Below are 115,343 nucleotides of genomic sequence, written 5' to 3'. Positions count from 1 at the left end.
GATGATCCCCGTCCGCGCGGTGCCCTCGAATTCCGAGGCGATGGTGGGAAACCGGAAGGCCGAGATGTGGATCGGCATGTCCTCGGACCAGAGCTGCGATCCGGCGAAGCCGTCGCGGGGATGCGCCTCGAGATGGTCGATCAGCACGCGCACGGCATCGGCGGCGGGAAAGGCGTCGGAGTTGAGGACGTAGACGTAGTCGGGCCGCGCCCCGTCGCTGCGGCCCGCCCGGATGCCCGCATTGTTGCCGAAGGCGAAGCCGCCGTTCTGCCCCGATTGCAGGACGCGCGCGGGCACCGGCCAGTCCGACGCGGCGACATGGGCGCGCAGGGCGGCTTCGGACCCGTCGCCGCTGTCATTGTCGACGATCACGATCTCCGCATCGAGACCGTCGAGCGCGCGCGCCAGCGCCTCCGCCGCCCGGATCGTCATCGCCGGGGTGCGCCAGTTCAGAAGAACCGCGAGGAGCCTGACATCGCGCCCGCTCATTCCGCCGCCTCCGTGCGCACGAAGGGCACCACCGCGCCGCCTTCGCCGGGCGGCAGGCCGGCATCCCGCATGGCCTGTTTCAGCGCTGCCGCGAGCACGCGCACATTGGGCTCCAGCACCATCGAATCGTGATCGCCCGGCACCTCGATCACGGTCAGGTCCGTCAGGTGCCCGCCCCAATCGTTGTCGTCGCTGAGATAAGCGCGTTCGTCGTTCACCAGCCGTCCGCCCGCGACGCGCCATTTCTCGCGCAGGGGCGGGCGGAAGAGGACCACGCGCCCGTCATAGGAGGCCACCTCGTAAGCGGCGATGGCGCCGAGGAAGGCCGCCTCGATCTCGGTGTTGTGGAAGCTTTCCGGGGCCCCCGTCGCCGCTTTCGCGCGCCGCTTCTCGATCTCCCAGCGGAGGCGATTGCGCGCCCAGATGAACGGGTAGCCCACGCCTTTGCGGCGCAGCTCCTGCAGCTGGATCACCGCGCGGTCGACGGGCAGGAGCGGACGCTTCTGCGGCAAGGGCGTGTCGAGCAGCGCCACCAGCGCGACCGTGTCGCCCAGCGCGGTGAGCTGCCGCGCCATCTCGAAGGCGATGATGCCGCCGCCCGAAAACCCGCCCAGGTGATAGGGCCCGTCGGGCTGCACCTGCTTCAGCTCGGCGATGTAGTCGCGCGCGGCCTCGCCGATGCTGCGATGCGGCTCTTCGTCCCCGTAAAGGCCCTTGGCCTGCAGCCCGTAGAAGGGCCGGTCGCGGCCCATCAGAAGCGCGAGGTGACGCAGGTTCAGAACGTTGCCGAACATGCCCGCGACGAGGAAGAACGGCGCCTTCCGCCCCGGTTCGCCCTCGTGCATCGGCACGAGATGCGAGAAGCGCCGCTCGGGCCGGGCCGGTGCGGGCGCCTCGCCGGTGCCGGAGGCGGTGTCGGAAATCCCCGCCTTTTCGGCGATCAGCGCGGCGCAGGCGCGGATCGTCGGCGCTTCGAACAGCACCGAGATCGGGAAATCCACGCGGTAGGTCTTCTTGACCATCGAGAAGAGCCGCACCGCGATCAGCGAATGCCCACCCAGATCGAAGAAGCTGTCATCGACGCCCACGTTGCGCACGCCGAGAAGGTCCTCCCAGAACCCCGCGAGCCGCTTTTCGATATCGGTCTCCGGCGCGGCGAAATCCTCGTCCATCACGGGCCGTTCGAAGGCCTGCATCTGGGTCGCGGGCCGCGCCGCAATTTCGGCCTGCGCCCGCAGCGCGGCGATGGCAACGGGGCTGACCGCGACGACGGGCCGGGCTTGCGCCATGGCACGCGCAAAGGCCTCGGCGCCTTCCTCGGGCCGGATGCCCTGGCTCAGGTTGTGCTGCAGCATCTCCTCGCCCGGGGATAGCGGCGCACCGGCGCCGGCCTGATCGGTTTCGATCTCCGCAGCGCTCAGCCGCGCCGGGCGGCGCAATTGCGCGGCATCGCCCAGCCGCCGGATGGCAAAGCCCGCGATCTCCATCACCACGGTGCCGTCCGGCGTGGCGAGCGTGACATCGAAACTCGCGCTTTCGGTGGTGGCATGGCCGTCCTGCGCGGGCCGGACCCAGCTGACGATACGCTCCGGAAGCGGCCCCCAGACCGTCACGCGCACATAGGACAGAGGCACCCACAGGTGATCGGGCGCGTAGCCGGGAATAAGCTCCATCGCCCAGCCGGTCGCGATATCGAGAAGCGCGGGATGCACGAGACACGCGTCCCCGACAGCCGCATCCGCCAGCGTCAGATCGGCCAGCCCCTCATCGGCGGACAGCGCCCGGGCGGTCAGCACCCGCCAGCGCGGGCCGAACGCGAGATGCGCCTCCTGCCCGGTGGTCAGGGTCTGGCCCGTGGGCGCGGTCTCGGGCGCGCCGAGACGGGCGCGGATCGCGGGCAGGTCGATGCGCGGGGCAGGCCCCCGGGCGCGCAGGTCGATCTGCGCCTCGGCAAAGCGCGTGCGGCCCGTGCGCCCCTCGGCGCGGGCCTCGCAGAGAAGTTCGAACGTGTAGCCCGCATCGCTGCGCTCGAGCCGGGTGGTCAGGCGGCGGCTGCCCTCTTCGGGCACGGTGAAGGGCCGCAGGAAGGCGAGATCGCGGATCACGAAGGCGCCGGCCTCGCCCGCCTCGGACAGCGCATGCGCGGCAAGCGTCACCGACGCGGTCCCCGGCAGCAGCGCGAGGCCGTCGCGCGTGCGGTGCTCGTCGATCACCCAATCGGCGGTCGACAGCTGCGTCTCGAAGACCCGCCGCCCCTCGGCATCGAAGCGCATCGTGTCGAGCAGCGGATGCGATGCGGGCTCTTCGGGGGAATGCTCGAGCGTGCCGGTGCGCGCCGCCAGCGCATCGGCGGCCATGCCGGCCTCGGCCCAGATGCCCCAGTTGATCGCGACCGTCCGGGTGGCATCGTCCGCCCGCGCCTCGGCCAGCGCGTTGAGGTATTCGTTGGCCGCCACGTAATCGAGCTGCCCCGCCGCTGCCGCCATCGTGGAGACCGACGAGAAATGCGCGATCCATTGCGCGCGACCTCCGGAAAAGAGCCGGTCGATCACGTCGGTGCCGTGCAGTTTCGGGGTGAAGATTTCCTCCACATCCGCCGGGCTCAGCGCGAGGAAGGGCTGATCCGACAGACGGCCCGCCGCGTGGATCACGCCGGTGATCGGCCCGAAGCAGTCCTCGGCGGCGTCCCGGATGCGCCGCATGGCGTCCTCGTTGCAGACATCGGCGGTGGCGACCATCACCTCCGCACCCGCCGCCTCCAGTGCCGCGACATGCGCGATGGCCCGGCAGACCGGGTCCTGCGGCGCGTGGCGCCGGCTGTATTCGGCCCAGTCGGCGCGGGGTGGAAGCTCGGTCCGCGACACGAGGATCAGCTTCGCGCCATGCGCGGCGGCAGCGAGGCCGAACGTGCGGCAGATGCCGCCGAAACCGCCCGTCATCAGGATCGTGCCCGAAAGCGGCGTCTCCGCCTGCGGCGGCAGCGGCGCCTCGATAAGCCCGCGCGCGTATCGCCGACCGTCGCGGATCGCGGCTTCGCGCCCCCCGGGTGGCGAGATCAATTCGTCGGTGACCTGCCGGGCGAGCGCCGCGAAGGCCTCCTGCCGGGTGTGCCGGGCCTTGCCCGGGCGCCAGAACGGCGCGTCGTCCGGCACGGGCAGCACGATATCGAGCGTGGCCATGCTCAGCCCCTCGGCCTCGCGCGGAATCACCCGGACGGGCCCGGCGATGGTGGCCTTCACCGGATGCGGCAGCGCCTCGTCCCGCACCCGCGCAGCGCCATTGGTGATGACGTCGACATGAACGTGGGTCAGCCCCTCATCGACCAGCGCCTGGGCGAGAAACAGCAGCGAATAGAAGCCCTGTTCCTGCAGTCGATGGAAAAAGCTCGACCCCGGCCGATGGCTTTCATCCGCCGTCACCCCCCAGAAATGCGCGATGCGGCTGGGCAGAAGACCGCGCGCTGCGAGATCGGCCAGAAGCAGGTCGTAGCCTTCCCGCCCGCGCTCCGGCGCGATGCGGTAGGCGGTCTCCGACGCCCGCGCGAAGATGTCGCCCGGGCGGACCTCGACGACCCGGTGTCCGGCACGTCTCAGCGGCGCGAGCGCCTGCTCCGACAGGCCGGCATCGTCGGCGAAGACGAGCCAGGTCTCGGTGGGCAGCGCCGCGGGATCGTGGTCGATATCCACCGCCGGCTCGGAGGCGCGCGGACGCCAGACCGGAACGGTGCCCCAGGCGCGCATGTCGTCGCGCCGCGCGGGGTAGCGCGCCGAGGTATCAGCCCTGCCGGTCGCCGGTTCGATGAAATAGGGCGCGTGCTGGAAGGCGTAGGTCGGCAGCGGCACGCGGTTGCGGCGCGCCTCGCCCCAGACCTGGTCCCAGTCGACCGCGACGCCCAGCGCCCAGAGACGGCCCAGCGCCTCGTGGAAATAGCGGTCGTCGGCGATGGCATCGTTCGGGTGGCGCAGGGCGGTCAGCACGCGGTTCGCTCCGATCTGCGGCTGCTGGCGTGCCAGCGTCGAAAGGGCATGGCCCGGCCCGACCTCGAGCAGAACGCGGTTTTCCGGCGCGCCGAGCGTGGCGATCCCGTCGGCAAAGCGCACCGTGTTGCGCAGGTGATCGGCCCAGTAATCGGGGCTCGTCGCCTCCGCGTCGGTCAGCCAGTCGCCCGAGCGGTTGGAGACGATGGGAATCTGCGGCGGCTTCAGGTCGAGACCCGCGAGATATGCTCGGAAGGCCGGCAGGATCGGCTCCAGCATCCGGGAATGGGCGGCCACATTGATGCCGATGCGCTGGCATTCGACGCCTTGCGCCTTCAGCCGGGTCTCCAGCGCGTCGAGCGCGTCATCGGGGCCGGTCGCGACGGACAATTGCGCCGCATTGACCGCGGCGAGATCCAGCCCCTCGCCCAGATGCGGCAGGAGCGCGGCCTCGGACATGGCGACCGACAACATGCCGCCGCGGGGAACGGAATCGAACAGCGTGCCGCGCAGATGCACCAGACCTATGGCGTCTTCTAAGCCGAGGACCCCCGCGATGCAGGCCGCGGTGTTCTCGCCCATGGAATGCCCCATGAGCGCGGCCGGGGTCACGCCCCAGCTCTCCCAGAGCCGCGCCAGCGCCACCTCGGTGATCAGAATGAGCGGCAGCTGCACGGAGGGCTGGCGCAGGCGCTGCTCGGCCTCGGGACCGGAGGCGAGCCACGCCGCGCGCGGATCCTCCGCCGTCAGGGTCGCGAGGTGATCGAGGCCGCGATCCATCCAGTCGGCGAAGACCGGCTCGGTCTCGTAGAGACCGCGCGCCATCTGCGGATATTGCGCGCCGCCGCCGGGAAAGAGAAAGGCCACGTCCGGAGCGGTCAGCGCCTTGTGGCTGTGCACGCGGTAGCGGTCGCCCTTCTCCAGTAGAGCCGCGGCCTCCGCATGGGTTTCGGCCACGACGATGCGGCGCTCGGCGAATTCCGCGCGGCCCGTCCGCAGCGTATAGGCCGCGTCGGCCAGCGGCTGGTCGGGATGACTGCGCAGATGCGCCGCGAGCCGGGCCGTATTGCCGTCGAGCGCGGCCTTGCACCGCGCCGAGAGCGTCAGGATCTGGAACGGAAATTCCGGTGTCTCGGAGGCGGCACGTTCCGGCGCCTCCTGCAGCACCACATGCGCGTTGGTGCCGCCCACACCCAGCGAATTGACCCCGGCCCGGCGCGGATGATCGCGGCGCGGCCAGTCGCGCAGCCTGTCGTTCACGCGAAACGGCGAGGTCTCGAAATCGATGGCGGGGTTGGGCGCCTCATAGCCGAGGCTGGGCGGCATCTGCCCGTGTTTGAGCGCGAGCGCGGTCTTGATGAGGCTCGCCGCGCCCGCCGCCGTGTCGAGATGGCCGATATTCGTCTTTACCGACCCGATGCGGCAGAAGCCTTCGGCCTCCGTGGTCTCGCGGAAAGCCGCGGTCAGGGCGGAGACCTCGATCGGATCGCCCAGATAGGTGCCGGTGCCGTGGCATTCGACGTAATCGATCGTGTCCGCGGGCGTGTTCGCGATGGCCTGCGCCTCGGCCACGGCGGCGGCCTGTCCGCCCACGGACGGCGCGAGGTAGCCCGCCTTGTCGGCGCCGTCGTTGTTGACCGCGCTGCCCTTGATGACCGCCCAGATATGATCGCCATCCGCGATGGCATCGGCGAGGCGCCGCAGCACCACGACGCCCGCGCCGGAGCCAAAGACCGTGCCCTGCGCGCGATGATCGAAGGCATGGCATGCGCCGTCGGGCGACAGGATCTCGTTCTCCTTGAAGACATAGCCCTGGCCCTGCGGCAGCTCGATCGTCACGCCGCCCGCCAGCGCCATGTCGCATTCGCCGTTCAGCAGCGACTGCGCCGCGTAATGCACCGCCACGAGCGAGGTGGAGCAGGCCGTCTGCAGCGACAGCGACGGGCCCTTGAGGTCGAAAATGTGGCTCGCCCGCGTGGTCAGGAAATCCTTGTCGTTGCCGGTATGGCGCAGCAGGAACATGCCCGTGCTGTCCACGAGGTCGCTGTTGGAGCAGAGATTGAAATAGAAATAGCTGCCCATGCCGCAGCCCGCGAAAACGCCCACCGCGCCCGGGAAGGTCTGCGGGACGTGGCCGGCATTCTCCATCGCCTCCCACGCCACCTCGAGGAAGCGGCGGTGTTGCGGGTCGAGGATCGCCGCCTCTTTCGGGGAGAAGCCGAAGAACTCCGCATCGAACATCTCGAACCCGTCGAGACGCGCGGCATAGGGCACGTAATCCTTGCGGCGCAAGAGCCCCGGCGGCACGCCTGCCTCCAGAAGCTCCGCTTCGCTCAGCCGCGCGATGGAGGATACACCCCGGCGCAGATTGTCCCAATATTGGGCAATCGTCTCTGCGCCCGGCAAATGCGCGGCCATCCCGACAATGGCAATGTCGGAATAGGACGAATCCGGACCCTGGTCAGGTCGTGTCATGCCTGTTGTCCTGCTGCTCCTGCCCGAAACGGATATACCGCAAATGCGGGGGAAATTTGACGGCCTTGCGGTAACATATGCGATAAAGCGCCCTTTTTCAGCGCCGAGATGTCACAGGGCGCCCGCCGCGAGCGCCACGATATCGGCGCGGTGCGCCGTGAACAGCACGGCAGTGACGGCGAGGCCCAGCATCGCGAAAAGCGCATCGTGCAGAGGATCCCAGGCGCCCGATTTCCGCGACAGCCAGACCACCACGGGATAGGACAGAAGCCCCGCCATGCCCTGCCCGATGATCGCCCCCAGGAGCCCCGCCATCTCGAGCCCGAGATAGACGCAGCCCAGAAGCGTCACTGCACGAAACAGCGCCAGCACGAAGAAGTTGCGGCTGTCGCCCACCGCAAGGGCCGCCTGATCGTAGGTCAGCGCGATGATCTGCGGGATCCACATCACCGCCAGAAGCACGATCACCGGACCCGCATCGCGGTAGCGTTCGTCGTAAAGCAGCTCAACAAGCCACAAACCCGCCATCCCCAGCACGGCGATGATCGCCAGAAGCGTCGCGGTCACCACCATCCGCATGCGCCGCAGCTTCAGGAAATTCGCCCGGCTTTCGCCCGGGGGCGCCTCGCGGTAGATCGGGATCAGCACCTTGCCCGCCACCATGCGGCCCAGCATGTTGGGGAAGGAGGCGAGGAAATAGCCGATATTGTAGACGCCGAACGCCCCGAGGCTCAGGAAGCGGCCGATCAGGATGCGGTCGCCCTGGCTGACGAAGAAGCCCGCGATGGTCGACAGGAAGATCCACTTGCCGAAGGATGTCAGCTCGCGCGCCGCCGCGCGGTCCCATTGCAGCCGGTCGGGATGGCCGGGCAGGAACGCCCAGTTGAAGGCCACGTTGATGATTGCGGCCAGCACCCCCGAAATCACCAGCGCCCAGACCGATTGCATCCACCATGCAAGCGCGATGGCAATGAGGACGCCCAGCGTCTGCGACAGGATATCCAGCAGCGACACCCGACCGAGCAGCAGATGCCGATGCGCCGTCGCGACCCGCATCGGGTTGACGCCCATCACGATCAGGCTGAGCGCCGCGGCGGGCAGGATCTGGATCAGCTGCGGGGCGTTGTAGAATAGCGACAGCGGCCAGGCGAGCAGGCAGGCGAAGACCCAGAGCAGCACGCCCCGGATCGCCTGAATGGTGAAGGCGGTGTTCAGAAAGCGCGGGTCCTCGCCGCGCTTGTGGCTCATCACCGCCTGCATGACGCCGGTATCGGAGAAATTCGTGAGGCCCTGGATGATGACCGCGACAAGCGCCATCAGGCCGAAGGCCTCGGGGAACAGAAGCCGTGTCAGGATGAGGTTCGAGCCGAGGCGGAGCAGCTGGCTCGCGGCGAAGGCCCCGGTCGACCAGAGCGACGAACGGACCGCCCGCGCGCCCAGCGAGGCGCCGCGGAACCGCGTGAGGCCGAAGACGCTCATCGTCCCCGGCTCCAGCCATCGGCGGCGGGCCGCAGACGCGCGGCCAGCGCCACGCCCGAATAGACCGCGAAGCCAAGGGGATCGCGGGCGGCCAGGCCGAGCTTCCGCGACAGCGGGAAGGGCCGGCCTTCATCGTTGCGCGCAAGGTCGGGATGCACCTGCCTGATCTCGGTCACGCCACGGTCCTGCCGCGCGCGTACCTTCACGAGGTTGCCGAAGCCCGCGACCACCGGCCAGTCATAGCGGGCAGGCACGGCGTGCCGTTCATGTGGCGCGAAATGCAGCCGCACGAAGGTATCGTCGGAAATGAGCTGCGGAAAGGCGTTCCACCGCAGGCGGCCGACGGCATTGACCGCAAACAGCCCGCAGCCGGGCACGCAATCGGCCATGAACGGGACCTGCGCCCAGACCCGCGCATAGGCGCGGCTGACCGCGCTGTGCGGGGCGGTGATCGCCAGCGTTCCGGTGACGAAGCGCGGCTCGGGCGCGGCGAGCGCCGCTGTCACCTGCGCCAAAAGGGCGGGCGAGACGGTCACGTCCGCATCGAGATACATCCGCGCCAGCCCCCGCGCCGCCGCATCGCCCGCATTGAGCGCAGACGGCTTGCCGGCTTTGGGCGCGGTGATGACCCGCAGATTCCAGCCGCGCGCCGCGAACGCCGCCTCGAAGCTTCGGGCGACCCCTGCCGTGTCATCCTGCGAGCCGTTGTCGACGACGATGATCTCGGGCGCGGCCTCGGCGGTCCAGTCCGACACCGACAGGGCGGTCAGGCACGCGCCGATCTGCCCGGCCTCGTTCGAGGCGGGTACGATCACGCTGATCTGCGGCGCCTGTTCGATCATCTCGCCCCGTGCCCTGCGCCCCTGCCCCGTGCCCGGACCTCGGCCCGGGTGTCCTTCGGGGCGGACCTTATCCAATCCACGCGCGCCTGACAGTCAAAGATGGCATTAGAATGGAGCCGGTTCAGGGGATTGGACGGATATCGCCGGGTGTGGCGTCGAAACCCAGCGCCTCCACCTCGGTCAGCCGGACGACGCGCCAGCCCGCCCGCAGCAGCGTCCGGCCCTCCGCATCCTCGGACATCACGTAATCCTGCCGCGCACCGGGCAGGATCACCGTGTCGTTGCCCGCGCCGCCATGGATCATGTCGGCCCCGCCGCCCGAGCGGATCAGGTCATCGCCCGGACCGGCGAGGATCACGTCCTCCTCGGGCGAGCCCGCGATCTCGTCGTCGTCCTCCGTTCCCGCCGCAAGCGCGCCGTTCGCGAAGACCGCGACGGGCCGCGTGTCGGGCCTGGGCGCGGTGTCGTTGTAACGCAGGAGCGCGTCCCAGCGCGGGGTCTCGGCGCTCAGATGTGGCAGCGCGCCCCAGATGCCGAATTTCGACGGCACGGCGACATCCACGAAGGCATTGAAGAGCCGCCCTCCGGCCGCCGTCCAGCCCGACAGGAGCCGGTCGTAAAGCTCGCCCATCTGCGGCGAGTCGCCGAACGCGGTCAGAAACTCCGTCAGCCGCTCCTCGTCCATGTCGGAGGCCACCGCCGTCAGATGCGCGCCGCCTTCGTACATGATGAGGTCGAGCCCGTATTTCGCCGCGGCCTCCGCGTGATAGGGGAAGATCTCCGAGGTCAGCCGCGCGATCGAGGTCTCGGCGATGTCTTCGGCCAGCGGCGCGAAGGCGGCCTCGAACCGCGCCTCGCGCACATATTCGCGCAAGGCCACGCGCTGCAGCCCGGCCTCGCGTCCCGCATCTTCGGCGGCCACTTCGGCATCGTCCAGCAAAGCGCGCAGCGTCTCTGCGTTATCTCCCTTGAAGTCGTTGAAGAAATACCCCGTCACCGCGTAGGCGTCGAAGCTTTCGACCGGCATGCGACCGAGCCCGAGAAAGGCCAGCGGCGCGTTCAGCGACTGCTCCTCGAGGCCCAGCCAGCCGGTATGGGTCGCGAAGACGCGCACCAGCCGGTCTTCCGCCGCGTCGCCGAAGATCTCGGTGAACATGTCCATCACCTGCGCCGCGCGGTAGCCGTAATATTGATGCCGCCCCTCGCCCGTCTCGCCCCAGAGGGCCGTGGCCTGCTCATGCGCCCAGAGGCCCTGCTGGAAGACGCCGTTCCAGACCTCGTTGGAATATTCCACGTAAGCCTTCAGCCGCGGGTCGAGCGTGTCGCGCACGGTCTCGGCAAAGCGGCGCACGAAGGTGTCGTCGGCCTGGTGCGGCAGAGTGAACCACGGGTCGGCACCGATCTCGTTGGCGAGGCGGATCATCACCGGCAGCGGAACGCCCCATTCGGCATAGGTCGCGTCGGTGAGGCGCGGACGGTCCTCCCAGTCGGACAGGGTCGAGTTGTTGGTCTGCATCCAGTCCATGAACCGGACCGCGCGCACATCCGCGATCCGCCGCAGCCAGTCGGGATTGAAGAGCGCGCCCGCGGCGTGCAGTGCCGCGTGATCCTCGCGCATGACGCGGATGTTGCGAATGGGATCGTCGGGGTCGATTTCCTCGATGGAGACGCCGACCGCCCCCGGCCCCGGCGTATAGAAGAAGCGCAGCCGCCCGGGCTGGGTCGCGACGCGGCGCGCGTTCCCCGCCAGCGACAGTCGGCCCTGCCCCTCGTAGGTCAGCACGTAATAGCCGCGCAGATGGGTCGCGTCCTCCTGCTGGCCCGTCAGCATCAGCGCCTCGATCCGCTCCGCCTCGGGCGGGATGGACAGCGGCCAGCCATCGGCATCCACATGCCCCGCCGCGCGCAGCTCATCCGCCGAAATGCCGCCCCAGCGCCCCGGCAGATGCCCGATCCAGGGCCGCGAGGTCTTGAAGAGGTCGATGAAGGGGTGCTGCGTCGTCCAGTCGGTGATGCCGTTCAGCCCGATGGCGAGCGCGGGCGCCGCGCCCGGGGGAACGCCTGCATCGACGTCACCCTCGGGGCTCGTCGCGGCCCAAAGCGGCGCGGCCGAGAACAGGATCGACAGGGCAAGGCAGCGCAGGATGCCGGTCAAGGCTGTGGCTCCGGATGGCGGCGGGATCGGGCGAAGCCTTATCCGTTTTGGGCCCGAGAACAACCGCGCCCGGACCTTCGGGACGCGCGAAGAGGCGCGGGGCGCCGGGTGGAGGGGAAAAATCCGCGTTCTAGGAAAATTGTCTAGGCTTTCTTTGCCACTTCGAAACTCTTCCGCGCCAAGGTCTGCGCCGGACCGGATATCCCGGTGGCGCCCCGGGCGCCTTTTATCGAGTGAGGATCCCAGATGGCGGCCGCGCTTCAGAGTGTGAATATCGACGAGTACGACAATCCGCTGGATCATCTGGAGAAGCTCAAGGCGGCCAATCGGCGGCTCGAAAGCTTCGCCCAGATCGCCAGTCACGACCTGCGCTCGCCGCTGCGTGCCATGATGTCGATCGCCGAATGGGTGCGCGAGGATATCGAGACGACCTTCGGCAAGGTGCCCGAGCAGATCAACAGCGACCTGCTGGAGCTGCAGGAGCAGGGCCTTCGCATGGGCAAGCTCCTGCAGGACCTGCTGCATTATTCGCAGGTGGGCTTCGCGGGGAACGCCCCCCATGCCTTCGAGGCGCGCTCCGTCATCCAGGACTGCGTCGATATCTGCGCGGTTCCCGAGGGCATGCATGTGCGGGTGGGCCAGGAGATGCCGAATGTCGCCTGCAGCCCGGTCGAATTCGGCCTCGTCGTCCGCAATCTGATCTCCAACGCGGTGAAATACCACGACCGGAGCGATGGCGAGATCGCCATCGACGGCTGGTCCGAGGGCGGTCAGGCGTGGTTTCGCGTCCGCGATGACGGTCCGGGCATCGCCCCGGAACTGGCGGAAGAGGTCTTCGGGATGTTCCGCACCCTCGATTCGCGCCGCGGCAACGGGATCGGGCTCGGCCTCGTGAGGCGAATCACCGATGAATATGGCGGCTCCTCCAAGGTACTGCCCAATCCGGGCGGGCGCGGCAGCGATTTCGTCGTCTCCCTGCCCCTGGCTGCCGGGGCCGACGACAGGAACGCCCAAGGCGGCTCAGCGACGGGTACGTCCAGGCCGGAAGACGGCGCGGACGACACGAAAGGAGCTTCCCGATGAACCAGACCAATCCGATTTCGCTGCCCGACGGCGTCGCCCCCCCGCGCGACGCGATCCGGGCCCTGATCGTCGATGACAACAAGATCGACCGCCGGCGCCTCAAGGCCATGTGCGATCGCGCCCTTCTCAACATCTCGTTCCAAGAGGCGCGGTCGCTCGCGGAGATGAAAGAGGCCCTGAACGAGCAGCGTTTCGACCTCATCTTCATCGATTACCGGCTCGACGACGGCGATGGGCTGACCGCGCTCTACCATATCAAGCGCCACGCCAACCATGCCAACGCGGCGACGATCATGGTTGCCGGGATCGGCCAGGCGGAGATCGCGGTCAGCGCGCTCAAGTCCGGGTGCAGCGATTATGTGCTGAAAGACGCGCTCGACCCGAATTGGCTCAAACGATCCGTCACCACCGCAGTCGAGAATGCGCGGCTGAGATCCCAGATCAACACGTCTGAGGAGATGCGAACGTCGCTTCTGTCGACGCTCCAGGACTTCGCCACGGACTGCAAGGAGGAGATGAAGCCGATGCTGTCGCAGATGCTGCGCCATATTCGCAATCGCCGCAGTGCCGAGTCGGACAGCGAGGCCGATGCGGCGCTGGCTCAATCCTGCCATCAGATGTGGCTGTTCGTTGACGGGCTCGAACGCTCCGCGGCGGAGATGTGCCGGGCCCAGACCGAGACGGGCTCCACCGCAGAAACCGGCTATGGCGACCACGCGCGTCCGGCCTGACCCGCAGCCCCCCTCCCGCGCGACACCCCACCCCACGGCGATCCAGCCGAACCCGGAACATGTCACAGGACGATCCGATGTCAGTACGTTTCGATCTTCCCGGAACCGGCGGCACGAACCGCGGCTCGAGCGAACCGCTCAAGAGCCTGCACTATTACCACTACCTCGTCCTCGTGGGCTCGCTGATCCTGACGCTCGTCGTGTGGACTTACGCAACGCGGACCGCGGAACGCCAGTCCGCCGCGGCTTTCGACAACGCGGTGGCGCAAATGCTGGAACTCATCACCGAACGCATGAAGAGCTACGAAGACGGGCTGCGTGCAGGCGTCGGCCTGTTCGCCACCAAGGCCGGCGCGATCAGCCATGCAAGCTGGCGCAGTTTCGCGCAAACCCTCCGGATCGATCAGCAATATCCCGGCATCAACGGGATCGGCGTCATCTTCCACGTGCCCGAGGACGAGATGGAGGCCTTCCTTGCAGCGCAGCGCGAGACGCGCCCGAACTTCGCTCTGCATCCCGATCACGACCGTGGCGTCAACATGCCGATCACCTTCATCGAACCCGAAGCGCCGAATGCCCAGGCGATCGGTCTCGACATGGCCTTCGAGGACAACCGCTTCGAGGCGCTGATCGCGGCCCGCGATACCGGACAGCCGCGAATCACCGGCCCGATCACCCTCGTCCAGGACGCCGAAGCGACGCCGGGCTTCCTGTTCTACTCCCCGTTCTACAGCGTGACCGACACTGACAGCCTCTCCGCGCGACAGTCGAGCTTCGGCGGCGCGGTCTACGCGCCTTTCGTGATGAAGAAGCTCATGCAGGGGGTTCTCGACCGCACCAAGCGGCAGGTCTGGGTGAGCATCTCGGACGGCTCCACCCTGCTTTACGACGAACACCTGACCGAAGACGAGGGACATGACCCCGATCCCCTGTTCACCCGCACTATCGACATGGACATGTACGGGCGCGCATGGACCGTCGATCTGCGCACGAACGTGGCCTTCCGGGAGGCGAACGTCTCCGTTCAGCCGACGATCATCCTGATCTGCGGCCTGATGATCGATGCGCTGCTGCTCGGCCTCTTCACCTCGATGGCCCGCAGCAATCACCGCGCGATCGCCTATGCGGACCAGGTGACCAGCGAACTCCAGAAAGAGAAACGCGATCTCATGACGATCAACGAGGCGCTCGAGCAGTTCTCCTACGTGGCGTCCCACGACCTCAAGACACCGATCCGCAGCATGCGCGATGCCACGGATTACCTCATGGAGGATCTCGGCGACCGTCACCCCGAGGCGATGCACGACACGGAAATCCTGCGCCAGTTCGGCGAATTGAAGAAGCTGAACCGCCGCATGGACGCGCTGGTCAAGGGTGTCCTCGAATGCGCGCAGATCCCGGTGCATGCCGAACCGGCGCATCCGACCAGTCCCTACGACCTGATCCGGGATCTCGGCGATGACTTGCGACTGAGCGGGGATCAGCTGCGTATCGAGGGCACCTTCCCCGACCTGCATGTCAGCGCCACGGCGATGAAGCAGATATTCGGCAACCTGCTGTCCAATGCGGTGACCCATGCCACCGGGCCGGGCCCGCTGCGGATCGTCGTGACGGGCGAGCATACCGAAGACGGTGCAATCTTCACGGTGGCCGACAACGGTCCCGGGATCGATCCGCAATACCACGAGAAAATCTTCGAGATGTTCCAATCACTCGACCCGGGCAAGGCGGAGCAGTCGACGGGGATCGGCCTCGCCATCGTGCGCAAGGCGGTCGACAGCGTGGACGGAACCGTCGCCGTCCGGTCACAGCCGGGCGAGGGTACACGATTTATTGTCACTTTCCCGGCTAGGCTCGTGGCCAGCCTGTCCGAAATCGCGGCGGAGTGAATCATGACAGCGCGACGCAAGAACGTCCTCCTCGTCGAGGACAACGATTACGATGTGAAGCGTGTCACCCGCGGCTTCGCAAAGCTGGAGGATTGCCGGCAGATCGTGCGTGCCCAGGACGGGGTCGAGGCCCTCGAGATCCTGCGCGGTGAGTCGAAGGTCCGTCCGCCGGAAAGCCCTTTCGTGATTCTGCTCGACCTCAACATGCCGCGCATGGGCGGGCTCGAATTCCTCGACGAGTTGCGGGCCGCCGGGCGATGCTCCTACCCGCAGGTCTTCGTCGTGACGACCTCGGATTACCATGTCGACATTTCGGAAGCCTATGACCGCGGAATAGCGGGCTATTTCGTCAAGCCCGAGACCGCCGAGCAGATGGTGGCGATCCTGCAGCGGATCACGCAGTTCTGGGATCTCTGCGAAACGCCCGCCTGATCCGGTCGATCACGGGCCCCGCGCCCTGACGGGCTTGGCGCGGATCGGTTGCGAAAGGCCGCGGCGCGACCGAGGCGGGCGCCGCGGCGCAACGCGAAACGTTCAAGCGCGGCCCGCGGGGCCAAGGCGCTGCCGCATCCCACCCTGACCGCCACGCAGACCACAAGCAGGGCGGAAAAGGTCAGGATTGCCACCGTTGCGAGCCGCGGGATTTCGTCTAGGCTTCGCGCGGGATCGGGGAAGAGCGGATACCATGAAGAGCGCAAGACGGGCGCCGGGCGCGGTCCGGACACATGAGGGGCGGCCGCGATGCGCGCGCTGACCCGCCGGGCGATCCTGCTGGGCTCCGGCGCGGCAATCGGCGCCGGCGCGGTCGGGCTCACGATGTCGGACCTGCCGCGCATCCCGCGCAAGGGCGTCCCGCCCGCCCCATCGAACGATCTGATCCTGAATGATGCGAGCGAGCTCAGCCCGACGCCGGTCCACCGCCACATCATCCTGACCGAGGACGCCGATGCCGCGCTGGTCACCCGTATCCGCGAGGAAATGCGCGCGGCGGCGCAGGAGGGCCGCCCGGTCAATATCGGCGCCGCGCGGCATTCCATGGGCGGTCAGGCGATCCCGCGCCATGGGCATGCCATCACCTTCGACAATCCGCGGCTGGACCTCGACCGGGCGCAGAGGCGCTACCGCGTGCATGCCGGTGCGCGCTGGTCGGATGTGATCGCAGCCCTCGATCCGCAAGGCTTTTCGCCGCAGGTGATGCAGTCCAACAACGACTTCGGCGTCGCCGCGACCTTCTGCGTCAACGCCCATGGCTGGGCCGTGCCGTTCGGACCGATGGGTGCGACCGTGGAGGCGATCGAGATCGTCACCCCGGATGGCAGCCTGGTGCGGTGCAGCCGCACGGAGGAGCCCGCGCTCTTCGCGATGACGATGGGCGGATACGGTCTGACCGGGGCGATCGTCGCGCTGGAGGTGGCGGCCGCGGACAACCTTCGCCTCCAGCCGCGCTTCGCGGCGATGCCGGCGCAGGACTTCGCGGAGGCCTTTCTCGCCGCCGTACGGGACCCGGGCGTCAACATGGCCTACGGGCGCCTGAACGTGGATCATGCGCGGTTCTTCGAGGAGGCGTTCCTGGTCAGCTATCGCCCCGATGACGACCAGAGCGACCTGCCGCAAGCCGCCGGGTCTGGCTGGACCGCGCATGCGGCCAGCCGCGTCTACCGGGCCCAGCTCGGGCGCGAATGGGGCCGGAAACTGCGCTGGTGGTTCGAGACCGGGCTCGGTCCGCTTGTGGGCGGCGGCGCCGTCACCCGAAATTCGCTGGTCAACGAGCCGGTCGCCACGCTCGACGACCGCGACCCTGCCCGCACCGACATCCTGCACGAATATTTCGTCCCGCCGGAGCGCTTCGAGGAGTTCCTCGCGCTCTGCCGCGCGGTGATCCCGGCCTCATACCAGCAGTTCCTGAACGTGACCCTGCGGTTCGTGGACAGCGATGCGGAGAGCTGGCTGACCTATGCGCCCGGCCCGCGGATCGCCGCCGTCATGTCCTTCAGCCAGGAGAAGACCGCGCGCGCCGAAGCCGACATGGCCCGCATGACGCGCGCGCTGATCGACGGGATGATCGGGCTGGGCGGCACCTATTATCTGCCCTATCGTCCGCATGCGACCGGGGCGCAACTGACCGCCGCCTATCCCCGCGCCGCGGAATTCGCTGCGGCCAAGCGCGCGCTCGATCCGCGCCTGCTCTTCCGCAACAACCTGTGGGATCGGTATCTGGAGCCGCTATGACCCGTCTGCGCAAATTGTGCCTCGGCTATTTCGCCGTCCTGATGGCGGCGGCCTCGCTGAACTACATCCCCGGCCTCACCGACGCGGAGGGGCTGGCCTTCGGCATCTTCGCGCTCGACATCTTCGATGACGCGCTCCACGTGGCCTCGGCGCTCTGGGCGTTGGCGGCGGCGCTGATCTCGCAGCGCGCGGCGCGGACATTCCTGATCCTCTTCGGTGCGCTTTATCTCGGCGACGGTATCTTCGGGCTCTTCACCGGCTACGGTTATCTCGATCTGGGCATCTTCACCGACGCGTCCCTCGGCCCCTCTTTCACGCTGTTCCGGTTTCTGGCCAACGCGCCGCATCTTCTTCTGGGCGGCGTAGCGCTCTGGGCCGGCCTGCGGGTCGAACGGGCGTGATCGTCCGGCTGCTGCGCGCGCTGGGCGCCCTCGTTGCGGCGCTTCTCGGGCTGGCCTTCCTGTTGGCGCTGCCGGTGCTTTACGTGGAAACCGCCTGCCGGCCCACCGCGCCGGAGACCGCCTACGACCCGATCCTGCCCGAGGCGCATCACCGCCCCGAAAGCCGCACGCTGCTGACCTATCCCGAATGGCATATCGTGCACGCCTACGAGGAATATGCCGAGGTTCTGCGCAGAGGCGACCCGCACGATTACGGCTTTGTGCCCGCGATCGCGGGCTTCTGGACGACGCTGTGCGCGCTGTCGAAGGCCTCGGGCGTCCATGGGCCCGTGTCGGGCGAGACCAAGATGATGGTCTACGTGGTCGGGGTCAGCTTCACGGCCGAGTTGCTGGCCAAGGCCACCTATGAGGAAACGCTGGGACGCGCGGCCACCTGGTGGCGGGGTCCGGAGGCGGCCCCCCTCGATACGCTGTCGGCCCGGCAGGCGCGTGAATACGCGGTCTTTCTGCGCCAGGTGCCGTGGTATCGCTATGACTTCGCCGCCGATGCGCAAGCCCTTGCGGCGGCCTCGACCGGCAGCCTGCGCGACCGGGAGCGGCGCGTTGCCCTCGGCCTCGAATACCGGGCCAAGGCGCTTTATGCCGAAGCCATCGCGGCGGCCGTCGCCGCCACCGGCCAAGACGACCTGACCTTGCGCATGGTCGTGGATGAGGCACCGGCACCGCGCGACGGGGTCACGGTGATCGGGCCGAACGGGCCGGGCGTGGAGATCGAGACGCCCAGGTATCGTGCGCTGACCGGACTTCTGGCCGAGCTGGCAGCGGAAGGGATCGAGATCGTCGAGATCGCGGGCAACGACGACATCATGCTGACCGTGCTCGGCGGCGCGGAGATCGGATCGGATACCCTGATCTCGATACCGCGGCAGGGCTTCGGCGATCACCGCCATCTTCTGCGCGTGAAGGTCGCGGACCTGTCCGAAACCCTGCGCGGGCTGGACGAAGCCGGGCTGCGGCTCGAGCATATCCATGATTACTAGGCGCGCCCTCGGTCTCGCCGGCCTCGTCGCGGCGTGGATCGGCGTGCTCGCCGGGGTCATGGCCGTCTCCGACGCGGCGCCCGCCGCGCTGGTTCCGCTGCCGTCCGACGCGTTCCTGGCGGCCCTGCCCGATCACGTCGCGATTTCCGACCGCTTCGCCCATGCCATCGTGCTGGTCAGCCCGGAGCCCGGATTTGTCGCCACGCTCTACGCGGCAGGGGCGTGGCTGGTTCTGCCTGCGGGGCTTGCGGGATGCGGCGGCGCGTCCTGAGCGGCGCGAAAGGTCAGCTTGCCAGCGCCATGGACCAGGAGGCCGGGCGCGCCGCCTCCTCCGCCTCGACAAGAAGCCGCCCTTCCGAGACTTTCAGCAGCGGCCGCGCCGGCTTCATCGACAGCGTGCCGAAGGCGGCATCCTCGGCCATGGCCCGGTCCCACGCATTGGCGCCATCCCGCAGCGCCGCGCGGGAGCGGTCCGCCATCAGGAGCGATTCCGCGGGACAGCCCTGCGCGTTTAGGACCGCATGCTCATCGAGCAGGACATGCACGTATTCCACCGCTTCGCCGGAGGCGTCCGGATAGATCGTCCGGCCATTGACCAGCGCCTTGACGGGAACGAAGGCCTCGTCCAGCCCGAACAGCATCTCCAGCCGCGCGCCGCGCATTAGCACGCGATGCTGGGGCGACAGGCGCAGCCTGCGGCGGGGCATGTTCGGACCAAGCGCGCCCTTCTCGACGATGACGGGCCTCTGATCGGGATGGCTTGCGAGGTCCTGCGCCGAAAGCCGCTTGCGACCGACCCAGCGCACCGGCTGGAACCCGGCATCCGCCGTTTCGAGGCAGTCCCAGGGCTTGATCTGGTCCGCCCGCTTCCAGCCAAGCGTCGTCTTCAACTCCGTCTCGCCCGCGAAACAGATGATGATCGGCGCCGGATCCTGGGTGAAATCCCGCTCGTCCTTGTCCTTGGCGCGCACGTAGCCGGTATAGGTCACTCCGTCGTCACCGGTATAGGAGAACTGGTATTCGTCGACATTGTTGGGTTCGACGAAGGTATCGAACGCGCCCAGAAGCGAGATCTGGTCGCTGGGATCGTAATCCTTGATGTCGATATGCAGGCCATCGCCGCTGAAGGTGGACAGGTCGATGGCGACGGAGTCGGACTGCCCGTCATCGACGAACTCGATCCGGAAGGTCTGGACATCCGATCCCGGCGCCGCGACGAGCGTGACATCGCCGCCGCCGGGAATGTCGATGATGACGGTATCGCCATTGGACACCTCGACGGTGCCACTTTCGGTGACCACGATCTGGGCCATGTCTGCTCTGCCTCATGTGCCCGTCTGAGCGCGGGCCTTTCGGCAAATGTGTCATAAAAGCGGCCCAAACGGACGGCGTTGAGAAAGAATTAACCAAGGTGGTGCGCGAAATCCGCATCACGCGGCGGCGGGGCGCGGGACGGCAGCGCAGGGCGGAGGCGCAGGCGGCGGCGCGGCCACGAAAAAAGGCGCCCGAAGGCGCCTTGATTACTTGGTCGGAGTGGCAGGATTCGAACCTACGACCCCTGCCTCCCGAAGACAGTGCTCTACCAGGCTGAGCTACACTCCGACCGTGCTGCGCCGGATATCCAAAGCGCCTCCCTTTGGCAAGGGGTCAAGCGCGCCGGCGCGTGCGGAAATCGGCACCGGCAATTCGGCCGGGACCGCAGCCCACATCGGGTCAGAGCGACGCGTCGAGCTCTGCGATCACCGCATCGCCCATCTCGGCGGTGGAGACCGGCGAGACACCCTCCTCGCCCAGAAGATCGGCGGTGCGCAGACCCTTGGCCAGAACCGCCTCGACCGCGCCTTCGACGCGGGCGGCCTCCTCGCCCAGATCGAAGGAATAGCGCAGCGCCATCGCGAAGCTCAGGATACAAGCGATGGGGTTGGCCTTGCCTTGCCCCGCGATGTCCGGCGCGGAGCCGTGCACCGGCTCGTAGAGCGCCTTGGGGCGGCCATTCTCCATCGGCGCCCCCAGCGAGGCCGAGGGCAACATGCCGAGCGAGCCCGTGAGCATCGCCGCGAGATCGGAGAGAAGATCGCCGAACAGGTTGTCGGTGACGATCACGTCGAACTGCTTGGGCCAGCGGGTCAGCTGCATCGCGCCCGCATCGGCGTACATGTGGCTCAGTTCGACCTCGGGGTAATCGGCGCCGACGCGGGTCACCACCTCGCGCCAGAGGATCCCCGATTCCATCACGTTGGCCTTCTCCATGGAGCAGAGCTTCTTGCCCCGCTTCATCGCCAGATCGAAGGCGGCCCGCGCGACGCGGTCGATCTCGCTCTCGGTGTAGCGCTGGGTGTTGATGCCGACGCGCTCGTTGCCTTCCTCGAAGATGCCGCGAGGCTCGCCGAAATAGACGCCCGAGGTGAGTTCGCGGACGATCATGATATCGAGGCCGGAGACCACGTCGCGCTTCAGCGAGGAGAAATCCGCAAGCGCGTCGAAGCATTGCGCGGGGCGAAGGTTGGCGAAGAGGTCCATCTCCTTGCGCAGGCGCAGAAGTCCGCGTTCAGGCTTCACCGAGAAGTCCAGGTCGTCATATTTCGGACCGCCCACGGCACCGAGCAGAACGGCGTCCACCTCCTGCGCCTTGGCCATGGTGTCGTCGTGCAGCGGCGTGCCGTGCTTGTCGTAGGCGCAGCCGCCGACGAGGTCCTCGCTGACCTCGAAGGCGAGGTCGCGCTTGGCGCCCAGCCAGTCGATCACCTTGCGCACCTCCGCCATGACTTCCGGGCCGATCCCGTCACCGGGCAGAATGAGAAGCGAGCGGGTGGTCATGGTATGCGTCCTTTGCAGATCCGAGGTTTCGGATCGCCTAAGCAATGCCGCGGGTGGCGTCAAGAATCCGGCCCGCGCGATCAGCCGGGCGGGTCGGGCGGCGCGACGTCGATCCAGACCGCGCCATGGGGCCCGGTCGCCTCGGCCGGCGGCCGGAGACCCGCGCCCTGCAGCACGAGGTCGCGCGAGGGCAGCACGTAGCTCAGCCGCAGCGCGCCCAGCGTCTCGGGCCAGAGCGACGTGGGCGCGCCGGGATGCGGATCGCGCAGACGCGGGTCATCGAGCAGCGCCGAGATCGCCTGCCTTCGACCCGCCCCCCGGACCGGATCGAGATTGGCATGGCCCAGCACGACGAAGCGACCCTCCGGCGGCGCGACCGGGAGGCGCCCGTCGAGAAGGTGCCGCCAGAGCATGATCTCGTCGTGATTGCGCGCGCCGTTGCGATCCTCGGGCCCGTCGAAGACCGGGGGCGTTGCGTGGAACATCATCAGGGTGAGCGCCTCGGCCCCGTCTCCGGCGCGCAGCATCCAATGGGCGGCGGTCGACAGGCGCTGGATGCCGCGGCCCGGATCGTCGGGGGGCATCCGCGTGTCGGGCACATCCTGCCAGAGCATCGCGCTTCCCTCCCAGATCAGGGACAGCGGCAGGCGCGACAGCACCGCCATCCCGCCTTCGCCGCCATACCAGCCATAACCCTGCGCATCCCTCGGTTCCGCCAGGGCGCCATTGCCGTCGAGGTCCCGCCCGGTCGGCATCCCGGTGTTGGGCAGCCGCGCGAACAGATGCGGGTACGGTTCAGCGAGCCGGTCGTTCAGGGCCGAAAGCGCCGCGAGGCCGTGATCGTAATCGATATCGGTCAGCAGCAGGATATCGGCGTCGAGCGCTTCGATGCCGGCCAGGGCGGCGGCAAGATCGGCATCCTCCGCACGCATCAGATCGCGCAGCAGCAGGCCCGGCCCCTTGCGGGTCAGCGGGACATGCCAGCTGGCCAGGCGCAGCGGGTCCGCCGCCAGCGGGCCTGTCAGGAGCAGGAGAAGGGAGAGGAGCAGGAAGGCCAGCGATGTCGCGGCCCGCGGGATCAGACGGGCTGCAGCACGTCCGATTGCGCATAGGCGCGGCGGCGCTTTTCCTCGATCAGGTCGCAGACGCGCCAGAGGGCGACGCCGCGCATGATCAGAGAGGTCGGCAAGAATGCCCATGCGGCCATGGTCCAGATCAGGGTCTGCGGATCGCCCAGCGGCAGCACGATCCCGACATTGGCGGCGCCTTTCATCAGCGCCGGGATAAGGAATGGCAGCAGGAACCCTAATGCGACGTTAACATTTGCGTCGCGCTTGAGGCGATAGATGACGTCTCCGCCGGCGGTCGGGTCGAACAGCGGCAGGTTGATCCAGACGTTGAAGGCGCCCTTGCGGATCGGCCAGCGCATGATGCGGATGAGCGGCACGAAGACCACCAGCGCCACGAGCGCGATGCTGAGGCTGAGCCCGGCCAGCGCGCGGATATCGCTCGCCTCCACCCCGGTCTGGATGGCCGCGCCCGAGAGCGCCACCAGCCGCACCGGCGAGAAGGGCAGATCGAGCGCCTGCCCGATCTGGTGGCCGAATGCCGCGACGGCGCCCATGGACGGGCCGGGCATGACCGCGTCGCGCATGTAGAGCGACAGGCTCAGGAGCATCGCGAACAGCACCAGGACCCGGATGCGGTTGAACGGCGGGGCCGAGCGGAACTCGATCAGGCTGGGCGTGGAGCTGGCATATTCGGTCATCGTGAGCATCGCCGCCAGAAGCGCGGCCAGCATCAGCATAACGGAGGTGTCGGGACTGCCCTGCGGAAGAATCAACGCCGGCAGGGCAACCATCAGGCCCATCACAAGGGCACGAAGCCCCGCGCTGAAGACGCGTTTGATCACGAACCTGCCCTCATGGCCAAGCGGGCGCGATTCATTGCCGCGTCCTCGTCTCGGCGCTTTGTTGCCGCTTCCGGCCCTTGCCTCGATTTTGCCCCATTTTTGCCGCCTTTCGGTCGATCCCTCAAGAACGTTGACTGGCTTGGCAGCGAATTGCGGCACATTTCAGGTAAGGTTGGTGCGAAATTGCATCGACCGCCGGGCCTTCCCATGGCGCCCTTGGGTGCAGCCGCAAGATGTTGGGGTTGAACGAAAAACGGCCGCTAGGCAGAAGCCGCGGCCGTTAAGAGCGGGTTAACGCCGACGCGCGGCGCACGGCTCAGATCCAGGGGCGGGACTGCGCCATGCCCTCTTCGAACCTGTCGATCGCCGCCGCCTTTTCCAGCGTCAGGGCGATGTCGTCGAGCCCCTCCAGCAGGCAGTGCTTCTTGAACTGGTCGATCTCGAAGCTGAAGCTTTCGCCGTCCGAGGTGGTGATGGTCTGCGCCTCGAGATCGACGATCATGCGCGCATTCGCACCCTTCTCGGCGTCCTTCATCAGCACGTCCACCTGCTCCTGCGGCAGGGTGATCGGCAGGATGCCGTTCTTGAAGCAGTTGTTGTAGAAAATGTCGGCGAAGCTGGGGGCCACGACGCAGCGTATGCCGAAATCCTTGATCGCCCATGGCGCGTGCTCACGCGAGGAGCCGCAGCCGAAATTCTCACCGGCGATGAGCACCTCGGTGTCGCGGTATTGCGGCTTGTTGAGCACGAAGTCGGGGATCTCGTTGCCGTCCTGGTCGTAGCGCATCTCGTCGAAGAGATTCACGCCGAGACCGGTGCGCTTGATCGTCTTCAGGAACTGCTTGGGGATGATCATGTCGGTGTCGACATTCACGAGCGGCAGGGGCGCCGCGATCCCGGTGATCTTTTCGAATTTTTCCATATCGGTTCTCCTGCGGAGCAGCTCCTCGAGCCCTGGCGGCCTCTCATCGCGAGGACGCCCGCCAGGGCGGAGGAGCGGGGTCCGGTCACATCAAGTCGCGCACATCCGTCAGACGGCCCGTCACCGCCGCCGCCGCGGCCATGCCCGGCGACATCAGGTGCGTGCGTCCGCCGCGTCCCTGCCGGCCTTCGAAATTGCGGTTCGAGGTCGACGCGCAGCGCTCGCCCGGCTTCAGCTGGTCGGGATTCATGCCGAGGCACATGGAGCAGCCCGCAAGGCGCCATTCGAATCCCGCATCGATGAGCTGCTGCGCGATGCCTTCTTCCTCGGCCTGCGCCCGCACGAGGCCCGAGCCCGGCACGATCATCGCCCGCAGACCTTCCTTGACCTTGCGGCCCGCCATGATCTTGGCGACCTCGCGCAGGTCCTCGATCCGCCCGTTGGTGCAGGAGCCGATGAAGACGGTATCGATCTCCACATCCTTGAGCTTGGTGCCAGGCTTCAGCCCCATATAGTCGAGCGAGCGCTTCGCCGCCTCCACCTTGCCGCCGGTGAAGGTCTCAGGCGCGGGCACTTCGGCGTCGATGGGCAGCGTGTCCTCGGGCGAAGTGCCCCAGGTCACGGTCGGCGCGATCTCTTCGGCTTTCAGCGTCAGCACCTTGTCCCAATGCGCGTCGTCGTCCGAATAAAGCGTCTTCCACCAGTTGAGCGCCGCTTCCCACTGCGCGCCCTTCGGCGCGTGCGGACGGCCCTTCACATAGGCGAAGGTGGTCTCGTCGGGTGCGATCAGGCCCGCGCGCGCGCCGCCCTCAATCGCCATGTTGCAGATCGTCATGCGGCCTTCCATCGAGAGGTCGCGGATCGCCTCGCCGCAATATTCGATGACGTAGCCGGTGCCGCCCGCGGTCCCGGTCTTGCCGATGATCGACAGCACGATGTCCTTGGCGGTGACGCCCGGCGCGAGTTTGCCGGTCACCTCCACCTTCATGTTCTTCGACTTGGTCTGGATCAGCGTCTGGGTGGCGAGCACGTGCTCGACCTCCGAAGTGCCGATGCCATGCGCCAGCGCCCCGAAGGCGCCATGGGTCGCGGTGTGGCTGTCGCCGCAGACGATGGTCATGCCGGGCTGGGTCCAGCCCTGCTCGGGCCCGATAATGTGCACGATGCCCTGCCGCACGTCCGAGACCGGGTAGTAATGCACGCCGAACTCGCGCGCGTTCTTGTCGAGCGCCTCGACCTGGATGCGGCTTTCCTCGTTCTCGATCCTGGCGTCGCGGCCCTCGGTCGTCGGCACGTTGTGATCGGGCACCGCGATGGTCTTCTCCGGCGCGCGCACCGTGCGGCCCGCCATGCGCAGGCCCTCGAAGGCCTGCGGGCTGGTCACTTCGTGCACGAGGTGACGGTCGATATAGAGATGCGTGGTGCCGTCATCGGCGGCATGGACGACATGGGCGTCCCAGATTTTGTCGTAGAGCGTTTTTCCGGCCATGGGGGATCCCCAGATAGGTGAGAAATGTGAAACGGTTCATCGAGGCGCGCAGGCAAAGACCGGAAGAGATGTCCGGACCGGACCCGCGGCGGGCGCAGGCTTATAGTCGGGCCAGGACCGTGTGGCGGCTGGCGCCGAAGAAGCGCTCGTTCAACCGCACCCGGTCGTCAAGGTCGATCACGCGTGTCATGGCCACGGCCATAGCCTGTCGGAGCCTGCCTCGCAAGGCCGCAGGCGGGGCGAGGCCGGGGGGCGCAGGCGAGGGGCACGCGGCGCGGATGCCCGCCACCCACCGGCATGGGCGACATGTGCAATGTGGTCGCACCCGGTCCGCCGGGCATTGGATCGGCGCGGCCCGATGGATAGGTAAGCGGTTTAACAACGTTCGGAGCGCATGTGTTCAGTCCTCTCAACCTCGTCAACGGCGCCTTGATCCTCGTGATCCTCGTCTCGCTGGCCTTCGTGGTCTCGAGCGGTCGTGTCGATGCGCCGCAACCGTTGGAAATCGGGCAGGTTCTGTCGGACGCCTGATGCCTTCTGCCTTGCCGCGGCGCGGGATCGGTGCATCCTTGACCCCATGACCGCAGCGCGAGCCCTTCCATGACCTCAGATGACGCCTTCGCCGAGATCCTGGCGGTGCTCACGTCGCTTCTGGGCGACCTGACGCTGTTCCTGCAGGGCCTGCTGCGCCCCTGGAACGCCTACCAGATCGCCATCGTCGCCGGTGTCTTCCTGCTGGCCCATATCCTGACCCGGATCATCGCGCCGCGGGTGCATACCTGGATGCGCAGCCGCGAAGGCTGGGCGAAATGGCGCATGCGGCTCTTCGTGATCCTGCATCGCCGGATCCGGATGATCCTCTTCGTCGCCCTGATCTGGACGATCGTCTGGGTGATGCGCGAGGTAACCTGGCCGTCGCGTTCCTACCTTCTGGGGATCGTCGCGGAACTCACCACGGCCTGGCTCTTCATCGTGGTGGCGACGCGGTTGATCGGCAACCCGGTGATGCGCGCCGCGGTGCGCTACGGCGCCTGGACCTGGGTCACGCTGTCGATCCTCGGTCTGACCGAGGAGGCCCGCCGCGCGCTCGATTCGGTCGGGGTGACGCTGGGCGAAAGCCGGCTGACGCTATGGCTTGCCCTGCAGGCGCTGATCCTTCTGGTGCTGATGTTCGTGGCCGCGCGCTTCCTGTCGACCACCTCCGCCGCGCGGATCCGGAGCAACGAGGATATCTCGCCCTCGATGCAGGTGCTGGCGATCAAGTTCCTGCAGGTCGTGCTCTATGGCGCGGCGTTCTTCATTTCGCTGCGCCTTGTCGGGGTCGACCTGACCGGGCTTGCCGTGCTGTCGGGCGCGATCGGCGTGGGCCTCGGCTTCGGCCTGCAGAAGGTGGTGTCGAACCTCGTCTCGGGCGTCATCCTGCTGCTCGATCGCTCGATCAAGCCGGGCGACGTCATCTCGCTGGGCGAGACCTTCGGCTGGATCAATTCGCTGGGCGCGCGCTACGTCTCGATCACCACCCGGGATGGCAAGGAATACCTTATCCCGAACGAGGACCTGATCACCGGACAGGTGGTGAACTGGTCGCATTCGAACGATTTCGTGCGGCTCGACATCTATTTCGGCACCGCCTACGGCGACGATCCGCATCTGGTGCGCCGGATCGCCGTGGAGGCCGCGTCGAAGACCAAGCGCGTGCTGTCGGAGCGTCCGGCGGTCTGTCACATCGTCGGCTTCGGCGACAGCTCCGTCGATTACATCCTGCGGTTCTGGATCAGGGACCCGACGGGGGGCCTCACGAATATCCGCGGCAACGTCTACCTGGCGCTCTGGGATGCGTTCCAGGAGAACGGCATCTCGATCCCGTTCCCGCAGCGTGAGGTGAAGGTGCTGGAAGGTTCGGTGCTGGGGCGGTCTGAGGGGTAAGAGCCCGTCGTCAGACGAGAAGACGCTTGGAGCGCCGGTCCGGCGGCTTGGCGCTCCGATGTCGGGGGTCTGCGTTTTATCTCGCCACATCATCGCTCGGAATGATCGGTTCACGCGCGGTGCCAAAGCGCCAATCCGGTCGGGCCGGACCGGCGCTGGAGCGCGGCGGCTGCCAAGGCAGCCTTGATTCCGCGCTCTGAGGCGCTCCTGACGAGCCTACTCTGGAATACGCAAGGCCAGGCCGTCACCCAGAGGCCCCGTTGGCGGGCTTGGACGAGAGCGACTCACTCCGGATCGACCTTCCCCCTCAGCGCCTTCTTCTCGCCGGCGATCTTCTTGGCCTTCAGCCGCCGCTTCTTCGCCCCGAGGGTGGGCCGCGTCGGGATACGTTTCTTCGGCTTCTCGAAGGCCTGCGCGATCAGCGCGGCCAGCCGGTCGCGGGCGATGTCGCGGTTGCGCGCCTGCGAGCGTGTCTCGTCGACCTGCAGGACGAGCGCGCCCTCCTTGGTCCAGCGCCGCCCGGCAAGCCGCCTCAGCCGCGCCTTTACCGGGCCGGGCAGGTTCGGCGAGCGCTCCGCCTCGAAGCGCAGTTCCACCGCCGAGGAGACCTTGTTGACGTTCTGCCCGCCGGGCCCCGACGCGCGGATGAACTGTTCGGTCAGTTCCCAATCCTCGATCGACACCTTGTCGTTGATCTTCAGCATGGCCCTACCGCTACGTTGCCCGCTTACAATATTAAAGGGCCGCCCCTGAGGGCGACCCTTCGAGAATGTGGAGGCGATACCGGTTAGGCATTCACCAATCCGGACGGTCATCCGCCTGTAGGGGCTGCCCTAGAGCCGGGCCCTCCGAACTGTTCCGACACCTCTCTCCAATGCTTCTCTAGACACTGGATCACCTCCTTTCTCAATGTTGCTCACACCCCGAGTCTGGCACGGTTTTTCTCGGACGCAAAACAAAATCTTGTGGTCAGGCCATGCGCGGCGACGATAGAGCCCAAGAAACGATCAAACGGAACGGGATCAGCGCCACCAGCGCGAGGCACAGCTTCACCATCCAGTCCGCCACGGCGAGCGACACCCAGAGCGGCACAACCGGGCCCGCGCCCAGAAGCGGCAGCGCCTCGCCGGCCCAGCTCACGTCATTGCCGGGCTCGATGAAGCTCAGCGCGCCCGAGAAGGCGATGGTGAAGAAAAGCGCGGTATCGACCGACGAGCCGACCAGCGTCGAGGCGAGCGGCGCGCGCCACCAGCGGCCCTCGCGCAGCCGGTCGAAGATCGCGACGTCCAGAAGCTGCGCGGTCAGGAAGGCAAGGCCCGACCCGATGGCGATGCGCCAGGTCACGAGCGGACCGAACTCGCCCATGATCTGGGTGCCGACGAAGGAACAGGCCACGCCCACGATGAAGCCCGCGAAGACGACGCGGCGCGCGGCCGCCTTGCCGTAAAGGCGGTTCATCAGGTCGGTGACCAGGAAGGCGATGGGATAGGTGAAGGCGCCCCAGGTCAGCCATTGGCCGAACAGGAACTGCACCAGGATGTTGGAGGCCACGACGACGGCCGCCATGGCCAGGATGCCGGGGATATGTGTGCGGGTCATGAAAACGTTTCCCGTTTTTGCAAGGTTGCGGGGACTTGGCCCCGGACGATCCCGGGACAGAGGCGGCGCATAGACCGATCGGAGCGCGCGCGCAAGTTATTCCGTGACGCGGAATTCCACGAACTCGGTGCGCTGGATGAACTGGAAATTGTCGTCAGAGATCATCGTGAGCCGGATCGTGCCAGACGCGTCGCGCCAGGCGGCGATGCCTTCGAGGTTGTCGAAGGTGCCGAAATCGCTTTCCAGCAGGATCCGTTCAGAGACGACCATATCCTCCACCAGCCGCAATTGCCGCACCCGCGACCGGAAGCCGAAGCCGTTGAATTCGCGCTCCAGCAGGTAAAGCGCGCCATCGGGGCCGAAATCCGCCCCCACGGGCAGAAATCCGCCATGGCGCGCGATGTCGAAGGGCTGGGTCCAGCGGCCCTTGTGCAGCTTCCAGACCGGGAAGGGCTGGGTCAGACCGCCCGAACGTTCGGGCAGGGTGTAGAGCGCGCCCTCGGCGTCGATGGCCAGCGCCTCCAGCCCGGCATTGTCACCAAGGCTTGCAAAGGCAGGCGGCACCGGCAGCGCGGTGACGCCTTTGTCCCCATAAGCCCAGAGGCGCGGAAACTCCCCTTCATAGCTGATGACCCGGGTACCGGAGGGGCTGATCGCCAGACCTTCGGCATCGCGATCCTCGACGGACAGGGCATCGCCGGTAGGCGTGGTCAGGGGCTCGATCGTCCCTGCGGTGATGCCGATAATCGCCGCGCCCTCCCGCTCGATCCGCCCGGCAACGATGCCGCCCCGGTCGCTGATCGCGATGAAGGCCGCCCCATCGGCGGACATTTCCAGACCCGAGAAGCCGCCGAAGGTCTCTCCGGCCATGCGCCAGGTGTAGCGCGACAGGAAGCCGTCCGCGTCGGGCTCTGCCGCGCAGGCGGGCAGCACCGCGAGAAGAAGGGCGCTCAGCGCGCCGAAAGAACGGAGGTGCATTGCGCAGGCAGGTCGGCGAGGGTCAGTTCACGCTTGGGCTTGGGCGGCGGTGCGTTGGGATCGGGCGGCGGCGGGTTCAGGATGTTGTTCACCCAGGCCTGCGCATCGGCGCAGCCATCGCCCGGCGGCGGCGGGGCCTGGTCGACGCAGCCCGAGGCCCCCGGCGGACAGGCGAGCCGGACGTGGAAATGGTAGTGATGCCCGTACCAGGGCCGGATCTTGCGCAGCCAGTCGCGGTTGCCCGTCTCCTCGTTGCACATGCGCACCTTGGCGCCCGGAAAGACGAAGATGCGGGCCACGCGCGGATCGGAGGCCGCGGCCTTCATGATCTCATGATGCGCGCGGCTCCAGTTGTCGTTCGTATAGGCGCCGTTCGCGCGGCGCAGCGAGACCGAGGAAATGCTTTCCCGCTCGGAGGCGGACAGGTTCAGCCGGTCGGTGGGCCGCATCCAGACATCCGCATCGAGGCCGATCTGGTGGCTTGCATGGCCGGTCAGCATGGGCCCGCCCTTGGGCTGGCTGATATCGCCGATATAAAGCCCGTTCCAGCCCGGCTGGCGGGCCGCGACGCGCGACAGGTCCTCGAGGAAGTCGATCATCACCGGCTGGCCCCAGTTGCGGTTCCGCGACAGGCGCATCGCCTGCCAGGTGGGGCCGGTTTCGGGCAGCTGCACATTGCCCGCGGCACAGCCCTTCGCATAGGAGCCGTAAGGCCGGGAGGCCTGCGAAGAGGCGCGGGCTTCGGTGCCGAAAAGCTGCTTGGCGCTGCGGGTGGACAGAACCGCCGGGATGGCGGCGGGCGCCGCCGCTTCGGGCGCGCCGGGATTGGCGTTGCGCGCGCCCGGCGCGTCGCTGCCGCCGCATCCCGTCAACAGGGCCGCGGCTAGGGCAAGGGTGGCTATGGGTCGGATCATGCTGCTCGATCTCCGTCGGGTTTCACCCAGCGTAACAACAGAAGGCCGATCGCGAAAAGCAGAATGAGCGGGCTGACGCCAACTTGTTGTGAGCCGCTGGCCCAGGTCGCGAAACCGATCAGCATCGGCGCGAGAAACGAGGTCGCCTTGCCGGCCAGCGCGTAGAGTCCGAAGCCTTCGGTCATGCGGGTTTCATGCGCCTGCCGGACCATCATCGTGCGCGAGGCGGCCTGCAGCACGCCGCCCGCAGCACCGATCACCACGCCGAAGACGTAAAAGGCGATGTCGGGCAGGTTCGAGCCTTCGGCGACGGGCAGCAGGAAGACCCGCTCCCGGCTGACGAGCACGATGGAGATGGCCACCGCCGTCAGCGCGAGGATGCAGACCGTGATGACCGGCTTCGGCCCGTGCCGCATGTCGGCCTTGCCGCCGAGCCAGGCAAACAGCGCGCCCGAGATGATGGCGAGGATGCCGAAGATGCCCACATCGACGACGCTCCATCCCAGGACGCCCGCGGCGTAGATGCCGCCGAAGGCATACATGCCGTTCAGCGCGTCGCGGTAGAACATCGACGCGCCGAGATAGGAGAAAAGCGAGGGATATCGCGGCAGCGTGCGGATCGTGCGCCCTAGATCGCCCAAGGCCTTGCGCACCGCGCCGGGCGGGGCGGGCTTGGCCCGCGGGTCGCGGACCCAGGCGAAGAAGGGGATCATGAAGATCGCGAACCAGATCGCGGTCAGCGGCCCGACGAAGCGCGTGCCCTCCCGCGCCTCCGCATCGAGACCGAGTGGCGGCGTCAGCCCCACGAAGGTGCGGCCCGTCGTGGCGCTTTCGGCGAAGAACACCAGCATAATGACCAGTGTCAGAAGCCCGCCGACATAGCCGAAGGCCCAGCCATTGCCCGAGAGCCGCCCGATCTCCTCCCGCGGGCCCAGATCGGGCAGCATCGCATTGGTGAAGATCGTCGCGAATTCCATGCCGACGAGGCCCAGCGCGAAGAAGAAAAGCGTGGCATAGAGGTTGAAATCGTCCGGGGCGGCGAACCACAGCATGCCCGATCCGATCACGTAGAGCGCCGAGAAGCCCCAGATCCAGCGGATGCGGTTGCCGCCGGTATCGGCGATGGCGCCCAGCACCGGCGCCAGCAGCGCGATGGCGATCCCGGCAAAGCCGATGCCGAAGGCCCAGGCGGTCTGCGCCGCCGCGCCGTCGACCATCAGCTCCTTCACGTAGGGCGCGAAGATGAAGGTGATGAGAAGCGTGTTGTAGGGCTGGCTGGCCCAGTCGAAGAAGAACCAACCCCAAATGCGTTTGCGCGTCTCGGTCATGCCTGCCCCGTTGCCATCCCGTGGGCGATCAAACGCCGCGCGGGCCGACAAGGCAAGCGGAGTTACGCTCCGGACGCGCCGCGCGGGCCGATCCGGTCAGGACATGGGCGGCCAGGGGCGCAGCGCTTCGGCGTCTGACCAGGCCCGCACCCAGTCCGGCAGATCGGGCGAGACCGGATCGTGGCCCAGCGCCTCGGCCACGGTCGCCGAGGGCACGATGCCGTTCCGGTCGGTTACCGCGGCACGATAAAGCGCATGGCTCGCGCAGTCGCCGTTGGTCTTCCACATGGATTGCTCGAGATACATGAAGCGCGCATCCCAACCCACGATCCGGGAGCGCATCTCAATCCGGTCGAACATCCGCACCCGGCGGCGATAGCGCACCGAAGAACCGGCGATGGTCAGCCCCCAGGATCGCGCCCGCATCGCCGCGATCAGCCCGCCGCGCGCCGCCATCGGGATGCGGCCGAGGTCATAGAGCGTCAGCGTCCGGCCGTTGTTCAGTTCCCACCACATATCGAGGTCCCAGGGCCAGCAGAGGTGATGCGACACGTGCTCCTCGCCCAGCGCGATCGGCTCCGCATTGCGGAACCGCAACATTTCCTTGGCGAGACGGACGAAGGGATACATGGGCGCGCTCCTTTTGCGCGCGACGTCGCAAGGCCCGCACGGAAGGTCAACCATGAACGCCGCGGCACTTGCCCTTGTCGATCCCGGCGCTTACCTCTGGCCGGATATTCGGACGCTGACCCTGAAGGACACTGCCCATGCAATCGCTGTTCCAGATCCTGATGCTGCTCCTGGACGTGGTGTGGTTCTTCATAATCGCGCATGTGATCATGAGCTGGCTGATCAACTTCCAGGTGCTGAACCTGCGCCAGCCGCTGGTCGCGCAGATCTGGGACGGGCTCAACCGCCTGCTGGAGCCGGCCTATGCGCGCATCCGCCGCTTCCTGCCGCAGATGGGCGGGCTCGACCTCGCGCCGCTGGTTGCGCTGATCGGCATCTATGCGCTGCGCATCATCCTCGCCAACAATGCGGCGCTGTTCTACAGCTACTGACCCGGCCCGGGCCGCGCCCCGGGTGGCATGGCGATGCCGGACACGGTTAAGCCTTGTTCACCGATTCTTAGTATGAGACTCTGCACCAAAGAGCAGATATAGAAGAAACAGGGTCTCCCCATGCCTCGCGACCTCTCCGGCGCAGATGCGCTGCTGCGTGACGTCTTCGGCTATGATGCGTTCCGTCCCGGGCAGGGCGAAATCGTCGACGCGGTCGCCAATGGCGCGGATGTGCTGGCGATCATGCCCACAGGGGGCGGCAAATCCCTGTGTTTCCAGCTTCCCGCGCTGATGCGCCCCGGACTGACGGTCGTGATCTCTCCGCTCATAGCCCTCATGCGCGACCAGGTCCGCGGCCTGCGCGAGGCGGGCGTGGCAGCGGGTGCGCTCACCTCCGGCAACACGCCCGAGGAGAACGACGCGGTCTTCGACGCGCTCCATGCGGGCGATCTGAAGCTGCTCTATCTCGCGCCCGAACGGCTGGCCTCCGGCGGCACCGCGCGGCTTCTGGCGCAATCGGACGTCCATCTCATCGCCGTGGACGAGGCGCATTGCGTCAGCCAGTGGGGCCACGATTTCCGCCCCGATTACCTGCGCATCGGCGCGCTGCGCCGCGAGCTCGATGTGCCGGTCGCGGCCTTCACCGCCACCGCCGACGAGGAAACCCGCGCCGAGATCATCGAGCGGCTGTTCCCCGGCACCGCACCGCAGGTCTTCCTGCGCGGCTTCGACCGGCCCAATATCCATTTGGCCTTCGCCCCGAAGGACAGCCCGCGCAAGCAGATCCTGACCTATGCCGCCGCGCGCAAGGGCCAGTCGGGCATCGTCTATTGCGGCACCCGCGCCAAGACCGAGACGCTGGCGCAGGCGCTGCGGGCCGAGGGACACGCCGCGCGCGCCTATCACGGTGGCATGGAAGCCGAGGACCGCCGCGCGGTCGAGACCGCCTTCGCCCAGGAGGACGGGTTGATCGTCGTGGCGACGGTCGCCTTCGGCATGGGCGTCGACAAGCCCGATATCCGCTGGGTCGCCCATGCGGACCTGCCGAAATCCATCGAGGCCTATTACCAGGAAATCGGCCGCGCCGGCCGGGATGGCGGGCCCGCCGAGACGCTGACGCTTTATGGCGCGGACGATATCCGGCTGCGACGCGCGCAGATCGACGAGGGTCTCGCCTCGGCGGAGCGTCGCGGCGCCGATCACGGGCGGCTCAACGCGCTTCTGGGTCTGGCAGAGGCGCAATCCTGCCGGCGCGCGACGCTGCTGGGCTATTTCGGCGAAACGCTGGAGGCGCCTTGCGGCCATTGCGACCTCTGCGACCGCCCGCCCGAGACCTTCGACGGCACCGAGGCGGTGCGCAAGGCGCTGTCGGCAGCGCTGCGCACGGGCGAGCATTTCGGCGCGGGCCACCTGATCGACATCCTGCGCGGCAACGACACGGACAAGGTGCGCCAGCGCCGCCACGACCAGTTGCCGACCTTCGGTGTCGGCAAGGATCTGAGCCAGAGCCAGTGGCAGGGGGTCTTCCGCCAGATCATGGGCTTCGATCTGATGCGCCCCGATCCCGAACGCCACGGCGCGCTGGTGATGACCGACCGGGCGCTGCCGATCCTGAAGGGCCAGGAGGCGATCCGCCTGCGCCGCGACGTGGTCGACCGCCGCGCCGTGCGCGCCCAGCCCAAGGCGCTGGTCAGCGAAGAGGACGCGCCGCTCCTGTCCGCGCTCAAGGCCAAGCGCCGCGCGCTGGCCGAGGCCGCATCGGTCCCGGCCTATGTCATCTTCAACGATCGCACGCTGATCGAGATGGCCGAGACAAGGCCCCAGAGCCTCGACGACATGGCGGGCATCTCGGGCGTCGGCGCCAAGAAGCTCGACCGCTACGGCGCCGATTTCCTGGCGGTGATCGCGGGGGAGGCCGAGGCGCTGCACCCGGCCCGCCGCAAGCTTGCCGGGCGCGCGGCGGGCTCGCTTTACGACCGGCTGCTCGAGGCGCAGGCGGCGCTGGTGCGCGGCCCGGACGGCACCGACAAGCCCTTGTCCTGCTCCGCCTCGCAGCTCGCCAAGATCGCCGAGGCCCGGCCCGGCAGCGACGATGCCCTCGCGCGCTATCTCGACGACAAACGGCACGAACGCTTCGCCGCGGCCTTCCTGGACGTGCTCACCGACGCGGCCTGAACGCGCGCGGGACTTTCCCCGCCCGGTCCGCTGCCCTACATGCACGGCCAAGCCCGATGCCCGTCCGATACCCAAAGGAGCCGCCCGATGCTGATCGCCATTTCCCCGGCCAAGCGCCTCGATTGGTCCGCGCGCGAGACCGAGATGACGACGCCCCTCTTCGAGGAGGACGCCCAGCGCCTCGCCAAGACGATGCGCAATCTCAGCCTGAAGGACCTCAAGGCGTTGATGGACCTCTCGGACGATCTCGCCAAGCTCAACCGCGACCGCTTCCGCGACTTCTCGGACGCGCCCGATGGCGATGCCGTCCGCCCCGCCGCGCTGGCCTTTGCGGGCGACACCTACCAGGGCCTCGAGGCCGCCTCGCTCGACCCCGAGGAAATGGACTGGGCGCAGGATCACCTGCGCATCCTGTCGGGGCTTTACGGCGTGTTGCGCCCGCGCGACGCGATGCAGGCCTACCGGCTCGAGATGGGGTCGAAGCTGAAAACCCGGCGCGGCGGCACGCTTTACGCCTATTGGGGCGACCGGATCGCCAAGGCGCTCAAGGCGCAGGCCGATGCCATCGGCACCGCGACGCTGGTCAATTGCGCAAGCCAGGAATATTTCGGCGCCGTGCCGGAGAATGCGCTGGAGCTGCGCGTCATCACTCCGCAATTCATGGAAGAGAAGAACGGCACGCCCAAGATCGTGAGTTTCTACGCCAAGAAGGCGCGCGGCGCGATGGCGCGATTCATCGTGCAGAACCGCCTGACCGATCCCGAGGCGCTGCGCGACTTCGACCTCGGCGGATATCGCTACGAGGCCGACCTGTCAGAACCGGGAAAGCCGGTCTTCCTGCGGTCCGAAGCGGCGTCGCAGGCGGCCTGACCGGGCGCTAATCCTCGGGTAAACGGCCGGGCAGGGCTGCGGCGATGGCCGCGCGGATGGCGGCCTTGCGCACCGGCTTGGTGACGTAATCGTCGAGACCCGCCGCGATCAGCGCCTCGCGGTCGCCGGGCATGGCATGGGCGGTCACCGCGATGATCGGCAGCCGCGCGGCGCCGCTGCGCGCTTCCTCGGCGCGCAGGCGGCGGGTCGCCTCCTTGCCGTCCATGCCAGGCATCGAGATATCCATGAACACCGCGTCCGGCCGGGCCTCCGCGATCTGGTCGAGCGCCTCCTGCCCGTTTCCGGCGATCCGCAGGCGCACCGGCAGGTCGGCCACCATCTTGGTGAAGACGAGCTGGTTCGTCTTGTTGTCCTCCGCCAGCAGCAGATCGATGGTCCGGGTGGGCGCGGCGGGCGGTGCGATGCGCCGCGACGGGGGTGCGGGGGCCATGTCGGGCGACGCGTCGGGTTCGGGCACGTCCGTCTGTTGCGCCAGCCGGCCAAGCGCGGCGTAGAGATTGGCGCGCGGCGTCGGGCGCGTCAGCACCGCCTGCACGATATCCTGTTCCAGCGCGCTGCGTTCCTGATCGGGCAGCGTGACGGTCAGGATGATGCCGCGCGTCTCGCCGTCGCGGCGCCAGCGGCTGGCAAGCTTCTTGCCCGGTACCCCGCCCAGATCGTCGGCCAGAACCGCCACCTGCCAATCGGCGTCCCGCGCCGCATCCGCCTCCTCGGCGCTGGCGGCCACGATCGCGGCGATGCCCGATTGCCCGAGCTGCCGGGCGATGATCGCCCGCGAACCCGCATGGGGGTCGGCGACCAGCACCCGCGTTATGGTATCGAACGACACGGGCTCGCCGCCATCGGGTTGCGGCGCCTTGCCGAGGCTCAGCCGGAAGCCGAAACACGCCCCCTCGCCCGGCGTCGATTCCACCCAGATCTCGCCGCCCATCAGCTCCACCAGCCGCTTGCAGATCGACAGCCCGAGGCCCGTCCCCTCGAAGGCGCGGTCGCGATCCTCCTCGACCTGATTGAAGACGCCGAAGATATGCTCGGTCTTGTCGGGCGGGATGCCGATGCCGGTATCCTCCACGGTGATGTTCAGCGTGGTGCGCCCGTCCTCTTCCCCGAGGCCGAAGATGCGGACGAGGACCTGCCCCTGATCGGTGAACTTGATGGCGTTGCCGATGAGGTTGGTCAGCACCTGCCGCAGCCTGTGCACGTCGCCGGTGAAGCGGCTGGGCAGGAAGATGTCGTAATCCACCAGCAGCACCAGCCCCTTGTCCCGGGCGGAGCCCTGCACCAGCGTCACCAGGTCGTGGATCATGCATTCCAGATCGAAAGGCTCGTCGGCGATGACCACGCGATCCGCCTCGATCTTCGAGAAATCCAGCAGGTCGTTGATGATCATCAGAAGAGCTTCGCCGGATTTCTGGATGGTCTCGGAATAGAGGCGCTGTTCGTCGTCGAGCGGCGTGCTCATCAGCAGTTCGGACATGCTGACGACGCCGTTCATCGGGGTGCGGATCTCGTGGCTCATATTGGCGAGGAAGGCCGATTTGGCGCGGTTCGCGGCCTCGGCGCGGCGGATCGCATCTTCGAGATTGGCCTGCGTCTCCTTCAGGTCGGTGATATCGACGCGCAGACCGACGCGGCTGCCATCGGTGATCCGACGTTCGAATATGCGCAGCCAGCGCCCGTCCTCGAGCGGCTGTTCGATGATCAAATCCGCCTGGCGGTGATGCGCAAGGCGTTCGGCGAGCCACTCCTCCTCGCGCCCGATCGCCTCGAGATACTGGCGGTTCTTCAGCCCGTAGCGCAGGATATCCTCGAAGGTGGCGCCGGGCACCATCGCCGGCGCGGACTTGGCGTAGAAGCTGCGATACTTGTCGTTGCACATCACCAGCCGGTCTTCGGCATCGTAAAGCACGAAGCCGTCGGGCAATTGCTGCACCGCCTGCCACATGCGCATCAGCTCCGTCGTGTCGGTGACGAGGCAGACGACCGCATCGTCGCCCGTGCGGCGGTTCTGCATCTTCACGAAGCGGCCGTCGAAAAGCTTCAACGCCTGGGGCTTGGCATTGGGCGTCTCGAAGCTGGCCTCCATCCGGGCGACCCAATCGGCGGAGGGCTCATCGCCCAGATCGACGAGCCCCTCCTCGGCGGTGATCGCGATGATGTGGCGATAATGGGTGCCCGGTCCCACATCGCTCAACCCGTCGAAAAGCGACAGGAAGGCGGTGTTCGCGATCTCCAGCGTGCCGTCGCTGTTGAACAGCGCGAACCCGTCATGGATCGCCTCGAGCGCCTGCCAGAGATGCGATTCGACCATCTCGATGCGCTGGACGGCGCGGTCCAGCTCGGTCGAGACGCGCTCGTTCTCGCTGCGCATGGAAGCCATCTGCGCGCGCGCCTCGTAGACTTCCTGCGCCAGTTCGCGCGTATGAAGACCCAGCTTGCGGTTGGCCGCCATCAATTCGCGGTGCTTCTGCGCCAGCAATTGTTCGGCGGCCAGGCGTGCGCGTCGCTCCGCCGTCAGGGCCTGGCTCAACGTCATCTGCGCCCTTTCTGCGAACCCCCGCCCATCTGGACGTGAAGCTCTGAAAAAGTGTTTAACGCGGGCCGGACTGGATCGAATCCTTGCCCGGTTCGGACCCGCCATGCGACGCTTGGCCCATGCCGGACACAGGAGCGATGCCATGCGGACCATACTTGTCGCGGGGCTTGCCGCCCTTCTGAGCCTCCCCCTTGCCGCAATCGCCGAGGTCCCGGAGCGCCGCAGCATCGTCTCGAACGACGTCGATTTCCCCGGCAACGACCTGCAGCCGCTTTTCGACACCACGCTCGAGGCTTGCGAACGGGTCTGCCTGAACGACCGGGCCTGCACGGCCTTCACCTTCAACGCCCGCGCCGGGGCCTGCTTTCCCAAGGCCGTCGCTTCGACACCCCTGCCCTTCGATGGCGCCATCTCGGCGCGATTGGTGGAGACCTCTGCCGAGACGCAGGCCCGTGCCGCGCGCCGCGCCGCCGATCTGTCCTTTCTGACGGAGGGCGATCTGGATGCCGCCCGCGACCAGGCGTCGGGGCTTGGCCTGCGCTATCGCGGCGGGCGGTATTCCGTCGACGCGCTGCTGCAGGCCGCCGATGAGGCCGAGGCGCGCGGCAACCGGCAGGCCGCGCTCGATTGGACGGCGGCCGCCGTGGCGCAGGACGATGGCGCGATCCTCTGGCTCGAGATGGCGGATCGCGCGCGCCGTCTCGCCGATGGCGACCGGCGCAATGCAGGCATCAACCGCCGGATCGCGCGACACGCGGCGATCAACGCCTATCTGCGCGCCGGGCCCGACCCGCTGGCCGCGACGAGCCTTCTGACCCTGGCGCGCAGCCTCGAGGAAACGGGCGACGGACGGCGGGCCATTTCGGCGCTGCGTCTCGCGGAAAGCCTGTCCCCGAGCGCGGAGACCGTCGCGCTGCTGGACGAGATGATCGGCAAATACGGCTTCCGCATCACCGATACGCGCGTGGAAAGCGACAGCGCGGCGCCGCGGATCTGCGCGGAATTCTCCGAACCGCTGAGTCTGGCGGGGCAGGATTACGCGCCCTTCGTGCAGCTTCCCGATCCGCGCCTCGCGGTCGAGACCGGGGAGCGGGACCTCTGCATCTCGGGGCTGACGCATGGCGAACGCTACCGGCTCGTCTTCCGCGAGGGCCTGCCCGCCGCCTCGGGCGAGACGCTGATCCGCGACGTGGCCGTGACCCTTTACGTGCGCGACCGCGCCCCCAGCGCGCGGTTCCCCGGACGGGCCTACGTGCTGCCGCGCACCGAGGACGCGGGCCTGCCTGTCGAGACGGTGAATGCCGAAAGGCTCGACCTGATCCTGCGGCAGGTCAGCGATTCCGCGCTTCTCCGGGTCGTGCAGCAGGACCTGTTTTCCCGCCCGCTCTCCGCCTGGGACGAGGAAGAGCTGGCCGCGACTCTGTCCGAGACGGTCTGGCAGGGTCAGCTCGAGATCGACAGCACGCTCAATACCGAGGTCACGACGCGCATCCCGATGGAGGGCCCGCTGGGCGCGCTCGCGCCGGGCATCTACGCGCTGGCGGCCCGCATCCCCGGATCGGATCCCTATGAGAACCCGACCGCGATGCAATGGTTCGTCGTCTCGGATATCGGTCTGACCTCGCTCTGGGGATCGGACGGGCTGACGGTGGTTGCGCGACGGTTCTCCGATGCGACCCCGCTCGCGGGCCTCGATCTGCGGCTGATGGCGACCTCGATGCGCAACCTCGGGATGGTCGAGACCGATGCGGGCGGCGTCGCGCTGTTTCCCGCCGGGATGACACGCGGGACGGGCGCCGGCGCGCCCGCGCTCCTGATTGCCGAGACCGAGGGCGACATGACATTCCTGTCGCTCGACGGGCCGGCCTTCGATCTGTCGGATCGCGGCGTGGCCGGGCGCGAGGCACCGGGCCCGATGGATGTCTTCCTGACCACGGATCGCGGCGCCTACCGCGCGGGCGAGACGGTGCACATGACGGCCCTTCTGCGCGACGGACGGGCCGCCGCCATCCCGGGCGTCGCCCTGACCGCCATCCTGACCCGGCCCGATGGGGTCGAGCACGCGCGGCAGGTCTCGTCGCAGGATCGCGCGGGCGGGCATGTCCTCGCCTTCCCGCTATCGGCGGCCGTGCCACGCGGCACCTGGCAGCTGGCGGTGCATGCCGATCCGGAGGCGCCCGCGCTCGCGAGCCAGGCGTTGCTGGTCGAGGATTTCGTGCCGGAACGGGTGGACATGGTCCTCGATCTGCCCGCGGGCGCGATCGATCCCGCAGCGCCGCCCCGGCTGGGCGTGCAGGTCGATTACCTGTTCGGCGCGCCCGGCGCCGATCTGCCGCTCGAGGGCGAGATACGCCTGTCGGCCCAGCGCGAGATCGCGGCGCTGCCGGGCTACCTTTTCGGACGGCACGATGCGGCCACCGCCACCGCCACGCAAAGCCTGCCGGGCGACCTGCGCACCGATGCAGGCGGCGCGGCGCGGCTGCCGCTGGTGCTGCCCGAGGCCGATCTGACCGGCCAGCCCTTAGAGGCCGAGGTGATCCTGCGGGTCCTCGACGGGGCCGCGCGCCCGGTCGAACGGCGCATCGCCCGCCCGGTGACGCCGCAAGGCCCGATCATCGGCATCCGGCCTCTGACCGATGCCACGGTCCCCGAAGGCACCGAGGCGCGGTTCCGCGTCCAGGGCTTCGGCCCCGACCTCGCACCGGCCGCGATGCAGGCGGAATGGACGCTGAACCGGGTCGAGACGCGCTACCAATGGTATTCGCTCTACGGCAACTGGAACTGGGAGCCGATCACGACGCGCAGCCGGGTGGCGGGCGGCACGCTCACGCTCGGCGCCGATCCCGCCGAGATCGCAGCCCCGCTCGACTGGGGGCGCTACGAGCTGGTCGTGGAACGCACTGACGGCGCCTATGTCGCGGCCTCCGCGACGGTGGATGCGGGCTGGTACGCGCCGGCGGGCGCGGCCGAGACGCCGGACATGCTAGAATTGTCCCTCGACCGGGAAAGCTACCGTCCGGGCGAGACCGCGGAGCTCAGGCTGATGCCGCGCCGCGCGGGCCGGGTGCTGGTCTCCGTGCTGACCGACCGGGTCGTGGCGCTGTCGGCGCATGAGGTTCCGGCGGGCAGCAGCGTGATCGCGCTGCCGGTGACCGAGGAATGGGGCACCGGCGCCTATGTCACCGCGGAACTGCTGAGCCCGCTCGACACCGCCGAGGGCCGCAACCCGACCCGGGCGCTAGGTCTGGCCCATGCCGCCGTGGCACCGGGCGACAGGCAGCTCGATGTAGGCATCGAGGCCCCCGCCGAGGCAAGGCCGCGCGGGCCGCTCGATATCACGATCTCGGTGCCCGGCGCGGGTGCGGGCGACGCCTATGTCACGCTGGCCGCCGTCGATCAGGGCATCCTCAACCTGATCGGGTTCGAAAGCCCCAACCCCGCGGGGCACTACTTCGGCCAAAGGCGGCTGGGCGTCGAGATTCGCGACCTCTACGGGCGGCTCATCGACGGGCAGACCGGAGCTTCGGGGCGGCTGCGCTCGGGCGGCGATGCGATGGGCCGCATGGAAGCGCAAAGCCCGCCGCCCACCGAGGCGCTGCTGGCCTTCTTCGAGGGGCCGCTCGCGCTGGACGAGGCGGGCGCGGCATCGGTCACGCTCGACCTGCCGGCCTTCAACGGCGAGGTGCGGCTGATGGCCGTGGCCTGGACAGCCACGGCGGTGGGTGCCGCCGACAGCACCGTTCTGGTGCGCGATCCGGTGGTTCTGCAGGCCGCGATGCCGCGCTTTCTTGCGCCCGGCGACCGCACGCGCCTGTCGCTCGATCTGACCCATGCAAAAGGGCCTGCGGGCGACGTCGCGCTGTCGGTCACCGCGCCGGGCCTCGGGCTCGAGACCGCGACGCTGCCCGCCGCGCTGCGCCTCGACGACGGCCAGACCGCGCGGGTCACCCTGCCGCTGACCGCACGGGAGCCCGGCGATCACGCGATCACCGTCACGATGACGACGCCCGATGGCACGCGGCTGGTCAAAGCCCTCACGCTCGGCGTGCGCCGCAACGATCCGGTCACCGCCGAGACGCGGCGCATCCTCCTGGGCGCTGCGGACAGCTTCACGCTCGACGATGCGCTCTTTGCGGGCTATGCGGGCGCGCCCGAACTGCTGGTCTCCGCCGGGGCCTTCGCGCGGTTCGACGTGCCGGGCCTTCTGCGCGGGCTCGACCGCTATCCCTATGGCTGCACCGAACAAGTGACCTCGCAGGCGATGCCGCTCCTGTCGCTGGGGCCGGTGGCGGGCAGTCTCGGCCTCGTGCCGCCCGACGGGCTTGAGGCGAAGATCGACGCGGCGGTCGAGACGATCCTCGCGCGGCAGGCCCCGAACGGCGCCTTCGGCCTCTGGCGCGCGGGATCGGGGGATGGCTGGCTCGATGCCTATGTCACCGAATTCCTGTCGCGCGCCCGCCGCGCCGGTCACGACGTGCCGGAGCGGGCCTTCGAGGCCGCGCTCGACAACCTCGCGAACCGGATCGCCTATGCGCCCGATTTCGACGAGGGCGGCACGGATATCGCCTATGCGCTCTACGTCCTCGCGCAGGAGGGACGGGCGGCGATGGGCGATCTGCGCTATTACGCCGACGAGAAGGGCGCGGCCTTCGCCACGGCCACGGCGCAGGCGCAGCTGGGCGCGGCCCTTGCGGCCTATGGCGATCAGCGCCGGGCGGGCCGGCTGTTCGGCCTCGCCGCGGCGCGCCTTGCCGCCGCGGCGACCGGGGATCGCGCGGACCGGCGCGACGATTACGGCTCGACCTTGCGCGATGCCGCAGCACTCGTGACGCTGGCGCGCGCCGCGGGCAGCACGGCGCTCGACACCGAGCCGCTGGCCGCCCGGCTGGCAGCCCCGGGCCGGCGGCTTTCGACGCAGGAAAGCGCCTGGACCCTCGCTGCCGCCGAGGCGCTGGTGGCCGATCCCGCCGCATCGGGGCTGATGGCCGATGGCGCGCCGGTGGACGGGCCCTATCTGCGGCGCCGCGCGCCGGGCCTTCCGCCGCAGGTTCTGACCGCCGAACGCGACACGCTTCTGACCCTGACGACGGTGGGCGTGCCCGAGATCGCGCCGCCGGCGGGCGGTTACGGCTACGCGCTGACGCGGGACTATTACCGCCTCGACGGCACGCCGCTTGCCGGGCCGGTGGCGCAGGGCGACAGGCTGGTGACCGTGCTGACCGTGCGCCCCGCCGAGGAAACGCCTGCGCGGCTCATCCTCGACGACCCGCTGCCCGCGGGCTTCGAGATCGACAACCCGTCGCTTCTGCGCGCGGGCGATATCGCCGCGCTGGACTGGCTCGAAACCGCCGAGACCGAAACCGCCGAATTCCGCACCGACCGGTTCGTCGCGGCCATCGACTGGGAAGGCACCGCGCCATTCCGGCTGGCCTATATCGTGCGTGCGGTCTCGCCCGGCGCGTTCCATCATCCCGCGGCCCTGGTGGAGGACATGTACCGCCCCGAATACCGCGCCGTGACCGCGACGGGCCGCATGGACGTGACGGAGTAGCGCGATGCGCGCGCTTCTCCTTATGGCGATGACGCTGTGGTCGCTGGCCTTCGCGCGCGACCGGGCGGAGGACTGGATCGCGGCCACCGCCCTGCCGCCGCTGGTGCCCGAGACCGGCGCGGAGGTCCGCGACCGCCACGATGCGCTGCTGCGCGCCTTCACCGTCGGCGACGGGCGCTGGCGGCTGGCCACCTCGCTCGACGCGGTCGATCCGCAGGTGATCGCCATGCTGATCGCCTACGAGGATCGGCGCTTTCGCCGCCATGCCGGGGTCGATCCGCTGGCGCTTCTGCGCGCGGCGGGGCAGGCGTTGCGGCACGGGCGGGTGGTCTCGGGCGGCTCCACGCTGACCATGCAGGTGGCGCGGCTGCTGGAAGACAGCGGCACGGGCGCCTGGTCGGGCAAGCTGCGCCAGATGCGCCTCGCGCTCGCGCTGGAACGCCACCTGTCGAAGGACGAGATCCTGTCGCTCTACCTGCACCTTGCGCCCTATGGCGGCAATATCGAGGGGCTGCGTGCCGCATCGCTGGCCTGGCTCGGCAAGGAGCCGCGCCGCCTTACCTCGGCGGAGGCCGCGCTTCTGGTGGCGCTGCCGCAGGCCCCCGAGGCGCGCCGCCCCGACCGCCATCCGGACGCGGCCCGCACCGCCCGCGACCGTGTGCTCGACCGGATGCAGTCGGCGGGGCTTTTGACGCCCGAGGCCACCCGGGCCGCCCGCCGCGACCCCGCGCCCACGGCGCGCCATCCGATGCCGGCGCTGGCCCCGCACCTGACCGCGCAACACCGTGCCGGGACGGGCCGCATCTCCCTCAGTCTCGATGCCGGGCTTCAGCGCCGCCTCGAGGCGCTTGTCGCGCGCTACATGGCGCCGCGCGATCCGCGCTTGTCGGCGGCGCTGATCGCCGCGGATCACCGCAGCGGCGCGATCCTCGGCTATGTCGGCGCGCCCGGATACACTGACGGCCCGGGGCGTCATTACGTCGACATGGCCAGCGCCCTGCGGTCCCCCGGCTCGACGCTGAAGCCACTGATCTACGCGCTCGCCTTCGACCGGGGGCTCGCCCATCCCGAGACGCTGCTGTCGGATCGCCCGGTGCGCTTCGGCAGCTACGCGCCAGAGAATTTCGACGGGCTCTATCGCGGCGATGTCTCGGCGCGGGAGGCGCTGCAATTGTCGCTGAACATCCCCGTTCTGCACCTGACCGAGGCGCTGGGCCTGGCGCATCTGATGGCGGCGCTGCGGCAGGCCGGTCTGCGCCCCGCGCTGGCCTCGGAGCCCGGCCTCGCCACCGCGCTGGGCGGACTGGGGCTCAGCCTGCGCGATCTCACGCAGCTCTACGCCATGCTGGCCGCAGGTGGGCAGGCGCGCCCGCTGACCACCGCACCGGCAGAGACCCAAGCCGGCCCGCGCATCCTGTCGCCCCGTGCAGCCTGGCAGGTCGGGCACATCCTGTCCGACATTCCGCCGCCCCGGGCCACGGGCCAGCGCGGCGCAGTCGCCTACAAGACCGGCACCTCCTACGGGCACCGGGACGCTTGGGCGCTCGGGTATGACGGCGGGTTCGTGGTGGGAGTCTGGATCGGCCGCGCCGATGGCACACCCGTGCCCGGCGCCTTCGGAGGCGACACCGCAGCCCCCCTGCTGTTCGAGGCCATGGGCCATCTGCGCGGCGATGCGGTGCCGATGCCGCCGCCCCCCGCCGATACGCTGCTGCTGTCCAACGCCGAGCTGCCGCGCCCTCTGCAGCGCTTCGCGGATCGGGGTCAGGCGCGCGCCGGGCTGGCCATCACCTTTCCGCCCGATGGCGCGATCCTGGAAGGGACCGGCACGCTGCCCGTCAAGCTCGAAGGCGCGCGGCCGCCCTACACGCTGCTTCTGAACGGCGCGCCCGTTGCCACCGGGCTCAGGACGCCGCAGACGATCCTCGACGCGGCGCCCCCGGGCTATTCGGTGCTGTCGGTGATCGACGCGGGCGGCCGGGCCGCGCGCGCGTCGATCCTGATCCGGGACTAGAGCCGCTCGATCGCGATGGCGATGCCCTGCCCGCCGCCGATGCACATGGTGATGAGGCCGATCTTTCCGCCCGTGCGCTCCAGCTCATAGAGCGCCTTCACGGTCAGGATGGCGCCCGTGGCTCCCACCGGGTGGCCCAGCGCGATGGCTCCGCCATTGGGGTTCACCCGCGCGGGATCGAGGCCCAGACCCTTGTTCACCGCCAGCGCCTGCGCGGCGAAGGCCTCGTTGGATTCGATCACGTCGAAATCGCCCACCGAAAGCCCGGTGCGCGCCATTAGCGCCTCGACCGCGGGGATCGGGCCGATCCCCATCACCTCGGGACGCACACCCGCATGGGCATAGCCCAGAACCCGCGCCAGCGGTTTGGCGCCCTTGGCCTGCGCGGCCTCGGCGGTGGCGAGCACAAGCGCCGCCGCGCCGTCATTGATGCCCGAGGCATTGCCCGCGGTGACGCTGCCGTCCTTCTTGAAGACGGGCTTCAGGCTGCCGAGCTTCTCGAGCGAGGTCTGCTTGGGATGCTCATCGGTGTCGAACGCCACCATGTCGCGCTTCACGCGCACCTCGACCGGCACGATCTGATCCTTGAAGCGCCCCTCGGCGATGGCCTTGGCCGCGCGTTCCTGGCTTTCCATCGCGAAGGCATCCTGCGCCTCGCGGGAGATGTCATGCTCGCCCGACACGTTCTCGGCGGTCACGCCCATATGGCCGGTGCCGAAGGGGCAGTTCAGCGCGCCCAGCATCATGTCGAGCGTGCGGATATCGCCCATCTTGGCGCCCCAGCGCTGGTCCGGCACGATATAGGGCGAGCGCGACATGCATTCCGCGCCGCCCACCAGCGCCACCTCGCAATCGCCCATGCCCAGGGCCTGCACGCCCGAGACGATAGCCTGCGCGCCGGAGCCGCAGAGCCGGTTGACGTTGAGCGCGGGCGCGGTGTCGGGCACGCCCGCCTCCATCGCCGCGACGCGGCTGAGATACATGTCGCGCGGCTCGGTGTTGATGACATGCCCGAAAAAGACCTGCCCCACATCGCCGCCCTCGAGACCGGCGCGCTCCAGCGCGGCCTTCGAGGCGGCGGCGGCGAGGTCGATGGGCGGCGTCCCGGCGAGGCTGCCCCCGAAGGTGCCGATGGCGGTGCGCGCGCCCGACAGAATGACGATGTCCTTGTCCATGATGCTCTCCCTTTTCCCTGCTCCGGACTATGACCTGCACGGACGCTCGCGCAAGGCGCAACGTGCCGTCACGGGGCGCGCGGCCCCCCTGTCTTGCCTCTTTCCAAATACGCGGCGCCGCGCCGGTCGCCCCAAACGGCGCCCGGATATCAGCGCATCGGCAGACGCACCGCCGCGTCGAGGCGGATCGTCTCGGCGTTCAGATAGGGGTTTTCGACGATCTGGGTGGCAAGAAGCGCGTATTCCGCGGGCAGGCCCAGCCGCGCGGGGAAGGGGATGTTGCGCGTGATGGTCTCCGACACCTCGTCGGGCAGGCCCTCCATCATCGGTGTGTAAAAGAGACCCGGCGCGATGGTCATCACCCGGATGCCAAGCTTGGCGAGATCGCGCGCGGCGGGCAGCGCCATCGCCGCGACACCGCCCTTCGAGGCAGCATAGGCCGACTGGCCCATCTGCCCGTCCTGGTAAGCGATGGAGGCGGTGTTGATGACGACGCCCCGCTCGCCGCTGTCCAAGGGGTCGAGCGTGGCCATCGCGCCCGCGGCGTGGCTCATTACGTTGTAGGTGCCGATCAGGTTCACGCGAATGACCTTTTCGAACATCTCGGTCGCAAGCTTGCCCTCGCGTCCCACGACCTTGGCGGCGGGCGCGATGCCCGCGCAGTTGACCGCGATGCGCGGCGCCTGGCCCAGCGCCGCGATCGCCCCGGCCACCGCATCCGCGACCGCGGCGCTGTCCGAGACATCGACCGCGAAACCCGCGCCGCCGATTTCCGCCGCCACCGCCTCGGCCGCCTCCGCGTTCAGATCGAAGATCGCGACCCGCGCGCCCTTGTCGGCCAGCGCCCGTGCCGTCGCGGCACCGAGGCCGCTGCCGCCGCCCGATATGATCGCGACATGTCCGGATATCTGCATGTTCAGTCTCCCAGCAGGAACAGGGTGATGGACGGAAACGCCACCAGAAGCGCGACGCGGATCAGGTCCGAGGAGACGAACCACATCACCGCGCGATAGGTGGCCGACATCGGCGTCTCGCGATCCATCGAATTGATGATGAAGAGGTTCATGCCCACCGGTGGCGTGATCAGCCCGACCTCCACCACGATCAGCACGAGGATGCCGAACCAGATCGCCATATGCTCCGCCGACATGCCGAAATCGAGGATCGAGATCACCGGAAAGAAGATCGGGATGGTCAGCAGGATCATCGAAAGGCTGTCCATCAGGCAGCCGAAGACGAGGTAGAACAGCAGGATCATCAGAAGCACGGTCATCGGCGCGAAGCCCTGCCCCACGACCCAGTTCGACAGCTCCTGCGGCACCTGGCTGAGCGCCAGGAACGAATTGTAGAAGCCCGCGCCCAGCACGATGAAGAAGATCATCGCGGTGGCGGTGGCGGTCTGGATGATGCTTTCGCGGAACACCCCCCAGCTGAGATTGCCCGAGATCAGCGCCGCGATGCCGGTGCCCGCCGCGCCCACGGCGGCGCCTTCGGTGGGGGTGAACCAGCCCAGGTAGATGCCGCCCACGACCAGCATGAAGACCAGGAGCACCGGCCAGACCTGCGCCAGCGCGCGCATCCGCTCGGCCATGGGCACCGGGTCGCGCGAGCCCGCCGCATCGGGATGGACCCGCACATAGACCGAGATCGTCAGGATATAGCCGATGGCGGCGAGGATGCCGGGGATGAAGGCCGCGAGGAACAGCTTGGCGATGTTCTGCTCGGTCAGGATGGCGTAGATCACCAGGATCACCGAGGGCGGGATCAGGATGCCGAGCGTGCCGCCCGCCGCCAGCGTCGCCGTCGAAAAGCCCCCCGAATAGCCGTAGCGCTTGAGTTCCGGCAGGGCGACGCGGCTCATCGTGGCCGCGGTGGCGAGCGAGGATCCGCAGATCGCCCCGAAACCCGCGCAGGCCCCGACTGAGGCCATCGCAACCCCACCCCTGCGATGGCCGAGCCAGGATTCCGCGGCCCGGAACAGCGATTGCGACATGCCCGACAGCGTCGCGAACTGCCCCATCAGCAGAAACATCGGGATGATCGTCAGCGAATAGCTGGAGAAGGTCGAATAGGTCTCGGATTTGAGCTTCGACAGGAACATGTTGGGCGTGCCGATCACCAGCCACAGCCCGCCCATCCCGCACAGCAGCATGGCAAGCCCGATGGGCGCGCGCAGGAAGATCATCAGCAGAAGGACGGGAAAGCTCAGAAAGCCCAGTTCGAGGTTGCTCAATGATCCGCCCTCTGTTCCTCGGGCATGAAGCGGCCGCCGGTGATCAGCCCGGCCACGCGCGCGCCTGCGCAATAGGCCGCGACGATGGAGGCCACGACCGCGCCGGCGAGGCTGAGCGCATAGGCCCACCAAATCGGGAATTGCAGCAGGAAGGTCGTCTCGCCGTAGCGCATCTTGTCGAACATGCCCTGGGCGAGGCGCCAGGTGACGAGGAAGATCGTCAGCGTCAGCACGACCTCCCAGAAGGTGCGCAGGACGCGGTTCGCCCGCCCGGGCATCATCTGGGTGAAGACATCGACCGTGGCATGGGCGGAATAGAGCTGGCAGACCGGCAGAAAGGCGAAGATCGCGAAGGCGACGCCCGCCTCGACCAGTTCGAAATCGCCGGTGATCGGCCCCACGCCCGCCGCGATCAGCGCCTCCGCGAGGCCCGGCGCCAGACCGGTCAGAAAGGCCGAGTGCCCCAGCGTGTTGAGGCCGCGCCCCAGGACCGAGGCACAGGTCAGGATCACCAGCGCCACCAGCACGACACCGCCGATCAGCGCCATGAATCGGGCCAGACGGTCGATCAGCGCGAGCATGTCCTCTCCCCCGGGATCAGAAAGACCAGAGGGGCGCGACCGACGCCGCGCCCCCCGTACCGCTCAGGCGGCGTCTCAGTTGGTGTTGGCCTCGATCAGCTCGAGCGAGCGGGCGCGCAGGGCGGTGCCGTCCATGCCGCGCTCGTCCATCTCGGCGATCCAGCGGTCGATGGTGGGCTGCGCCGCCGCTCGCCATTTCGCGGCCTCTTCCTCGCCGATCTCGATGATGTTGTTGCCCGCATCGACGGCCATCTGCCGCGAAGGGCCATCATCGGCCTGCATGGTCCGGCCCGCGAGGCCCGAGAATTCGAGACCCGATTCCGCGTCGATCACAGCCTTCAGATCGTCGGGCAGCGCCTCGTAGCGATCCTTGTTCATCGCGAAGATGAAGGCGGTGGTGTAAAGTGCGGGACTAGCCAGCTCGGTGTGGTTCTGCACCAGCTCCGGCACCTTCAGGGCGGCGGTGACCTCCCACGGGATGACCGCACCGTTGACCACGCCCTTGGACAGCGCCTCGGGGATGGCCGGGACCGGCATGCCGACCGCGGTTGCGCCGAGATCCTCGAACATCTGCGTGGTGATGCGGGTCGGGCCGCGCAGCTTCATGCCGTTGAGGTCAGCAAGCTCTTCGACGGGCTCATCGGTATGGATCACGCCGGGGCCGTGGACCCAGACACCAAGGACTTTGAAGTCGGCGAAATCCTGATCCATCATCGTCTCTTCGGCGAGCTGCCAATAGGCGCGGCTCGACGCTTCGGCATCGGTCATGGAGAAGGGCAGCTCGAACACCTCGGCGCGCGGGAAGCGGCCCGGCGTATAGCCCGCCACGGTCCAGACGATATCGGCCACGCCGTCGATCACCTGGTCGATCAGCTGCGGCGGCGTGCCACCGAGTTGCATCGCGGGATAATGCTGGATTTCGATCCGCCCCTCCGACGCCTCCATCACGCGATCCGCCCAGGGGATCAGGATGTTCTTCGGGACATTGGCCTGCGCGGGCAGGAACTGGTGCATGCGCAGGGTAACGTCCTGTGCAAGCGCGGCGCTGCCTGCCCCGAGGCTGAGAGCCAGCGCGGCGGCGCCCGCGAAAAGTCGGCGCGTGATGGTCATGATATCCTCCCTTGGATGGCCCTGGTTCCCCCGCGCGCGGCGCGGTGCAGGCCTGCATGACGCATTGATGCCGCAGGTCCACGTGAAGTGCAATTGCCGCCGCGACCTGCAGAGAGGCGCACCCGCGATCCCGGCCGCGGCGATGCCGCAGCGCCGCCGGACGTGATGCAATCCGTGTTGCATGTCCGCGGCACAGAGCGTTTGACGCCCGCGTGTCAGAACCGTTCGAGCAGCCGCTCGAGGTAATCCAGCTCTTCTTCCGGGCGCTCACCCTCGCCCGAGCGGCGGCGGATCTCGTCCAGAAGTTCCCGGGCGCGGCGATAGACATCCTCGCCGCCCAGCATCTGTTCGTCCGATCCGATCTGGCCATTGGTGCCCGCCGAGCGGCCCAGCGGATCGCGCTGCTGGCCGGGATCGGAGCCTTCGGCCTGCCCCTGCTGGCCCTGCTGCCCTTGCTGGCCCTGTTGTTCGGCCAGCGCCTCGCCCAGGTTGCGCATGCCTTCCCGCAGCGCTTCCATCGCCTCGGATTGCCGGTCGATGGCCCCGGCGAAATCATCCTGCCGCAGCGCCTCCTCGGCGCCTTCCATCGCGCCTTCGGCCCGGTCCAGCGCTTCGCCCGCCGCGCGACCGCCCTCGGTGCCCTGTCCGGGCAGGTTCTGGCGCTGGCGATTGAGTTCGTTGCGCAAGGCGCGCTGCCGGTCGGCGAGGCTTTCTTCCAGCGATTGCTGGTCGCCGCCCTGACCCTGCTGGCCCTGCTGCTGGCCCTGACCGTCGCCCTGACCCTCGCCGGGCTGGCCTTCGCCGCGCCCGTCCTGCTGCTGGCCCTGACCCTGCTGCTGGCCCTGTTGACCTTGCTGGCCCTGCTGACCCTCGCGGTTCTGACCGGGATTGAACTGCTCCTGCAGGTCGCGGAACGCCTGGTCGGACAGGTCCTGCTGTTCGCGCAGCGTCTCGCCCAGCCCTTCCAGCGCCTGCTGACCGGGGCTGGGCTGGCCCTGCCCCTGGCCCTCGGTGATGCGCATGTTCTCCATCATCTCCTGCAATTCCTGCAGCGCCTGCATGGCCTCGGCCATGCGGCCTTCCTCCATCAGCTCCTGGATGCGGTCCATCATCTCCTGCAGGTCGTTCTGCGTCATCTGCATGCCGTCCTGCGGGCCATTCTGCGCGTTCTGATCGCCGTTCTGGTCGTTCTGGCGGCGCTGTTCCTGCGCGAGCTGGCGCATGAAATCGTCCGTGGCGCGGCGCAGCTCCTGCATCAGTTCGGCGATCTCGTCCTCGGACGCGCCGTTGCGCATGGCCTCTTCCAGCCGCTCCTGCGCCCGGCGCAACCGTTCCCGCGCATCGTCGAGGTCGCCCTCCTCGAGAACCAGCGCCAGGTCCCACATGGCCTGCGCCAGCTCGTCGCGGGTCGTGTCGTCGAGCCCGGTCTCGAGATTGGCCTCGAGCCTGCGCAGGATCGTGCGGAAGCGCAGGTAATGGGAGGATTGCCGGAACAGCCCCTCGGGCTCGTAGCTGATCGCGCGCAGGATCAGCGCGATGTCGCGGGCATTCTCGCGGTTCCACAGAAGCGCTTGGCGTTCCTCGATCAGCGCCGCGGCCATCGGTTCGAAGAACCGCCGCCCGGGCAGGGTCAGCACGTCGGGCGCCGCCGCTCCGGTCTGGCCCGCGGCATCGCTGACCGACAGCGTGATCTCCACCGGCAGGTTGGCCCAGGGATGTTCCGAGAAATTGCCGATCAGCGCTTCCTCGAAATTCGCGCGGTCGCCCGCGACCGGCAGGGGCAGCGTGACCTCGATCGCGGGCCGCGCCTCGGGCTCCATGCGGCGCCCGTAGCGGCGGTCGACCTCCGCCAGCGCGAGATCGATCCGCGCTTCGCCGCCGGTCACGGCATAATCGTCGGTCGCCACGAAGGGCAGCGAGGCCGCGCCGTCGTATTTCACGTCGAACGGCCCCGCACGGGTCACATCCGGCGCGCGGTCCGGCGTGACCGAGAAATTCCAGGCGCGCCCGCCCAGCCCGTCGATCGCCACGCGGCCCGATTGCGCCACGACGAAGTCCTGCGCCGTGGCGGTGGCGCCCTCGCCCGCGCCATCGGATTGCGTCTCGGGGGTCAGCGGATTGCCCGACACGGTCTCGCTCACCGACAGATCGCCGGGCGTGCCGTAGAGCCTGAGCGTGACCGTCGCGCCCGCGGGCACCGAGAGGTCCGCCGCGGTGATGTCGTTGAGATAGACCGCGGGCAGCCTCGTATAGGAGGGCGGCTCCATCCAGCCTTCCCAGCTTGGCCCCGAGGCCACGTCGCCCGCGCCGCCCGGTCCCATGCCGGTGACCGAGGAGACCCGCATCACCGACCCGAAGAGAAGCGCCACGGAGAGCGCAAGAAGGGCGGCATAGCGCAGCGCATAGGGATCCTGTTCAGAGGTCTTGAGGTCCGGCTCCACCGCGCGGGCCTCGGCCAGCCGCGCCCGCATCCGCGCCTGGTGCGCGTGCCAGACCGCCTGGCTCGCCGCATCGCCGGACCCGATCGCCTGATGGTCGAGCGCGGTCGAGATGGGCCGCCCGGGCATGGTCGCATCGAGCCGCATGATCGCGGCCTCGCGCGTCGGCCAGCGGAACCGCGACGCGCCCCACCATCCGGCCCAGATCAGCGCCGCCAGCGCCAGAACGCCCGCCGTCCACACCGCCTCGACCGGAACGAGGTCCTGCAGACCCAGCATCAGCGCGGCGATCACCGTAATCAGCACCGACCAGAGCGGCCAGAACGCCCGCACCAGCCGCTCGGCCAGAAGGCCCAGGCGCGTCAACGCCGCCGGACGCCGGACCTGCGCCAGCACCTCTGTCGGATCGCTCATGTGATCGGCCATCACGGCTCCAATATTCGGGGGGCCGCGAGACGGATCAGCCTACAGCCATTCCGGAATGCTATCGCGCGAAATGATTTCGTCAAAGTTTGGCCGCGCCCGGATGACGGCATGGTGATCGCCCTTCACCAGAATCTCCGGGATCAGCGGCCGCGTGTTGTACTCGCTCGACATCACCGCGCCATAGGCCCCGGCGGAGCGGAAGGCGACGAGGTCGCCCGCCTGCAGCTCCGGCATCGCGCGTCCCTTGGCGAAGGTGTCGCCCGATTCGCAGACCGGGCCGACCACGTCGTATTCGGTCCGCTCATGCCCCGCCGCCGGTTCGATCACCGGCACGATGTCGTGCCAGGCGTCGTACATGGCCGGACGGATCAGGTCGTTCATCGCGGCGTCGAGGATGAGAAAGCGCCGCCCCTCACCCTCCTTCACGTAGATCACGCGGCTCAGAAGGATGCCCGCATTGCCCGCGATGAGCCGCCCGGGCTCGATCTCGATCTCGCAGCCCAGATGGCCCACCGTCTCCTTGATCAGGGCGCCGTATTCCGTGGGCAGGGGCGGCGCGCTGTTGGACCGCGCATAGGGAATGCCGAGCCCGCCGCCGAGATCCAGCCGCTGGATGTCGTGCCCGTCGCCGCGCAGCGTCTCGGTCAGCTCGGCGACCTTGCGGTAGGCCGCCTCGAAGGGCGCAAGCTCGGTCAGCTGCGAGCCGATATGCACGTCGATGCCGACGACCTCGATGCCGGGCAGCGCGGCGGCCTCGGCATAGACGGCCCGGGCCTTCGAGATCGGGATGCCGAACTTGTTCTCGGACTTCCCGGTGGCGATCTTGGCATGGGTCTTGGCGTCCACGTCCGGGTTCACCCGGATGGTGACCGGCGCGGAGACCCCCATTTCAGCGGCAATCCGGCTGATGAGTTGCAGCTCGGGCTCGCTTTCCACGTTGAACTGCCGCAGGCCGCCCGTGAGCGCCTGACGGATTTCCGCTTCGGTCTTGCCGACGCCCGCGAAGACGATCTTGTCGGGCGCGACGCCTGCGGCCACCGCCCGCGCATATTCCCCGCCCGAGACCACGTCCATGCCCGCGCCAAGCGCCGCCAGCGTCTTCAGGATGGCCTGGTTCGATGCGGCCTTCATCGCGTAGCAGACCAGGTGCGGCAGGCCGTCGAGCGCCTCGTCGAACAGCCGGTAATGCCGCTCCAGCGTGGCGGTGGAATAGACATAGGCGGGTGTGCCCACCTCCGCCGCGATCTCCGGCAGGGGCACGTCCTCGGCGCAGAGCACGCCGTTCTTGTAGTCGAAATGGTCCATATCCGGGTCCCGCTGTCAGCTTGCCGCCCCTCTACCCGAGCGCGGCGGCAATCAGAAGCCCCCAATCTGCGGGGCGGCACCGCGTCGCAACGCCCGGGATCGGCGCGATGCCAAAGGCTTCATCTTTCCGGACTGTCGCCCGGGGTTCGGGGCAGCGCCCCGACCGCCCGATGATCGGAACGATCATTCGGGCCAGAGCTGCGCGCGCGCAGCGCGCCCCGTCAGGTGACCGGCCGCGACCGGAGATAGAGATAAAGCGGCAGACCGCAGCTCACGCCGATGCAATAGGTCGCCGGGATCGCCCAGAGCCCCGACCAGTTCCGACGCACCGCCACTTCCGCGATCACCCAGATCGTCAGCGTGATCGCCGCGATGGTCAGGTCCCAGGTCAGCCCGGTGGTGGACTCGTTCACGTACCACGCGTCGATCAGCCGCCCGAGCGACCATTCGTTGGCCGCCATGTAGGACAGGAAGTAATACATCGGATGGATGGCGCCCCAAAGCGCCAGCGCCAGCCACAGAAATCTCAGACCTTGCATCAGAACCCGATCCCGACAGTGACGTTGCCGCGCGTCTGGGTGATCGCGCCGCCCACCCGGACGCCGTCCGATCCCGCCGACACGCTTACCGAGGTTGTAGTCTGCGGCGGCGGCGGGCCAAGCGCCTCTTCGAACGGATTGGGTTCGGGCTGAGTGCAGCCGGCCAGCGCGAGGGCCACGACGAAAGCCCCCGCACGGCTCACCGCGACGCCACCCCGATCGAGGCGCTGCCGCTCACCGAAAGGCCGATGGGCGGCTCTTCCTGCGCCGGGTCGGGCCGTTCGGGCGGACCATCGGCACCGCAGGCCGCAAGGGCGAGGCAGGCCAGGAGGGCAAGGCGTCTCATCCGAGGATCTCCTTCCAGCGGGCGATCTGCGTCCGCACCTGATCGGGCGCGGTGCCGCCGTAAGACGTGCGGCTCGCCACCGAATTATGCACGCCGAGCACGTCGAAGACAGCCCCGGTGATGCCATCGTGAACGGAGGTCATGTCCGAAAGGCTCAGATCCGGCAGGTCGCAGCCCTTCTTCTCCGCAAGCGCGACCAGAGCGCCGGTGACGTGATGGGCCTCGCGGAAGGGCAGGTTCAGCTCCCGCACCAGCCAGTCGGCGAGATCCGTCGCGGTCGAGAAGCCCGAGGCCGCCGCCGCCTCCAGCGCGGGCACGTTGGCGCTCATGTCGCGCACCATGCCCTCCATCGCAGCCAGCGCCAGCAACCAGTTGTCGGCGGCGTCGAAGACCTGCTCCTTGTCCTCCTGCATGTCCTTGGAATAGGCCAAGGGCAGCCCCTTCATCACCAGCGTCAGCGCCACGTTCGCCCCGAAGATCCGCCCGATCTTGGCGCGGATCAGCTCCGCCGCATCGGGGTTCTTCTTCTGCGGCATGATCGACGAGCCGGTCGAGAACCGGTCGGACAGGGTCACGAAGCGGAACTGCGCCGAGGACCAGATCACCAGCTCCTCGGCCATGCGCGACAGGTGCACTGCGCTGATCGACGCTACCGACAGGAACTCGAGCGCGAAGTCCCGGTCCGAGACCGCATCGAGCGAATTGGCCGCGGGCCGGTCGAAGCCCAGCGCCGCCGCCGTCATGTGCCGGTCGATCGGAAAACCCGTGCCCGCCAGCGCCGCCGCCCCGAGCGGGCTTTCGTTCATCCGCACGCGCGCATCGCGCACGCGGGAAAGATCGCGCCCGAACATCTCCACATAGGCCATCATGTGATGGCCCCAGGTCACCGGCTGCGCGGTCTGCAGATGGGTGAAGCCCGGCATGACCCAATCGGCCCCCGCCTCGGCCTGGGCGAGGAGCGCGCGCAAGAGCGCGAGGAGCTGCGCCTCCGCCGCATCGAGCTGGTCGCGCACCCAGAGCTTGAAGTCGGTCGCCACCTGGTCGTTGCGCGACCGGCCCGTATGCAGCCGCCCGGCAGGCTCGCCGATCAGCGTCTTCAGCCGCGCCTCCACGTTCATGTGGATGTCCTCGAGCGCGGTCGAGAATTCGAACGTCCCGCCCTCGATCTCTGACAAGACGGTGAGCAAGCCTTCCCTCATCGCCTCGGCGTCGCTAGGTTCCACGATGCCCGTGGCAGCCAGCATGGCGGCATGGGCCCTCGATCCGGCGATGTCCTGCGCCGCCAGCCGCTTGTCGAACCCGATCGAGGCATTGATCGCCTCCATGATCGCGTCCGGCCCTGCGGCGAAGCGGCCACCCCACATCTGGTTCGAGGTCGTATCTGACATTTCCTGGCCTTCCCTGGAGGAGACATGATCAAAGCTCTTGGCGCGCTCGTCTATACCGCGGCACTGGTACTGGCAATTCCGGCCGCCGCGGAGATCACCGCGCTGTCGGACATGCGCGACGGCGACATGAAGAAGCTGAACCTGCATTCGGAGGCCAAACCCGTCGGCACCGCCGATTTCCAGACATTCGACGGCGATCCCCTGAACCTCTCGGACTACCAGGGCAAATGGGCGCTGGTGAATTTCTGGGCCACCTGGTGCGCGCCCTGCCGCAAGGAGATGCCGCAATTGTCCGAGCTGCAGACCGAACTCGGCGGCGCGGATTTCGAGGTCGTGACCATCGCCACGGGCCGCAACCCGCCGCCCGCGATGGAGGCCTTCTTCGACGAGATCGGCGTTGACAACCTGCCGCTGCACCGCGACCCGGGATCGACGCTGGCGCGGCAGATGGCCGTGCTGGGCCTGCCCATTACCGTGCTGATCGACCCCGAGGGGCGCGAGGTCGCGCGGCTGACCGGCGACGCGAACTGGGCGTCCGACCCGGCCAAGGCGCTGCTGCGCGCGGCTATCGACAGCCAGTAGCGCGCGGCGGGAAGCCGCCGTCCGTCCGGGGCGAGCCGCGCGATTTGTTGACGCTGGGGAACGCTGCTGGCATCATTTTCTGCATAAAAACAAAAAACTCGCAGTCAGACCCATCAGCAGTCCCGGAGTAAGACATGGCCAAATTCCTGCTCGTCGCGGCGCTTGCCGCGCCCTTTATCCTGTCCGACACCCTCGCCGCCTCCGCGCAAGGCAATGAACGCTGGATCCCCATCACCTCGAAGAACGAATTCCTGATGTCCGTCGCCGGAAAGCAGCTCGAGGACCCGCGTGGCAACACGCTCTTTCTCGGCAGGAACGGCCGGTACAAGGCGGTGCTGAACGGAAAGGCGGCCGCGGGCACCTGGGATTGGGAAAACGGCGTGCTCTGCCGGCAAAGCGCGGACGATTCGAACAGCGGCTGCACCACGTGGGAGGTCGCGGGCGACTGGGTTCGCCTGAACCGCGTCTCCGGCAATGCCGACCGCGTGCACCGCTACCGGTTCAAGTGACGCCACGCCCGGATTGACAGATCGTCCCGCCGCCCGGCTATCTCGGCGGCGGGAGGACGGAGCATGCCGCTTGGCATTCTGATCGCGCTGGTCGTGGGCGGCATCATCGGGATCGCCCTTCTGACGCGCGCGCTGGGCTTCGGCGACGAATGCCGCCTCACATCCGAAAGCGCCGCCCGCGCAGCCTTTCTGCGCGAATTTCCAGAGGTCGAGATACACGCCGTCACCCGCTGCGCCGATTGCCGCGCCGCCCTCATGGAGACCTCCCGCGGCCCCGCGATCGTCTGGGCCATGGGCGCCGACACAACCGCCCGCTTGCTCGGGCAGGCCCGGCTGACCGAGACGGAAACCGGGCTCGACATCCACCTTCCGGACATCACCGCCCCGCGCATCCGCCTGCGCCTCTCACCCGAGGAGCGCCGGGCCTGGACACAGCTGATCGGATTCAGAGCATGATCGCCGACCCGACCTATCCCGACGTCGTTCAACTGGCCGTCCCGGCCTTCATCGCGCTCATCCTGATCGAGCTATTCTGGATCGCGCTCAGACATCGCGGCGGCCGCTACGAGACGCGCGACGCGGTCACTTCGCTTCTGATGGGGGCGGGCAACGTGGCGTCGGGCATTGCGCTGGGCTTCGTCGCCTGGGGCTTCTTCATGCTCCTGTGGACGATCACGCCCTTCGATCTCGGCACCGCGTGGTGGGTGGTCGCGCTGTGCTTCGTGCTCGACGATCTGCGCTATTACTGGGTGCACCGCTTCGGCCACCGCATCCGCTGGGTCTGGGCCAGCCACGTCAATCACCATTCGAGCCAGCACTACAACCTCACCACCGCCTTGCGGCAGACCTGGACCGGCGCCTTCACCTTCATGATGATCGTGCGCGCGCCCCTGATCCTTATGGGGTTTCATCCGGCGATGGTGCTCTTCGTGGGCGGTCTGAACCTGATCTACCAGTTCTGGATCCACACCGAGGCCATCGGGCGCCTGCCCCGCTGGTTCGAGGCGGTGATGAACACGCCCTCGCATCACCGCGTCCATCACGGGCGCAACCCGCGCTATCTCGATGCGAATTACGCCGGGGTCTTCATCGTCTGGGACAAGATGTTCGGCACCTACGTGCCGGAACTGGACGAAGAACGGGTCGATTACGGGCTGGTGCACAACCTCGGCACGTTCAACCCGCTGCGTGTGGCGTTCCACGAATGGATCGGGCTCTTGCGCGACGTGTTTCAGCCCGGGCTGACGCTGCGCCAGCGGCTGGCCTACGCCTTCGCGCCCCCGGGTTGGAGCCATGACGACAGCCGCGACACATCGGCGGCGATCAAGGAAAAGCACCTCGCGCGCCACCCCGAAGATCGCGGCACTCCGGGCTTTTCGTGAGCCGGGGTGACAGGGCCGGGGCGCACGCCTAGCCTGACCCCATCAACAGGAGGGGTCCCATGTCCGTCGACCAACCCATCGGCATCATCGGCGCGGGTGCGCTTGGCGGGGCCATCGCCACGGCGCTTCTCGACCGCGGCGGATGCGCTCCGGAGGCGTTGACACTGGTCACGCGCTCGGGCCGCGCTGACGCCTTCGCCGACCGTGGCTGTCATGTGACGGCCCGGGCGTCGGGCGCCGCGCGGGACTGCCCGACGATCTTGCTTTGCGTGCCGCCTGCATCCCTGTCCGCGCTGGACCTCCACGCGCCCGACGCGCTGGTCCTGTCGGTCGTGGCGGGCCTCGGCCTCGCGCGCATCCAGGCCATCACTGGCTGCCGCGCCGCGATCCGGGCCATGTCGAGCCCCGCCGCGGCGCGCGGTCTGGCCTATTCGCCCTTCGTCATGGGTCCCGGCGCGACCGAAGCCGACCGGGCCAGTGCAGCGGCCTTTTTCGGAGCTTGCGGCGACACCGACGAGATCGCGGACGAGGCGCAGATCGATTTCTTCACGGCCCTGACCGGCCCGGTGCCGGGCTTTGTCGCCTTCTGGGCCGAATGCCTGACCGATTGGGCCACCGCGCGGGGCATTCCCGAGGACGTGGCCCTGAAGGCGGTGCGCCAGCTCTTCCGCGCTTCGGGCACGATTCTCGCGGAAGAGGCCGCGACCCCCGCCGCGCAGGTCGACGCCATGATCGACTATGCGGGCACCACCGCCGCCGGGATGGAGGTCTTGCGGGCCTCACCCGTGGCACGGGAGGCCGCCCGCGCCCTCGATGCCTCCGCGGCGCGGGCGCGCTCCATTTCGGACGATTAGCCGGTCACGGCCCGCAATAGGATCCGCTGCGGTACTGCGCGGTGTCGAAGTGGAAATGGTCCTGGTGAAACCGGTCCGAATCGGGGCCGAGCGTCGTGCCGAAGATGCCGCAGGCGCCCTTGTACATGCGCCGCAGGATCGGCCCCTGATTGGCGCTGCGATAGCCGCCCAGCACCACCATCTGCGAGCCGTCGCGCAGCTGGATCGCGGAGATGTCGATGGCCCGGCCCTTGCCGTGTTCCGAGATCTTCGCGCCGGGCTGGTTGTTGCGCGTCCGGCAGGCGTAATGCGCCGCGACCCGCAGGCCCGAGATGCCGCCGCCGACATTGCCCACGGCAGGCCGCGCCGCGCGGTTCAGCCAGGCCTTCGTCGCCCGCGCGGTGGAGCAATGAAGCAGCGCGGGCTGGCTCAGCCGCACGCCGTCGATCGCGCGCACCTCGACCGCGTCCTCGATCCCGCAGCCGCGGATGCGACCGGGCACGTAACCCACGTATTCGCCCTGGATATCCGGATCGCCGCAGAGCGCGCCCCGGTCCCGTTCGCGCTGCCGCGCCATGGCCTTCTGCACGAGGCTCTGGGTCCGCTGCGCCGGGCGCAGCGTCGTGGCCACGGCCAGACGGCTGGCCTGCGCGAAGGCCCGGATGTTCCGGCCCTCGTAGCCCGGGAATTCCGCCAGCGGCTCCGCCCGCGGGATCGGCTCCAGCCGGGCGAAACGGTCCCGCAATTCCGAGGCGATGATCGCTTCGGCGGCATCGGTCCCGACCGCCGGGCGCGCTTCGGGCCGCGTCTCGGGGCGGGATGTGCCGGGCGTGGCGAGCGGCGGTGCGGGCAGGGAGGCTTCTGCGGCCGCACGCGCAACCGGGCGCAAGGATGCGTCGGGAGCCGCAAGCACCGGAAGCGCCAGAATCCACGCCAGAAGTATCGCCGCGACCTGCCTCATCGTTCCACCTTCACGCGCCCGAAATCCGGCGCCTCCGTGTCCTGCCCGGCCTCGATGATACCCCGGCGGATGGCCCGGGTGCGGGTGAAATAGTCGTGAAGATGCGCGCCGTCGCCTTTGCGGATCGCGCGCTGCAGGGCGAACAATTCCTCGGTGAAGCGCCCGAGGATCTCCAGCGTCGCCTCCTTGTTGGTCAGGAAGACGTCGCGCCACATGGTCGGGTCCGACGCGGCGATGCGGGTGAAGTCGCGAAAGCCGGTGGCGGAATACTTGATCACCTCGTTCTCGGTCACCCGCCGCAGATCGTCGGCCACGCCCACCATCGTATAGGCGATGAGATGCGGCGTGTGGCTGACGACGGCGAGGACGAGATCGTGGTGGTCTGCATCCATCTCGTCCACATGCGCGCCGAGGCCTTCCCAGAAGCGGCGCAATTGCTCCAACGCCTCGGGGTCCGAGCCCTCGAGCGGCACCAGCAGACACCAGCGGTTGTCGAAAAGCGTGGCAAAGCCCGATTCGGGACCGGAATGCTCGGTCCCGGCCATCGGGTGGCCGGGGATAAAATGCACGTTGTCCGGGATGTGCGGCGCGACTTTGGCGATCACGTCCTTCTTGACCGACCCCACATCGGTCACGGTCGCGCCGGACTTCAGGTAGGGTGCGATGGCCTCGGCGACCGGACCCATCGCGCCCACCGGCACGGCGAGCACGATGAGGTCGGCCCCCGTCACCGCATCTTCGAGGCTGTCGCAGACCGTGTCGCACAGACCGATCCGTCGCGCGGTCTCGCGCGTCTCATCGGAGCGGGCATAGCCGGAGACGTGACCCACAAGACCGCGCCGCTTCATCGCCCAGAACATCGAGGATGCGATATGGCCAAGCCCGATCAGCGCGACCCGGTCGTAGATCGGCCCGCCGATCATCGTTCGCCCGCTTTGAACAGCCCGATGCAATGCGCGACGCGCCGGCAGGCGGGCTCGTCGCCCACGGAGATGCGCAGCGCCGAGGGCAGCCCATAGCCCGACACCCGGCGCACGATCAGACCCTGTTTCTGCAGGTAGGCATCGCAGGCCTCGGCTTCTTCGGGCGAGGACAGCCGCGCCAGCACGAAATTCGCGGTCGAGGTGTCCGACGGCACGCCATGCTCCATCAGCGCCTCGGCGAGCCAGGTCCGCAGGCGGGTATTCTCGGCGCGCGACTTCTCGACATATTCCCGGTCGCGGATGGCCGCCTCGGCGGCGGCGAGCGCCACGTTGGACAGGTTGAACGGTCCGCGCACGCGGTTCAGCACGTCGATGATGGGCTTCGGCGCATAGGCCCAGCCCACCCGCAGACCGCCCAAACCGTGGATCTTCGAGAAGGTGCGCGTCATCACGACGTTCTCGCGCATCTCCACGAGCTTCGCCCCGCCATCGTAGCCTTCCACGTATTCCGCATAGGCGCCGTCGAGGACGAGGATCGCCTGCGGCGGCAGCCCCTCGGCCAGACGCTCGATCTCGGCGAGGCCGACCATGGTGCCGGTGGGGTTGTTCGGGTTGGCCAGGAAAACGAGCTTGGTCTTCTTGGTGCAGGCCGCGAGGATCGCGTCCACATCCGTGACGCGCTCCTTCTCGGGCACCTGCACGGGCTTTGCGCCCGCGACCTTCGCGCTGATGCGGTACATCGCGAAGCCGTGCTCGGTATGGATGACCTCATCGTTCTTCTGGGTATAGGCCTGGCAGAGAAAGTGGATGATCTCGTCCGAGCCGACACCGCAGATGATGCGGTCCGCATCGAGGTTGTGCACCTCGGCGATGGCCGCGCGCAGGGCGGCATGGTCGGTCGAGGGGTAGCGGTGCAATTCGTGCGAGGCCCGGCGGATCGCCTCGCGGGCGACCTCCGGCGGCCCGAACGGATTCTCGTTCGAGCTGAGCTTGACCACGTTCGCCACACCGTCGATGGCGGATTTGCCGCCCTCGTACAGGGCGATGTCCATGATACCGGGTTTCGGCGCGATCTTCGTCATCTCTGGGACTCCCCTTCGGGAGGGCTATAGCGGCCCCTCCGCCCCGTGAAAAGCACCAAGGACAGGGCCGGATCGCCGCAGTCACGAAGCGGATGCGGGGATGCCTCAAAACTGCCCGATTGTTTCGCTAGCCGGGACAAAAGGGAACGGCGCCCTCGCGCGCCGGAGAGACGCAGAGGAGCCTTGGCGATGCCCGATATCTTCGCCTTCGTGGAAGCCGTGATCGGCGGCATGTCGGCCCGGATCTGGCCGCTTTATCTACCGGGCATGATCCTCCTGGCCTATTGGGTCTATCGCCGGCAGGCCCGGACGGGCGGCTTCTGGCGCTGGCTTTTCCCGCGCGAGGTTTATTTCCATGCCTCCCACTGGGTCGATATCCAGCTCTTCATCGTGGGCCGCCTGCTGGCGCTGCTGGGTGCGTTCCAGACGGTCGCCGTGTCGGTCTTCTTCGCCGCCGCCGCGATCGGCGTGCTGGGCGGGCATATCGCGCAGGCCGAAACCCTGTCGCCGGTCATCGTGACGCTGCTTCTGGTCATCGCCAGCGATTTCGCCACCTACTGGGTACACCGGGTGCATCACGAGCATCCGACGCTCTGGCCCTTCCACGCGGTGCATCACAGCGCCGAGGTCATGACCCCGATCACCGTCTACCGCAAACACCCGGTCTACGACCTGATTTCCTCGGCGGTCAAAGGCGCGATCCTGGGCCTCGCGCAGGGCGTGCTGCTGTCCTTCTTCGTCAGCGAGATCAGCCTATCGCTGATCCTCGGCGCCAACGCGTTCTACTTCGTCTTCAACGCGCTGACCGCGAACCTGCGGCATTCCCATGTGTGGCTGAGCTTCGGCCCGGTGATGGAGCACATCTTCATCTCGCCCGCCCAGCACCAGGTGCACCATTCCTCGGAACTGCGTCATTACAACAAGAATTACGGCGAGGTGCTGGCGATCTGGGACTGGATGTTCGGCACGCTCTACATTCCCGAGACGCAGGAGACCCTCCGCTTCGGCATCGGCGATGAGAACGGCGTCAAGATCGACCAGCCGCATCCGAGCCTCGTGGCCGCGCTGGTGGTGCCGCTGAAGGAGGCCGCGGCCACGCTCCGCCGGCGCAAGGATGCCGAGCCGCCGGTCACGCCTGCGGAATGAGCCGGGGCTTTTCCCTTTATCTCGATGCCCTGCGCTTCGGCGCGGCGTGCCTCGTGCTGCTGTCGCACTGGGCCTATCCGCGTTTCACCGAAGGCCGGCATCTGTGGCTGCGCGAGCTGAACCTCGGGTCGGACGCGGTGGTGGTGTTCTTCGTGCTGTCGGGACTCGTCGTCGCCTATGCCGCGACCGAAAAGGACCGCGCGTCCGGGCGCTTCGCCTTCCAGCGGCTGACGCGTCTGTGGTCCGTCGCCCTGCCCGCGCTGGTGCTGGGGCTGGCCCTCGACCGGACGGGGGCCACGCTCTGGCCTGCGGCCTATGACGGGTGGTGGTACACGCCTGCGGGTCTTGGCGAGACGCTCATTCGCGGTCTCTCTTTCACCAGCCAATGGGGCGGCGACATGCTGCGCCTCGGCACGAACGGGCCCTATTGGTCGCTCTCCTACGAGGCGGCCTTCTACCTGCTCTTCGCCCTCTGGCTCTGGACCTCGGGTATGCGGCGGCTCGTTCTGATCGCCTGCGCCATGGTCCTGATCGGCCCGCGCATTCTGCTGTTGATGCCCGCCTGGCTCATGGGCGTCTGGCTCTGGCACCGGATCGCGGCGGGGAACCTGCCGGCGCGGACCGCGAGCCTTGCCCTCGCGGCGGGGGCACCTGTGCTCTACGCCGCGGCCCTTGCCCTTGGCGCCCCGGATGCGTTGAGCGCGCAATCGGCGGCGCTCCTGGGCCTGCCGCATATGGGCAGCTTCGGATTCTCCGACGAGTTCGCCTGGAACGCGCTGCTGGGCCTCCTGGTCGGCGCCCATCTGCTGGGTGTCGCGGGCTTGGCGCGCGGCCGGTCCCCCGGCGAGGGACGCGCGATCCGCTGGCTCGCGGGCGGCAGCTTCTCGCTCTATCTCGTGCATTACCCGGTGCTGCAGTTTCTCAGCCCGGCCATGGGCGCGCGGCCCGGAGGGCTCCTCGGTGATCTCACGCTTCTGGCGGTGACCTTGGCGGTCTGCTTCGTCTTTGCCGCAGCGTTCGAGCGGACCTTGTCCGCGCAACGCCGCCTTCTTCGGGACGTGATGCCCACCTCTCGCAAGCCCGGCCTGACATCCGGCTCGACGCGCTGAGCCATGCCACCAACGGCCCGGCGCCTGAGAGTGCCGGGGTCAACGCATGTCAAACTCCGGCAATCACAAGGCGCTCAGACCACGACCTCCAGCCGGTCCTGCGCACCCACGTCGAACACGCGCTTGTAGCGCTCGATCTGCGCCTTCGGTCCCATTGCCTTGTTGGGATTGTCCGACAGCTTCACCGTCGGCCGCCCCTCGGCCTTCACCGCCTTGCAGACAAGGCTGAAGGGGGCCAGCCGGTCATCCGGCGTCAGCCCCCGGAAATCGTTGGTCAGCAGCGTGCCCCAACCGAAGGACACCCGCACCCGGCCCTTGAACTGGCGATAGAGCTCCTCGATCTTGTCCACGTCGAGCCCGTCCGAGAAGATGATGAGCTTGCCGGTCGGGTCCTCGCCGCGCGCCTTCCACCAGCGGATCGCCGTTTCGGCCCCCGCCGCGGGGTCGCCCGAATCGATGCGGATGCCGGTCCAGCCCGCCAGCCAGTCCGGCGCACGGTCGAGAAAGCCTTGCGTGCCGTAGGTATCGGGCAGGATGATGCGCAGATTGCCCTCATGCTCTTCCTGCCAATCGGCAAGCACGTCGTATGGCGCCCGGGCAAGCGCATCGTCGCCTTCGGCCAGCGCCGCATAGACCATGGGCAGCTCATGCGCGTTGGTGCCGATCGCCTCGAGGTCGCGGCTTTTCGCGATGGCGCAGTTCGAGGTGCCGGTGAACCTATCGCCCAGCCCCTCGTACATCGCCTGCACGCACCAATCCTGCCACAGGAAGGAATGCCGCCGCCTTGTGCCGAAATCGGCGATCCTGAGATCGGGGATTTCGCGCAGACGCTCGATCTTTTCCCAGATCTTCGTCATGGCGCGGGCATAGAGCACCTGCAGCTCGAACCGTCCCATATCGTTCAGCACCGCGCGCCCGCGCAGTTCCATCAGCACCGCCAGCGCCGGGATCTCCCAGAGCATGACCTCGGGCCACGCCCCCTCGAAGGTCAGCTCGTACTGATCGCCCACCCGCTCGAGGTGATAGGGCGGCAGGCGCAGGTTCTCGAACCAGTCCATGAAATCGGGCCGGAACATCTGCCGCTTGCCGTAGAAGGTGTTGCCGCGCATCCAGGTCGACTCGCCCCGGCGCAGCGACAGCGACCGGATGTGGTCGAGCTGTTCGCGCAGCTCGCCCTCGTCGATGAGCTTGGCCAGCGGCACATGGGCCGAGCGGTTGATGAGGCTGAAGGTGACCTGCGTGTCGCGCTTGTTGCGAAACACCGACTGGCACATCAGGAGCTTGTAGAAATCGGTATCGATGAGCGAGCGGACGATCGGATCGATCTTCCACTTGTGGTTCCAGACGCGTGTCGCGATATCGACCAAGGCCGCTCTCCTTCAGGTGCCGATCCGGTGTAGCGGCCCCGAGGGCGGTTGCGCAAGCTCAGCCCGACCCGGCCACACCCGCCTGCGCCATCTCCGTCATCGCGGCGGCAAGCGATCCGTGAAGGTCGATCCCCCGGCAGAGATCGGCCCGCAGCGCCACTTCGAAACCCAGCTTGCGCGCATCGAGCGCTGAGAACTTCACGCAGAAATCCGTGGCGAGGCCCACCAGCGTCAGCCGGTCGATCCCGCGCGTGCGCAGATACCCCTCCAGCCCGGTGGGCGTGGCGTGATCGTTCTCGAAGAAGGCCGAATAGCTGTCGATTGAGCGGTTGTAGCCCTTGCGGATGATGAGATCGGCGCGATCCGTCTCGAGCGCGGGATGGAACGCCGCACCTTCTGTACCCTGCACGCAATGATCGGGCCAGAGGACCTGCGGGCCATAGGGCATCTGCACCATCTCCATCGGCGCTTTGCCGGGATGTTCGGAGGCGAAGGACGAATGCCCCGGCGGATGCCAGTCCTGCGTCAGGATCACGGCGTCGAAATCCGGCATCAAGGCGTTGATGGGCGCCACGATCTCGTCGCCGCCCGCCACGGCCAGCGCGCCGCCCGGGCAGAAATCGTTCTGAACATCGATGACGAGCAACGCATGCATGGCGGTCTCCCTCGCAGATCGCCGTGACGGTGGCGCAGGCGGCGGCCGAGGACAAGCCCCACCCCTTGCGCGCCCGGGCTCTGCTGCAGTAATCCGCCACCATGTTCAAAGTCGCGGCCCTCTACCACTTCACGCCTTTCGCGGATCCCGACGCCCTGCGCCCGGGCCTGAGCGCGCTCGGCGAAGAGGCGGGGATCACCGGCACGCTTCTCGTCGCCTCCGAAGGCATCAACGGCACCGTCGCGGGCCCCGCCGCGGGGATCGACCGGATGATCGCGCATATCCGTGCGCTGCCGGGGTGCGACGGGATGGAGGTGAAGTATTCCACCGCCGAGGCGCGGCCCTTCGCCCGGCTCAAGGTCCGGCTGAAGAAAGAGATCGTGACCATGGGCCAGCCCGGCGTCGATCCCCGCGCGCGATCGGGGCATTACGTCGATCCCGCCGACTGGAATGCGCTGATCCGGAGCCCCGACGTGGCCGTGATCGACACCCGCAACGATTTCGAGGTCGCCATCGGCACCTTCGAGGGCGCCGTGAACCCGCAGACGCAGAGCTTCCGCGACTTCCCGGCCTGGTGGCAGGAAAACCGCCACCGCTTCCACAACAGGCGCATCGCGATGTTCTGCACCGGCGGCATCCGCTGCGAGAAATCGACGAACTGGCTGCTGGAACAGGGCGAGGCGGAGGTCTACCACCTTCGCGGCGGAATCCTGAAATATCTCGAAGAGGTGTCCGAAGCGGAGAGCACCTGGCGCGGCGAGTGCTTCGTCTTCGATGAACGCGTCTCGGTGGGCCACGGCCTGACCGAGGGGCCGCACATTCTCTGCCGCGCCTGCCGCCGGCCGATCCTGCCCGAGGATCACGACCGCCCGGAATACGAACAGGGCGTGTCGTGCCATCTCTGCGCGCATGAAACGAGCGCGGCCGACAAGACCCGCTTCCGCGAGCGCCAGAAGCAGATCGCCCTCGCCCGCGCCCGCGGCGAACGCCATCTCGCAGGCCAGGACGAATAACGCGGCTTCAGGGATTGGCGGACGGAAAGGTCGCGCACCCGCGCCCTGCCGAACTGTCGTTAGAAGCGCGATGTCGGCAACGCGCGCTACCCGCGCGTCCCACGTCGCAGGCGATGCGCCACGCCCCTGTCACGATCGGACCGGAAATACCTCCGGAGGTTCGGAGGCGGCGCCTCCGATGCGCCGGGACGGGCCTCGATGGCCCGGCGCGGCGCAACCCGCCTAGCGCGGCGACCGCTTGGCGAGGATGCGCTGCAGCGTCCGGCGATGCATGTTCAGCCGCCGCGCGGTTTCAGAGACGTTGCGGTCGCACAATTCGTAGATCCGCTGGATATGTTCCCAGCGCACCCGGTCGGCGGACATCGGGTTCTCCGGCGGCGGCGGCAATTCCTCTTCGCTCGCCAAGAGCGCGTTGATGATATCCGTGGCGTCGGCGGGCTTGGACAGATAATCGGTGGCGCCGATCTTCACCGCGGCGACGGCGGTGGCGATGGCGCCGTATCCGGTCAGCACGACGATCCGTGCATCGGGCCGCCGCTCGCGCAGCGTCTCCACCACATCGAGGCCGTTGCCGTCCTCCAGCCGCAGATCGATCACCGCATGGGCCGGGGGCCGCGCCGTCGCGATGGCCGATCCGGCCGCGACGCTGCCCGCGGTTTCCACCTCGAAGCCGCGCTTTTCCATGGCCTTGGCCAACCGCTTCAGAAACGGCTCGTCGTCATCGACCAGCAACAGCGATCTGTCTTCGCCCAGCTCCCGCATTTTCCGCAACCTCGTTTGCTCTCACGTCGTCCGTCAGGTTGAGTGGAGTTAGCGCAGGCGCGGGGCGGGTCAAACCGCCCGCGGGGCCGGTCAGGCCGCGTTGGCGAAACAGGCGACGCGGTCGGCCATCTCCGCCGGGGAAAGGTCGCGGCGGAAATACTCGACGAAGCCCGCACCCGGCATCAGCAGGTAGGTGAAGGTGGTGTGGTCGACGATGTAGAACTCGTCCTCGGGGTCTTCCGGCACGCGGTAGAAGACCCGGAAGGCATCTGCCGCGGCCTTCACCTGTTCGGGCGTGCCGGTGAGCCCGATCATCTCGGGATGCATCGCCGCGGCATAGGCGCCGACCTGCTCGGGCGTGTCCCGCGCGGGATCGACCGACACGAAGACCGGGGTCACGTCGATGCCGCGCTCGGCGAGCATGTCCACGGCCTCGGCATTGCGGGCCACGTCGAAGGGGCAGATGTCGGGGCAGAAGGAATAGCCGAAATACAAGAGCACCGGCTCGGTCACGATATCGGCATCGGTCACCGTCCGGCCCGCGCTGTTCACCAGCGTGAACGGGCCGCCGATATCGCCCGCCACCGCACCGGCGCGGCAGGCGGCGAAGCTTTCCGGATCGCCCCGCAGCATCGACCAGAACGCCGTTCCTGCGATCAGGGCCAAAAGCCCCAGTCCTGTCACGATCACCATCGCCCAGCGCATGCGGTGGTCCCTCCTTCGATTGCCAGTGTCGATATCGGGTCGTATCACTTGCCACCGGACCCGCAAGAGACAGGTTGGCGCATATGGCACAGACCGACATCTGGACGTTCGACGAACGCCGCCGCTCCAACTGGATCCGCCTGCGCACGATGATCCTGTTGCGCTGGTTCGCCGCGGCGGGCCAGCTGGCCGCGATCATCGTCGCCGATACGCGCTACAATCTCGATATGCCGACAGGGCTGTGCTTTCTCGCGGTCGGCGTGGCGGTGATCGGCAACCTGATCGCGATGTTCATCTTCCCCGAGAACAAGCGCCTGTCGGAGACCGAGAACCTGTTCATGGTGCTCTTCGACATCCTGCAGCTCGGCTTTCTGCTGTTTCTCACCGGGGGGCTCAACAATCCCTTCTCGCTGCTGCTGCTGGGGCCGGTGACGGTATCGGCGGCGGTGCTGCCGCTGGGCCGGACGGTGTTCCTGAACGCGCTCGCGGTGCTGCTCGCGACCGGGCTCGTCTTCTTCCACCTGCCGCTGCGGACGGAGGACGGGCAGGTGCTGCGGATTCCCGATCTCTTCATCTTCGGGCAATGGGCGGCGCTGACCATCGCCATCGTCTTCATCTCGCTCTATGCGCGCCGGATCACGCAGGAAATGCACGGCATGGGCGATGCGCTCGCGGCGACCCAGATGGCGCTCGCCCGGGCGCAGAAACTGAACGATCTGGGGGGCGTCGTGGCGGCCACCGCGCATGAGCTCGGCACGCCGCTCGCCACGATCAAGCTGACCGCGTCCGAACTGGTGGCGGACCTCGCGGACCGGCCCGATCTGCGCGACGACGCGGCGCTGATCGGCGAACAGGCGGACCGCTGCCGCGACATCCTCCGCTCCATGGGCCGTGCCGGCAAGGACGACCCGCAGATGCGCCAGGCGCCGCTGACCGAGGTGATCCGCGAAGCCGCCGAACCGCACGAGAACCGCGGCAAGATCATCCATATCGAGGAACGGCCCGGCCCCGAGGAAGGCGCCGAACCGCCACAGATCCTGCGCCGCCCCGAGATCATCCACGGGCTGCGCAACCTCGTCCAGAACGCGGTGGATTTCGCCCGCGCCACGGTCTGGATCGAGGCCAGCTGGGACGGCGAGCTGATCTCGGTGCGGATCATCGACGACGGAAGGGGCTTTCCGCCCCACCTGATCGGACGGATCGGCGATCCCTTCATGCGCCGCAGGCGCAGCGACCGGGACCGGGACCTGCGCCCGGCCTATGAGGGGATGGGCCTCGGCCTGTTCATCGCCAAGACGCTCCTGGAACGCAGCGGCGCCGAGCTGAGCTTCGCCAACGGCACCGACCCCTCGATGCCCGTGCCCGCCGGCAACGCGCGCCGCGGGGCCATCGTCGAGGTGGTCTGGCGCAGCAATGCGATCGCGGTTTCCACCGCGGATGCGCGCGGACCTCTGGGCCCGAACCCGCTGTTCAAAAGCTGAGGCCGGGACCTGCGATCCGGAAACGGCCGCCCTTAACGCTTTCTTAACCATCGCTCCGCCAGAGTGCTCTCGCGCCTGCCGCATTTCGGCGGGCAGCACGAAAGGAGCGTCATGGCGATCGAGACATGGCTTGCAATCCTCTTCGGCACCGGAATTGGCTTGGTGCTGATCCTTGCGTGGCCGCATATTCGTCCCGAAGGGGTTGCCCGCCTGCGCGCCGCCGCGCGTGACAGCGACCTCTTGGAGCCCCTCTTTCTCGTGCGCGAGGCGCGCATCGTCGATGCCACACCGGCAGGCAAGCGGCTTTTGGGCGATAGTCTCGGGGATGGCTGGGACGACCTGCGCACGGCCCTTTCTCCGATCTTTCCCGATCTGCCCGACGCCCCGCCGGACCGGCCGCTCCGCGTGCTGTCCAGCGCCGCCGAAGCGCCCGCCCTCGACCTGCGCCCCGAAGGCGCGCGCCTGCATGTGGGTCTGACCGGCCCGCGGCCCCGTCTCAGCGTGGGGCTTGCCGCGATGAGCGCCGTGGCGCAGGCATTGCGGCTGCGCCGGGCGACAGGCCTTGCGCCCTACCCGATCTGGCAAAGCGACAGCGCGGGCGCGATCACATGGTCCAACGAGCGCTTCGCGAAATTCGCGGCACTCGCCGAAAGCGACCAGCTCTTCGCGATGTCCCCGCCCGAGGCCAAGCCGGTCCTGCGCGAACGGGTGAAGATCGCGGCAAGCCATCCCGACCTGCCCGAATGGTTCGAGGTCACCAGCGTGCGGGCCGGCGACGGCTGGTTTCACTACGCCGTCGATATCGACGCGGTGGTCGAGGCCGAAACCGCCCGACGGAACTTCGTCCAGACGCTCGCCAAGACCTTCGCGCACCTGCCCATCGGGCTTGCGATCTTCGACCGAAACCGCCAGCTCGTCCTGTTCAACCCGGCGCTTCTCGACCTGACGCAATTGTCGGTGGAGTTCCTGTCGGGGCGTCCCAACCTCATGACCTTCTTCGACCAGCTGCGGGAAAACCGCATCATGCCGGAGCCGAAAAGCTACGATGGCTGGCGCCAGCAATTGGCGGAGCTTGTCGCCGCCGCCACCGACGACCGGTATTGCGAAACCTGGAGCCTGCCGAACGGCCTGACCTACCGGATCGCCGGGCGCCCGCATCCCGATGGCGCGGTGGCGTTCCTGATCGAGGATATCAGCTCCGAGATCGCGCTGACCCGCCGCTTCCGCGCCGAGCTGGAACTGTGCCAATCGGTGGTGGACACGATGGGCGAGGCTGTCGCGGCCTTCAGCCCGTCGGGCGTGCTGACCTTCTGCAATGCAGGCTATCGCAGGCTCTGGCGCTCCGATCCGGACAGCACCTTCGCCGATGTCACCGTGGTCGACGCGACCCGGCTCTGGCAGGAGCAATGCGAGCCCTGCCCGGTCTGGAACGAAATCCGCAGCTTCGTGACGACCTTCGGCGCCCGCACGCCTTGGGGGCGCGATGTCCGTCTCACCGATGGCCGCACGCTCCGGGTGCAATGCGACCCGCTGCCGGGCGGCGCCACACTGGTTCGCTTCGCGGCGGATCCCGGCGGCAGTCGCGATCCCGTGGCGCCGGTGGCCGCGCTGGCGGGCTGACCGGCACGGGACCCCCGACGCGCGGTGACGCCACGCCGCGCCGTTCCCCGCTTGCAGATGCCGCCCCGGCGATTACTCTGGCCCCATGCAGCCCCGCCGCGTCTCGATCGAGCTTCCCGATCCCACAGCCACCTCGGACCTCGCCCGCCGGATCGGTGCCGATCTCGGCCCCGGCGACGTCGTGCTTCTCGAAGGCGGTATCGGCGCGGGCAAGACGCATTTCGCCAGGTCGCTGATCCAGTCCCGACTGACCGCGCCCGAAGACGTGCCCTCGCCCACCTTCACGCTCGTGCAGATCTACGACAGCCCGGCGGGCGAGATCTGGCACAGCGATCTCTACCGTCTCGATCATGTCGACAGCGTCGTGGAACTCGGCCTGCTGGAGGCCTTCGAGACCGCGATCTGCCTCGTGGAATGGCCCGACCGGCTGGGCGATCTGGCCCCGATGGGCGCGCTGCGGCTGGCCTTTTCGGATGGCCCCGACGACGACGCCCGCCAACTCGTGGCCACCTGGACCGCGCCGCGCTGGGACACGCTCCTGACAGACGAGGCCGCATGACCCCCGACGCCTTCCTTGCCGGGGCCGGGTGGCAGCATGCCGCGCGGGAACCGATCACCGGCGACGCCTCGACGCGACGCTACACGCGGCTGATCCGGGACGACGGCGCGCGCCGGATCCTGATGGAGGACCCGGACGGCGATGTCGCTCTTTTCTCCCGCCTCGCCCGCTACCTGACCGGCCTCGGGCTGAGCGCGCCCGAGATCCACGCCGAGGCGCCGGGCCTTTTGCTGCTCGAGGATCTGGGCGATGCGCTTTTCGCGCGGCGGGCGGCGGACGCGCCGGACCAGGAGACGCGCCTTTACGAGACGGCCATCGACGCGCTCGCGCTCCTGCACCGGGCGCCGCCACCGGACGGGCTCGACCACGCGACGCCCGCGCGGCTTGCGCAGATGACCGACCTCGCCTTCACGCATTACCTGCCGGGCGTCACCGGCCAGACCGATCCGGTCGCAGAGCAGGACACGGTCGCGGCCCTGAGCGATGCGCTGATGCAGGTGAACCCTGAGACCCGCGTCACCATCCTGCGCGATTTTCATGCCGAGAACCTGATCTGGCTGCCGGAGCGTGACGGGGCACGGCGCGCCGGGCTTCTCGATTTTCAGGACGCCATGGTCGGACACCCGGCCTACGACGTGGTCTCGCTGATCGAGGATGCCCGCCGTGACGTTTCCGAAGAGACCCGGCGCGCCACAATCCGGCGCTACCTCGACCGGACCGGAACCGGGGCCGCCCCGTTCGAGGCGGCGCTTGCGGCCCAGGGCGCCGCGCGCAACCTGCGAATCCTCGGTGTCTTCGCCCGTCTGGCCGCCACCCGGGGCAAGCCGCATTACGTCGACCTGATCCCGCGGGTCTGGCGGCACCTGATGCGCGACCTCGATCATCCCGCCTTGTCGGCAGTGAAGCCCCATGTCATCCGCGCACTGCCCGAACCGACGATGCCGGTTCTCAAGAGATTGAAAGACCGATGCCCGACGCCGTGATGATCTTTGCCGCAGGCTTCGGCACCCGCATGGGCGCGCTGACCGCCACGCGCCCCAAACCGCTGATCGAGGTCGGCGGGCGGACGCTGCTCGACCGCACGCTGGACCTGGCGGCGCACGTTCCGACCCGGGTGGTGAACGCGCATTACCTTGGAGACCAAATCGCCCGCCATCTCGACGGACGCGATATCCGCGTGGTGCAGGAAGAGACCCTGCTCGACACTGGCGGCGGGCTGAAGAACGCCGCGCCCCTTCTCGGTCCGGGTCCGGTCTTTACCATGAATGCCGATGCGGTCTTCGCCGGGCCGAACCCGCTGCACGTGCTCGCCGATGCGTGGCAGCCCGACGAGATGGATGCGCTTTTGCTCTGCGTGCCGCCGGAGCGGGCGGTCGGGCGCGCGGGCGGAGGCGACTTCACACTTGCCGGGGATGGCCGCCTGAGCCGGGGCGGGCCGCATGTCTATACCGGCGTGCAGATCGTGAAGACGGACGGGCTGACCGGGATCGACGCGGAGGTCTTTTCGCTCAATGTCCTGTGGGACCGGATCGCTGCGAGGGACCGCTTGTTCGGGCTCACCTATCCCGGGCGCTGGGCGGATGTCGGTCATCCCGAGGGGATCGCGCAGGCCGAAGCGATGCTGCGGCCATGATCTTCGACGGACACCCCACCCCCCGGCTTTTTGCGCTACCGCCCGGCACGGATTTTCCCGCGGCGCTGATGGCGGGCCTGCGCGCGCGCTTTGCAAGATTGCCGCCCGAGGCCATCGCGCGGGCGGAGCTGATGGTCAACACGCAGCGCATGAAGCGGCGGCTGGAGCAGCTCTTCACCGCATCGGGCCCCGGCTTCCTGCCCCGGATCACGCTGGTCACCGATCCGACCGACCCGGCCCTTCGCGCCACCCTGCCGCCCGCGGTTCCGGCCCTGCGGCGGCGGCTTGAGCTGACAGGGCTGATCTCCGGCCTTCTGGACCAGGCGCAGGATCTCGCCCCCCGGGCGGCGCTCTTCGATCTGGCCGACAGCCTCGCCGCGCTGATGGACGAAATGCAGATCGAGGGCGTGCCGCCCGACAAAATCGCCGGGCTCGATGTCTCGGACCAGTCCGGCCATTGGGAGCGCGCGCTGCAATTCGTCCGGATCGTGCAGCGCTATTTCGATGCCGCGGACCCGGCGCCCGACATGGCTGCGCTGCAACGGCGCGCCGTCGAGATGCGCATCGCCCGGTGGCAGGCTGCCCCTCCCGATCATCCGGTTATCCTCGCCGGCTCGACCGGGTCGCGCGGCACCACCCATGCCCTGATGCAGGCGGTCGCGCGGCTGCCGCAGGGCGCGGTCGTGCTGCCGGGCTTCGACACCGACATGCCGCGGCACGTCTGGGACCAGCTGACCGACGATCTGCCGCGCGCCGATCACACCCAGCCCGGCGAGGATCATCCGCAATACCGCTTCGCGCGCCTGTTGCGCGATCTGGGCGCAAGCCCGCCCGACGTTGCCGATTGGGGCCATGGCGCGCCGCCGGTGCCCGCGCGGAACGCGCTCGTGTCGCTGGCGCTGCGGCCCGCACCCGTCACCGATCAGTGGCTGACCGAAGGGCCGGGCCTGCCCGATCTCATGCAGGCGACGGCGGATGTGACCCTGCTCGAGGCCCCCGATCCCCGGCGCGAGGCCGTGGCCATCGCCATGCGTCTGCGCGAGGCCGCCGAGACCGGGCAAAGCGCCGCGCTGATCACGCCCGACCGGAACCTGTCGCGGCAGGTCTCCGCCGCGCTCGACCGCTGGGGCATCGTGGCCGACGATTCCGCCGGTCTGCCCGCGCAGGTGACCCCGCCGGGACGGCTTCTGCGGCAGGTGGCGCAGCTACTGCATGACGGCGTCACGGCCGAAAGCCTGCTGGCGCTGCTCAAACATCCGCTCTGCCATGCGGGCGACGATCCCGGTGAGGCCCGCAGCATTCATACCCGCGCCGTGCCCGAACTCGAGGCGCATATCCGGCGCAACGGCATGCCCTATCCCGACCGCGCGCGGATCGAGGCCTGGCCGGGCCGGGCCGATCATCCGGGCTGGACCGCCTGGCTCGCTGATGTCTTCTGCCGCCCGGTCGAGACCGGCATCCAGCCGCTGTCGCACTGGGTCGCGACGCATATCGCCCTGGCCGAGGTGGTCGTCGCGGGCAGCGCAGGCGGGGGTCACGGCGCGCTCTGGGACAAGGAGGCGGGCCGCGCGCTGCGCAGCATCATGGACGAGTTGCAGGCCGAGGCGGCCCACGGCACTGCCCTGTCGGCGCGCGACTACGCCGATCTCTTCGGCGCGATCCTCGCCCGGGGCGAGGTGCGCAACCCCGACGCGGTCCATCCCCATATCCGCATCTGGGGCACCATCGAGGCGCGGGTGATGGGCGCCGATCTGATGATCCTCGGCGGGCTGAACGAGGGCAGCTGGCCCGAGATGCCGAAGGCCGATCCCTGGCTCAACCGGCGGATGCGGGCGGATGCGGGGCTCACCCTGCCGGAACGCCGCATCGGCCTGTCGGCGCATGATTTCCAGCAGGCCGTCGCCGCCCGCGAGGTCTGGCTGACCCGCGCAGTCAAATCCGCCGATGCCGACACGGTGCCGTCGCGCTGGCTCAACCGGATCGTGAACCTGATGAAAGGCCTGCCGGAGCGCGGCGGACCCGACGCGCTGGACGGCATGAAGCGGCGCGGGAAGGACTGGCTCGCCCGGGCCGCGCTGCTGGAGACACCGCTGCCCTCTCCGCCCGCGCGCCGTCCCTCGCCGAAGCCGCCCGAAACGGCGCGTCCGCGGTCGCTGCGGCTGACGCAGGTCAAGACGCTGATCCGCGATCCCTTCACGATCTATGCCCGCGCGGTGCTGCGGCTGGAGCCGCTCAATCCGCTGATGCAGGCGCCCGACGCGCTCTTGCGGGGCATCGTCGTGCATGACGCGATGAAGGCGTTCGGCCTTGCGATGCGGGATCACGGCGTCGCGCCGACGCCCGCCACCTTCCTTACGGCGATCGAGGACGAGCTTGCCCGCGCGGTGCCGTTCCCCCTGGCCCGGCAGCTCTGGCAGGCCCGCTTCGCCCGGGTCGCCGAGGGCTTCGCGCGGGACGAAAAGGCGCGTCAGGCCCGCGCGGCGCTGTCCGAATTCGAGATCGACGGCAGCGCCACGCTGCCCGCCCTTGGCTTCACGCTGACCACGCGGGCCGACCGGATCGACCTCGACGCGCGGGGCGGAGCGCATCTTTACGACTACAAGACCGGCAAGCCGCCCGGCGAGAAGGAGCAGCTGCATTTCGACAAGCAGCTGCTGCTGACCGCCGCGATGGTCGAGAAGGGCGCGTTCCGGGAATTCGCGCCCCGCCACATCGCCGATGCGCGGTTCATCGGCCTCGGCGCCTCGGGCAGCGAGGTGGCGGCGCCGCTCGACAAGGCCCCGCCGGGCGAGGTCTGGGCTGGGCTGGAGCGGCTGATCGCGCGATATCTCGACGCGGGCCAGGGCTTCACCGCCCGGCGCGCCATGTTCAGCGATAAAGACCGCAGCGATTTCGACCATCTGTCGCGGCTGGGCGAATGGGATCTCGCCGACGATCCGCTTGCGGAGGTACTGGAATGACCCGCGACGACGCCACCCTCGCGCAGGTGCGCGCGGCCCGGCCCGATGCCTCGACCTGGCTGTCGGCCAATGCGGGTTCCGGCAAGACCCGGGTGCTGACGGATCGCGTGGCGCGGCTCCTGCTGTCGGGCGTCGCGCCCGAGAACATCCTCTGCCTGACCTACACCAAGGCCGCAGCGAGCGAGATGCAGAACCGGCTGTTCCGGCGCCTGGGCGAATGGGCGATGCTGGGTGACGACGCGCTGCGGGGCCAGCTGGCCGATCTGGGCGAGGACGGCCCCTTCCGTCCGGACTTTCTGCAGCGCGCCCGCACGCTTTTCGCGCGTGCCATCGAGACGCCGGGCGGCCTGCGGATCCAGACGATCCATTCCTTCTGCGCCTCGCTGTTGCGGCGTTTCCCGCTCGAGGCGCAGGTCAGCCCGGATTTCCACGAGGTCGAGGACCGCGCGGCGGAGCTTTTGCGCGCCGATATCCTCGACCGGATGTCGGAAGGGCCCGAGGGCGCTCGCATCGCCGAGCTTGCCCGGCATTTCACCGACAGCGACGACAGGATCGACGCGCTGCTGAAGGCGGTCCTGTCGCGCAAATCCGCCTTCCTGCCGCCGCGCAGCCCCGAGGATATCCGCGCGCTCTACGATCTGCCGCCGGATTTCGGTCGCGCGGAACTTCTGGCGGAGGTGTTTCTCGGGGATGAAAGGCGTGTCCTGTCCGACGTGATCCGCGCGATGCAGGACAGCGCGAAGACCACCGATCACGGCCATGCCACGCTTCTCGACACCGTCGATCCGTCGTCGGTATCGGCCCTCGAGACCCTTGAGAAGGTCTTGCTGAGCGGTCCCGGCGCCAAGGAGCCTTTCGTCGCGAAGATCGGGAAAGTCCCGACCAAGGAGGCGCGTGGCACGCTGGCGCCGGACATCGCCGACGCGCTCGACGATCTCATGCGGCGGGTGGAAAGCGCGCGGCCCGCCCGCATCGCCCTTGCCGCCGCCGAGCGCGACATCGCGCTGCACCGGTTCGCGCAGGTCTTCCTGCCGGCCTACGAGTCCGCGAAAACCGCGCGCGGCTGGCTCGATTTCGACGACCTGATCGAGAAGGCGCACGGGCTTCTGTCCGACCCGGTGGTCGCGGGATGGGTGCTCTACCGGCTCGATGGCGGGATCGATCACATCCTCGTCGACGAGGCGCAGGACACCAACCCGCTGCAATGGGAGGTGATCGCGCTTCTGGCGCAGGAACTGACCGCCGGGGAAGGGGCGCGGCCCGACACCGCGCGCACGATCTTCGTCGTCGGCGACACCAAGCAGTCGATCTATTCCTTCCAAGGCGCCGATCCCGAGGCCTTCGACCGGATGCGGGCCAGCTTCGCGGCGCGGCTCGAGGCGGCGGAGACGCCGCTGCAGGTGCGCTCGCTCGATTATTCCTTCCGTTCGGCGGCGGCGATCCTCGCGGCGGTCGACGCGACCTTCGAGGGCGCGGCGGGATCGGGTTTCGCGCCCGAGGGCCATCACATCGCCTTTCATGGCGAGATGCCCGGCCAGGTCGATCTCTGGCCCGTGGTGCCGAAGCCCGAAAGCGAGGAGCCGGACGACTGGACCGACCCCGTGGACCGTCGCGGCGCGCGCCATGAAAGCGTCGTTCTGGCCGAGCGGATCGCGGATTTCATCCGCGACGCGGTGGATCGCGGCCAGCCGCTGCACCTGGGCGACAAGGCGCCCCGCGCCATGCATGCGGGCGACGTGCTGATCCTGGTGCGTGGTCGGCAGCGGCTGTTCCACGAGATCATCCGCGCCTGCAAGAACCGCGGCCTGCCGGTCGCCGGCGCCGACCGGATGAAGGTCATGGCTGAACTGGCGGTCAAGGATATCGGCGCGCTTCTCGCGTTCCTCGCCACGCAGGAAGACAACCTGTCGCTGGCCACCGCGCTGCGCTCGCCGCTCTTCGGGCTGAGCGAGCAGGCGCTGTTCACCCTCGCCCATCACCGCAAGGGGCCGAGCCTCTGGGAGGCGCTGCGCGCACAGGAAGCGGCCTTCCCCGAGACCGTCGCGATGCTCAACGATCTGCGCAGCAAGGCCGATTTCCTGCGCCCCTACGATCTGATCGAACGCATCCTGACCCGCCACAAGGGCCGGGCGCGGCTGCTCGGGCGGCTGGGGCACGAGGCCGAGGACGGCATCGACGCGCTCCTTTCGCAGGCGCTGGCCTATGAGGAGGGCAACGTGCCCTCGCTGACCGGGTTCCTGAGCTGGATGCAGACCGACGATCTGGAGATCAAGCGCAGCCCCGAGGCCGCGGGCGCCGCGATCCGGGTGATGACGGTGCATGGCGCCAAGGGCCTAGAAGCGCCGGTGGTGATCCTGCCCGATTGCGGCGCGAGGCCCGACCGGATCAAGGACGCGCTGCTGCCCGCCGGCCCGGATGCGGTCTGGAAGGCCCGCGCCGAGGATCAGCCCGCCCTGCAGGCCGATGCGGTCGCGCATGCCAAGGCCCGCGCGAAGGCCGAGGCCGACCGGCTGCTCTACGTCGCCATGACGCGGGCCGAGGCGTGGTTGGTGGTCGCGGCGGCGGGCGATGTCGGCAAGACCCCTGATGCCTCCTGGTACGGGCAGGTGGCACGCGGGCTGGAACGGGCGGGGGCGGCACCGCTGCCGACGCCGAACGGCGAGATGCTGCGCCTCGGCGCCCTGCCCGAGGGCACCGCCGCGCCTACCGACCCGTCCGCGACCGGCACGGTCACCCTGCCCTGTTACTTCACCGAACCCGCAGAGGTGCCCCGCCCCACGGAGACGCGCAGCCCATCCGATCTGGGCGGCGCAAAGGCCTTGCCCGGCGCGGGCGACGAGACCGAGACAGCGAAGGCGCGGGGCACGCTCATCCATCTTCTGCTCGAACTGCTGCCCGCCCTGCCCGCGGCGGAACAGGCTGAGGCCGCCCGGCGCCTTCTCAAGGCCCATGGCGCGCCACCCGAGGACGCTCCCGAAATGGCCGCCGAGGCCCTGCGCGTTCTGAACGACGCGGCCCTCGCCCCGGTCTTTGCGCCGGGAACGCTGGCGGAGGTCACGCTTTGCGGTGACATCGCGGGGCTCGGGCCCCTTCTGGGCGTGATCGACAGGCTGATCGTCACCGAAGACCGCGTGATCGCCATCGACTTCAAGACGAACCGGCAGGTGCCCGACACGGCCGATGCGGTGCCCGAAGGGCTGCTGCGCCAGATGGGCGCCTACCGGGCGATGCTGCAGGCGCTCTATCCCGGGCGCGTCATCGAGACAGCGATCCTCTGGACCTCTCCGGGCGTGCTGATGCCGCTGCCCGCCGCACTGACCGAGGCGGCGCTCGCGCGCGCGGCACAGCTTGATTCTCAGCCCGCGGCTTCATAGGTTCTGAGGCGAGCTACCGCAATTCCACAGCATGTTGGAGACAGACCATGGCCACCGTCGCCGTAACCGATGCCACTTTCGATCAGGAAGTGAAGAATTCCGACGTCCCCGTCGTGGTGGACTTCTGGGCCGAATGGTGCGGCCCGTGCAAGCAGATCGGCCCCGCGCTCGAAGAGCTGTCGGCCGAGTATGGCGGCAAGGTGAAGGTTGCCAAGGTCGATGTCGACCAGAACCCCAACACCGCCGCCGCCATGGGCGTGCGCGGCATCCCGGCGCTCTTCATCTTCAAGGATGGCGAGGTCGTGTCGAACCGCGCAGGCGCAGCGCCCAAAGCCGCGCTGAAGGGCTGGATCGACGAATCGATCTGATCCGCGTCTTCGGACGGAACGCAAAAGCCCCGCCATCGCGCGGGGCTTTTTCGTGGGGCGCGGCCTCACGTCGCGGCGAAGACCCTGGCGGCAAGCGGCATCAGCCGGCGGTAGCGGCGGTCCTGCGCCGCGCTGCGGCTGCCGCTATGAGCGGGCAGGCCCCACCAATCCGCCAGCACCCGGTGGCGCAGCAGAAGCCGGACCGACGGATCGTCCGCGCCCACCAGGTCGTAGCCCGCAAAGAACGCGGCCTGCGCCTCCGCAGGCAGCACCGCGCCGGGCGCGATCCGGTCGAGCGGCGCGTAAAGCGTCGCATAATCGACCAGCAACCGGGCGATATCATGCCCGACCGGCGCCTGGTTGCCACCGGCGAAGTCGATGCCCCAGACGGTCTGCGGCCCGACGATGAGGTTGCGCAGATGCAGATCGCCATGGGTGCGGGCGGAGACGGTCTGCTGCCCCTCGAACGCGGCCTGCCGCGCCATCAGCGCCCGGGCGGCGTCGAGGAAGGCCGCGCGATCGGCCACCTGGCGCGCATGGGCTTCCACCTCCGACACGATCTGGCCCAGGTAGCGCAGGGTGAATTTCGGCTGGAAGATACGCCGCTCGCCGAAGCCGCCGCGATGAAAGCCCGAAACCCAGGCGCCTGCCCGGACCAGAAGCGAGGCGTGATCGGCCCGCCCGTCCCGCAGCGCAACCGACAGGTTCGGCCCCGGCGCATGGGCCATCAGGCAGACCTGCGCCTCCGGATCGGCGGCAAGAAGCGCGGGCACGCCTTCCGGCAGCGCCTCCATCGCGGCGAGGTGCATCTCCATCGCATGGGCGAAATCCGCGGGCCGTCGCGGGCGTGCCTCGTGTTTCAGAACCATCGGGTCTGCCCCGTCCCGCGACAGGCGCAGCAGGATGCGGGCGACGCGGGCATCCTCGCGCCGGGCCAGTTCGGAGACCTGCCACGCCTCCGGCCTCTCACCGATCTCCGCGGCAAGACCGGGCCAGAGCGCCAGCGCGGCGCGGGTCAATTCATCCTGCGGCATTCCCTTTCCCCGCGCGGTCCACTAGGCCCGGGATCCATGCAGCCGCCTTGCTGGGACGATGTCCAGCCCCCATATGGCGGCGAGGCACAAAGGAGAGCGACATGGCCGAAGACACCTTTCCCGGCTGGCACGGCACCACGATCATCGGCGTCCGCAAGGGTGGACACGTCGTGGTCGCGGGCGACGGGCAGGTCAGCCTCGGGCAGACCGTGATCAAGGGCAGCGCCCGCAAGGTGCGGCGGCTGTCGCCCGGCGGCTACGACGTCGTCGCGGGCTTTGCCGGATCGACGGCGGATGCCTTCACGCTTCTGGAACGGCTCGAGGCCAAGCTCGAGGCGACCCCGGGCCAGCTGCAGCGCGCGAGCGTGGAGCTCGCCAAGGACTGGCGCACCGACAAGTACCTGCAGAAGCTCGAGGCTATGCTGATCGTCACGGACGGGCGCGACCTTTACGTCATCACCGGCGCGGGCGATGTGCTCGAACCCGAACACGACGTGGCGGCCATCGGATCGGGCGGCAATTTCGCGCTCGCCGCGGCGCGCGGGCTGATGGAGACCGACCGGACCGCCGAGGAGGTCGCCCGCCGCGCGATGGAGATCGCCAGCGATATCTGCGTCTACACCAATGGCAACCTGACCATTGAAAAGATCGGCGGCTGAGGCGCGCACACACATCTCCAAATGTGCGCCGCCCGGTCCCACGGTCGCGAAAGGACAATCCATGACAGACCTCACCCCCCGCGAAATCGTTTCGGAACTCGACCGGTTCATCATCGGTCAGAAGGACGCCAAGCGCGCCGTGGCGGTGGCGCTGCGCAATCGCTGGCGGCGCAAGCAGCTGCCCGACGACCTGCGCGAGGAAGTGTATCCCAAGAACATCCTGATGATCGGCCCCACCGGCGTCGGCAAGACCGAGATCTCGCGCCGGCTGGCGAAGCTCGCGCGCGCGCCTTTCGTGAAGGTCGAGGCCACCAAGTTCACCGAGGTTGGCTATGTCGGCCGCGATGTGGAGCAGATCGTGCGCGATCTCGTGGATGCGTCCATCGCCCAGACCCGCGAGTTCATGCGCGAGGACGTGAAGGCCGCCGCGCACAAATCCGCCGAGGATCGCGTGATCGCCGCCATCGCCGGGCAGGATGCCCGGGAAGGCACGCGCGAGCGCTTCCGCGAGAAGCTGCGAGCCGGTGAAATGGACGATGTCGAGATCGAGATCGACGTGGCCGAGACCGCCTCGCCCTTCCCGATGATGGAAATTCCCGGCCAGCCGGGGATGGGCATGGGCGGCGGCATGAACCTGGGCGACATCTTCGGCAAGGCCTTCGGCGGGCGCACCACGCGCAAGAAGATGCGCGTCGCCGACAGCTACGAAGTGCTGATTTCCGAAGAGGCCGACAAGCTTCTGGATGACGAACAGGTCAAGCGCGAGGCAATCCACTCGGTCGAGCAGAATGGCATCGTCTTCCTCGACGAGATCGACAAGGTCTGCGCCCGTTCGGATGCCAAGGGCGGCGATGTGAGCCGCGAGGGCGTGCAGCGCGACCTTCTGCCGCTGATCGAGGGCACGACCGTGTCCACCAAGCACGGCCCGGTGAAGACCGACCACATCCTCTTCATCGCTTCGGGCGCCTTCCACATCGCCAAGCCGTCGGACCTCTTGCCGGAATTGCAGGGCCGCCTGCCCATCCGCGTGAACCTGCGTCCGCTGACCGAAGAGGATTTCGTGCGCATCCTGACCGAGACGGACAACGCGCTGACGCGGCAATATACCGGGCTTCTGGGCACCGAGGACGTGACCGTCAGCTTCACCGAGAACGGCATCGCGGCGCTCGCCCGGATCGCGGCGGAGGTGAACACCTCGGTCGAGAATATCGGCGCGCGGCGGCTCTACACGGTGATGGAGCGGGTCTTCGAGGAGCTGTCCTTCACCGCGCCCGACAAGGCCGGGGAGAGCGTGGTGGTGGACGCGGATTTCGTGGAGCGGCATCTGGGCGATCTGAGCCGCTCGACGGATCTGAGCCGGTACGTGTTGTAAGCGCAGGAGGGGATTTCCTCAGCTTCCGGGCTGACCATTGAGGCGGGCCCGCATCTTTGCAGGGAACGCAAAAGTCCGGATCGCAGTAAAAAAAACGCCCCGCCAATCCGGCGGGGCGTTTCTGATTTCAGCCAGTTGCAGCGATCAGGTGGTGTCCCACCACCGCTCCGCCATCCGGGCATTGTCCATCTGCCAGAGGTTGCCGATCGTCTCGGGCGTCCCGACCGTGGTCTTCAGCGCCTGCACGTAGTTGGCGAACATCGGGATGATGACGCCGCCGTCGTTGCGCAGGATGCGCTGCATCTCGCCGTATTGCTCGCGGCGCTTGTCGCTGTCGAGTTCGGCGCGCGCGGTGATCAGAAGCTCCTGGAAGCGGGCGCTGTCCTTGCTGTCCCACTGGGTGTCGTTCCACGGCACGCCTTCCTCGTAGGCCGACGAGAACATCCAGTCCTCGGTCGCGCGGCCCGACCAGTAGCAGGCGCACCACGGCTTCTTGATCCAGACGTTCGACCAGTAGCCGTCCGCCGGCTCCTGCACGACGTTGATGTTGATGCCGCCCGCCGCCGCCGAGGCCTGGTAGAGCTGGGCCGCGTCGACCGCGCCTTCGAAGGCCGCGTTGGAGGCCGACAGATCGACGTTGAGCTCGGTCAGACCCGCCTGCTTGAGGTAGTATTTGGACTGATCGGGATCGTAGGGGATCGGGTCGAGATCGGCCACGTACTGGCTTGCCGGTCCGATCGGGCTGTCATGGCCGACGATGCCGTGACCCAGCAGGATCTTGTCGACCAGTTCCTGACGGTTGACGCCATGCTTCAGCGCGCGGCGCACGTTCACGTCGTCGAAGGGCGCCACATTGGTCAGCATCGGGAAGGTGTAGTGCTGATTGCCCGACACTTCCTGGATGGCGACCTGCGGGTTGGCTTTCAGCAGCGCCTCGGTCTTGAAGTCGATGCGGTTGATCGCGTCGACCTGCCCGGTCAGCAGCGCGTTCATCCGGGCGGTGTTGTCGTTGATCGCGATGTATTCGATCTCGTCGAACCAGCCCGCTTCACCGTCCTTGTAATGGCTGTCGACCCGGCGGCCGACGAAGCGCACGCCCGGCTCGAGGCTGACCGCGCGGTAAAGACCGGTGCCGATGCCGTTGGCGATGGCCTCGTCGATCTGGCCCGCGGGATAGATCAGCAGGTGATAATCCGACAGCAGGTAGGGGAAATCGGCATTGCCCGATTCCAGCGTGAACTGCACCTGGTGCTCGGTCGTCTTGCGCATCTCCGAGATCGCCGAGACGATGGGCGCCGCGGCCGATTTCGAGCCTTCCGCCACGTGCAGTTGCAGCGACTCGATTACGTCATCCGCGCCGAAGGGCTTGCCGTTGTGGAAGGTCACGCCCTGGCGCAGGTTGAAGGTCCAGACCTTCGCATCCGGCGAGGCTTCCCAGTCGGTGGCGAGCTCGCCCTTGAGGCTGCCATCCGCGGCCACTTCCGTCAGCGCGTCGAACACCGCGCCATGGGCCGCGGCGGACATGAAGATGTCCGAATGGGTCCGGCCGTCCCAGCTGTCCGAGGAGTTCGCCCCCGAAAGGCCCGCCACGAGGCGCCCGCCGCGCTTGGCTTCCTGCGCGCGCAGCGGCAGGCCGGTCGCGGCCAGAACGCCGGCGGCGGCACCGCTGCGCAGCAATCCGCGTCTTGAGATACGTGTCATGTTGGTCTCCCTATCGTGTCCGGGCTTTTGCCCCGTGGTTACGCCCCGCGCGAGGGCGATGTCAGTCGTCCATTCGTCCAACGGCGGCATCGCCGATATTCTCGCGCCCGCGGGCCTCGAGAAGGTTTGTCAGCCAGTCGGGATCCATCTCCGGCACCGAACTCAGCAGCAAGTCGGTGTAGGGATGATGCGGCGGCTTGAACATGTCGGCCTTCGGGCCCTGTTCCACCACCTCGCCGTCTTTCATGACGACCACCTCATCCGCAATGGCGCGCACCGTCGCCAGATCGTGGGTAATGAACATGTATGACAGTTTGAGGTCATCCTGCAATCTTGCCAAGAGTTTCAGAATGCCTTCCGCGACAAGTTGATCGAGCGCGGAGGTCACCTCGTCGCAGATGATGAACTTGGGCTCGGCGGCCAGCGCCCGGGCGATCCCGACGCGCTGCTTCTGCCCGCCCGAAAGCTCGGAGGGCAGCCGGTCGATATATTGCTCGGGCGGCATCTCGATCTCGTTCAGGAGTTCGGCCACCCGGTCGCGCCGCGCCTTGCCGCGCAGACCCATGTAGAACTCGACCGGGCGCCCGATGATCTCGCCGATGGTCTTCTGCGGATTGAGCGCGGTGTCGGCCATCTGGTAGATCATCTGGACCTGCCGCAGCTGGTCCTTCGAGCGTTTGCGGTAATCGAGCGGCAGGTCCTCTCCGTCGAGCTGGATCACGCCGGATGTGGGCGGCAGCAGCCCGGTGATGCAGCGCGCCGTCGTGGACTTGCCGGAGCCCGATTCGCCCACGACCGCGACGGTTCGGCCCTGATGGATGTCGAAGCTGACATCGAACAGGACCTGCGTGACGCCGTAGGAGGCATCCACATTCTGCACCGACAGGACCGGCGTCGCATCCCCGGCGGGCACGGGTTTCGCCGGCCGCTTGAAGCTGCGCACCGCCCAGAGCGAGCGTGTATATTCCTCCTGCGGATGGTCGAGCATCTCCCGCGTCGGGGCCTCTTCGACCTCGTCGCCCTTGAGCAGCACCTTGATGCGGTCGGCCATCTGCGCGACCACGGCAAGATCGTGGGTGATGTAGATCGCCGCGGTGCCGAACTGGTCGACGATATCGCGGATCGCCGCCAGCACCTCGATCTGCGTGGTCACGTCGAGCGCGGTCGTCGGCTCGTCGAAGATGATGAGGTCCGGGCGGCAGGACATGGCCATCGCCGTCATCGCCCGCTGCAGCTGCCCGCCCGAGACCTGGTGCGGATAGCGGAAGCCGATCTCTTCGGGGTTGGGCAGGCGCAGACGTTCGTAGAGATCCATCGCGTCGCGCGCGCTTTCGCCCTCGCTCATCACGCCGTGGCGCACCGGCCCCTCAGTGTGCTGGTCGATGATCTTGTGCGCGGGGTTGAAGCTCGCCGCGGCGGATTGCGCGACATAAGCGATGCGCTTGCCCAGCAGCGCGCGCTTTTTCATCAAGGGCGCGTTGACCAGATCGACGCCGTCGAATTCGACCGACCCGCCCGAGATGCGCACGCCGTCGCGGGTATAGCCCATCGCCGCAAGCCCGACGGTGGACTTGCCCGCCCCGGACTCGCCGATCAGCCCGAGGACCTCGCCCTTGTGCAGCGTGAGGTCGATGCCGTTGATGATCGGCATCCATTCCTCGTCGGAGCGGCCTTCGATCTTCAGGTCGCGAATGGTCAGAAGCACATCGCTCATCGGCTCAATCCTTCAGGCCCGAGGACCGGTGCAGCATCCAGTCCACCACGAAGTTCACCGCCACGGTCAGCAGCGCGATGGCCCCCGCGGCCATCAGCGGCAGGGCGGCGGCCAGCGGCGAGAATTGCGCGAAGTTGATGAACTGCGCGAGGTCGCGGACCATCGTGCCCCAATCGGCCAGCGGCGGCTGGATGCCCACGCCGAGGAAGGACAGCGCCGCGATGGTCAGGAAGACGAAGCAGAAGCGCAGGCCAAACTCCGCCAGCAGCGGCGCGGTGGCGTTCGGCAGCACCTCCTTGAAGATCAGGTAGGACATGCCCTCGCCGCGCAGCTTCGCGGCCTCGATATAATCCATCACGACGATGTTCTGCCCGACGGCCCGCGCCAGCCGGAAGACGCGCGTCGAGTCGATCACCGCGATGATGAGGATCATGTAGATGGTCAGCAGCCATTGCTGCGAACCGGCCCAGGCCGAGGCGATGGTCATCAGCAAGAGCGCGAAGATCAGCGACGGGATCGCCATCAGGACATCGACCATGCGACTCAGCACGTTGTCGAGCCAGCCGCCGATCACCGCGGCGAGAAAGCCGAAGGTGCCGCCCAGAAGAAAGGCGAGGCAGGTCGTGACGAAGGCGATGCCCACAGTGTTCTGCGCGCCGTAGATGAGCCGGGTCAGCAGGTCGCGGCCGATCTGATCGGTGCCGAGCGGATGCGCCGGATCGCCGCCGGTCGCGGGATCGCCCCCGGGCAGGATGTTGACCCCGGTGAAGACCTGCGCCTGTTCGTAGGGTGCGATCACGCCCGCGAAGATCGCAAGCACGGCGTAGATCAGGATGACGAGGATGCCGAAGGCCGCGGTCAGTGGCATCTGCCGGAACATCTTGCGCGTGCCCTCGGTTCCCACATGGCGACCGGCAAGCCGGAAGATGAAGGCCGCGATGGCGGAGATGACGAAGCCCTGCACCGCCCAGCGGAAGAACACCGCGCCGGGCTGGAACCAGAGCCAGAGCCCGCCCAGGATCGCCGCCGCGGCAGCGACGTACCCGAAGGCCACGGCAAAGGGCATGTCGCGGAAATAGGGCTTGTTGCCCGTCGCGGTCTGGCCGGCGAAGCGGAAGGCCCATCCCCCGGCGAGAAGCGCGGCCAGGATGGCGGCGATCCAGACAAGCACGCTCATTTCGGATGCCTCAGTCGCGGATTGGAGAGGATCGACAGGATATCCGCCATCAGGTTCAGCAGGATATAGGCGGCGGCGAAGATCAGGCAGCAGGCCTGCACCACGGGGATGTCGCGGATCTTCACGCTGTCGACAAAAAGCTGACCGATGCCGGGATAGACGAAGACCACCTCGACCACCACGACGCCGGTGATGAGATAGGCGAGGTTCAGCGCCACCACGTTGATGATCGGCGCCAGCGCGTTGGGCAGGGCGTGATGCACGATGACCCGCATCGGCTTCATGCCCTTGAGGCGCGCCATCTCGATATAGGGGCTGGCCAGCAGGCTGATGATCGCCGCGCGCGTCATCCGCATCATGTGCGCCGTGACCACGAGCGTCAGGGTCAGCGCGGGCAGCAGCGTTTTCTGCAGTCGTTCACCGAAGCCCATGCCCTCGTAGATGTTCGAGAGGGATGGCAGGATCGGGTTCAGAACCGCGAGAAACAGGATCAGGATATAGGCGACGAAGAATTCCGGGCTCGAGATCGATGTAAGCGCGAACATGTTCGAGCCCTTGTCGAAGGCCGAGTTGCGGAACAGCGCGGCGAGGATGCCGAGGCCCACCGCGAAGGGCACGGCGATCAGCGCGGTGACGCCCGCCAGGAACAGCGTGTTCTCGAAGCGCGGAGCGATCTGCGCCATGACGGTGGTGCCGCCGCCGGTCTCGGATCCGGTGAAGCTGGCGAAATTGGCCTGCGCGAAGGACGTCCCGAGATCGCCGCTCAGCGTATCGGTCAGCCACACCCAGTAGCGCGTGATCGGCGGCTGATCGAGCCCGAGGTCCCGGCGGATCGCGGCCACAGCTTCGTCCGTCGCGCTTTGTCCGAGGATCGCCTGCGCGAAGTCACCGGGCAGCATGTTCACGGCGGTGAAGATGATGATCGAGACGATGAAGAGCGTCAGCACGCCCAGAAGAAGGCGCTGTGCGATTATTCTTAGAAGACTTGACACGAATCCGGGCAATTTCCTGTCGCGGCGGGAGCCCCGAAGGTAACGTCCTTGCCGGGCTTGTAAACCCTTGTGATGGATCGGTGTCGCCCAGACCCCTTAGCGGGCCAGATCGTCCATCGCCCGCACCAGCTCGGCGCTGATGCCCGGCTCGGACAGGGCGTGGCCCGCATTGCGGATCATCCGAAGGTCGGCGCCGCGCCAGTGACGCGCCAGCTGCCAGGCCCGCACCGGCGGGCAGATCATGTCGTAGCGGCCCTGCACGATGATGCCGGGGATGTCCTGGATGCGGTCGATATTCTTCAGGATCCAGCCATCCTCGGACAGGAAGCCGCGATTGGTGAAATAGTGATTCTCGAGCCGGGCGAAGGCGCGCGCATATTCGCCCGGCGCCTCGCCGCCCGCCCCGTTCGAATGGATCGAGGCCAGCGCGTTTTCCCACGACGACCAGGCGCGCGCGAATTGCGTCTCGATCCGGAGATCGCCGGAAAAGAGCCTGCGGTGATAGGCGCCGATCAGGTCGTGCTGTTCATCGGGCGGCACGAGGTCGCGGAACCGCGCCCAGGTCTCGGGCCAGAATTGCCCTGCCCCGCCGCCATAGAACCAGTCAAGCTCGGCCTGCGTCATCAGAAAGACGCCGCGCAGGACGAGGTGGCGCACCGCCTCGGGATGCGAGATGGCGTAGATCAGCGCCAGCGTCGCGCCCCAGGACCCGCCGAAGACGATGAACTTGGCGATGCCGAGTTCGGCCCGGATCGCCTCGATGTCGTGGACCAGATCCCAGGTGGTGTTGTCGTTCACGCTGGCATGGGGCCGCGACCGCCCGCAGCCGCGCTGGTCGAACAGCACCACGCGGTAGACCTCGGGATCGAAATAGCGCCGCATCGCCGGGCTGCAGCCGCCGCCCGGCCCGCCATGCAGCACGATGACGGGGATGCCGTCGGGGTTGCCGCATTGCTCCACGTAGATCGTGTGACCGCCCGACACGCCCATCATCCGCTGGTCGAACGCATCGATCGGCGGGTAGAGATATTGAACGGCGCGCTTTTGACCCAGTTCTTTGTCCATACCCCACCTATATGAGAGAAGAGCGCGAAAAGACCATGAGATTTTGCCCATGACCCTGCCCCGAGACCAAGCCAGCGTGGATCCCGCCGAAGTGGCCAAATTCGAGGCGATGGCCGCCGAATGGTGGGACCCGAACGGCAAGTTCAAGCCGCTGCACGAGATGAATCCCTGCCGGCTCGATTACCTGACGGCACAGATCGCGGGCGAGTTCGATCGCGACCTGTCCAAACCGCAGCCCTTCGCCGGGCTCAGGGTGCTTGATATCGGCTGCGGCGGCGGGCTTCTGTCCGAGCCGATGGCGCGGCTCGGCGCGGAGGTGACCGGAATCGATGCCGGCGGCGAGAACATCCCCGTGGCCCGCGCCCATGCCGAAGCGCAGGGTCTCGAGATCGATTATCGCCACACGAGCGCCGAGGCGCTGGTGAATGAGGGCGCGGTCTTCGACGTGGTCATGTCGCTCGAGGTGATCGAACACGTGTCCGATCCGGCGGCCTTCCTGCAGGTCTGCGCCGCTCTCGTCCGGCCCGGCGGATTGTTCCTGTGCTCCACGCTGAACCGGACGCCGAAATCCTTCGCGGCGGCCATCGTCGGGGCGGAATGGGTGATGCGCTGGCTGCCCAAGGGCACCCATGACTGGTCGAAATTCCGCACGCCCGAGGAACTCGCGGCGATGATCGACGCGACCGGCCTCGAGACGGTGGATCGCAAGGGCATGGTCTTCGACCCGATCCGCTGGAACTGGTCGCTGTCGGATCGCGACCTGTCGGTCAACTACGCGATGGCGGCGGTCAGGCCGGCCTGACCTCAGGGCCCGGAAAACGCCCGGTCATGGGTCAGCGCGGGCACCTTGCGGCGCGCATCCTCCACGGCGGCGCGGTCGATCTCGACCTGGAACACGCCCTCATCGGTGCCGGCATCGAGCAGCACCTCGCCCCAGGGCGACACGACCATGGAATGCCCATAGGTCTGCCGGCCCTTGCCGCGCCGGGCCCTGTGCGTGCCCACCTGCGCGGCGGCGATCACGAAGGCACCCGTCTCGATGGCCCGTGCGCGCAGCAGCGGCTCCCAATGCGCGGGGCCGGTCGCGGTGGAAAAGGCGGAGGGCACCGTCAGGATCTCCGCCCCGGCCTGCGCGAGCGCACGGTACAGGTAGGCGAAGCGCAAATCGTAGCAGATCGTCAGGCCCAGCGTGCCGAAAGGCGTCTCGGCCAGCACGGCGCGATCCCCCGGCGCGTAGCCCGCGCTTTCGCGATAGGTTTCGTTTTCCGAGACCTGCACGTCGAACATGTGCATCTTGTCGTAGCGGGCATGGATCGCGCCGTCCGGCCCGATCAGGAACCCGCGATTGGTGAACCGCGTCTCGGGCGGGTCGGATTTCAGCGCGAGCGATCCCGCCTGAAGCCAGAGCCGATGCTCGGCCGCTGCCGCCCGGAGGCCTGCAAGCGTCGCATCCTCGGCTTCGGTCCGAAGCACCTCGGACTGATGCGTGCGGCTCGCGGAGACGCAATTCGTCACCTCGGGGGTGAAGACCATCTCCGCGCCCTTCCCCGCCGCCTCGGCGATCATCGCGGCGACGGTCACAAGGTTCTCCGCCGGATCGTCCGACGCACAGAATTGCAGAAGCGCCGCCTTCACTGCGCCAGCATCGGATCGAGCTTTCCGGCGCGATCGAGCGCGTAAAGCTCGTCGCAACCGCCCACATGGCTGTCGCCGATGAAGATCTGCGGCACGGTGCGTCCGCCATTGGCGCGCTGGATCATCTCGGGCTTGCGGTCGGGATTGGCCAGAACGTCGATTTCGGTGAAGCTGGCGTTCTTCTGCGACAGCAGCCGCTTGGCGGCATGGCAGAACCCGCATAGCGGAGAGGTGTAGATTTCGATCTTGGGCATGGATTCTCTCTATCTGAGTTCGAGAGGAACCTAAGCATCCTTGGCCACACGTGCCAGCGCGACAACGCAGACGTCCTGTGCACCCGCCGCATAGGCGGCCTCGGTCGCAGCGGCGCAGGTCGCGCCCGAGGTCATCACGTCATCGACGATCAGCACCGAGGCCCCGGCGAGACGCGGGGCGCGTTTGGGATTGGCCGCGATGGCCCCCGACAGCGCGTCGAAGCGCGCCTCGCGCCGGGCACCGTCGAGGCTGGGCGTGCGGCGGATGCGGGTCAGCGCGTCGTGGCAGACCGGGCGCTCCACCTTGCGCGACAGCGCATCCGCGAGAAGGCCCGCCTGGTTGTAGCGGCGCTTCAACCGGCGCGACCAATGCAGCGGGATCGGAACGATCAGCGTTCCGGGCGCGATCAGATCGCGCGCCGCACGCGCAAGCCATCCCGCCGCCGGGGCAGCGATATCGTGCCGGTCGGCATGTTTGAGCTTCAGGACGAGGTCGCGCGCCTTGCCGGAATAGACCAGCGCCGCCCGTCCCCGCGTCCAGGGCCGCGCGATGCTCAGGCAGGTGTCGCAGAGCGCGGGGCCCGTTCCGACCTCGGCCGCCCCCGCCAGCGGCGTGCCGCAGGCATCGCAGGCCGCGCCCATGATGAAGGGCGTCTCGCGCCAGCAGGGGCCGCACAGCGCCCCGTTCTCCGCCGTCAGCCCGCCGCAGGTCAGGCAGGAGGGCGGGTAGACCGCGTTCAGCAGCGTTTGCATCAGGCCTGCCTGCACCCTATCTGCCCTTCATGTCCGAAACACCCACCCTGACCGACCGTGCAGCCCTCGAGGCCCATCGCTCCCGGGCGCGCCGCACCCCCGCACTGTTCCTGCACGAAACCGCCGCCGACGATATCGAGGATCGCCTCGCAGTGGTTAACAGGACGTTTACCGCGCCCGCCGTCGTGAGTTCCGAACCGGGCCTCTGGCAGGCGCGGCTGCCCGGTGCGCGCGTGGTGCCGGATGCGGCGGTTCTCGATCTTGCGGAAGGGGCTCATGACCTCGTGATCCACGCGCTGGCGCTGCACTGGGCCGACGACCCCGTGGGCCAGCTGATCCAGTGCCGCCGCGCGCTGAAGCCCGACGGGCTGTTTCTTGGCGTGGCCTTCGGCGGTCAGACCCTGACCGAGCTGCGCGCGGCAATCGGGCAGGCGGAGATCGAGGTGACCGGCGGGCTCAGCCCCCGCGTCGCGCCCATGGCCGATATCCGCGATCTGGGCGCGTTGCTGCAACGGGCGGGCCTTGCCCTGCCGGTGGCGGATGCCGCCCCCCTGCGCATCAGCTACGAAAGCGCGCTGCACCTGATGCGCGATCTGCGCGCCATGGGCGAGACAAACGCGCTCAGCGCCCGGGTCCGGCATTTCAGCCGCCGCGCGATCCTGTTGCGCGCCGCCGAGCTCTATGCCGAGACCCACGGCACGGAGGACGGACGCATCCTCGCCACCTTCGAGCTGGTGACCCTGACCGGTTGGGCGCCGGATGAAAGCCAGCCGAAACCCCTGAGGCCCGGATCGGCGACGACGCGGCTGGCCGATGCGCTCGGGACGTCGGAAACCAAGCTGAAAGATTGACCCCCGCGTCCGAGGGGTTACTTAGGCGGGAAATTACATGAATTCTAAATCACAGGGGCCGTTCATGCTCGACGCGACGAAATCCGCGGTGCGCCCGCCGCATTCGCCGACGGACCATCCGAAGGTGCCCGCCGCCAAGATCGGCATTCTGGTGGCCAATCTCGGCACGCCCGACAATTACGATTATTGGTCGATGCGCCGGTATCTCAACGAGTTCCTGTCGGATCGCCGGGTGATCGACTATTCGCCCTGGCTCTGGCAGCCGCTTCTGCAGCTCATCATCCTGACCAAGCGGCCCTTCTCGTCGGGCGAGGCCTATAAGTCGATCTGGAACGAGGAGGCAGGCGAAAGCCCCCTGATGACGATCACCAAGGCGCAGACCGCCAAGATCAAGGCGCAGATGCAGGCGCAATACGGCGACCGCGTCATGGTCGATTTCTGCATGCGCTACGGCAATCCCTCGACCAAGTCCAAGGTCCGCGAGATGGTCGAGGCAGGCTGCCGGCAGATCCTCTTCTTCCCGCTCTATCCGCATTACGCGGGCGCGACCTCGGCCACGGCGAACGACCAGTTCTTCCGCGCGCTGATGGAGGAAAAGTGGCAGCCCACGGTGCGCACCGTCGATCCCTATTTCGAACATCCGAAATATATCGAGGCGCTCGCCCAGTCGATCGAGCAGGCCTATGCCAAGATGGAGACGCGGCCCGACATCCTCGTCTGTTCCTATCACGGCGTGCCCAAGCGCTACCTGATGGAGGGCGATCCCTACCATTGCCAATGCGCCAAGACCACGCGGCTGCTGAAGGAACGGCTGGGCTGGGACGACACCGAGATCACCACCACCTTCCAGTCGCGCTTCGGCCCCGAGGAATGGCTGAAGCCCTACACGGTGGAAGAGGTGGCGCGTCTCGCCGAAGAGGACGGCAAGAAGAACATCGCCGTCTGCGCGCCCGCCTTCTCGGCCGATTGCATCGAGACGCTCGAAGAGATCAACGAGGAGATCAAGGAGAGCTTCGAAGAGGCCGGCGGCGAGCATTTCACCTACATTCCCTGCCTCAACGACGATGATGCGCATATCGACGCGCTCTGCACCGTGATCAACGAGAACCTCGCGGCCTGGGTCACGGAGCCCGTTTCCGCGAAAGTCGCCACCGGCTGACACGGGCTCGGCGGGCCCCGGGCGTTCCGGAGGCCGCCCGCGCGGAGAACCCGATCAAGTTTCGGTCAATCGACTTGGTGGTCGGGTCGCCTGATCTTTACCTCTCTGGGGTAAGGAGAAGCGCATGGACAAATTCCTGTCGAGTATCGGGGCGCGCATGGCGCGGTGGCTCGCCGAACGGCGGCGGGATACCGATTGGTCCGTGCCCTCGGATTTCGATCGGTTGCGGCGCACGCTCCGCCCCGGCGATGTGCTGCTGGTCGAGGGACAGGCGCATGTGTCGGTGGCGATCAAGTATCTCACGCAGTCCACTTGGTCGCATGCCGCGCTTTACACCGGGCCGATTCCGGGGCGCACGGAGCCGGACGGCACGCCGCACGAATTGGTGGAAGCGGTGGTCGAGGCGGGCTGCATCTCGGTCCCTCTGTCGAAATACGCCGATTACCACACGCGTATCTGCCGACCGGTGGGTCTGAGCCGACGGGACCGGCAGAGGGTCGTCGATTTCATGATCGGCAAGATCGGCTTGTCCTACGACCTGCGCAACATCTTCGATCTCTTGCGGTATTTCATCCCGACGCCGCCCTTCCCGGTGCCTTGGCGGCGGCGCATGCTGTCGCTCGGGTCAGGCGATCCGACGCGGGCGATCTGTTCGTCGCTCATCGCGCAGGCGTTTCAGTCGGTGCAATACCCGATCCTGCCGCGGATCGAGACCCTGGCGGGCACCCATGCGGCCCGCGAGATCCTGCATATCCGCCATCACAGCCTGTTCGCGCCGCGCGATTTCGACATTTCGCCGTTCTTCGAGATCGTGAAACCGCATCTGGCGCAGGGATTCGATCCCGGGCTGGTGGAATGGGCCACGACGCCCGCCGAGGGTGCGGCGCGGATGCAATAGCGCCGCGCGGGCTGTGTTTCAGCAGTCGCCAAAAGAAAAGGCGGCGCCGAAGCGCCGCCCCTCAATCCTGGCGGATTGCTTCGATTAGTCGGAATCGGAAGCAATTGCTGCTGCGACGAGCGCGAGCAGGATCAGCGGAACGATGATCGCGGCCGAGGAGGACTGCTGCTCAGTCTCTTCGACGATCACGACGGGCTCCATGACCACGTCGTCTTTTGCGTAGGAACCGGCCATTGCGGACGTGCCAGCAGCGGCGATGGCGGCGGCGAGTGCGAGTTTCTTCATAATTATCCTCCAGATAACGCCCGCACGAAAGATCACGGGCGGGCACCCAAGACTAAACCTCGTGAGTCGTTCTAAGCAGCTTCACCATGGGAATGCAAATGCAACCTAAACGCCGCAAAAGGCCGATCGCCCACTTGTGGTCAAATAAGCAACACTTGTGTGCCGACTTTCGCCATCTCGTACAGCTCTTCGATATGTTGGTTGTAAAGCCCGATGCAGCCATTCGAGGAACGCCGCCCGATCTTGCGCGTGTCATGCGTGCCGTGGATGCGGTAATAGGTCCAGCTCAGGTGCAGCGCGCGCGTGCCCAGCGGGTTGTCCGGCCCGGGGGGCACGTAGTCCGGCCATTCGGGATTGCGCTCTTTCATCGACGGCGTGGGCCGCCAATCCGGCTCGGGATCCTTCAGCGTCACGCGGGTGCGACCGCGGCGGGTCAGGTCCTCGGTCAGCGGCACGGACGTCGGGTAGAGCTTGTAGACCGCCTGGTCCTCGGACCAGTAATGCAGGGCGCGGCTCTGGATATCGACCAGGATGGCGCCGCCCTGCAGGTTCGAGAAATAGGGCTGCCAGTCGAGCGTCCGGAAGCTCGAGATGTTGCGGCGCACCACGCTGGAGAGGTCACGCTCGACCTCGGTGGTGCCGGCACCGTTCACGCTTTGCGCAAGCGCGGGGGCTGCCAACGTCGTCGCGACACCGCCGAGCACGACGGCACGGCGGGACGGAAGATGTTTGGTCTTGGCTGTCATGGTTCTGAACTCCATCAGCGAAAATTCGTTATGTTTCAAGTATGGCACGCATGTCGCAGTTACAAATCAAACCCGCGTGGGACGGCAAACACACGCCGATGTGGGTTTGATAAGCCACGTGGCTTAATTTAAGCGTTTTCAGGCTGAATTTGAAAGTTAGGGATACATCATGATCCGCGTTACGCACCTGATGGCCGTTGTGGCGCTTGCCGCGCTGGGCGCTTGCGGCGCGCCGCCCCCGCCCGCGGAGCCGCAGCTGGGTCCCGACGGCCTGCCGTTGCCGACGCTCTACCGAATCGGTGCGGGCGACCAGAACCGCATCGAGATCCGCATGCTCGATTCGGTCAACGCGCTGCGCGCGGAATCCGGAGCGCCGCAATTGCGCTACAACGCGGCCCTGAACGCCGCCGCCGCCACCCATTCGCGCGACATGGCAGTGCAGAACCGTCCCTGGCATTTCGGCTCGGACGGGTCTTCTCCGGTCGATCGCGTCCGGCGTGTGGGCTACGCGGGCGAGCTGAAGGGCGAGGCGATCTCGGAAACCTACGAGACCGAATTGCAGACCCTCGCCGCATGGATGGAAGAGCCCGCCACGCGCGGCGTGATCCTGTCGCCCGAAGCCCGCGACATGGGCTTCGCCTGGTTCCAGGAAGACAACGGCAAGATCTGGTGGACGCTGATCACCGGCGGGCCTGAAAGCGCCACGTCGGCCGGTCCCGTGCTGTCCTCCTCCGGCACGCTGGTGCGCACGGCCTATTGAAAGGCCGTGCCCGGGCGTGATCAGGGCTGGATCAGGATGGGCGTGCCGTTCTTGACCATGGCATAGATGTCTTCCATCTCGCGGTCCGTCACCGCGATGCAGCCCCATGTCCAGTCGGAGCGCGGGTCGGCCGTGCTGCCCTTGGGCGGACCGCCATGGATGAAGATATCGCCGCCCGGGCTCAGCCCCGCCTCCTGCGCCACCAGCTCGTCGCTGGGCTGCGGATAGGAGATGCCGAGGCTGAGATGGTAGTCGCTGTTGGGGTTGCGCCGGTCGATGAAATACACCCCTTCCGGCGTGCGGCCATCGCCTTCGAACTGCTTGTGCCCTTCGGGATTGAACCCGAGGCCGATCTGGTAGGCCTCCAGCAACTCGGTGTGATGCAGGAGGTACATCCGCCGGTCGCCCTTATCGACGATGACCTGCGTGACCTCCGGGCCGTTATACGTCTTGAATTTGCTGCTGCCGCAAGCTGACAGCCCGAGGGCCAGCAGACAGAGGCAAAGCGCTTTGAACCTTTTCATTGTCCTGCTCGTTCTTTTTTTCGAACGATACCCGAAATCGGGCTTTCCGCACAGTGGGCTTTCACGGCCGATCACGCCCCGGTGACTATTTTTCGCCGAGTCGCCGCTCGATCGCCTCGAGGCGCTGCAGGACCTGGTCGCGGTAGCTGTCGGTGGCGGCGTTGGCCTCCTCTGCATGGGCGTCCTGCATCGAGTTCACGATGAGACCGACGACGAGGTTCACCACCGCGAAGGTCGTGACCAGGATGAACGGCACGAAGAAGGCCCAGGCATAGGGATAGACCTCCATCACCGGCCGCACGATGCCCATCGACCAGGATTCGAGCGTCATGATCTGGAACAGCGAATAGGCCGACCGGCCCAGCGTACCGAACCATTCCTCGAACAGCGCGGCCTGTTCCGGGGTGCAGGCGGGACAGCCCATGCCGAAGAGCTTCGTCGCCATCACCGCGCCGATATAGAAGATCAGCGTCATCAGCAGGAAGACCGAGGCCATGCCCGGCAGCGCGGTCAGGAAGCCCTCGACCACCCGGCGCAGGCGCGGCATCACCGACACCACGCGCAGCACCCGCAGGATACGCAGCGCCCGCAGCACCGAGAGCGTCTGCGACCCGGGCACCAGCGACAGCCCAACGATGACGAAGTCGAAGATGTTCCAGCCGCTGCGGAAGAACCGCCCGCCATGGGCGATCAGCTTCGCGAGGATCTCGATCACGAAGACCGACAGGCAGGCGATGTCGAGCGCGCGGATCAGCGTCCCCGCCTCGGCCATGATGGTCTCGGACGTCTCCAGCCCGAGGACGAAGGCGTTGAACAGGATCACGCCGGTGATCGCGTTGCGCGTCGATGCACGGTCGAGGAACTCGGACAGGCGGGAACGGAAGGACATGACGGGACTCACCGAAGGGAAAAGGAGGCAACGAGTTCGATATGCGTGGACCAGCGGAACTGGTCCACCACCTGCAGCCAATCGAGGTCATACCCTGCCGCCGTGAGCGTGGCCGCGTCGCGGGCGAAGGTCACCGGGTTGCAGGAGACATGCGCGATCCGCCCGGGCCGGGCCTTGGCCAATTCCGCGACCTGCGCCTCGGCGCCCGCGCGGGGCGGGTCGATCGCCACCGCGTCGAGCTTGGCCATGTCCTCGGCCAGCAGCGGGTTGCGGAACAGGTCGCGGGTCTGGGTCGTCACCGACTTCAGCCCGCTCGACATGCGCCAGCCGTGATCGAGCGCGTCGGTCGTGGCCCGGGCGCCCTCGATGGCGAGGACCTCGGAATATTGCGCCATGGGCAGCGCGAAGGTGCCGCAGCCCGCGAAGAGATCGGCGCTGCGCTTCGCGCCCCGGGTGATTTCGAGAACGGCATCGCGCAGGGCCGCCTCACCCTCGGGCGTGGCCTGCAGGAAGGCGCCGGGCGGCGGGGTCACCGCGGCGGGGCCGAAATGCAGCACCGGCGCGCGGCGTTGCAGCGTCTCCTCGTCGGCCCAGGCGATGCGCGCGAGGTCGTGATCCCGCGCGATATCCGCAAGCGCCGCGCGCAGCGCGGTGTCGAGGGGCTTGCCGCCGGTGACCGCCACGTCGAGCCCGGTCTCGGTGCGGGTGACCAGCACCGACAGCTCGCCCTTGCGGCTGCCGCCCAGCACCGCCAGCGCCTCGACCAGGGGCAAGGCGGCGGCGAGGTCGGGATGGACCAGCAGGCAATCCGGCACCGGCACGATCACATCGGAGCGTTTCTTGTGAAACCCCGCCAGCGCGCCTTTCTTGGTGCGCCGGGCCGAAAAGGTGGCGCGGCGGCGGGTCTGCGGCGGCGAGGTCACGATGGGCCGGAATTCCGTCTCGAGCCCCTGGGCGGCCAGCGCCACGCGCACGATCTCGGTCTTCCAGGTCGCGGTAAAGGCCTCGGAGGCGTGCTGCAGCTGGCAGCCGCCGCAGCTCTTGCCGTGCTTGCAGGGCGGTGCGACGCGGTCGGGCGACGGCGTGACGATGCGGGGATTGGGCATGTAGCCGTTGTCGACATCGCCATCCAGAACCTCGCCCGGCAGCGTGCCCGGCGCATAGACCGGGCCTGGCGCGATGCCGTCGCCGAGATGGCCCAGACGCTCTATGATAACAGGTTGCATGGGCGCTCTCATGCCCGGAAATGCGGCCCGGGTCGAGAGGGCGCTTTCGCGTATTTGGAAAGAGGCAAGCGCAGGGCGGATGCGCGCCGACCGTTCCGGTGCGGCGGGCGGATGCCGTCCCTCGATGCGCAGGGTTCGACCCCTCGGGGAGTGTCGGCCTACTCGGCTGCCGCGCGCGGCTCGAACCCGCCCGATTGCCGTTCCCAGTAGCGCGCGTAGAGCCCGCCCTTGGCCAGAAGCGCCTCGTGCGTGCCTTCCTCGGCGATGCGGCCTTCGTCCAGCACCACGATCCGGTCCATGTCCGAGATGGTGGAGAGCCGGTGCGCGATGGCGAGCACGGTCTTGCCCTCCATCACCCGCGTGAGCGCGTCCTGGATCGAGGCCTCGACCTCGCTGTCGAGCGCCGAGGTGGCCTCGTCGAGGATGAGAATCGGGGCATCCTTCAGGATCGCGCGGGCCAGCGCGATGCGCTGGCGCTGTCCGCCCGAGAGCTTCACGCCGCGCTCGCCCAGATGGGCGTCGTAGCCGCGGCGTCCGTTATGGTCCTGCATGCCGATGATGAAGTCATGCGCCTCGGCCTTCCTGGCCGCGGCGACCACGTCGTCGAACGTCGCGTCGGGTTTGCCGTAGCGGATATTGTCCAGCGCCGAGCGGTTGAACATCGCGGTTTCCTGCGTGACCGTGCCGATCTTGCGGCGCAGGCTTTCCTGCGTCACGCCCGCGATGCTTTGACCGTCGATGCGGATCTCGCCTTCCTCGGCGTCGTAGAGCCGCAGGAGCAGCGCCACCAGCGTCGACTTGCCCGCGCCCGACGCGCCGACGATGCCCAGCTTTTCGCCGGGTGCGACCTTCAGGTCGATATGGTCGATCCCGCCAGTTTCCCGCCCATAGCGGAAGGTCAGGTTGTCGAGCGTTACGCGGCCTTCATGCACCGCAAGCTCGGTCGCGCCGGGCTTGTCCCGCAGCGTGTGCGGCGGCGTCAGGGTGCGCATGCCGTCCTCGACCTCACCCAGGTTGGAGTAGAGCGACATCAGCGTGAAGCTGACCCAGCCGGTCATCTGCGCGAGCCGCAGCGCCACGGCCCCCGTCGCGGCGATATCGCCCGCCGAGACGAGACCGAGGCTCCAGTACCAGAGCGATCCGCCCACGAGGAGCACGGGCAGCAGCCCCGCCAGCGCCATCAGCCAGAAGCGGAAGGTGACCGACACCCAGCCAAACTCCAACGCGCGTTCGCGATAGGCGCTCATGGCGTTCAGCGCCGCGCGATCCTCGTGATCGGCATGGGCGAAGAGCTTCACCGTCTTGATGTTGGTGATCGTGTCGACGACCTGCCCCGTCACCGTGGCCCGCGCCGCGGCCCGCGCCTTGGAGCGCTTGCGGATGCGCGGCATGTAGGCGCGGATGAAGATGGCATAGACGGCGATCCACAGCATCAGCCCCATCGCGATGCGCGCATCGACCGTGCCGAGCAGCAGCACCGCCCCGATCACCGAGGCGAGCGCGAAGAGCACCGTATGGATCGATTCGATAACCACATCCGTCAGCGCGCGGGAGGTCTGCATCTCCTTCTGCGAAATGCGCCCCGCGAAATCGTTGTCGAAGAAGGTCACGGACTGGCCAAGCGTATACCGGTGCAGCCGCGACAGGACGAGGTTCAGCAGGTTCGGCTGCACCACGATCGACTGGAAGAAGGTGTTGATGCCGAGGATCACCGGACGCGCCAGCACGAAGAAAATGAGCGCGCCGATCAGCACGCCGGACTGCGCGGTGAAGACCGATTCGGCGTCGGAGGCGAGGGCGGCATCGACCACCTGGCCGAGGATCAGCGCCGCGAAGACCTCGATCACGCCGGCGAGGATCGACAAGGCCGCGGCCGCGCCCAGGACGGGCCAGGCGCCCTCAAGCGTCCAGCGGAAGAAGGCCATGATCCGGCGCGGCGGCGGTCCCGCGGCGGGCCGGAACGCGTCGATCCATTCGGTGGGCCTGCGCCACGGGAAGCGCCGCCGATACGTCTCGCTCATTCCGCCGCCTCCTCATCATCCGGATCGAAACTCAGGAAGCCGCCCGACTGGCGCCTCCAGAACCCGGCATATAGCCCGCCCGCGACCAAAAGCGCGGAATGGCTGCCATGTTCCACGATGCGACCCTGATCGAGCACGAGAATGCGGTCCATATGGGCGATGGTGCTGAGCCGGTGCGCGATGGCGATCACCGTCTTGCCCTCCATCATGCCGTAAAGCGTGTCCTGGATCGCGGCCTCGACCTCGCTGTCGAGGGCCGAGGTCGCTTCGTCCAAAACGAGGATCGGCGCGTCCTTCAGGATCACCCGTGCCAGCGCGATCCGTTGCCGTTGCCCGCCCGAGAGCTTCACGCCTCGTTCGCCGACATGGGCGTCATAGCCCTGCCGGCCCTCGGAATCCTCGAGATCAAGAATGAAGTCATGGGCCTGCGCCTGCTGCGCCGCGGCCATCATCGCCGCCTCGCCCGAATCGGGACGGCCATAAAGGATGTTGTCGCGGATCGAACGGTGCAGAAGCGCGCTGTCCTGCTGGACCATGCCGATCCGGGCCCGCAGGCTCGCCTGCGTGACGCCCGCGATATCCTGGCCGTCGATCAGCACGCGGCCGCCCTCGGCGTCGTAGAACCGCAAGAGCAGCTTCACCAGCGTCGACTTGCCCGCGCCGGAACGTCCCACGAGGCCGATCTTCTCGCCCGGCGCGATGGTCAGGTCGATCCGGTCGAGCCCGCCCTGCCCGCGGCCGTAATGGTGCGTGAGCCCGTCGAGTTCGATCTCGCCCGCGGTCAGCTGCAGAGGCTTGGCGCGCGGGTGATCGAGCAGGGTTACGGGCTGGGCGATGGTCTCCATCCCCTCCTGCACGATGCCGAGCTGCTGGAAGAAATTCGTCAGCGCCCACATGATCCAGCCGGTCATGGCATTGATCCGGAGCGTCAGCGCGATCGCCGCGGCGACGGTGCCCACGGTGGCGATCCCGATGCCCCAGAACCACAGGGCAAGCCCCGTGACACCCACGATCAGAAGCCCGTTCAGCACCGCGAGCGACACGTCCATGATGGTGTAGATCCGCATCTCGGCCTGGAAGGTCTCGCGCGTGTGCTCGATCGCCTCGCGGGCATATTCAAGCTCCCGGTCGTGATGCGCGAACATCTTGATGGCGTGGATATTGGTGTAGCTGTCGACCACCCGGCCCGTCAGTTGCGAGCGGGCATTGGACGCGTTGCGCGACGCGACCCGGATGCGCAGGACGACCCAGCGCATCAGCGTGAGATAGAGCGCGAGCCAGATCAGAAGCGGCAGCATCAGCCAGGGATCGGCGAGCCCCAGAAGCGCCAGCGAGCCCACGATATAGGCGCTCGAATAGGTCAGCGCATCGAAGATCTGGAACATCGCCTCGTTCACCGCCGAGGGCGTCTGCATGATGCGGTTGGCGATGCGGCCCGCGAAATCGTTCTCGAACCAGCCGACGGATTGGCGCAGCACGTGCTTGTGCGCGCGCCAGCGCACCACGGTGCCGAGCTGCGGCATCATCGTGTTGTTCAGCAACAGCACGTCGAGCGCCTGCAGGAGCGGCCGCAGGATCAGGATGAAAAGCCCAAGCGCGATCAGCGCCAGCCCGTGTTCCTGCCAGACCTGTTCGGGCCCCTTGGCGAGGATGTCGACCACCCAGCCCATCGCCCAGATGAGCACGATCTCGACCCCGGCCACGAGGATCGACAGAAGCGTGGCCGCCACGAAGACCCCGTGGAAGGGCCGCGTGTAATCCCACAGGAACGGCCAGAGCCGATGCGGCGGATGATCCCTGTCGGGATGCGGCGCAAAGGGATCAACGAGATTTTCGAAGAAACGGAACATGGGCGGAGCGGCCTTGAGGCATCGGAATGGAAATGGCGGCGCCCGAAGGCCGGTCCGCACGCGCGAGAAGGCCTGTCAGACGGGGCTGGCGGGGGACTTGTCGCGATCCATATAGCATGCTCCTGGCGTGTGTCCGATGTGGTTAGCCCGATTTCGGGCGCGAGTCACGCCTTTGGTGCACGGGCGAGCAGATCGGCACGGTTCAGCGCAAAGCCCGACGCGATCCAGTCGGCCTCGAGGCTGTCGAGCGCCCGGCCCAGTGCCGGTCCGGACAGCGCCGGCATCAGGTCTTTCGCGGTCAGAGGGAAGGTCCGTGCCGCGCCATCGGTCGCGGCGTCGAATGCCGCGGGCGCAAGCGGCTGCTCCAAGAGTGCCGCGCGCAAGAGGAGGATATCGCGCGCAGCCTCCGCCCCGTGGCGGTATCCCAGCACCGCGGGATCGTCGGCGGAGGCGACGCCGCCGCGCAGCATCTCCAGCCTGCGGCTCTGCGCCTTTGACAGGCGCAGCCCCTTGCCGTCGATATCGCCCAGCGCGGCGAGACGGCGCAGCGGCTCCGGCGAAACAGCGCGTTCCCCTTCGAGATGCACGAGCGGCGCCAGCGCGCGCGGATCAGACCCGGGCAGAAGGGGGCCCAGCGCGCCGGTGGCCTGCATCGCGGACATGGCCGGGGCCGGATCCGGCGCGCCCAGCAATTTCAGAAGCTCGGCGCCGACCCGCTCTCGGGACAGGCCTTCGAGGCCCTCGAGATTGCGCGCGATGGCATCGAGCGCGTCGGGATCGAAGCCCTGTGCCGGATCGCCATACCATGCCGAGAAACGGAAGAAGCGCAGGGTGCGCAGGTAATCCTCGCGGATGCGCGCCCCGGCATCCCCGACGAAGCGCACGCGCCGCGCCTCGAGATCCGCCAGACCGCCCAAGGGGTCGATGACCGTGCCGTGCCGGTCCGCATAAAGCGCGTTCATGGTGAAATCCCGGCGCTCGGCATCCTCCGTCATGTCGGTGGAAAAGCGCACCACCGCGCGGCGCCCATCGGTTTCGAGATCGGCGCGGAACGTCGTGACTTCGAAGCCCTGACCTTCGGAGACGACGGTGATAGTGCCGTGATCGGCCCCGGTCGGCACGGCCCGCAGGCCCGCCGCGGTCACCGCTGCCGTGGTCTCGTCCGGTGTCGCATCGGTGGCGATATCGAGATCGCTGACCGGCGCCCCGAAGAACGCGTTCCGCACGCAGCCACCCACGGCATAGGCGTGAAAACCGCCCCTTTCCAGCGCGTCGAAGACCGCCTGCGCCGCCGGATCGCGCAGCCAGGCGCCGCTGACCCGGGTCACGCCGACACCATCCGGTCGGCCAGCCCGCGCAGCACCCGCGCCGTGGCCCCCCAGATGTAATAGGGCCCGAACGGCACCGCGTAGTAATGACGCCGGGTGCCGCGCCAGCGTCGGTATTGCACGGAAAAACGCGCGGGATCGGCCACGTGGCACAGCGGAACGGCGAAGATCTCCGCCACCTCGCCCGGTTCCGCGCGGGGCGTGAACGGCGCGGTCACGAGCCCCACGAAGGGCTGCATGGTGAAACCGGTCACCGTTTCATGCGGGGGAAGCGCGCCGAGGATGTCCACGCTTTCGGATGGCAGGCCGATTTCCTCATGCGCCTCGCGCAGGGCGGCAGCCTCGGCATCGGCATCGCCCGCATCGACCTTGCCGCCCGGAAAGGCGATCTGGCCCGGGTGATGTTTCAGCCGCGAGGACCGCTTGGTCAGGATGACCTGCAGCCTGCCGCCCGCCTCGATCACCGGCACCAGGACCCCGGCGGGCCGCAGGAGCCGATTGTCGGGCAGCTCGACCTCGGGGTTGAGATCGTAATCGGAGGAGGCAGGCGTCTCCGCCGCAAGCGCGCGGCGGAGGGCCGTCAGTTCATCACTCGCCCGCATCCTCGGCCTCGAAACCGACAGTGGCGGGGTCCAGTTCGTAATGCGCGCTGCAGAACTGGCAATCCGCGGTCACGATCCCCTCGTCGGTGGTCATCTTCTCGATGTCCTTGGCCGAGTAGATCGACAGCGACTGGCGCACACGATCCTCTGAACAGGTGCAGCCGAAACGCACCGACTGGCTGTCGAAGACGCGCGGCGTCTCCTCGTGGAAGAGCCGCACCAGCAGGTCCGTGGGCGGCAGGCTCGGGCCGATCAGCTCCAACTCCTCGACCGTGTCGAGGTGGAAATTGGCCCGGCGCCAGGCCTCGCCCTCGTCGTCGGACAAGAGATCGTTCGCATGCAGCAGACCGCCTTCGCCCGACCCGCCTTCGCCGGTGGCGAATGGCGAGGCTTTCGGCATGTGCTGCAGCATCACGCCGCCCGCGCGCCAATGCTCCGCCCCACCCTTTTCGGTAGAGCGGCCGAAGGACAACTGGAAGCGCGTCGGCAGCTGTTCGGACTGCGCGAAATACGCCTCCGCCGCATCGGAGAGCGAGGTGCGCGACAGCGGCGTGATGCCCTGATAGGGCTGCATGCCCTCGCCTTGGTCGATCAGGATCGCGAAGTACCCCTCTCCGAGCTGTTCCATCGGTGCGCCCTTGGTGATCCGCTCCGCATCGTAGCTGGCATAGGCGCGGATGCGGCCGGCCTCGCCCTCGCGTTCAGGCGCGTAGAAATCCGTGGCGATCATCCGCACCGGTCCCTTGGACTGGACCTGCAGCGAGAGCTTCCAGCGCAGCTTGATGGTCTGCCCGATCAGCGCCGTCAGCAGCGCCATCTCGGCCACCAGCGCCTCAACAGCGGGCGGGTAATCGTGCTGCTTCAGGATCCCGTCCAGAACGCCGTCGAGACGTGCGACCCGGCCGCGGATATCCGAGCGGTCGAGTTGAAACGGTAGGACGGTGTCGTCCCAGGCGATCTTGGGTCCGAGTGTCATCGTGCTTCCTAACTGGACGGGATGTGACTTGAGCGCTCTATATATGAGGCGATGCCGCGCGTCCAAGGGTGTGCGGAATGCAGTGCGCGCAGAAGAGGTATGCAGATGATTCGACGCGTCGACAGGCCCCCCCGGCGCGACAGGAGCTATCGGTTGCGGCGCGGCGCCTATGCAATCCTGCATCGGGAGGGCGACGTGCTTCTGACCCAACAATCCGCGCCACAGCCCGAATTCCAGTTGCCGGGCGGCGGGATCGATCCGGGCGAATCGCCGCTCCAGGCCCTGCATCGCGAGGTCTTCGAGGAGACCGGCTGGCGGATCGGGCGGGTGCGGCGGCTGGGGGCGTTCCGGCGCTTCACCTACATGCCGGAATACGATCTCTGGGCGGAAAAGCTCTGCCTCGTTTACGCCGCGCGGCCGATCCTCTGTCTCGACCAGCCGACCGAACAGGATCACAGCGCGGTCTGGATGGCGGCGCGCGAAGCGGCGGGCGCGCTGGGAAATCCCGGAGACCGGATGTTCCTGCGGCGTCACCTGCTCTAGCGGCGCTCAGCCGCGATATTCCACCAGCGCGGCGGAGACATCGTCGGACAGGCTCGCGCCCTCGGGCATCGCCCGGACGAGGCCCGCATGCAGATCGTCGAGAAAGTCCACGCCGCGGCGCGCGGGCGCAATGCCGCGCACGATCTCGGCGAGGCCCGCCTCGCCCAGAGTCCTCGTGGCGGACATCGCCGCCTCGACGAAGCCGTCGGAATAGACCAGAAGCCGGTCGCCGGGCGCGAGGCGCAGATCGATCCGCTCATGGGTGACGTGATCGATGAGGCCGATCGGCAGGCCGCCCGTGCCGACGAAGTCGAGGCTGCCATCGCGGCGGATCAGCAGCGGGTTCGGATGACCCGCCTGCACCATCTGCATGTCGCCGGACGCCGTGTCGATCATGGCGTAGAGCATGGTGAAATACTCCTCCACACCGGGATCGGCGGTCAGCTTGTCGTTCAGCCGCTGCGCCACCGCTTGCGGCGTGTGCAAAGCGCCGTCCCGGTCCCGGTCGCAGGCCGGCGCGGAATGGTGATCGCTGAGATAGCCCGCGATCCGCGCCGCGACCATCGACGAGGCGATGCCGTGGCCGGAGACGTCGATGCCGAACAGCGCGACCTGGGCGGGCCCTGCGCGAAACGCGCCCACGAGGTCGCCGCCGACGTGACCGCAGGGCTGCAGCAGGAGGCTGATCTCGACGGGTCCGAAGCGGCAGCGCCGTTCGGGCACCAGCGAGGCCTGGATGCGCCGGGCATGCCGCAGGTCCCGGTCGATCGCCGCATATGCGCCCTGCAGATCGTCCAGCGTATCCGAGATCACCGCATTCTTAGCGCTGAGTTCGCGCTGCATGCGCACGATCCGGTCGGCGGCATGGATCCGCGCCCGCAATTCCTGTGCATGAACCGGTTTCGACAGGTAATCGTCCGCCCCCGCATCGAGACCGCGCGCGATCTCGGACTTCTCGCTGCGCGAGCTGAGCAGGATAAAATAGGAGAAATGATCCCCCGACGCCTCGCGAAATCTGCGGCAGAAGGCGATGCCGTCCATCCCCGGCATGATCCAGTCCGACAGCACGAGATCGGGCCGGCAGAGCGCGGCCTTTTTCAGCGCCTCGACGCCGGTCCGGGCCTGTACCACCTCGTAGCCCCAGCGCGACAGAAGCCGCGCGAGCACGGCCAGATGCGCCGCGCTGTCGTCGACAATGAGAACCCGGTGCACGCCCTGGGCACCATCGCCCGGCATGCGGTACCGTTCGGCCGGAGCAGGTGGCGGCACTGCCGTCTCTAGGTTCATAACTGCACTTTCGGCACTCACTCGGGACGCTGTTTTCCCGATGTCGATACGCCTGCTTGCTTAAAACTTCCTGAACCACCGCAGAGATCGCCAAGACCGTCCGGCGTTCATCATTTCTTATCCCCCGCCCGGCCAGGATGGGGCGGCAGGGAGGCGGCATGATCGACTGGGGCAGGATCGACGAACTGGCGGACGAACTCGGGGCCGATGATTTCGCCGAGGTGGCGGAGCTTTTTCTTGCCGAGATGGATGCCGAGATGGCGGCCTTGCCGCAGGCGGAAGGCGATGCGCGGGCCATGCGCGACCGGCTGCACAGCATCAAGGGCAGCGCGCTGAACCTGGGCTTTGCGCGGCTCGCGCAGCTTTGTGCCGAGGGCGAAGCCCGGGCAGAAGCCGGCGATGGCGCGCCCGTCGATTTTCCCGCGGTGCAGGCCGCGCTCGACGCATCGAAAAGGCTGTTCGCCGCCGGCCCGGCGGCCGTCACCGCGACGGCGGCGCCCGCTCAGATGCGACGATGAAGGCTGGGCAGATCGTGCGGGCCCTCGCGCATCACCCTGTCGCGCAGGCGCTGCATGCCGGAAATCCACGCCTCCGGCGCCTCCGCACGCATCCGTGCGTATTCTGCGGCTTCGGGATGGGGCAGGATCAGGAACCGGTCTTCCCGCAACCCGTCGAGGATACGCGCCGCCACGATGTCGGCGGTCAATACGCCGGGATGGGCGGGGGCCTCCGCTTCGGCATAGCCCAGAAGCGGCGTCGCCACGTAAAGCGGGCAGACCACCGCGGCGCGGATGCCCTGGTGCCCGTGCTCAATGGCCAGCGACTGGGCGAGGCTGACCGCGGCGTGTTTCGTCGCCGAATAGGCCGCATCGCCGATCTGCGACAAGAGACCGGCGGCGGAGGCCACGTTGACCAGCGCTCCCTCGCCCCGCGCGATCATTTCCGGCAGGAGAAGCCGCGCGAGACGCAGATGCGCCATCACATGCAGCTCGAACATCTGTTGCCAGACGTCATCGGGGGCCGAGGTCGGGCCATCCGGCTCCCCGCGCGCGATCCCGGCATTGGAGATCGCCATGTCGATCCGGCCCGCCCATCCGCGCGCGGCCTCCACCATCCGCGCCAGTGCGGCGGGGTCGGTCACGTCGCAGCCCAGACCGAGACCGCCGCATTCCCGCGCGACCGCCTCGGCGCCGGGCGCGTCGCGGTCGACGGCGATGACCCGGGAACCGGCATCGGCAAGGGCGAGGGCCAGCGCGCGCCCGATGCCCCGCGCTGCGCCGGTAATCAGGACGCTGCGGCCCGCGACCTCCATCAGATCAGGAATTCCGCCAGGACCTCGTCCTCGGTGATGTCCTGATAGGTGAAGCCCTGCTCGTCGAGATCCGCAAAGAGCCGGTCGAAATTCCGCGCATGGGTGGTCTCGATCCCGATCAGGACCGAGCCGAAATTCCGCGCGGATTTCTTCAGGTATTCGAACCGAGCGATGTCGTCCTCGGGGCCCAGCGTCTCGAGGAAGTCGCGCAGCGCACCCGGCCGCTGCGGAAGGCGCAGGATGAAGTACTTCTTCACGCCGGAATAGCGCTGCGCGCGTTCCTTCACCTCGGGCAGGCGTTCGAAATCGAAATTGCCGCCGGTGGTCACGCAAACCACGCGCTTGCCGCGGATCGACTGGCCCAGATCCTTGAGCGCGTCGACCGACAGCGCGCCCGCGGGCTCAAGCACGATCCCCTCGACGTTCAGCATCTCGAGGATGGTGGTGCAGAGCCGGTCTTCGGGGATGGTCAAGGTGTTGGCGAGCCCGACGCCCTTCAGCCGCGCGAAGGTCCGCTCTCCGATCCGGGCGACGGCCGCGCCATCGGTGAAGGTGTTGATCTTGTTCAGGGTCACCGGCTCCCCGGCGCGGAGCGCGGCGTGCAGGCAGGCGCCGCCCGCGGGTTCCACGAAGGTCCAGTTCGGACCGTTGCCGAAATAGCTGAGCATGCCGGCCGACAGCCCGCCGCCGCCCACCGGCAGGATGATGTGGTCGGGCGGGCTGCCCATTTCTTCCTCGATCTCGAAGGCGACGGTGCCCTGCCCCTCGATCACGTCGTCATCGTCGAAGGGCGACAGGAAATGCCCCCCCGCCTCGGCGCAGAAGGCCTGAGCGGCGCGCAGGCAATCGTCGAAGTAATCCCCGACCATGCGCAGCTCGACCGCGTCGCCGCCGAACATCCGCGTCTTCTGGATCTTCTGCTGCGGGGTCGTGACCGGCATGAAGATCACGCCCTTCTTGCCGAAATGGCGGCACATGAAGGCAACGCCCTGCGCGTGGTTGCCCGCCGAGGCCGCGACGAAGAGATCCTGGTCGGGCCGCTTGCGCATCGCGTTGAAGGCGCCGCGCAACTTGTAGGAGCGCACCGGGCTCAGGTCTTCCCGCTTGAGCCAGATATCGGCGCCGTATTGATCCGACAGATGGGCGTTGCGCAGAAGCGGCGTGGCCGGAAAGACCTCGCGCATGGCGTCGGCCGCGGCGCGGACGGTATCGGTGAATTCGCTCATGCCCCTTGGTGGCCGATGGGCCGCGCCAAGGCAAGCCGTCACTCGATTGGTCGGCCCTGCACGTAATGGCCGTAAAGCGTGGTCAGGACGGAGGCCGACACGAGAGTGACGAACCAGTTCACCACGATGAAGGCAATGTTCCCCAGCCCCTCGGACAAGGCCGCGATCACGAAGATCGGCATCTGGATCAGGATCGCCGCGAAGACACCGATGAAGGCCAGCGCGATGGCGGTGCCGGTTTCGCCGCGCGTGGCGTCCCAAGCCTCCTTGAAGCCGACCTGCGTGCCCATGGCGGCGGCCGGCAGGGCCGGTGCCAGCCGAAAGCCGAAGACGATGGCAAAGAACAGGCCCGCCAGGATCGCGAAGACCGACAGGACCGGGGCGATGGTCGCAACCAGCGTCGCGGGCAACACGATCACCAGCGCGATTGCGAAGCCGATCACGATCGAGCGCCAGAGATAGGACAGGATCGCGCCGCCGTGGAAGCGCGGCAGCCATCCTCCGGGGTATTCCTCGAGCAGGACGAAACGGTGCCAGGCGACCGCGATCCAGAGGGTGATGGCGAATTGCAACAGGATCGCGACGACCATGCCGCTGGCCTCGGACGGATCGATATCGGTCATGTCGCCACCGGCTGTCGGCCCGGCATCGAACGAGCCCAGAAACAGCACCTGCACCACCGCGTAGGCCGCGTAAAGCGCGCCCGAAATGCGCAAGGCATCCCAGCGATTGCGCCAGACCAGACGGACGGAATGCGAAAAGATATCCCAGGCTTTCATGGGTGAACGTCCTTCGGTCGACATCGCGCCTTGGCTAGCACGCCGCCCCGGCCCCGCCTAGGGTCCACCGCTTGCCCGTAGGTCGGAAACCGGCTAAGCGCCGCGCAAACGCAACGTGATCGGGGATTTCATCCATGTCTCAGCCGAAGAAAGTCGTTCTGGCCTATTCCGGAGGCCTCGATACGTCGATCATCCTGAAGTGGCTGCAGACCGAATATGGCTGCGAGGTCGTGACCTTCACCGCCGATCTGGGCCAG

100 protein-coding genes and 1 tRNA gene (2 of these 101 running past the window's edge) are annotated in these 115,343 nt (G+C 67.9%); 41 read left to right on the top strand and 60 right to left on the bottom strand.

Annotated elements, in window-relative coordinates; all coding sequences use genetic code 11:
* From BW990_RS01315 to BW990_RS01295, 5 genes are all read right to left on the bottom strand, one after another.
* Positions 1-489, bottom strand: the 5' end (the start) of a protein-coding gene (locus BW990_RS01315; RefSeq protein ID WP_076444220.1) for a glycosyltransferase. It extends 519 nt beyond the left edge of the window; only the first 489 of its 1,008 coding nucleotides appear in the window; its start codon is at positions 487-489; its stop codon lies off the left edge, out of view.
* Positions 486-6,941 carry a type I polyketide synthase gene (locus BW990_RS01310; RefSeq protein WP_076444218.1) on the bottom strand — a complete coding sequence of 2,152 codons (6,456 nt, stop codon included), beginning with the start codon at positions 6,939-6,941 and terminating at the stop codon, positions 486-488. The genes BW990_RS01315 and BW990_RS01310 overlap by 4 nt, the downstream gene beginning before the upstream one ends.
* Positions 6,942-7,052: 111 nt before the next feature.
* Positions 7,053-8,420 carry an oligosaccharide flippase family protein gene (locus BW990_RS01305; protein WP_076444216.1) on the bottom strand — a complete coding sequence of 456 codons (1,368 nt, stop codon included), beginning with the start codon at positions 8,418-8,420 and terminating at the stop codon, positions 7,053-7,055.
* Entirely contained in the window at positions 8,417-9,262 is an 846-nt protein-coding gene (locus BW990_RS01300; protein WP_076444214.1) for a glycosyltransferase family 2 protein, read from the bottom strand. Before BW990_RS01300 ends, BW990_RS01305 begins: the two co-directional genes overlap by 4 nt.
* A gap of 121 nt (positions 9,263-9,383) precedes the next feature.
* Positions 9,384-11,417: a hypothetical protein gene (locus BW990_RS01295; RefSeq protein ID WP_076444212.1), complete on the bottom strand. Its 2,034-nt coding sequence runs from the start codon at positions 11,415-11,417 to the stop codon at positions 9,384-9,386.
* Between the two features lie 246 nt (positions 11,418-11,663).
* Between BW990_RS01295 and BW990_RS01290 the strand changes: the two genes are divergently transcribed.
* From BW990_RS01290 to BW990_RS01255, 8 genes are all read left to right on the top strand, one after another.
* On the top strand, positions 11,664-12,500 hold the full coding sequence (locus tag BW990_RS01290) for a sensor histidine kinase (RefSeq protein WP_076444210.1): 837 nt from the start codon (positions 11,664-11,666) through the stop codon (positions 12,498-12,500).
* Positions 12,497-13,231: a response regulator gene (locus BW990_RS01285; RefSeq protein WP_076444208.1), complete on the top strand. Its 735-nt coding sequence runs from the start codon at positions 12,497-12,499 to the stop codon at positions 13,229-13,231. The genes BW990_RS01290 and BW990_RS01285 overlap by 4 nt, the downstream gene beginning before the upstream one ends.
* Positions 13,232-13,308: 77 nt before the next feature.
* Positions 13,309-15,120, top strand: coding sequence for a CHASE domain-containing protein (locus BW990_RS01280; protein WP_076444206.1), 1,812 nt, complete (start codon positions 13,309-13,311; stop codon positions 15,118-15,120).
* Between the two features lie 3 nt (positions 15,121-15,123).
* Positions 15,124-15,552, top strand: coding sequence for a response regulator (locus BW990_RS01275; RefSeq protein WP_076444204.1), 429 nt, complete (start codon positions 15,124-15,126; stop codon positions 15,550-15,552).
* A gap of 309 nt (positions 15,553-15,861) precedes the next feature.
* Positions 15,862-17,349 (top strand): FAD-binding oxidoreductase, encoded by a 1,488-nt coding sequence (locus BW990_RS01270; RefSeq protein ID WP_076444203.1) that lies wholly within the window; start codon positions 15,862-15,864, stop codon positions 17,347-17,349.
* Complete coding sequence (locus BW990_RS01265; RefSeq protein ID WP_076444201.1) at positions 17,346-17,750, top strand: DUF4383 domain-containing protein; 405 nt, start codon at positions 17,346-17,348, stop codon at positions 17,748-17,750. The genes BW990_RS01270 and BW990_RS01265 overlap by 4 nt, the downstream gene beginning before the upstream one ends.
* On the top strand, positions 17,747-18,790 hold the full coding sequence (locus BW990_RS01260; RefSeq protein ID WP_327213785.1) for a hypothetical protein: 1,044 nt from the start codon (positions 17,747-17,749) through the stop codon (positions 18,788-18,790). The genes BW990_RS01265 and BW990_RS01260 overlap by 4 nt, the downstream gene beginning before the upstream one ends.
* A complete protein-coding gene (locus BW990_RS01255; RefSeq protein WP_076444199.1) occupies positions 18,780-19,061 on the top strand; it encodes a hypothetical protein in 282 nt (93 codons plus the stop codon). The genes BW990_RS01260 and BW990_RS01255 overlap by 11 nt, the downstream gene beginning before the upstream one ends.
* Positions 19,062-19,074: 13 nt before the next feature.
* Here the strand turns inward: BW990_RS01255 and BW990_RS01250 are convergent, their stop codons facing one another.
* The 7 genes from BW990_RS01250 to leuC form a co-directional block, all read right to left on the bottom strand.
* The gene (locus tag BW990_RS01250) at positions 19,075-20,103 is read right to left on the bottom strand and encodes a Hint domain-containing protein (protein WP_076444197.1); all 1,029 of its coding nucleotides are present in this window, start codon (positions 20,101-20,103) and stop codon (positions 19,075-19,077) included.
* 212 nt (positions 20,104-20,315) lie between these two features.
* Positions 20,316-20,392: transfer RNA gene (locus BW990_RS01245), tRNA-Pro, on the bottom strand.
* A 111-nt stretch (positions 20,393-20,503) separates the two neighbouring features.
* Positions 20,504-21,607 carry a 3-isopropylmalate dehydrogenase gene (gene leuB / locus BW990_RS01240; protein ID WP_076444195.1) on the bottom strand — a complete coding sequence of 368 codons (1,104 nt, stop codon included), beginning with the start codon at positions 21,605-21,607 and terminating at the stop codon, positions 20,504-20,506.
* 80 nt (positions 21,608-21,687) lie between these two features.
* Positions 21,688-22,539: an endonuclease/exonuclease/phosphatase family protein gene (locus tag BW990_RS01235; RefSeq protein ID WP_159441594.1), complete on the bottom strand. Its 852-nt coding sequence runs from the start codon at positions 22,537-22,539 to the stop codon at positions 21,688-21,690.
* 146 nt (positions 22,540-22,685) lie between these two features.
* Positions 22,686-23,519: a hypothetical protein gene (locus BW990_RS01230; protein WP_076444193.1), complete on the bottom strand. Its 834-nt coding sequence runs from the start codon at positions 23,517-23,519 to the stop codon at positions 22,686-22,688.
* Between the two features lie 316 nt (positions 23,520-23,835).
* Positions 23,836-24,441: a 3-isopropylmalate dehydratase small subunit gene (gene leuD / locus BW990_RS01225; protein ID WP_076444191.1), complete on the bottom strand. Its 606-nt coding sequence runs from the start codon at positions 24,439-24,441 to the stop codon at positions 23,836-23,838.
* Positions 24,442-24,526: 85 nt separating this feature from the next.
* Positions 24,527-25,930, bottom strand: a complete 1,404-nt coding sequence (gene leuC / locus BW990_RS01220) for a 3-isopropylmalate dehydratase large subunit (RefSeq protein ID WP_076444189.1) — start codon at positions 25,928-25,930, stop codon at positions 24,527-24,529.
* A gap of 396 nt (positions 25,931-26,326) precedes the next feature.
* On the opposite strand from leuC, the gene BW990_RS22425 reads away from it, so the two are divergent.
* Both BW990_RS22425 and BW990_RS01215 read left to right on the top strand, forming a co-directional pair.
* Positions 26,327-26,461, top strand: a complete 135-nt coding sequence (locus BW990_RS22425) for a hypothetical protein (protein WP_268794317.1) — start codon at positions 26,327-26,329, stop codon at positions 26,459-26,461.
* Between the two features lie 69 nt (positions 26,462-26,530).
* Positions 26,531-27,856: a mechanosensitive ion channel family protein gene (locus tag BW990_RS01215; protein ID WP_076444187.1), complete on the top strand. Its 1,326-nt coding sequence runs from the start codon at positions 26,531-26,533 to the stop codon at positions 27,854-27,856.
* Positions 27,857-28,140: 284 nt separating this feature from the next.
* Here the strand turns inward: BW990_RS01215 and arfB are convergent, their stop codons facing one another.
* The 6 genes from arfB to BW990_RS01185 form a co-directional block, all read right to left on the bottom strand.
* On the bottom strand, positions 28,141-28,560 hold the full coding sequence (gene arfB, locus BW990_RS01210) for an alternative ribosome rescue aminoacyl-tRNA hydrolase ArfB (protein WP_076444185.1): 420 nt from the start codon (positions 28,558-28,560) through the stop codon (positions 28,141-28,143).
* A 265-nt stretch (positions 28,561-28,825) separates the two neighbouring features.
* Positions 28,826-29,455 carry a queuosine precursor transporter gene (locus tag BW990_RS01205; protein WP_076444183.1) on the bottom strand — a complete coding sequence of 210 codons (630 nt, stop codon included), beginning with the start codon at positions 29,453-29,455 and terminating at the stop codon, positions 28,826-28,828.
* Positions 29,456-29,551: 96 nt separating this feature from the next.
* On the bottom strand, positions 29,552-30,433 hold the full coding sequence (locus BW990_RS01200; protein ID WP_076444181.1) for an esterase-like activity of phytase family protein: 882 nt from the start codon (positions 30,431-30,433) through the stop codon (positions 29,552-29,554).
* Positions 30,406-31,347, bottom strand: coding sequence for a penicillin-insensitive murein endopeptidase (mepA, locus tag BW990_RS01195; RefSeq protein ID WP_076444179.1), 942 nt, complete (start codon positions 31,345-31,347; stop codon positions 30,406-30,408). The genes BW990_RS01200 and mepA overlap by 28 nt, the downstream gene beginning before the upstream one ends.
* On the bottom strand, positions 31,344-32,675 hold the full coding sequence (locus BW990_RS01190; RefSeq protein ID WP_076444177.1) for an MFS transporter: 1,332 nt from the start codon (positions 32,673-32,675) through the stop codon (positions 31,344-31,346). The genes mepA and BW990_RS01190 overlap by 4 nt, the downstream gene beginning before the upstream one ends.
* A 96-nt stretch (positions 32,676-32,771) precedes the next feature.
* Positions 32,772-33,305 (bottom strand): acyl-CoA thioesterase, encoded by a 534-nt coding sequence (locus BW990_RS01185; protein ID WP_076444175.1) that lies wholly within the window; start codon positions 33,303-33,305, stop codon positions 32,772-32,774.
* 137 nt (positions 33,306-33,442) lie between these two features.
* Between BW990_RS01185 and BW990_RS01180 the strand changes: the two genes are divergently transcribed.
* The 3 genes from BW990_RS01180 to yaaA all read left to right on the top strand — a co-directional run bounded on the left by BW990_RS01180 (position 33,443) and on the right by yaaA (position 36,781).
* The gene (locus BW990_RS01180; RefSeq protein ID WP_076444173.1) at positions 33,443-33,736 is read left to right on the top strand and encodes a YggT family protein; all 294 of its coding nucleotides are present in this window, start codon (positions 33,443-33,445) and stop codon (positions 33,734-33,736) included.
* Positions 33,737-33,856: 120 nt separating this feature from the next.
* On the top strand, positions 33,857-35,911 hold the full coding sequence (gene recQ / locus BW990_RS01175) for a DNA helicase RecQ (RefSeq protein WP_076444171.1): 2,055 nt from the start codon (positions 33,857-33,859) through the stop codon (positions 35,909-35,911).
* Positions 35,912-35,998: 87 nt separating this feature from the next.
* Positions 35,999-36,781 (top strand): peroxide stress protein YaaA, encoded by a 783-nt coding sequence (yaaA, locus tag BW990_RS01170; protein ID WP_076444169.1) that lies wholly within the window; start codon positions 35,999-36,001, stop codon positions 36,779-36,781.
* 7 nt (positions 36,782-36,788) lie between these two features.
* On the opposite strand, the gene BW990_RS01165 is transcribed toward yaaA, so the two are convergent.
* Positions 36,789-39,338, bottom strand: coding sequence for an ATP-binding protein (locus BW990_RS01165; protein WP_076444167.1), 2,550 nt, complete (start codon positions 39,336-39,338; stop codon positions 36,789-36,791).
* A gap of 142 nt (positions 39,339-39,480) precedes the next feature.
* Between BW990_RS01165 and BW990_RS01160 the strand changes: the two genes are divergently transcribed.
* Both BW990_RS01160 and pbpC read left to right on the top strand, forming a co-directional pair.
* Complete coding sequence (locus BW990_RS01160; protein WP_076444165.1) at positions 39,481-44,889, top strand: alpha-2-macroglobulin family protein; 5,409 nt, start codon at positions 39,481-39,483, stop codon at positions 44,887-44,889.
* A gap of 4 nt (positions 44,890-44,893) precedes the next feature.
* A complete protein-coding gene (pbpC, locus tag BW990_RS01155; protein ID WP_076444163.1) occupies positions 44,894-46,903 on the top strand; it encodes a penicillin-binding protein 1C in 2,010 nt (669 codons plus the stop codon).
* Here pbpC and BW990_RS01150 read toward each other — a convergent pair.
* From BW990_RS01150 to argH, 11 genes are all read right to left on the bottom strand, one after another.
* Positions 46,900-48,078, bottom strand: coding sequence for an acetyl-CoA C-acyltransferase family protein (locus tag BW990_RS01150; protein WP_076444161.1), 1,179 nt, complete (start codon positions 48,076-48,078; stop codon positions 46,900-46,902). The genes pbpC and BW990_RS01150 overlap by 4 nt on opposite strands.
* Positions 48,079-48,227: 149 nt before the next feature.
* Positions 48,228-48,992, bottom strand: coding sequence for an SDR family NAD(P)-dependent oxidoreductase (locus BW990_RS01145; protein ID WP_076444159.1), 765 nt, complete (start codon positions 48,990-48,992; stop codon positions 48,228-48,230).
* A gap of 2 nt (positions 48,993-48,994) precedes the next feature.
* Positions 48,995-50,311: a TRAP transporter large permease gene (locus BW990_RS01140; RefSeq protein WP_076444157.1), complete on the bottom strand. Its 1,317-nt coding sequence runs from the start codon at positions 50,309-50,311 to the stop codon at positions 48,995-48,997.
* Positions 50,308-50,892, bottom strand: coding sequence for a TRAP transporter small permease (locus tag BW990_RS01135; protein ID WP_076444155.1), 585 nt, complete (start codon positions 50,890-50,892; stop codon positions 50,308-50,310). The genes BW990_RS01140 and BW990_RS01135 overlap by 4 nt, the downstream gene beginning before the upstream one ends.
* Positions 50,893-50,967: 75 nt before the next feature.
* The gene (locus tag BW990_RS01130; protein WP_076444153.1) at positions 50,968-52,002 is read right to left on the bottom strand and encodes a TRAP transporter substrate-binding protein; all 1,035 of its coding nucleotides are present in this window, start codon (positions 52,000-52,002) and stop codon (positions 50,968-50,970) included.
* A 215-nt stretch (positions 52,003-52,217) separates the two neighbouring features.
* On the bottom strand, positions 52,218-54,854 hold the full coding sequence (locus tag BW990_RS01125) for a TIGR02302 family protein (RefSeq protein WP_234990130.1): 2,637 nt from the start codon (positions 54,852-54,854) through the stop codon (positions 52,218-52,220).
* A 51-nt stretch (positions 54,855-54,905) separates the two neighbouring features.
* Complete coding sequence (gene lysA / locus BW990_RS01120) at positions 54,906-56,171, bottom strand: diaminopimelate decarboxylase (RefSeq protein ID WP_076444149.1); 1,266 nt, start codon at positions 56,169-56,171, stop codon at positions 54,906-54,908.
* A gap of 221 nt (positions 56,172-56,392) precedes the next feature.
* Positions 56,393-56,710, bottom strand: coding sequence for a DUF2834 domain-containing protein (locus BW990_RS01115; RefSeq protein ID WP_076444147.1), 318 nt, complete (start codon positions 56,708-56,710; stop codon positions 56,393-56,395).
* Positions 56,710-56,913, bottom strand: coding sequence for a hypothetical protein (locus tag BW990_RS01110; protein WP_143526033.1), 204 nt, complete (start codon positions 56,911-56,913; stop codon positions 56,710-56,712). Before BW990_RS01110 ends, BW990_RS01115 begins: the two co-directional genes overlap by 1 nt.
* Entirely contained in the window at positions 56,910-57,056 is a 147-nt protein-coding gene (locus BW990_RS22005; protein ID WP_200798000.1) for a hypothetical protein, read from the bottom strand. Before BW990_RS22005 ends, BW990_RS01110 begins: the two co-directional genes overlap by 4 nt.
* Positions 57,053-58,444, bottom strand: a complete 1,392-nt coding sequence (gene argH, locus BW990_RS01105; protein ID WP_076444143.1) for an argininosuccinate lyase — start codon at positions 58,442-58,444, stop codon at positions 57,053-57,055. Before argH ends, BW990_RS22005 begins: the two co-directional genes overlap by 4 nt.
* A gap of 24 nt (positions 58,445-58,468) precedes the next feature.
* On the opposite strand from argH, the gene BW990_RS01100 reads away from it, so the two are divergent.
* The 5 genes from BW990_RS01100 to BW990_RS01080 all read left to right on the top strand — a co-directional run bounded on the left by BW990_RS01100 (position 58,469) and on the right by BW990_RS01080 (position 61,771).
* Positions 58,469-59,026 carry a TlpA family protein disulfide reductase gene (locus BW990_RS01100; protein WP_076444141.1) on the top strand — a complete coding sequence of 186 codons (558 nt, stop codon included), beginning with the start codon at positions 58,469-58,471 and terminating at the stop codon, positions 59,024-59,026.
* 134 nt (positions 59,027-59,160) lie between these two features.
* The gene (locus BW990_RS01095; protein ID WP_076444139.1) at positions 59,161-59,535 is read left to right on the top strand and encodes a hypothetical protein; all 375 of its coding nucleotides are present in this window, start codon (positions 59,161-59,163) and stop codon (positions 59,533-59,535) included.
* Between the two features lie 63 nt (positions 59,536-59,598).
* Positions 59,599-59,991 carry a hypothetical protein gene (locus BW990_RS01090; protein ID WP_076444137.1) on the top strand — a complete coding sequence of 131 codons (393 nt, stop codon included), beginning with the start codon at positions 59,599-59,601 and terminating at the stop codon, positions 59,989-59,991.
* Positions 59,988-60,917: a sterol desaturase family protein gene (locus BW990_RS01085; protein WP_076444135.1), complete on the top strand. Its 930-nt coding sequence runs from the start codon at positions 59,988-59,990 to the stop codon at positions 60,915-60,917. The genes BW990_RS01090 and BW990_RS01085 overlap by 4 nt, the downstream gene beginning before the upstream one ends.
* 59 nt (positions 60,918-60,976) lie before the next feature.
* A complete protein-coding gene (locus BW990_RS01080) occupies positions 60,977-61,771 on the top strand; it encodes a pyrroline-5-carboxylate reductase family protein (protein WP_076444133.1) in 795 nt (264 codons plus the stop codon).
* Between the two features lie 4 nt (positions 61,772-61,775).
* Here the strand turns inward: BW990_RS01080 and BW990_RS01075 are convergent, their stop codons facing one another.
* From BW990_RS01075 to hisC, 3 genes are read right to left on the bottom strand one after another with little or no spacing between them, the layout of a single operon-like run.
* Positions 61,776-62,711: an extensin-like domain-containing protein gene (locus tag BW990_RS01075; RefSeq protein WP_143526032.1), complete on the bottom strand. Its 936-nt coding sequence runs from the start codon at positions 62,709-62,711 to the stop codon at positions 61,776-61,778.
* Entirely contained in the window at positions 62,708-63,634 is a 927-nt protein-coding gene (locus tag BW990_RS01070) for a prephenate/arogenate dehydrogenase family protein (RefSeq protein ID WP_076444131.1), read from the bottom strand. Before BW990_RS01070 ends, BW990_RS01075 begins: the two co-directional genes overlap by 4 nt.
* On the bottom strand, positions 63,631-64,716 hold the full coding sequence (hisC, locus tag BW990_RS01065) for a histidinol-phosphate transaminase (protein WP_076444129.1): 1,086 nt from the start codon (positions 64,714-64,716) through the stop codon (positions 63,631-63,633). The genes BW990_RS01070 and hisC overlap by 4 nt, the downstream gene beginning before the upstream one ends.
* Before the next feature lie 189 nt (positions 64,717-64,905).
* Here hisC and BW990_RS01060 point away from each other — a divergent pair, with 189 nt between their 5' ends.
* Both BW990_RS01060 and BW990_RS01055 read left to right on the top strand, forming a co-directional pair.
* A complete protein-coding gene (locus tag BW990_RS01060) occupies positions 64,906-65,862 on the top strand; it encodes a sterol desaturase family protein (protein WP_076444127.1) in 957 nt (318 codons plus the stop codon).
* Positions 65,859-66,971, top strand: a complete 1,113-nt coding sequence (locus BW990_RS01055) for an acyltransferase family protein (protein ID WP_076444125.1) — start codon at positions 65,859-65,861, stop codon at positions 66,969-66,971. The genes BW990_RS01060 and BW990_RS01055 overlap by 4 nt, the downstream gene beginning before the upstream one ends.
* Positions 66,972-67,045: 74 nt before the next feature.
* On the opposite strand, the gene pncB is transcribed toward BW990_RS01055, so the two are convergent.
* Both pncB and pncA read right to left on the bottom strand, forming a co-directional pair.
* Entirely contained in the window at positions 67,046-68,338 is a 1,293-nt protein-coding gene (pncB, locus tag BW990_RS01050; protein WP_076444123.1) for a nicotinate phosphoribosyltransferase, read from the bottom strand.
* Positions 68,339-68,396: 58 nt separating this feature from the next.
* Positions 68,397-68,993, bottom strand: coding sequence for a bifunctional nicotinamidase/pyrazinamidase (gene pncA, locus BW990_RS01045; RefSeq protein ID WP_076444121.1), 597 nt, complete (start codon positions 68,991-68,993; stop codon positions 68,397-68,399).
* 101 nt (positions 68,994-69,094) lie between these two features.
* On the opposite strand from pncA, the gene trhO reads away from it, so the two are divergent.
* Positions 69,095-70,006: an oxygen-dependent tRNA uridine(34) hydroxylase TrhO gene (gene trhO, locus BW990_RS01040; protein ID WP_076444119.1), complete on the top strand. Its 912-nt coding sequence runs from the start codon at positions 69,095-69,097 to the stop codon at positions 70,004-70,006.
* A gap of 222 nt (positions 70,007-70,228) precedes the next feature.
* Here trhO and BW990_RS01035 read toward each other — a convergent pair whose 3' ends face one another.
* Both BW990_RS01035 and BW990_RS01030 read right to left on the bottom strand, forming a co-directional pair.
* The gene (locus BW990_RS01035; protein WP_076444117.1) at positions 70,229-70,768 is read right to left on the bottom strand and encodes an ActR/PrrA/RegA family redox response regulator transcription factor; all 540 of its coding nucleotides are present in this window, start codon (positions 70,766-70,768) and stop codon (positions 70,229-70,231) included.
* A 90-nt stretch (positions 70,769-70,858) separates the two neighbouring features.
* Positions 70,859-71,473 (bottom strand): SCO family protein, encoded by a 615-nt coding sequence (locus BW990_RS01030; RefSeq protein ID WP_076444115.1) that lies wholly within the window; start codon positions 71,471-71,473, stop codon positions 70,859-70,861.
* 83 nt (positions 71,474-71,556) lie between these two features.
* Here BW990_RS01030 and regB point away from each other — a divergent pair, with 83 nt between their 5' ends.
* From regB to trxA, 8 genes are all read left to right on the top strand, one after another.
* A complete protein-coding gene (gene regB, locus BW990_RS01025; protein ID WP_076445078.1) occupies positions 71,557-72,954 on the top strand; it encodes a sensor histidine kinase RegB in 1,398 nt (465 codons plus the stop codon).
* A 111-nt stretch (positions 72,955-73,065) separates the two neighbouring features.
* Entirely contained in the window at positions 73,066-74,574 is a 1,509-nt protein-coding gene (locus BW990_RS01020; protein WP_083950420.1) for a PAS-domain containing protein, read from the top strand.
* Positions 74,575-74,659: 85 nt separating this feature from the next.
* Complete coding sequence (gene tsaE, locus BW990_RS01015; RefSeq protein WP_076444113.1) at positions 74,660-75,133, top strand: tRNA (adenosine(37)-N6)-threonylcarbamoyltransferase complex ATPase subunit type 1 TsaE; 474 nt, start codon at positions 74,660-74,662, stop codon at positions 75,131-75,133.
* The gene (locus tag BW990_RS01010; RefSeq protein ID WP_076444111.1) at positions 75,130-76,116 is read left to right on the top strand and encodes an aminoglycoside phosphotransferase family protein; all 987 of its coding nucleotides are present in this window, start codon (positions 75,130-75,132) and stop codon (positions 76,114-76,116) included. Before tsaE ends, BW990_RS01010 begins: the two co-directional genes overlap by 4 nt.
* Entirely contained in the window at positions 76,101-76,766 is a 666-nt protein-coding gene (locus BW990_RS01005) for a nucleotidyltransferase family protein (protein ID WP_076444109.1), read from the top strand. Before BW990_RS01010 ends, BW990_RS01005 begins: the two co-directional genes overlap by 16 nt.
* Complete coding sequence (addB, locus tag BW990_RS01000) at positions 76,763-79,726, top strand: double-strand break repair protein AddB (RefSeq protein ID WP_143526031.1); 2,964 nt, start codon at positions 76,763-76,765, stop codon at positions 79,724-79,726. The genes BW990_RS01005 and addB overlap by 4 nt, the downstream gene beginning before the upstream one ends.
* On the top strand, positions 79,723-83,100 hold the full coding sequence (gene addA, locus BW990_RS00995) for a double-strand break repair helicase AddA (protein ID WP_076444107.1): 3,378 nt from the start codon (positions 79,723-79,725) through the stop codon (positions 83,098-83,100). The genes addB and addA overlap by 4 nt, the downstream gene beginning before the upstream one ends.
* Before the next feature lie 47 nt (positions 83,101-83,147).
* On the top strand, positions 83,148-83,468 hold the full coding sequence (gene trxA, locus BW990_RS00990) for a thioredoxin (protein ID WP_076444105.1): 321 nt from the start codon (positions 83,148-83,150) through the stop codon (positions 83,466-83,468).
* Between the two features lie 65 nt (positions 83,469-83,533).
* On the opposite strand, the gene BW990_RS00985 is transcribed toward trxA, so the two are convergent.
* Positions 83,534-84,502, bottom strand: coding sequence for a phosphotransferase (locus BW990_RS00985; protein WP_076444103.1), 969 nt, complete (start codon positions 84,500-84,502; stop codon positions 83,534-83,536).
* 101 nt (positions 84,503-84,603) lie between these two features.
* Here BW990_RS00985 and hslV point away from each other — a divergent pair, with 101 nt between their 5' ends.
* Together hslV and hslU are read left to right on the top strand one after the other, a co-directional pair.
* The gene (hslV, locus tag BW990_RS00980) at positions 84,604-85,161 is read left to right on the top strand and encodes an ATP-dependent protease subunit HslV (protein ID WP_076444101.1); all 558 of its coding nucleotides are present in this window, start codon (positions 84,604-84,606) and stop codon (positions 85,159-85,161) included.
* A gap of 61 nt (positions 85,162-85,222) precedes the next feature.
* Positions 85,223-86,533, top strand: a complete 1,311-nt coding sequence (gene hslU / locus BW990_RS00975) for an ATP-dependent protease ATPase subunit HslU (RefSeq protein ID WP_076444099.1) — start codon at positions 85,223-85,225, stop codon at positions 86,531-86,533.
* A gap of 144 nt (positions 86,534-86,677) precedes the next feature.
* Here hslU and BW990_RS00970 read toward each other — a convergent pair whose 3' ends face one another.
* The 5 genes from BW990_RS00970 to pip form a co-directional block, all read right to left on the bottom strand.
* On the bottom strand, positions 86,678-88,234 hold the full coding sequence (locus BW990_RS00970) for an ABC transporter substrate-binding protein (RefSeq protein WP_076444097.1): 1,557 nt from the start codon (positions 88,232-88,234) through the stop codon (positions 86,678-86,680).
* A gap of 61 nt (positions 88,235-88,295) precedes the next feature.
* A complete protein-coding gene (locus tag BW990_RS00965; protein ID WP_076444095.1) occupies positions 88,296-89,948 on the bottom strand; it encodes an ABC transporter ATP-binding protein in 1,653 nt (550 codons plus the stop codon).
* Positions 89,949-89,952: 4 nt separating this feature from the next.
* The gene (locus tag BW990_RS00960) at positions 89,953-91,125 is read right to left on the bottom strand and encodes an ABC transporter permease (protein WP_076444093.1); all 1,173 of its coding nucleotides are present in this window, start codon (positions 91,123-91,125) and stop codon (positions 89,953-89,955) included.
* Positions 91,122-92,117 carry an ABC transporter permease gene (locus tag BW990_RS00955; RefSeq protein ID WP_076445072.1) on the bottom strand — a complete coding sequence of 332 codons (996 nt, stop codon included), beginning with the start codon at positions 92,115-92,117 and terminating at the stop codon, positions 91,122-91,124. Before BW990_RS00955 ends, BW990_RS00960 begins: the two co-directional genes overlap by 4 nt.
* Before the next feature lie 96 nt (positions 92,118-92,213).
* On the bottom strand, positions 92,214-93,182 hold the full coding sequence (pip, locus tag BW990_RS00950; RefSeq protein WP_076444091.1) for a prolyl aminopeptidase: 969 nt from the start codon (positions 93,180-93,182) through the stop codon (positions 92,214-92,216).
* A 49-nt stretch (positions 93,183-93,231) separates the two neighbouring features.
* On the opposite strand from pip, the gene ubiG reads away from it, so the two are divergent.
* Positions 93,232-93,984: a bifunctional 2-polyprenyl-6-hydroxyphenol methylase/3-demethylubiquinol 3-O-methyltransferase UbiG gene (ubiG, locus tag BW990_RS00945; RefSeq protein WP_076444089.1), complete on the top strand. Its 753-nt coding sequence runs from the start codon at positions 93,232-93,234 to the stop codon at positions 93,982-93,984.
* Between the two features lie 2 nt (positions 93,985-93,986).
* Here the strand turns inward: ubiG and BW990_RS00940 are convergent, their stop codons facing one another.
* The 3 genes from BW990_RS00940 to BW990_RS00930 are packed head-to-tail and all read right to left on the bottom strand — an operon-like array spanning position 93,987 to position 95,824.
* The gene (locus BW990_RS00940) at positions 93,987-94,817 is read right to left on the bottom strand and encodes a carbon-nitrogen hydrolase family protein (RefSeq protein ID WP_076444087.1); all 831 of its coding nucleotides are present in this window, start codon (positions 94,815-94,817) and stop codon (positions 93,987-93,989) included.
* Positions 94,814-95,071 carry a glutaredoxin 3 gene (gene grxC, locus BW990_RS00935; protein ID WP_076444085.1) on the bottom strand — a complete coding sequence of 86 codons (258 nt, stop codon included), beginning with the start codon at positions 95,069-95,071 and terminating at the stop codon, positions 94,814-94,816. Before grxC ends, BW990_RS00940 begins: the two co-directional genes overlap by 4 nt.
* Positions 95,072-95,101: 30 nt before the next feature.
* Positions 95,102-95,824: a double zinc ribbon domain-containing protein gene (locus tag BW990_RS00930; protein WP_076444083.1), complete on the bottom strand. Its 723-nt coding sequence runs from the start codon at positions 95,822-95,824 to the stop codon at positions 95,102-95,104.
* Between the two features lie 29 nt (positions 95,825-95,853).
* On the opposite strand from BW990_RS00930, the gene BW990_RS00925 reads away from it, so the two are divergent.
* The 3 genes from BW990_RS00925 (at position 95,854) to BW990_RS00915 (ending at position 98,732) form a co-directional block, all read left to right on the top strand.
* On the top strand, positions 95,854-96,675 hold the full coding sequence (locus BW990_RS00925) for a methyltransferase domain-containing protein (RefSeq protein WP_076444081.1): 822 nt from the start codon (positions 95,854-95,856) through the stop codon (positions 96,673-96,675).
* 64 nt (positions 96,676-96,739) lie between these two features.
* On the top strand, positions 96,740-97,834 hold the full coding sequence (hemH, locus tag BW990_RS00920; protein WP_076444079.1) for a ferrochelatase: 1,095 nt from the start codon (positions 96,740-96,742) through the stop codon (positions 97,832-97,834).
* 124 nt (positions 97,835-97,958) lie between these two features.
* Positions 97,959-98,732: a C40 family peptidase gene (locus tag BW990_RS00915; protein ID WP_076444077.1), complete on the top strand. Its 774-nt coding sequence runs from the start codon at positions 97,959-97,961 to the stop codon at positions 98,730-98,732.
* 84 nt (positions 98,733-98,816) lie between these two features.
* Here BW990_RS00915 and BW990_RS00910 read toward each other — a convergent pair whose 3' ends face one another.
* Both BW990_RS00910 and BW990_RS00905 read right to left on the bottom strand, forming a co-directional pair.
* Entirely contained in the window at positions 98,817-99,017 is a 201-nt protein-coding gene (locus tag BW990_RS00910; protein WP_076444075.1) for a ferrochelatase, read from the bottom strand.
* A 140-nt stretch (positions 99,018-99,157) separates the two neighbouring features.
* A complete protein-coding gene (locus BW990_RS00905; RefSeq protein ID WP_076445070.1) occupies positions 99,158-99,763 on the bottom strand; it encodes a L,D-transpeptidase in 606 nt (201 codons plus the stop codon).
* A gap of 169 nt (positions 99,764-99,932) precedes the next feature.
* Between BW990_RS00905 and dalA the strand changes: the two genes are divergently transcribed.
* A complete protein-coding gene (dalA, locus tag BW990_RS00900; RefSeq protein ID WP_076444073.1) occupies positions 99,933-100,523 on the top strand; it encodes a divisome-associated lipoprotein DalA in 591 nt (196 codons plus the stop codon).
* A 20-nt stretch (positions 100,524-100,543) separates the two neighbouring features.
* On the opposite strand, the gene BW990_RS00895 is transcribed toward dalA, so the two are convergent.
* The 8 genes from BW990_RS00895 to hslO form a co-directional block, all read right to left on the bottom strand.
* Complete coding sequence (locus BW990_RS00895; RefSeq protein WP_076444071.1) at positions 100,544-101,047, bottom strand: L,D-transpeptidase family protein; 504 nt, start codon at positions 101,045-101,047, stop codon at positions 100,544-100,546.
* Positions 101,048-101,132: 85 nt separating this feature from the next.
* The gene (locus BW990_RS00890; RefSeq protein WP_076444069.1) at positions 101,133-101,936 is read right to left on the bottom strand and encodes an ion transporter; all 804 of its coding nucleotides are present in this window, start codon (positions 101,934-101,936) and stop codon (positions 101,133-101,135) included.
* An 8-nt stretch (positions 101,937-101,944) separates the two neighbouring features.
* Positions 101,945-103,162 carry a class I SAM-dependent RNA methyltransferase gene (locus tag BW990_RS00885; RefSeq protein ID WP_076444067.1) on the bottom strand — a complete coding sequence of 406 codons (1,218 nt, stop codon included), beginning with the start codon at positions 103,160-103,162 and terminating at the stop codon, positions 101,945-101,947.
* 158 nt (positions 103,163-103,320) lie between these two features.
* Positions 103,321-105,183, bottom strand: coding sequence for an ABC transporter ATP-binding protein (locus BW990_RS00880; RefSeq protein WP_076444065.1), 1,863 nt, complete (start codon positions 105,181-105,183; stop codon positions 103,321-103,323).
* Complete coding sequence (locus BW990_RS00875; protein ID WP_076444063.1) at positions 105,180-107,033, bottom strand: ABC transporter ATP-binding protein; 1,854 nt, start codon at positions 107,031-107,033, stop codon at positions 105,180-105,182. The genes BW990_RS00880 and BW990_RS00875 overlap by 4 nt, the downstream gene beginning before the upstream one ends.
* 164 nt (positions 107,034-107,197) lie before the next feature.
* Complete coding sequence (locus BW990_RS00870; RefSeq protein ID WP_076444061.1) at positions 107,198-108,361, bottom strand: CCA tRNA nucleotidyltransferase; 1,164 nt, start codon at positions 108,359-108,361, stop codon at positions 107,198-107,200.
* Entirely contained in the window at positions 108,358-108,963 is a 606-nt protein-coding gene (locus BW990_RS00865; RefSeq protein WP_076444059.1) for a CoA pyrophosphatase, read from the bottom strand. Before BW990_RS00865 ends, BW990_RS00870 begins: the two co-directional genes overlap by 4 nt.
* Complete coding sequence (gene hslO / locus BW990_RS00860) at positions 108,950-109,939, bottom strand: Hsp33 family molecular chaperone HslO (RefSeq protein ID WP_076444057.1); 990 nt, start codon at positions 109,937-109,939, stop codon at positions 108,950-108,952. Before hslO ends, BW990_RS00865 begins: the two co-directional genes overlap by 14 nt.
* A 105-nt stretch (positions 109,940-110,044) precedes the next feature.
* On the opposite strand from hslO, the gene BW990_RS00855 reads away from it, so the two are divergent.
* Positions 110,045-110,482 carry an NUDIX domain-containing protein gene (locus BW990_RS00855; protein WP_076445068.1) on the top strand — a complete coding sequence of 146 codons (438 nt, stop codon included), beginning with the start codon at positions 110,045-110,047 and terminating at the stop codon, positions 110,480-110,482.
* Positions 110,483-110,488: 6 nt separating this feature from the next.
* Here the strand turns inward: BW990_RS00855 and BW990_RS00850 are convergent, their stop codons facing one another.
* Positions 110,489-111,718 carry a PP2C family protein-serine/threonine phosphatase gene (locus tag BW990_RS00850; protein ID WP_076444055.1) on the bottom strand — a complete coding sequence of 410 codons (1,230 nt, stop codon included), beginning with the start codon at positions 111,716-111,718 and terminating at the stop codon, positions 110,489-110,491.
* 209 nt (positions 111,719-111,927) lie between these two features.
* Here BW990_RS00850 and BW990_RS00845 point away from each other — a divergent pair, with 209 nt between their 5' ends.
* Positions 111,928-112,287, top strand: coding sequence for an Hpt domain-containing protein (locus tag BW990_RS00845; RefSeq protein WP_076444053.1), 360 nt, complete (start codon positions 111,928-111,930; stop codon positions 112,285-112,287).
* On the opposite strand, the gene BW990_RS00840 is transcribed toward BW990_RS00845, so the two are convergent.
* From BW990_RS00840 to BW990_RS00830, 3 genes are read right to left on the bottom strand one after another with little or no spacing between them, the layout of a single operon-like run.
* On the bottom strand, positions 112,272-113,081 hold the full coding sequence (locus BW990_RS00840; protein WP_076444051.1) for an SDR family NAD(P)-dependent oxidoreductase: 810 nt from the start codon (positions 113,079-113,081) through the stop codon (positions 112,272-112,274). The two genes, BW990_RS00845 and BW990_RS00840, sit on opposite strands and share 16 nt — an antisense overlap.
* Entirely contained in the window at positions 113,081-114,307 is a 1,227-nt protein-coding gene (gene ilvA / locus BW990_RS00835; protein ID WP_076444049.1) for a threonine ammonia-lyase IlvA, read from the bottom strand. Before ilvA ends, BW990_RS00840 begins: the two co-directional genes overlap by 1 nt.
* Positions 114,308-114,345: 38 nt before the next feature.
* Positions 114,346-115,086 (bottom strand): hypothetical protein, encoded by a 741-nt coding sequence (locus BW990_RS00830; protein WP_076444047.1) that lies wholly within the window; start codon positions 115,084-115,086, stop codon positions 114,346-114,348.
* A gap of 134 nt (positions 115,087-115,220) precedes the next feature.
* Here BW990_RS00830 and BW990_RS00825 point away from each other — a divergent pair, with 134 nt between their 5' ends.
* A protein-coding gene (locus BW990_RS00825; RefSeq protein ID WP_076444045.1) for an argininosuccinate synthase crosses the window boundary here: on the top strand, positions 115,221-115,343 show its 5' portion. The gene runs 1,104 nt beyond the window's last position; 123 of the gene's 1,227 nt are visible here — the first part of the coding sequence; the start codon lies at positions 115,221-115,223; the stop codon falls past the right edge of the window.

Origin of the sequence: Roseivivax lentus (assembly GCF_900156805.1) — a bacterium.
GTDB classification, from domain to species: Bacteria; Pseudomonadota; Alphaproteobacteria; order Rhodobacterales; family Rhodobacteraceae; genus Roseivivax; species Roseivivax lentus.
The sequence above is the reverse complement of the archived record's forward strand: the minus strand, read 5'-3'. Positions and strand labels throughout refer to the sequence as shown.

Coding starts and splice junctions, on each gene's coding strand:
- BW990_RS01310 (WP_076444218.1), bottom strand. CDS start 6,941: ATGACACGACCTGACCAGGGTCCGGATTCGTCCTATTCCGACATTGCC.
- BW990_RS01305 (WP_076444216.1), bottom strand. CDS start 8,420: ATGAGCGTCTTCGGCCTCACGCGGTTCCGCGGCGCCTCGCTGGGCGCG.
- BW990_RS01300 (WP_076444214.1), bottom strand. CDS start 9,262: ATGATCGAACAGGCGCCGCAGATCAGCGTGATCGTACCCGCCTCGAAC.
- BW990_RS01290 (WP_076444210.1), top strand. CDS start 11,664: ATGGCGGCCGCGCTTCAGAGTGTGAATATCGACGAGTACGACAATCCG.
- BW990_RS01285 (WP_076444208.1), top strand. CDS start 12,497: ATGAACCAGACCAATCCGATTTCGCTGCCCGACGGCGTCGCCCCCCCG.
- BW990_RS01280 (WP_076444206.1), top strand. CDS start 13,309: ATGTCAGTACGTTTCGATCTTCCCGGAACCGGCGGCACGAACCGCGGC.
- BW990_RS01275 (WP_076444204.1), top strand. CDS start 15,124: ATGACAGCGCGACGCAAGAACGTCCTCCTCGTCGAGGACAACGATTAC.
- BW990_RS01270 (WP_076444203.1), top strand. CDS start 15,862: ATGCGCGCGCTGACCCGCCGGGCGATCCTGCTGGGCTCCGGCGCGGCA.
- BW990_RS01265 (WP_076444201.1), top strand. CDS start 17,346: ATGACCCGTCTGCGCAAATTGTGCCTCGGCTATTTCGCCGTCCTGATG.
- BW990_RS01255 (WP_076444199.1), top strand. CDS start 18,780: ATGATTACTAGGCGCGCCCTCGGTCTCGCCGGCCTCGTCGCGGCGTGG.
- BW990_RS01250 (WP_076444197.1), bottom strand. CDS start 20,103: ATGGCCCAGATCGTGGTCACCGAAAGTGGCACCGTCGAGGTGTCCAAT.
- leuB (WP_076444195.1), bottom strand. CDS start 21,607: ATGACCACCCGCTCGCTTCTCATTCTGCCCGGTGACGGGATCGGCCCG.
- BW990_RS01235 (WP_159441594.1), bottom strand. CDS start 22,539: ATGCGTGCGGAGGATGCCGATCTTGCCGCCGCCCTGGCCGGCATCGAA.
- leuD (WP_076444191.1), bottom strand. CDS start 24,441: ATGGAAAAATTCGAAAAGATCACCGGGATCGCGGCGCCCCTGCCGCTC.
- leuC (WP_076444189.1), bottom strand. CDS start 25,930: ATGGCCGGAAAAACGCTCTACGACAAAATCTGGGACGCCCATGTCGTC.
- BW990_RS01215 (WP_076444187.1), top strand. CDS start 26,531: ATGACCTCAGATGACGCCTTCGCCGAGATCCTGGCGGTGCTCACGTCG.
- arfB (WP_076444185.1), bottom strand. CDS start 28,560: ATGCTGAAGATCAACGACAAGGTGTCGATCGAGGATTGGGAACTGACC.
- BW990_RS01205 (WP_076444183.1), bottom strand. CDS start 29,455: ATGACCCGCACACATATCCCCGGCATCCTGGCCATGGCGGCCGTCGTC.
- BW990_RS01200 (WP_076444181.1), bottom strand. CDS start 30,433: ATGCACCTCCGTTCTTTCGGCGCGCTGAGCGCCCTTCTTCTCGCGGTG.
- mepA (WP_076444179.1), bottom strand. CDS start 31,347: ATGATCCGACCCATAGCCACCCTTGCCCTAGCCGCGGCCCTGTTGACG.
- BW990_RS01190 (WP_076444177.1), bottom strand. CDS start 32,675: ATGACCGAGACGCGCAAACGCATTTGGGGTTGGTTCTTCTTCGACTGG.
- BW990_RS01185 (WP_076444175.1), bottom strand. CDS start 33,305: ATGTATCCCTTCGTCCGTCTCGCCAAGGAAATGTTGCGGTTCCGCAAT.
- BW990_RS01180 (WP_076444173.1), top strand. CDS start 33,443: ATGCAATCGCTGTTCCAGATCCTGATGCTGCTCCTGGACGTGGTGTGG.
- recQ (WP_076444171.1), top strand. CDS start 33,857: ATGCCTCGCGACCTCTCCGGCGCAGATGCGCTGCTGCGTGACGTCTTC.
- yaaA (WP_076444169.1), top strand. CDS start 35,999: ATGCTGATCGCCATTTCCCCGGCCAAGCGCCTCGATTGGTCCGCGCGC.
- BW990_RS01165 (WP_076444167.1), bottom strand. CDS start 39,338: ATGACGTTGAGCCAGGCCCTGACGGCGGAGCGACGCGCACGCCTGGCC.
- BW990_RS01160 (WP_076444165.1), top strand. CDS start 39,481: ATGCGGACCATACTTGTCGCGGGGCTTGCCGCCCTTCTGAGCCTCCCC.
- pbpC (WP_076444163.1), top strand. CDS start 44,894: ATGCGCGCGCTTCTCCTTATGGCGATGACGCTGTGGTCGCTGGCCTTC.
- BW990_RS01150 (WP_076444161.1), bottom strand. CDS start 48,078: ATGGACAAGGACATCGTCATTCTGTCGGGCGCGCGCACCGCCATCGGC.
- BW990_RS01145 (WP_076444159.1), bottom strand. CDS start 48,992: ATGCAGATATCCGGACATGTCGCGATCATATCGGGCGGCGGCAGCGGC.
- BW990_RS01135 (WP_076444155.1), bottom strand. CDS start 50,892: ATGCTCGCGCTGATCGACCGTCTGGCCCGATTCATGGCGCTGATCGGC.
- BW990_RS01130 (WP_076444153.1), bottom strand. CDS start 52,002: ATGACCATCACGCGCCGACTTTTCGCGGGCGCCGCCGCGCTGGCTCTC.
- BW990_RS01125 (WP_234990130.1), bottom strand. CDS start 54,854: ATGAGCGATCCGACAGAGGTGCTGGCGCAGGTCCGGCGTCCGGCGGCG.
- lysA (WP_076444149.1), bottom strand. CDS start 56,171: ATGGACCATTTCGACTACAAGAACGGCGTGCTCTGCGCCGAGGACGTG.
- BW990_RS01115 (WP_076444147.1), bottom strand. CDS start 56,710: ATGCAAGGTCTGAGATTTCTGTGGCTGGCGCTGGCGCTTTGGGGCGCC.
- BW990_RS22005 (WP_200798000.1), bottom strand. CDS start 57,056: ATGAGACGCCTTGCCCTCCTGGCCTGCCTCGCCCTTGCGGCCTGCGGT.
- argH (WP_076444143.1), bottom strand. CDS start 58,444: ATGTCAGATACGACCTCGAACCAGATGTGGGGTGGCCGCTTCGCCGCA.
- BW990_RS01100 (WP_076444141.1), top strand. CDS start 58,469: ATGATCAAAGCTCTTGGCGCGCTCGTCTATACCGCGGCACTGGTACTG.
- BW990_RS01095 (WP_076444139.1), top strand. CDS start 59,161: ATGGCCAAATTCCTGCTCGTCGCGGCGCTTGCCGCGCCCTTTATCCTG.
- BW990_RS01090 (WP_076444137.1), top strand. CDS start 59,599: ATGCCGCTTGGCATTCTGATCGCGCTGGTCGTGGGCGGCATCATCGGG.
- BW990_RS01085 (WP_076444135.1), top strand. CDS start 59,988: ATGATCGCCGACCCGACCTATCCCGACGTCGTTCAACTGGCCGTCCCG.
- BW990_RS01080 (WP_076444133.1), top strand. CDS start 60,977: ATGTCCGTCGACCAACCCATCGGCATCATCGGCGCGGGTGCGCTTGGC.
- BW990_RS01075 (WP_143526032.1), bottom strand. CDS start 62,711: ATGAGGCAGGTCGCGGCGATACTTCTGGCGTGGATTCTGGCGCTTCCG.
- BW990_RS01070 (WP_076444131.1), bottom strand. CDS start 63,634: ATGATCGGCGGGCCGATCTACGACCGGGTCGCGCTGATCGGGCTTGGC.
- hisC (WP_076444129.1), bottom strand. CDS start 64,716: ATGACGAAGATCGCGCCGAAACCCGGTATCATGGACATCGCCCTGTAC.
- BW990_RS01060 (WP_076444127.1), top strand. CDS start 64,906: ATGCCCGATATCTTCGCCTTCGTGGAAGCCGTGATCGGCGGCATGTCG.
- BW990_RS01055 (WP_076444125.1), top strand. CDS start 65,859: ATGAGCCGGGGCTTTTCCCTTTATCTCGATGCCCTGCGCTTCGGCGCG.
- pncA (WP_076444121.1), bottom strand. CDS start 68,993: ATGCATGCGTTGCTCGTCATCGATGTTCAGAACGATTTCTGCCCGGGC.
- trhO (WP_076444119.1), top strand. CDS start 69,095: ATGTTCAAAGTCGCGGCCCTCTACCACTTCACGCCTTTCGCGGATCCC.
- BW990_RS01035 (WP_076444117.1), bottom strand. CDS start 70,768: ATGCGGGAGCTGGGCGAAGACAGATCGCTGTTGCTGGTCGATGACGAC.
- BW990_RS01030 (WP_076444115.1), bottom strand. CDS start 71,473: ATGCGCTGGGCGATGGTGATCGTGACAGGACTGGGGCTTTTGGCCCTG.
- regB (WP_076445078.1), top strand. CDS start 71,557: ATGGCACAGACCGACATCTGGACGTTCGACGAACGCCGCCGCTCCAAC.
- BW990_RS01020 (WP_083950420.1), top strand. CDS start 73,066: ATGGCGATCGAGACATGGCTTGCAATCCTCTTCGGCACCGGAATTGGC.
- tsaE (WP_076444113.1), top strand. CDS start 74,660: ATGCAGCCCCGCCGCGTCTCGATCGAGCTTCCCGATCCCACAGCCACC.
- BW990_RS01010 (WP_076444111.1), top strand. CDS start 75,130: ATGACCCCCGACGCCTTCCTTGCCGGGGCCGGGTGGCAGCATGCCGCG.
- BW990_RS01005 (WP_076444109.1), top strand. CDS start 76,101: ATGCCCGACGCCGTGATGATCTTTGCCGCAGGCTTCGGCACCCGCATG.
- addB (WP_143526031.1), top strand. CDS start 76,763: ATGATCTTCGACGGACACCCCACCCCCCGGCTTTTTGCGCTACCGCCC.
- addA (WP_076444107.1), top strand. CDS start 79,723: ATGACCCGCGACGACGCCACCCTCGCGCAGGTGCGCGCGGCCCGGCCC.
- trxA (WP_076444105.1), top strand. CDS start 83,148: ATGGCCACCGTCGCCGTAACCGATGCCACTTTCGATCAGGAAGTGAAG.
- BW990_RS00985 (WP_076444103.1), bottom strand. CDS start 84,502: ATGCCGCAGGATGAATTGACCCGCGCCGCGCTGGCGCTCTGGCCCGGT.
- hslV (WP_076444101.1), top strand. CDS start 84,604: ATGGCCGAAGACACCTTTCCCGGCTGGCACGGCACCACGATCATCGGC.
- hslU (WP_076444099.1), top strand. CDS start 85,223: ATGACAGACCTCACCCCCCGCGAAATCGTTTCGGAACTCGACCGGTTC.
- BW990_RS00970 (WP_076444097.1), bottom strand. CDS start 88,234: ATGACACGTATCTCAAGACGCGGATTGCTGCGCAGCGGTGCCGCCGCC.
- BW990_RS00965 (WP_076444095.1), bottom strand. CDS start 89,948: ATGAGCGATGTGCTTCTGACCATTCGCGACCTGAAGATCGAAGGCCGC.
- BW990_RS00960 (WP_076444093.1), bottom strand. CDS start 91,125: ATGAGCGTGCTTGTCTGGATCGCCGCCATCCTGGCCGCGCTTCTCGCC.
- pip (WP_076444091.1), bottom strand. CDS start 93,182: ATGGACAAAGAACTGGGTCAAAAGCGCGCCGTTCAATATCTCTACCCG.
- ubiG (WP_076444089.1), top strand. CDS start 93,232: ATGACCCTGCCCCGAGACCAAGCCAGCGTGGATCCCGCCGAAGTGGCC.
- grxC (WP_076444085.1), bottom strand. CDS start 95,071: ATGCCCAAGATCGAAATCTACACCTCTCCGCTATGCGGGTTCTGCCAT.
- BW990_RS00930 (WP_076444083.1), bottom strand. CDS start 95,824: ATGCAAACGCTGCTGAACGCGGTCTACCCGCCCTCCTGCCTGACCTGC.
- BW990_RS00925 (WP_076444081.1), top strand. CDS start 95,854: ATGTCCGAAACACCCACCCTGACCGACCGTGCAGCCCTCGAGGCCCAT.
- hemH (WP_076444079.1), top strand. CDS start 96,740: ATGCTCGACGCGACGAAATCCGCGGTGCGCCCGCCGCATTCGCCGACG.
- BW990_RS00915 (WP_076444077.1), top strand. CDS start 97,959: ATGGACAAATTCCTGTCGAGTATCGGGGCGCGCATGGCGCGGTGGCTC.
- BW990_RS00910 (WP_076444075.1), bottom strand. CDS start 99,017: ATGAAGAAACTCGCACTCGCCGCCGCCATCGCCGCTGCTGGCACGTCC.
- BW990_RS00905 (WP_076445070.1), bottom strand. CDS start 99,763: ATGACAGCCAAGACCAAACATCTTCCGTCCCGCCGTGCCGTCGTGCTC.
- dalA (WP_076444073.1), top strand. CDS start 99,933: ATGATCCGCGTTACGCACCTGATGGCCGTTGTGGCGCTTGCCGCGCTG.
- BW990_RS00895 (WP_076444071.1), bottom strand. CDS start 101,047: ATGAAAAGGTTCAAAGCGCTTTGCCTCTGTCTGCTGGCCCTCGGGCTG.
- BW990_RS00890 (WP_076444069.1), bottom strand. CDS start 101,936: ATGTCCTTCCGTTCCCGCCTGTCCGAGTTCCTCGACCGTGCATCGACG.
- BW990_RS00885 (WP_076444067.1), bottom strand. CDS start 103,162: ATGCAACCTGTTATCATAGAGCGTCTGGGCCATCTCGGCGACGGCATC.
- BW990_RS00880 (WP_076444065.1), bottom strand. CDS start 105,183: ATGAGCGAGACGTATCGGCGGCGCTTCCCGTGGCGCAGGCCCACCGAA.
- BW990_RS00875 (WP_076444063.1), bottom strand. CDS start 107,033: ATGTTCCGTTTCTTCGAAAATCTCGTTGATCCCTTTGCGCCGCATCCC.
- BW990_RS00865 (WP_076444059.1), bottom strand. CDS start 108,963: ATGCGGGCGAGTGATGAACTGACGGCCCTCCGCCGCGCGCTTGCGGCG.
- hslO (WP_076444057.1), bottom strand. CDS start 109,939: ATGACACTCGGACCCAAGATCGCCTGGGACGACACCGTCCTACCGTTT.
- BW990_RS00855 (WP_076445068.1), top strand. CDS start 110,045: ATGATTCGACGCGTCGACAGGCCCCCCCGGCGCGACAGGAGCTATCGG.
- BW990_RS00850 (WP_076444055.1), bottom strand. CDS start 111,718: ATGCCGGGCGATGGTGCCCAGGGCGTGCACCGGGTTCTCATTGTCGAC.
- BW990_RS00845 (WP_076444053.1), top strand. CDS start 111,928: ATGATCGACTGGGGCAGGATCGACGAACTGGCGGACGAACTCGGGGCC.
- BW990_RS00840 (WP_076444051.1), bottom strand. CDS start 113,081: ATGGAGGTCGCGGGCCGCAGCGTCCTGATTACCGGCGCAGCGCGGGGC.
- ilvA (WP_076444049.1), bottom strand. CDS start 114,307: ATGAGCGAATTCACCGATACCGTCCGCGCCGCGGCCGACGCCATGCGC.
- BW990_RS00830 (WP_076444047.1), bottom strand. CDS start 115,086: ATGAAAGCCTGGGATATCTTTTCGCATTCCGTCCGTCTGGTCTGGCGC.